Below are 114537 nucleotides of genomic sequence, written 5' to 3'. Positions count from 1 at the left end.
ACTGGCCGATCAGCAGAACGAGATCGAGATTGGGCAGGGCTTGAAACAGGGGCTGGCGCCAGGCTTCGGCACATTCCCGGCGCGGCCCGAGATCGCCGCCCTTCGCGTCCTGTCCCGGGAAGCAGGAGCCCATCGGCACGATGGCGACCTTGGAAGCATCGTAGAAGGTAGCTTCATCGAGCCCAAGCCAGGAGCGCAGCCTAGAGCCGGAACGGTCCGCGAAGGGTATTCCGCTGGCATGGGCCCGCGTACCCGGCGCCTGGCTGGCGATGCACAGGCGCGCGGTGGCACTCCCCTGGATGATCGGGCGCGGCTCATGGGGCAAGGCCATACCGTAGCGCGGCGCATCGCGGCAGATCCGGCAGGCCCGCAATTGCATCGCCAGATCGTCGAAATTCGGTTGGGGATTCATCCTCATCAGATAGGGATTCGGTGGGCCTATATCGAGACCGTTTTTGAGGCGTATCAAGGCGAGTTTCACGGGAAGCGCCTAGAAGCAGCCCATGATCGACCTCCTCACCTTCGTGCCGGCCGTGGCCGCCATCTTGGCAACACCAGGCCCTACCAATACGCTGCTTGCCAGTTCAGGCGTGCAGGCTGGCTTCCGGCGCTCGCTGCCGCTGGTGCCGGCGGAGCTGTGCGGCTACGCGCTAGCAATCGCTGGTTGGGGCCTCTTTCTCGAGCCGGTCTCGGCCGCCCTGCCCTGGCTGAAGCCAGCCCTCCGGCTCGCCTGTGCGGCCTATCTGGTGGTGATCGCCTGGGGTTTATGGTCGAGGGCGGGAAGCGCGCTGAGCGGCTCGGGCTTCGGCACGCGCCGGGTCTTCGCGGCGACTCTCCTGAACCCGAAGGCGCTTCTCTTTGCGGCCGTGATCTTTCCCGAGGCAGCCTTCCAGACCTCAACCGCCTTCTTTCAAACGATGAGCGTCTTCGCGGCGGTGATTGTGCCCATCGCGCTGGGCTGGATTGGCTTCGGGTCAGCCCTGTCGAAGCCGGGCTTCTTCATCCGCCCGCAGATCATCCAGCGCGGCGCGGCCCTGGTCCTGCTCACCTTCTCGGTCTCGCTCGGAGCTGCAGCCCTCGGCTGAGATCAGCCACCTGCCACTTTTCCCCGGCGCCAATCCTGCGGACGCTCAAAGTCTCCCTCCCAGAGCCCCACTCCGCGCTCCTGAGCGCGGGCCTCCTCGGCATCGTAGTCGCGCCCATAGGAGACCGCCCAGCCGCTTTCCACCATATGCGTGCCGATGTCCTTTCCACCAACCGTGCAGCGGGCGAGGATGCGCTGATAGCGGTCGCGTCCAGCCGCGCGGCAGCGGGCCGTCTCGCCGGACACGAGTTCGATCAGAGCTCTCCGAGCCGTCTCGCCGCAGGCATAGGAGCGACCGGAGCGCGAGCAGCGCTGCTCCATCTCGGGCGCGTCGATTCCTTTCAGGCGAATGCGCGCCTCGCCGATGCGGATCGTGTCGCCGTCGGTGACCTGGGCCCGGCCTTCGAGCGTGCGGTCATTGGGTTTCAGCACGACTACGGCCCCGCCGGCGAGCGCCAGCGCGGCAATCAAGGAGGTGATGCCGCTCGGCCCGGAGCGGCGACGGAATCGTCTCACGACAGGCGCTCGGACACTCCGGCCTGTCCGAAGGTCGCCATGTCGCGATGGACCGCGGCGGCCGCCTTCACGAGGCCGGCCGCCAGCGCCGCGCCAGATCCCTCACCGAGCCGCATGCCCAGCGCCAGAAGCGGGATCTTGCCGAGGCGGGCGAGCACGTCCTGATGCGCGCCTTCGGCACTCAGATGACCGGCGATGCAGTGATCGATGGTCGAGGGATGGATGGCGTGGAGAATGGCTGCGGCGGCGGTCGCCACATAGCCGTCGAGCACCACCGGGATGCGCTGCAAGCGCGCCGCGAGAATGGCACCCGCCATAGCGGCGATCTCGCGTCCACCGACGCGGCGCAGTGCTTCCAGCGGGTCCTTCAGATTGTCGCCGTGATGGGCGATGGCCGCCTCGACGGCCGCGACCTTGCGCTGGAGACCTTCATCATCCACGCCCGTGCCGCGCCCGACCCAGTGTTCAGCCGGTCCGCCATAGAGCGCCGTGTAGATCGTCGCCGCAATGGTGGTGTTGCCGATGCCCATCTCGCCGATGGCGAGAAGATCGGTGCCGCCGGCAATCGCCTCCATGCCGAACGCCATGGTGGCGACGCAGGATTTCTCGTCCATGGCGTCGGCCTCGGTGATGTCGCCGGTCGGCATGTCGATGGCGAGATCGAAGACCTTAAAGCCAAGGCCATAGGCAGCGCATATCTGGTTGATCGCCGCTCCGCCCGCAGCAAAGTTCTCCAGCATCTGGCGGTTCACGTCCGAGGGGAAAGCCGACACGCCCTTGGCGGTCACCCCGTGGCTGGCAGCGAACACGCAGACGAGCGGGCGGTCGACGCTGGGCGTGGGCTTGGCCTGCCAGGCGGCAAGCCATTCGGCGATCCGTTCCAGGCGCCCCAGGCTGCCGGCGGGCTTGGTGAGCTGGCGGTCGCGCATCCGCACCGCCTCGACGGCGGCCTCGTCCGGACCCGGCATGGTCGTGATCAGGCGGCGGATATCGTCGAAAGGTGAGGACACGGCATCAGACATGGAGGGCTCCAGCCCATGGGGCATTGCAGAACGCGAAGAGGCGTGACCTATAACGGCCCATGCACGCGGGGTGAAGCATGTCGGAGCAAATTGAACCGGGTGAGGCGGTGCCCATGAACGCATGGCAGGCGGCTGCAACCGACCTAGCCCATTGCGTTCGCTTCTATTCCAGGCTTCCGGTGCCAGCCCTGCCTTGGGAGCAGGACGCCCATGCGCTGCCGAGCTTTCCGCGCCTGGTGCGGATGATTCCCGTGGCGGGCCTCCTGCTCGGCCTCCTGCCGGCGGCTGTGTTCGGCTTCGCCCTCCTGCTCGATCTCGGCCCCTGGCTGGCCGCCATCCTGTCGGTGGCCGCCATGGTGGTGACCACCGGCGCGCTCCACGAGGACGGCCTTGCGGACACCGCCGACAGCTGCGGCGCCACGACCATCGAGAGGCGCCTGGAGATAATGCGCGACAGCCGGATCGGCTCCTTCGGCGCCTCAGCCCTGTTCCTCGCACTTGCATTGCGGATTGCAGCCCTAGCTGCCCTGAGCTCGCGCCTGGATGGCGGAGCCGTGATCGCGACGATCCTCATCACAGCCTCCCTCTCTCGCACAGCGGGCCTGATGCCCCTAGTGTTCCTGCCGCCGGCTCGGCGGGACGGCATGTCCCAGGCCGTCGGGCAACCGGCGCGGGAGACGTTCTGGTTCGCGGCGGGAATCGCCGTCGTCCTTGCTGTTGTGCTGGGTGTGCTTGCCGACCTGCCGTTTGCAGGAATTGTCCTGATGCTGGTGCTCTCAGGCCTCTCGGGCCTCGCCCTCACCCGCTTCGCGAAGCGTCATCTCGGCGGTCAGACGGGGGATATCGCGGGGGCCGCGCAGCAGGCGGCGGAGATCGCCGCGCTGATCGGCCTCTTGACCGTTCTTCCGGCGTAACAACATGAAAGAAAGATGACCCGAGTTTCCAGCCCCTGCATCCGCGTCTGCACCCTCGATTCCGAGACGGGCCTCTGCGAAGGCTGCGGCCGCACGCGCGAGGAGATCACCCGCTGGTATCGGATTACCGAAGAGGAGCGGCAGCTGATTATGGCAGAGCTGCCGGAGCGCATGCGCCAAGCCTTCGCTATCGAATCCCCCTTCGCGGCCGAACCGGGCAAGGCCAATTGATGCCGGGCATTCGCGGAGCGGGCCTGCTTCTTCTGATCGGCGCCCTTCTGGTGGGGCTCTTCGCCGAGCACTCCATCGGCGAGTTCTCCACCATGGAAGCCGCAGGCCTGCTGGGCTTGGGCGGCCTCTCCCTCCTCATGGCGGCCTCCATCGTGGAGGGATTTGCGCGGCACTGGACCTACGGGGTGCAATCCATTGCCGTGAGCGGCGGCGTTCTCATCGCGCTCCTCGTCACCTATGCGTCCCGCGATGAGTTGCAGACCGTGATTGACCGCGCCATCGGCGACATTGCCGTCGGACGCACCGTCACGACGCCCGAGGGCGAAGTAGTGGCGGCACGACGAATGGACGGGAGCTTCATGGTGCAGGGCGAGGTGAACGGCCGCGAGACCCGCTTCATCTTCGACACGGGAGCTAGCACCGTGGTCCTGCGGGCGGAAAACGCCGCAGCTTTGGGCTTCAACCCGGAGACGCTGAATTATTCGGTCCCCGTCTCGACCGCCAACGGCGCAGCTTTGGCCGCGCCCGTGGTCATCCAGAGTCTGACCGTCGGGTCGATCACCGAGCGCAACGTCCGCGCCCTCATCGCCCGCACGGGCGTGCTCTACGCCAACCTGCTCGGCATGAGCTTTCTCGAGCGGCTTGGGTCGTACGAGGTGCGGGGGAACAGGTTGATTTTGCGGGGCAAGGAGAGCGGTGGCTAAAAAACCTCGTCATCCCGGACGAAGCGCAGAGGAGATCCGGGATCGGGTGCAGGATAGAGCGCTCACTTCCTCCTTCAGGGAGGGGTGAAGGGGAGCCATACTTGCCTTGCGATCCCGGATCGGCTTTGCCGTCCGGGATGACACCCGGAATTACTCCGCCGCGCTGAGCCGCGCCTCAAGCGCCGCCGTCTCACGCGACACATGGGCCACCGCATCCCTCAGCGTCTGCAGGTTCGCTCCCGGTTTCACCGCTTCTGTCGCTAGATGACGACGGAAGGCCCGCGCGCCGGGGCGGCCGGTGAAGAGGCCGAGCATGTGGCGGGTGATGTTGTGCAGGCGCTCGCCCTTGGCGAGCTGCTCCGCGATATAGGGCTCGTAGGCCTCAACCGCCTCGAACCCATCAGCCACGGGGGCCGCTTCACCATAAAGCTCAAAATCCACGGCGAGCAGGATCTCGGGCTCGTGATAAGCCACGCGGCCGAGCATCACGCCGTCCACATGCTTCAGATGCTCGTGCACCTCAGCCATCGTCTTGATGCCGCCGTTGATGGCAATCGACAGATCGGGGCGAGCCTGCTTCAGGCGATAGACTCTTGCGTAGTCGAGGGGCGGAATGTCCCGGTTCTCCTTCGGCGACAGCCCCTGCAGCCACGCCTTGCGGGCATGCACCGTCAGCTCGTCGCAGCCCGCGGCCATCATGCAGTCGGTGAGGCGGTTCAAGGCCTCCTCCGTGTCCTGATCGTCGACCCCGATTCGGCACTTCACCGTTACCGGCAGGGAGACGGCGGCCTTCATGGCCGCCACGCACTCGCCCACAAGCACCGGCTCCTGCATCAGGCAGGCGCCAAAGCGGCCGTTCTGCACCCGGTCGGAGGGGCAGCCTACATTGAGGTTGATCTCGTCATAGCCGAACTCCGCACAGATCCGGGCGGCCTCAGCCAAATCCTTCGGATCCGAACCGCCAAGCTGCACCGCCACCGGATGCTCGACCTCGCTGAACCCGAGCAGCCGCTCCCGCGGCCCGTGAATGACCGCCCCCGTGGTGACCATCTCCGTATACAGCCGCGCCCGGCGCGACAGGACGCGATGGAACGCCCGGCAATGCCGGTCGGTCCAGTCCATCATGGGGGCCACGGTGAAGAATTTCTGGGTCATTCTCAGCAAAAAGCGAGGTTAGAGATTTGAGAGCGGCCCTTTCATATGGGGATGGCAGCCTCAAGGCAAATAGACGGCAGCATTGTCACAGCAATGCTCCTATCAATTCTGGCGCTTCGAAACAGAGTTGCCGGTACATTCGGATCATCGCCATAGGAATGCCCTCACGGGCAAAGGATCTGCTCTCACGCACCGTCTGCTCCCCTTGCTGAGGCTTCTCTCATCTGCATACAGTGTGAGCGGCAAAGCGGATGAGCCAACCCGCCGCCCTGAAACACCGGGGGAAATAGTGGTCGAGTACGATTTGGTGATCAAAGGTGGCCGCGTTGCGACCACCGAGGGTGTCTCGACCATGGATGTGGCCGTGCAAGACGGCGTGATCACGGCGCTCGGCCGAAACCTTCCACAAGCCCACCACACCATCGATGCAGCCGAGAAGCTCGTTCTCCCTGGCGGCGTGGATGCTCATTGCCATATCGAGCAGCTCTCGGGCGGCGGGCTGATGAACGCCGATACTTTCGAGACAGCCACTCGCTCTGCTGCTTTCGGCGGCACGACGACCGTCATCTCCTTCGCAGCCCAGCACCGGGGCGACAGCTTGCGCAATGTGGTCGAGAACTACGCGCGCCTTGCTGCTGACGGCGCAGTGACCGACTACGCTTTCCATCTCTGGATTTCCGATCCGACGCCGGAGACCCTGGAGCGCGACCTGCCGGAGTTGATCGAGAGCGGACATCGGTCGATCAAGATCTTCATGACCTATGATCGGGTCCGCCTTCTCGACGAGCAGGTTCTAGACGTGATGATGGTGGCCCGCAAGCATGGCGCCCTGGTCTGCGCCCATGCGGAAAACCACGGGATGATCAAGTGGATGGCCGACAGGCTCGTGTCACGCGGCTATGTCGAGCCCAAGTTCCACGGCATCAGTCATCCACGCGTTTGCGAGATAGAAGCGTTCGAGCGCCTCATCCGCTTTTCCCAACTCCTGGATCAGCCGATCATGCTGTTCCATGTGTCGACTGCCGAAGGTGCAGCGGCCATTCGGCGCGCGCGAGGCGAAGGCATCAAGGTGTTTGCCGAAACCTGCCCTCAATACCTCTTCCTGACGGCGCAGGATCTGGACCGTCCCGGCATCGAGGGCGCCAAGTGGATGTGCAGCCCGCCTCCCCGCACGGTAGCGGATCAGGAAGCCCTGTGGCGTGCGCTCGAACTCGGCGATCTTCAAGTCGTCTCCTCCGATCACGCGCCATACAGGTTCGATGAAAGCGGCAAGCTCTCGGCAGGCCCGAATGCGGATTTCAAGCAGATTGCAAACGGCCTCCCAGGGCTTGAGACCCGATTGCCGCTTCTGTTCGACGCCATGGTGAGCCAAGGGAGGTCAAGCCTGGAAAAGTTCGTCGAGCTGACGGCGACGGCCCCGGCGAAGATTTACGGCCTTCATCCGCGCAAGGGCGCCATCGCAGTCGGTGCCGACGCGGATATCGCGATTTGGAATCCTGATCGTGAAGTCGCGTTCACTGACGACGGGCTGCATGACAATGTCGGCTACAATCCTTTTGCCGGACGTAAGGTTCGGGGTTGGCCCGAACTCGTTTTGCGCCGGGGCGATGTAATCGTGGCCGACGGAGAGCTGCGAGCCCAGCCCGGATCGGGGCAGCTGCAACTGCGTGGCAGCTCCGCCTCAATGCGCCCGACCGGAAGGCTCAGCCCTGAATTCGATCCGGCCGTCAATTTCGGCGCACACTTGCTGTGAGTTCCCGCTCCCAGATCTCATCGGCCGAAAGGCCTCTCATCCCTCCTCATATTTGCACCGGTTCGGCACATCATGACTGACAGAGTAACGGTTGTTCGAAAAGCCGCTTGGGCGGTCGCCTGGGATGAGGGCTCTGCTCGGCATGTCTATAGGCAGGATGTCGATGTGGCCTTCTCTAAGGCCGGTATTCTGTCCATCGGTCCGTCCTATGTGGGACAGGCAGACGAGGAGATTGCCGGCGGAGGCATCATGGTGATGCCCGGCATGGTGAACATCCACTGCCATTCAGGGGATGAGCCCATTGCCAAGGGTCTCTTCGAGGATGTTGGAACCGCAGCTCTTTGGGGCAACGCCCTCTACGAATATTCGGCTCTCATTGATGCGGATGAGGATGCGAAGGCCGCGTGCCAGACAGTGATGCTGGGCGATCTGATGCGAAGCGGCGTGACAACGCACCTCGATATCGCATCGCCCCACGCCAAATGGCTCTCTCTGGCTGTAGATAGCGGGATGCGGGCCTATCTCGCTCCCGGTTTCCGCGAAGCGCAATGGCGCATGGCCGGCAGCCATCGCCTCGATTTCGAATGGAACAGGGCGCGAGGGCGGGAGCGCTACGCCGAAGCACTGGCTTTCATGGACGAGGCCCGGGCGCATCCCAGCGGCCGCATCGATGGCGTAATCGCGCCGTCGCAGATCGAGACCTGCTCGGAGGAGCTGATCGTCGATGCGGTGTCGGAAGCGCGTCGTCGCGGCATGCGGATCACCATCCATGCGGCACAAACCATGGCGGAGCATGAGGAACTGCTTCGGCGCACGGGCGAAACGGCGCCCGCCATGCTGGAGCGTCTCGGCGTCCTTGGGCCGGATCTCATCCTAGGGCATTGCATCTTTCTCGATCACCATTCCTGGACGCGGCAGCGCAATCGTGACGATCTCGCCCGGCTTGCCCGAAGCGGCACGTCGGTTGCCCATTGTCCCGTCACTTTCGCGCGCAGTGGCATGACGCTTGAAAGTCTTGGCGCCTATCAACGCGCAGGCGTCAATGTCGGGATCGGCACCGACAGCTATCCTTTCAACATGCTGGAGGAATTGCGCGAGGCTCTGATCTGTTCGCGAGTTGCCGGGCGCAGCGTCTTCGATCTGGATACGGGTGGCTTGTTTTCAGCCGCGACGATCGGCGGAGCAAAAGCTCTTGGCCGCAGCGATCTTGGGCGGCTGGCTGCGGGCGCCAAAGCGGATCTGGCCCTTGTGGATCTGAGTCATCCGGCCATGCAGCCGGTTCATGATCCACTGCGCAATCTGATCCACTGCGCGGCCGAGCGCGCCATCCGCGACGTCTATGTGGACGGCCAGGCTGTCGTGAAAAACCACCGCATCGCCAATCTGGATTACGAGGGAGCGGTTCGCGAATTGCAGGATGCCCAGAAGCGGGCCTGCCGGCGGGCTGAAGAGGCTGATCCACAGGGGCGCCCTCTGTCTATCTTGGCTCCCTATTCTCTGCCACTCGCGGCTCAAGGGTAAGACGATCATGGGATCCTCGGTCTATGTGATCAACCCAAACTCCTCGGACATTGTCACGGCAGCCATCGACAAGGCCGTCGCACCGCTGAGGAGTGCTGATGGCCCGGAAATCGTCTGCTTGTCCCTGGCCGAGGGTCCGCTAGGGATCCAGTCTCAAAGGGACGTGGACGGCGTCATCATGCCCATGCTGCGCAAGGCGTCCGAATTGGAAGAGAACGCAGGCGCCTTCGTGATCGCATGCTTCTCCGATCCGGGTCTCCATGCCCTGCGAGAACAGAGCCGGCAGCGCGTTTTCGGAATTGCCGAATGCGGTGTCCTGACGGCGCTCACTCTCGGGCAGCGTTTCGGCGTCATTGCGATCCTGCCGACCTCTGTTCCAAGGCATCTCCGCTATTTCGGCGCAATGGGTGTCATGGAGCGCTTTGCGGCCGACTTGCCGATCGGGCTAGGCGTTGCGGAACTCTCGGATGAGGCACGAACGCTCGGCCGCATGGTTGAGGTTGGCCGCACGCTGAAATCTGCCCATGGGGCCGACGTCCTCGTCATGGGATGTGCCGGCATGGCTCGTTATCGGGCTGCTCTGGAGGACGCTGTCGGGATCCCGGTCGTCGAACCGACCCAGGCAGCCGTTGCCATGGCGGTGGGCCACGTCCGCCTCCGGCAAGCCGCCTCCTGAATGCAATCGCGTCGTTCTGCACATCCCCTCGCCTTATTGAATGTACGGAGCCTGAAATGACTTCTGTTGTCGCCAAGACGACCCTTTTTCGGAACTGCGACTGGATCGTCGCCTGGGACGAGGTTGCCCGATCCCATGTCTATCTCCGCAACGCGGATTTCGTGATCCAAGGCGCGGACATCGTGCATGTTGGGGGCGGTTATTCCGGCCCTGTCGATGCTGAGGTCGACGCCGGCCGGATGATGATCATCCCGGGATTCGTGGATATCCACAGTCATCCCGGCCATGAGCCCGGCTGGAAAGGCATGCTGGAGGAATTGGGCAGCCCGCGTCTCGGGCAGAGCTCGCTCTACGAGTTCATGCCGGTCTTCCAGATCGGCCCGGAATACACGCGTCCGGCGTTGCGTGTCGCCACATCGGAACTCTTGAAGAGCGGCGTCACCACCATCTGCGATCTCGGCAGGCCGCGCGACACCTGGGCCGACGAATATGCGGAAACGGGCATCCGTGCCGTCCTCTGGGGAATGTTCCGCTCTGGCCCCTGGAAAACCACCAATGGCCACTCGGTCGAGTACAACCTCGATCCAGCGACCGGCGACCGGTTGCTGCGTGAGGCGATCGAAATTGCCGATACGGCCTCGAAGCATCCAAGCGGGCGCATCACTGGCTACATCGGCCCTGCGCAGATCGACACCTGCACCGAGGGCCAGATCCGCGATGCACTGGATGCTGCACGTGAACGGAACCAGCCGATTCAGATTCACGCAGCCCAGAGCATCGTGGAGTTCCAGGAGATCATGCGTCGCTACGGCTGCACGCTGATCGAATGGCTGGACAAGATCGGAGCTCTCGGCCCGGATACCATCATCGGCCACTGCATCTTCCTGAACGACCATCCCTGGCTGCATTGGCCTCACGCCAACGATTTCGAGCTCCTGCGCGACAGCGGGGCTCAGGTCGCACATTGCCCCGTGGTCTTCGCCCGGCGCGGCATCGCCCTGAATACCCTGAGCCGTTACGTGAAGGCGGGCATCCGCGTCGGCATCGGCACGGACAGCTTCCCTCACAACATGCTCGATGAACTTCGCATGGCCTGTTATGCGGGCCGCATCATCGCGGGAAGCTTCACGGCATCGACCACGAGGGATGCTTTCATGGCCGCGACAGCGGTTGGCGCCGACATGATCCGCCGCCCGGATCTGGGACGCCTTGCTCCCGGGTGCAAAGCGGATTTCTCGGTCGTCGACATGAGCGATCCCTACATGCAGCCCGACTACGAACCCATTCGCAGCCTCGTCTACTCGGCCAACGACAGAGCCATCAAGGACGTCTATGTCGACGGCCGGCAGGTTGTTCGCGACGGAGAGGTGCTGGACTTCGACATCAGCGAGGACATCGAGATGCTGCGCCGGGGCCAGGCCGAAGCGATTGCGGCGGCACCCCAGCGAGATTGGGCAGGCCGTACCCTGGAGGAGCTGAGCCCGCGCGTCTTCCCTATACGCGCTTGATGGAAGGTCAGGATCTGCCCGTCGTCACGCACCAGGTCCACGAAACACGAAAGGCCCCGAGATCCCTCGGGGCCTTTCGTGTTGTCACGATAATTCTTCCCGAGCCCGCACCTATCAGCGAGCCGTCTCCCCATGACGGTCGAACACGACCTTGCCCCCACGGATCGTAAGATCACAGCGGGTGTCGTGAAGGATTTCCTCGGGGGAAGCCGTCAGAAGGTCGCGGGAGAACACCGCCACATCCGCCGCGAGTCCGGGAACGAGGCGGCCCGATTCGTGCTCGGCCTTGTTCACGTAAGCGCCGAACTCCGTAAAGGCGGTGATGGCCTGCTCGATGGATACCACCTCCCTGGCATCCATGACGGTGCCATGGGAGGTCTTGCGGGTGAGCATCGAGAAGAAGTTCGGGAAGGGATTGATGTCGCAGACGGGAGCGTCGCTGCCGGCAGCAGGCTTGAAGCCGAGATCGATCCAAGTCTTGAGCGGATAGGATGGCTTTGCCCGCTCTTCTCCCACGACGGAAACGTACAGATCTCCGAAGTCATAGATGAACACGGGCTGCGGCACCGGTTGAACACCCAGGCGCTTCATGCGGGCATTCTGGTCGGCTCGTGCATAGCCCGCGTGCTCGATCCTGTGACGGCGATCAGGGTCCGGCATTGCTTCGAGAGCGCGCTCAAAGGCATTCAGGGTCTGTTCGATGGCCGCATCGCCGATGGCATGAACGGCAAGCTGATAGCCTTTCGCGTGGTAGTCATGCACAAGGTCGTTCATCTCGTTGTCGTGCAGGAGCATCAGGCCGGTGGTCTTCGGCTCTCCGACATAAGGCTCGCTCATGGCAGCTGTCCGGCCGCCTGCGCTGCCATCCGTAAAGATCTTCACTGGCCCCACACGCAGCATGGAATCGCCTACGCCCGTCACCACGCCGTCCGCATAGGCCTGCTCCACGATGCCTCCCGGCCCGCCGAGAAGGCATTGGGTCGTCCGCACGGGCAGACGCCCGAGACGCTGGGCCGTGCGATAGGCCGCGACCTCACGGTAGCCCGCCCTCATGCCGACACCGGCATCCATCACGCTGGTAATGCCGTAGGACAAGCACGCCCGGCCGGCATCGTCGATGGCCTGAACGAGTTCCTGATCCGTCGGCTCCGGCAGCACCGCCTTCAGACGGTCCCGTCCCGTCTCCGCCAGCAGGCCCGTCAAGCGCCCATCCCGCTGCTCGATGGCGCCACCCTGAGGAACAGGGGTCGACTCGTTGATTCCTGCAAGCTCGAGCGCCTTGGAGTTGCAGATCGTCACGTGACCGCAGGCTCTCACGATGGCAACGGGATGATCGGGCGCGACCGCGTCGAGTTCCTCACGAAGGGGGTGGCGCCGGACATCAAGCTCGAACTGATCGTATCCGCGTCCCTGAATCCACTGCCCCGGGGGCGTGACCGATGCACGCTGGCGAACCCTTTCGAGCAATGCCGCGAGAGTAGGCGCAGAAGCATGGCGCACATCCACGTGCCCCATGATCACGCCATAAGGGAGAAGATGCATGTGCGAGTCGCACAGCCCTGGCGTTGCAAGACGTCCGGCAAGATCGATGACACGGGTCTTCGGGCCGATGAGGGACTCCATGTCGGAATCCGATCCCGCCGCTAAGACCTGCCCGGCCCAAAGAGCGATAGCCTTGGTCACCTGTTCGGAAAACCCTCGAAAGATGCGGCCGTTCAAGAGGACAATGTCGGCTTTTGGGAGGACTGGCATGAACGACTCGCGCAGAAGTTGGAGCTGCAGCCATTGCTGCAGCTCAGGGCGGGGCACTTTGCATACCTTTTAATTGGCCTTCAAGTTCTCAGATGCTTCCCTTTGGGAAAATCTGCCCTTGAAACGCAAGTTGTTTCAGGTCTAGCTTTGCGTGGTAGCGGCCGCATAAGGCGCACGGAAAGAGGGAATACAATGACACAATCCAGATCTTTGACCAGCTGGCTTGCGATGGGCCTCATCGCAGGTGTCGCGGCTGTCTCAGCTGCGCCGGCCTCTGCTCAAGCGACACTTGATACCGTCAAGAAGCGCGGCAAGATTCTTTGCGGAGTCTCCCCAGTCTCTCCTGGCTTCTCCTATGCCGACGACAAGGGCGCTCGGCGCGGCTTCGATGTCGATGTCTGCCGTGCCATGTCGGCAGCGATCTTCGCTGATCCCGACAAGGTCGAATTTATTCCGCTTAACACCAACGTTCGCTTCCAGGCGGTTCAGTCCGGTGAGGTGGATGTCCTGTCCCGCCAGAATACCTGGAGCTTCTCGCGCGACGCATCTCTCGGCCTCGATTTCGGGCCCGTGGTGTTCTACGATGGTCAAGGCCTCATGGTTTCGACCAAGCTCAACGTGAAGAGCGCCAGCGAGCTCGCCGACGCCGCAATCTGCCTCCTGCCCGGTACGACGACGCTCCAGAATCTCGAGGATTTCTTCCGGCCCAAGAACATCAAATACGAATCCGTGGTGTTCGAGAACTCTGACGAGTGGCGCAATGCCTTCTTCAACGGGCGCTGCGATGCCATCACGTCGGACCGCTCGGACCTGGCGTCCGTACGCGCCATCGCCAATGATCCCTCGCAGTATGTAGTCTTGCCCGAGACCATCTCGAAAGAGCCGCTTGCTCCGACGGTTCGCCAGAATGATCCCAACTGGCGCGATATCCTGAGCTGGACGGTCTATACTCTCGTTGCCGCTGAAGAGAAGGGCATCACCCAGGCCAATGTTGACGAGCAGCTCAAGAGCCAGGATCCCGAAATCCAGCGCATGCTCGGCGTGAATGGTGATCTGGGCAAGATGCTCGGCCTCGACAACAAGTGGGGCTACAACGTCATCAAGTCCCTTGGAAATTATGCGGAACTCTTCGACCGCAATCTCGGTCCCGAGACGCGTCTCGGCCTGTCACGCGGCCCGAATGAGCTATGGAACAAGGGCGGTCTGCTCTACTCGCCGCCGTTCCGGTAGCCTGAGATCAGCGGGCGGCCCTCCGGCCGCCCGTTTCGCACTCGGCGTTCTCCGGAAAGGATCATCATGCGCGTGGATTCGATGAGCGGAACGAGGCTCCTCTACAATCTCCGCTTCCGGGCGATCCTCTATCAGGTCCTCGCCGTTGGGAGCATTGTCCTTCTTGGGCTTTATCTTTTCTCGAATGTCTCGCAAAAGCTTGCAGAGCAGAACATCGCCACGGGTTTTGGCTATTTGGGCCGTGAAGCGGGTTTTGTGATCAGCCAGACGCTGATTGACTATAAACCCACTGATACCTACGGCCGAGCCATCCTGGCCGGCATCGTCAATACCATATGGGTTTCTGCTTGGAGCGTTGCGCTCGCGACCATTCTGGGGCTGGTCGTCGGCATCGCGCGCCTGTCGCGCAATCCCCTGCTCGCGCTTCTTGCCTTTCTCTATGTAGAGGCGCTGCGCAATGTGCCCCTTCTGCTCTACCTCTTCCTCTGGTACGCCCTGATCGTCACCAGTCTTCCGGCTGTGCGGGAGGCATGGGAGATCCTTCCTCATGTGTTCGTTAGCAACAGCGGTCTAACCGTTCCGTCGCTTGTCTGGACCAGTGCTCATACGATCATCTTCATCGCATTGGTTGTCGGAGCAGTTCTGGCGGTTGCCATTCGCCGCCGCAGGACCGCAGAGCGCATCAGAACCGGCAAGGAGCGGACCACCTGGCCATTGATTGCTCTTGCCCTCCTGATCCCGCCGATACTCGCGATCCTGCTCCTGCAGCCTGATTTCACAGTCAGCCTTCCCGAGAAGGGACGCTTTCGCCTGACCGGCGGCTCGCAGCTCACGCCGGAATTCACCGCTCTCCTCGTCGGTCTCGCCCTCTCCGCCTCGGCCGGCATCGCCGAGATCGTGCGAAGCGGCATCCTGTCGGTGCGCAAGGGGCAATGGGAAGCGGCGCGTGCACTGGGACTGAAAGACGGACTGACCATGCGTCTCGTGGTCCTTCCCCAGGCCCTGAGGGTGATCATCCCTCCGCTCACCAGCAGTTACCTGAGTCTCTTCAAGAACTCGTCTCTCGCCATCGCGATCGGATATCCGGATCTCGTGATGGTCTCGAACACGACCATGAACCAGACCGGTCAGGCCATCGAAGGCATCGCGATCTTCATGCTGGTCTATCTTGGCCTGTCCATCGCGATTTCGCTGTTCATGAACTGGTACAACAGCCGCGTCGCGCTGAAGGAGCGCTAGGCTATGACGACTGCAACCGACATTGCCGAAGCGCAATTGAAAATGCCGGTTCTGCGTGAACCGGGTGTGGAACGCCGTCTGTTTCACCGTACGCTCAAGCCCCTCATCGGAACCCCTGTCAATGCGGTGATCACGGCAATCTGCCTGTGGATCATGTGGCTCGCTGCCAAGGGCGCTTACGGCTGGCTTGTGACCCGGGCCGTCACCGAGGGGGGAGCTCAGGCCTGCAGGCTGGGGCAAGGTGCCTGCTGGCCATACTACGAAGCCAAGCTTCGTTTCATGATCTTCGGCGTCTACCCTTACGATGAGCATTGGCGCGTCCTGCTCGCGATGAGCCTGTTCCTGGGCGCGATGGTCATCACGATGATCCCGCGCTTCTGGACAAGGAAGCTCCTCGTTCTTTGGGGTGTCACCATCGTGGCGACGGCGGTCCTGCTCTGGGGCGGCGTCTTCGGTCTCACCTATGTTCCAACGACGCAATGGAGCGGCCTCCCCCTCTCGTTCCTGCTCACCGCAGTCGGGCTTGCGCTCGGTTTTCCTTTGGGCGTGGTGCTGGCCCTGGCGCGCTCCTCGAAGCTCCCGGCTATCCGTGTGATCGCCATCGTTTTCATCGAGGTCATCCGGGGCGTTCCCCTCATCAGCATCTTGTTCATGGCTTCCGTCATGCTTCCGCTCTTCATGCCGAGCGGTATCACAGTGGACAAGCTGCTGCGGGCCCAGATCGCGATCATCATATTCGCAGCGGCCTATATCGCAGAGGCAGTTCGCGGGGGCCTGCAGGCGATTCCGCGAGGGCAGCACGAGGCTGCCAATGCCATGGGCCTGCACTACTGGCAGGCTATGCGTCTCGTGGTTCTGCCCCAAGCATTGAAGATCGCGATTCCGCCGCTGGTGAACATCTCCATCGGGTTCTTCCAGGATACAACCCTCGTCACGATCATCGGCCTGCTGGATTTTCTCTCCACCGTTCGTACGGCGATGACGGATCCGAACTGGGTAGGGATTGCCATGCTGGAAGGCTACGTCTTCGCGGCTGCCGTCTTCCTGGTGTTCTCTTACGGGATGGGCGCCTACAGCCGGTTCCTGGAACGCCGCATGCGCCTCGGATACGATTAGGGCATCTGCAGGAACGTCAGGCGACCCGCGTCGCCTGACGTTCCTTGGCAAGATCCATGGCTTGATAGGTCCAGTAGGTGAGCTGCGCCGCAGCTACTCCGAACGGACCTCCGTTCCATACAAGTCCGAAAGGTTCATAGAGCCGGTAGCGGTCGCTCTGCCCGAGGATCCCCTCTGCGATGACCCGCCCTCCGATCGCGGTCGTGTTCAAGCCGCGCCCGCCAAACCCTAACACGTACCAGACCCCGGGCTGGAATTGCCCAATGAGAGGCATCAGGTGACGGGCATAGGCCATGAGGCCCGACCAGGCCGTCTCCACACGCACGCCCTCGAGCTGTGGGTACGTGGAAACCATCGTCTTCCGCATCAGCTCCGCGAGGCGACGAGGCTCGGTCGTGCGCGTCGTGATCCGACCACCCCAGAGAAGGCGCCGCCCGTCGTCGACGAGGCGGTAGTAGTCCCCCGCACGCCGATTGTCGCTGATCGCCATCGGCGTGCGCACCGCCTCTGCGAGCTTTTCCGGCGCCGTTTCCGTCATGAGAACGTAGGTCGCAATCGGCAGGATGCTGCGGCGCAGGCGAGGGATCAGATCATCCGTATACCCTCCCCCGGCTAGGACTACGTCACGCGCTCGCACTTCACCTCGCGATGTCCTGACGGTTTTCTCCGCCCGATCAAGATCGCATCCTGTGACGCGAGATTGTTCGAAGATCCGCCCGCCCAGAGCCTCGATGGCCTTTGCCAGAGATCGGGCATAGTTGAGAGGGTGGAAGTGAAAACTCGCCGGATCGTAAAGCGCCTGGTAGTACTTCGGCGACTGGAGGACGGCGCGCACGGCATCAGTCGGCATCACTTCGAGGTGATAGCCGAACTCCTTCTGCATCATCTCGCAATGCCGCTCGAGGCTATCCGGATCATGATACCGGAGTACGCTCATCTTGCCGTAGACCCGCTTGTTGTCGCCTATGGCAAGGCTGTCGATGTTCTCTTCGACGATCCGCGCACCTTCGATCGAAAGACGATGCAAGGCCTGCGCCTTCTCAGATCCGACCATGCGGGTGATATCGGCATGACCTGTCGCATATCCTGGCCCGACGAAGCCCCCGTTTCGTCCGGACGCTCCCCAGCCGACCCTTTCAGCCTCCAAAATCACTACCGAACGCCCTGATCGTGCGAGATCGAGGGCTGCCGTAAGACCCGCAAGCCCGCCACCCACGATAACGACATCGGCCGCAACTGACTCCTCAAGGGAGGGGCGTTGCGACGCGTCCGTCAGCGTGCGGGCGTAGTAGGTATCTCCGTAGCCGGTCATGGAAAGCCCCCGATCCTCATCTCATCAAACCCTATCGGGATAACCAGCAGCCTCAAAGCCTTCTCGGACGCCCTGAGCACATGATCCAACACCATTCTGCAGGCTGCAGTGCGCGCGGTGGCTTTCGGGATCACTGGAGAACATCGGCCATCGACTGATCGAGAACCTGGAGAAGCAGGTCCGCATGCTCACGTCCGAAGATCATCGGTGGGCGCAACTTGATGACGTTGTCATAGGGACCGTCCGTCCCCATGAGAACGCCGAGTTCCTTGGCCCGGTTGGAGATCTGAGAGGCAAGATCACCCGCGTGCTCCTTGGTTGAACGGTCTTTCACCATTTCGATTCCAAGAAACAGGCCTCGACCGCGAACATCACCGATTGCAGAGTACTTGTGCCGGAGACGCTCCATCCCATCAAGAAGATAGCGCCCCTGCTCGGTAGCATTGGCGAGCAGGTTCTCCTGTTCGAGAGTCTCAAGAACCGCAAGTCCCGCTGCGCACGATACGGGATTTCCCCCAAACGTGTTGAAATATTCCATGCCGTTCGCGAAGGCTTCGGCGATCTCCCGGCGGACCGCCACGACGGCGAGCGGATGGCCGTTGCCGATGGGCTTGCCCATGGTGACGATATCAGGGACGACCCCATGCTCCTCGAAAGCCCACATGGACGTTCCGACACGCCCGAACCCGACCTGCACTTCATCCGCGATTACGACTCCTCCTGCGGCGCGAATACTCGCATAGACGCTCTTCAGATATCCAGGAGGAAGGAAGATTTGGCCAGCCACGCTCGGGATCGTTTCAGCAATGAAGGCCGCGGGAGCACGGCCCGACGAAGCGAGGCCGGCAATGAGTCTTCCCGCCTCCTCGGCATAATAGCGACCGATCTCCTCCGGCGTTCCTTGGATAGGTGCTCGATAGAGCTCAGGGATTGGGAGTTCATGAGTGAAGGCTGGTCGCCCATGCCCTCCCTTTCGCTTGTACTTGTAGGGGCTGATATCGATCAGAGCCTGCGTGTGGCCATGGTAAGCCCAGTCGAGCACCAGCATGTCGTTGCGACCGGTGAAGGCTCGCGCCATGCGTAAGGCCAGGTCGTTGGCTTCGCTGCCCGTGCAGACAACGAAGAACGTGTCCAGGTCCTTCGGAAGCGACCGGGCCAGCCGCTCCGTATAGTCAATGATCGTATCGTGAAGATAGCGTGTATTGGTGTTGAGAAGCGCAGCCTGTCGGGCAATCGCCTGCACGACGTTGGGATGACAATGGCCGATATGCGCGACATTGTTATAGCAGTCCAGATAAGCGCGTCCCGACTCGTCGATGAGCCAGACGCCCTCGCCGCGCACCATCTTGAGCGGTGTACGGTAGGACATGCTGACATTGCGGCCCAGACGTTCACGCCGCTTCTCAATCAACTCCTCCTTTGTGCGGCCGCTTCGCTCGAAGGCTTCGGGTGTCAGGCCGGCGAAATCATAAGGGCGTGGATAGAGATCCTCCCAGACCGCGACGAAGGCCTCTTCACCGACACCAGGAATGATGCCGACATCCTCGTATGGCACCGTGCTCAATTGCAGATGGACGTGTGGCGCCCAGCCGCCGTTTTCCGCATAATCCCCGAGCCGAGCCACGAAGGCGCCGGCTTCCAGGCGTTCGCCGACATGGCGATCACGGGCCGAGGCATGATCGAGGTGCCCCCAGAGCGTCCAGAAGCGTAGGCCAGGCTCCGGCTCGTGCTCGAGCAGGATAAGCCCGCCATAATCCTGCGGTTCCGGATTGATCGTGGCTGCGACCACTGTCGCGGCCAGAGGCGTGAACATCTCCGTTCCAGCCGGCGCGAAGATATCGAGCCCGAGATGCACGTTGCGGCGCGTGCCTTCCGCCAGAACCGACTCGAAGAAGGGTGCAGTATAGATGATGCGCCGCTCCCCCCAGGGACCGAGGCCGAGGGTGAACCCGTGCTTGCGCACGAGGTCGGCATAGGCTCGGTCGGCACCGGCATTGTCCTGAGCGGCGCTTGCGACCGCCAGCGGCTCATCGTGGCTGCCCAAGTTGAGAACGTGTTGCACTTGGCGCGCCGGATGCGGATTCATGAGAGGTGCAAGGCTCAGTCGATTGGCAGAGAGCCAGTCCCGGACGCGGCGGGCTCCCGGTGCGGCCTCGAGCCCGCACGCCTGACGCAGGATGCCGGTCGCGATGCGATGATCGATGTCAGAGAGTTTTTGCAGAAGATCCCAAGCGGGTTTCTCGCTCACGAAGAGGTAGGGATCCTCGGCTGCGCCCATGCGACGGGCGGCCGACATGGTCACGCTGATGGCAAGCCGCGCCATGATCAGATCCAGGATCACGGCGAATTCCCCATCCTGAAGCGGATACTCGGCATGGTAGCCGGAGACGATCCGGGCAGCCGTCTCGATGGGGCTTGCCTCGTTCAGCATGGCATAGGTACAGGCCACGGCCAATTCGGCGACCAGGGGCGAGTGCACAGCATCGCCGAAATCGATGAGACCGTTCACTCGCCCCTCAGCGACGAGAACGTTCCAGTCGTTGGCGTCGTTGTGAATGACGCCGCATCGAAGGTGCTTCAGAACCGGCGTAACGCGGGTATCGTAGATATCGAGAGCTCTTTCTACGAGGCGGCGCTGCTCCGGATCGGTAACGGCATGGAAGCGTGCCCGCGACAACGGCGTCGCACGGATCTCCCAATCGAAAGAACGGTGCGCGCCCGGATGACCGAAGCTGGCGAGCCCTCGATCGAGTCGCCCGAGCAGGCGCCCTATGCCGTATAGGATCTCCGTTGTTTTCGTTTCCTCGGCGAGCGGGTGCCCCGGCAGGTAGGTGACAAGACGCACGGCGTGACGCCCTTCCGGGCCATCGATCAGGGCATAATCCTGCCCGCCTGTCGTGCTCACAATGCGCGGCACCGCCAAATCCGGATCGCAGGTCTCGAGGTGCCGCAGGAGAGCGGCCTGAAACTCGATGGCGGAGAGAGGCTCCGCTGCGTTCATGATCTTGAACGTCAGCCCCCGCCCGTCTGCCGTCTGGACACGGAAATTCTGGTCGCGCTCGCTCGGCAGCGAGGTCAGCTCGCCCCCAATGTCGAAATGTGCCTGCAGAAGCTCGTGCGCTTCGGCGCTCGAAAAATCAGGGCGAGGGTCGTTGATGATGGTCACGGCAGCTTTCCAAGTTGGGTTTCCTGAACTCTGGCATCCGCGGAGTGGCGGCGGCATCAGTCCATTTGGCGGCCAGGCCGCCGTTTGGGCGGCTCGGGTATTTGCGCCGACCCTCAGGCAGGCTTTTCGTCCTTGAGAACGATCGCCGTCGTCACGTCGGCAACGTCAGGCATGAGGGCGATCTCGTCGCGGGCCGCATTGAGCCCCGACATGACAGCAGCCTCGATCTCGACGACCAGATCCAAGTCGCCGCTGACGGACACGCATCGGCGAACGGATGGAAGGGCCGCGATGCGGGACACGGTCTCGCGCGCCGGCGTTCGTCCAAGCCGGATCATGAGAAGGGCCCGGACCGCCTCCCCTCCCCGATGGTTCGGCTGCACATCCGCCTTATACCCGAGGATGATCCCCTCCGCCTCCATACGGGCAATCCGCTCGCGAACGGAGCTGCGGGCCAGTCCCACCTTGCCGGCTACAGTTTTTAAGGGGAGACGGGCATTCTGCTGAAGAAGACGCAGGATCTGGAGGTTCTTTTCGTCCATGTAGTGGCAAGCCTAGAACTGTTACGGGCGAAAGATGTTGGTTGGTCCAGGGGTTAAGGTTGAACAGCCCATCGGGCGTACCCTACCACAGGCGCAGAGAACTGACGAAACAGGCTTGCAGCGGCTGAGAATACCGGGTCTTTGAATCGGGGGCGGGGACTTAGACACCAGGGTCCCACCTGCACGAAAAATCTAGCATCCTGCGAGTCTAATAGAGCGCTTGTCCCACATCTGGTGCAATATCCTCTCGCCGTTTCAGCCTCGAAGGGCAGCGATGTTTCTTCTCAATCAGCACCTCGACTACCGCGAGCCCCTTGATCCGCTCGATGCCGAGACGTTGAGCGTGGAGGCTGCGAAGGAGGTCGAGCGGTACCTCACCTATCGCGACAACCATGCGCCGACGCCCCTGCACTCCCTCCCGACCCTTGCGGCTGAACTCGGCGTAGGTGCCATCCATGTCAAGGATGAGGGCTTCCGTCTGGGCCTCGGCAGCTTCAAGGCCCTGGGTGGTTCCTACGCGGTCATCCGGCTCGTGCTCGAGGAGGCCGGCCGCCAGCTTGGACGGCGAGTCGATATCGCCGAACTGCACACCCCTGAGGTTCGCTCCATAACGTCGGGCATGACTTTCGCCTGTGCCACGGATGGCAATCACGGGCGCTCGGTGGCTCAGGGTGCTCAGCTGGTCGGCGCCGAGGCCGCCATCTTCGTTCACGCCGGTGTCAGCGACGAGCGTGTGGCGGCCATCGCCCGCTTCGGTGCACAGATGATCCGGGTCGCGGGTACCTATGACGACTCGGTCGCTGAGGCTGCGCGCGTCGCAGCCGAGAAGGGATGGACGGTCGTGTCCGACACCTCCTGGCCAGGCTACGAACACATTCCCGGGCTGGTCATGCAAGGCTACACCGCGATGGTACGCGAGGCCCTGCGCCAGCTTCCCGCTCCCCCGACCCATGTGTTCGTGCAGGCAGGTGTCGGCGGCGTCGCGGCTGCCGTGGCGGGGCATCTCGCCCTTGTGCTTGAGGACCAACGGCCGACCCATGTCGTGGTCGAGCCGGCACGCGCAGCCTGTCTCTTAGAGACCGCGCGAGCGGGGTATCCGGTAAAGATCGAACACGGAGAGCCGACTGTCATGGCGATGCTCGAATGCTACGAGCCGTCACTAATCGCCTGGCGGATGCTGTCACGGGTGGCTGACGCCTTCATGACTGTCGATGAGGAGGATGCGGTCGCCGTGATGAACCGCCTCGCCCGGCCTGGAGGCAACGATCCGGCCATCGTCGCAGGCGAGAGCGGCGGTGCGGGCCTCGCCGGCCTCATTCGCGCCGCGGCGAATCTGGCGATCAGGACGGCGCTCGGTCTCAACGAAGCATCCCGCGTCTTCGTCATCAACACAGAGGGGGCCACCGATCCGGGGCGTTATGCGGAACTGGTCAGAATGCGACCTGATAGAGTTGCAATCTGCCCCGAAGGGGCGAACGCGTGACCGCACTCCAACAACGTGGAGCGCCTGCTTAACCGTCTCATGGAACTCGGGCAGATTGGCCGTGATGAGGATGGAGAGATCTGCTTTCAGGCCGTGAGATAGAGCCGCCTGTTCTTAAGCGGCTCTTGGCTGCAGAGAGCATCGATCATCCGTGGATGGTTTGGATGATTTCAGACCACCCCTGCTACCTTCGCCTCCAGCACCTGAGCCGCCGCGCGCGGATCAAGCTTCACCTGCAAACCTCGCTGGCCTCCGTTGATGAAGACGCTGGCGTGCTTGAACGCCGACTGCTCCAGCACGGTCGGAACGCGCTTCTTCTGGCCGAAGGGGGTGATGCCGCCGACATGATAGCCGGTGATGCGCTCCGCATCCGCCGGCTTCATCATCTGGGCCGCCTTGCCGCCCAAGGCCGCGGCCAGCTTCTTCAGGTTAACCTCCTGGTCGGAGGGCAGGATCACGCAAGCGGGTTTGTTGTCCACCAGCACCATCAGGGTCTTGAGCACGCTTGACGCATCGGCCCCCATGGCCTCAGCGGCCTGCAGGCCGATGCGCTCCGCATTCGGATCGTAGTCGTATGAATGCACCGTGAAGGACACGCCGGCCTGCTGCAAGGCTAGTGTCGCGCGGGTGGTCTTGGACATGGTCGTGCAGGATGAAAGCTTTTAGGCCCGATCAGTGATCGTGCTTGTGCCCGTGGTGGCCGCATCCGCAGCCGGGACCGTGCTCGTGATGGGCATGATCGTGGTGATCATGCTTTTGCTCGTGCGCATGATCGTGGCCGTGGGAATGCCCGTGGTCATGGCTGTGCGCATGAGAGTGATCGTGGCCGTGCGCATGGCCATGATGCCCGTGATCATGATCGCACACATGGGTGCTGCGCTCCGGCTTGAACGGACGCTCCACCGGGGTCACGGTGCAGCCCTGTCCGCGCGCCAGTTCCGCCAGCGCCGGGTTGTTCTCGATGTAGAGGGCGTCCCCAGTCACCTCGACGAGGCCGTGATTGCTGCCGAGGTGCCAAGCGAGGCGCATGAGGCGCAGGGGGTTCTCGGCCTTGACCTCGAGCAGGGACTCGACCGCCGCTCTCACTTGGACGAGCTGCCCGTCCTCGAGCCGCAGGGCGTCGCCGTCGTTGATGGTGGTCTCCATGTCGAGGTCGAGATGGATCTCAGTCCCGCCCTCGCCTTTCAATGCACCATGGCGGCGGTTTCTCGCCGCGTGGTCGAGGGTGATGGTGTCGACGACGCGGTCGGCCTTCACGGCGGGCTTGCGGACGATGGTGGTGACGCGGGGCATGGGTTCGTCTCGGTCTGTGATCGGGTGAGGCTCAGATAGGAAGCCTGGCCGGGCGCTGCCACCCGACCGGTCATTAATAGGCGATCTTGTCCGGCTTGTCCGCCCAGGCATCGAACACCGCCTTGGCCTCCAGGCTCGGCAGGTGATCCATGGGGATGAGGCGCTCCGAGGCGGGCTTGGGGATCTCGTCATAGATCAGGCTGTCGTCGAAGCCGATCTCGGCCGCGTCCTGCCGGGTGTTGGCATAGACGATGCGCCCCACCCTGGCCCAATAGGCTGAGGCAAGGCACATGGGGCACGGCTCGCAGCTCGTATAGAGCGTGGCGCCTTCCAGCGAATGGTCACGGACGGCTTGGCAGGCAAGCCGGATCGCCGTGACCTCGGCATGGGCCGTAGGGTCCTTGGCGGAGGTGACCTGGTTCCAGCCCTCGGCCAGAACCCTGCCGTCGCGCACGACCACGGCGCCGAAGGGGCCGCCGGCCCCTTCCTCCATGTGATCGCGGGAGAGTTCTATGGCGCGCGCCAGATGGCGCTGATCGTCGAGTCGATTGGTGCTCATGGGACTTATGTATCGTTGGAGGCCGCGGGAGGCGAGAATTTTTGGGCAACACCACCGTGCTCCCGAACCTGCAGCAGTTGCGCGGTCACGGAAGCCGCGATGATTGCCGGGTCCTTGTCCTCGATTCCGGGAAGCCCGATGGGGCAGACGAGGGAGCGAATCGTCTCCTCAAGGAATCCGATTTCCCGGAACCGCTTCTCGAACCGCGCCCGCTTCGTGGCGCTGCCGATCAGGCCCACATAGGGAAAGTCACGCTTGAGGGCCACCGCCGTGATCGCCATGTCCAGCGGGTGGTCGTGCGTCATGACCAGGATGAGCGAGTGAGGGCTGGCCTCAGCGATCTCCGCCTCCGGATCCCACATGTGGACGGCCTTCGCGTTCGGCGGGAGATGGGCCGGGAAAGCACCGTCTCGGTTGTCGAGCCAGCGCACGGTAAACGGCAGGGGCGCGAGCGACAACACCAGCGCCCGGCCCACATGTCCGGCGCCGAACAGGAGAACGGGCGTGCGCACCTCGCCATGGATCTCGCGCCAGCCGGTCCAGCGGTCGTCGCCCACGGCGGACGCGAAGTCGCGCTTCACACGACCCTCCTCCATCCGGCATTCGAGCTCGAACAGCCCGCCCTCGGCCTCAGCCGTCACGAGAGGCGCGAGATCCTCCATGTCCCGACTGTCGAAGGTCTCGATCAGGATTTTCACCCGCCCGCCGCAGCATTGGCCGAGATCGGGCCCGAGCGCCTGATCGACGATCCGGGCCGGACCACGCCCTGCCGTCAGCATCTCGCGGGCGATATCGAGCATGCGGAATTCGAGCTGCCCGCCGCCGATGGTGCCGTGGAAGGCGCCGTCGGGCCGCACCACCATGCAGACGCCGACCTCGCGGGGAGCGGAGCCTTTCACGTCATGGACGGAGATGAGGGCGGCGGCTCCGTGCCGCGCCACAAAGTCGGTGAGCTGGCGCCAGACCCTCACCCCATGGGCCTCCCCCGCAATGCCTCGCAGGCGCGCAGGATCGCCTCGGGCGTCGCAGGCGCATGGAGCGGCACCGGTTGCGACGGATCGAGCGCATGGATGGCATCGGCCAGCGCGCAGAACACGCTGTTCGCCAGCATGACCGGCGGCTCGCCCACGGCCTTGGAGCGGTAGATCGTCTCCTCCCGGTTGGTGTTGGGATAGAGCGCCACGTTGAAGGCGGCGGGCACGTCGGACACGACCGGGATCTTATAGGTCGAGGGCGCGTGCGTGAGCAGGCGGCCGTCCTTGGCGAAGACCAGCTCCTCGGTGGTGAGCCAACCCATGCCCTGCACGAAGCCGCCCTCGATCTGGCCGATATCGATGGCCGGGTTCAAGGAGCGGCCGACATCGTGCAGGATGTCGGTGCGCAAGAGGCGGTTCTCGCCCGTGAGCGTGTCGATGATGACTTCGGAGCAGGCCGCCCCATAGGCGAAGTATAAGAAGGGCCGGCCCGTTCCCTTCGCACGATCCCAGGTGATCTTCGGCGTCTTGTAATGCCCGGCCTCCGAGAGCTGCACGCGAGCCGCGATGCACTTCTTCGCCATTTCGTCGAAGGATAGGCTCTCGTTGCCGATGAAGACCCGGTCGTCGCGGAATGCGATCTGCTCCTCCGGCACGCCATAGGCTTTGGATGCATGAGCGATCATGCGCTTCTTGATCGCGCCGGCCGCGATCTTCGCCGCCATGCCGTTGAGATCGGAGCCGGATGAGGCCGCCGTCGGCGAGGTGTTCGGCACCTTCGCGGTCGTGGTCGCGGTGATGCGCACGCGCTCCATGGCGATGCCGAACTCCTCCGCCACCACCTGCGCGACCTTAATGTAGAGCCCCTGCCCCATCTCGGTGCCGCCATGGTTCAGATGCACGGAGCCGTCCTGATACACGTGCACCAGCGCGCCGGCCTGGTTCATGTGCGTGAGCGTGAAGCTGATACCGAACTTCACGGGCGTGAGCGCCAGTCCGCGCTTCATGATCGGCGAGGAGGCGTTGAACGCGGCAATCTCCTCCCGGCGCGCCCGGTAGTTCGACGTCTCCTCCAGCGTGCGCACGAGATTAACGAGGGTGTCGGTCTCCTCCACCTCCATGCCATAGGGTGTGACGTTCTCACCCGGCCGGTAGAAGTTGGCGTAGCGCACGTCGAGCGGGTCGCGCCCCGTCGCCCAGGCGATCTGGTCCATCACGTGCTCGATGGCGAGCATGCCCTGCGGACCGCCGAAGCCGCGAAACGCCGTGTTGGAGACGGTGTTGGTCTTGAGCCGCTTCGAGGCGATATGCACTGCCGGCATCCAATAAGCATTGTCCGCGTGGAACATCGCCCGGTCCACCACGCCGGCGGAGAGATCCGCCGAATAGCCGCAGCGGGCCAAGAGATCGACCGCGTAGCCTTGGATGCGTCCCTCCTCGTCCACGCCCACCTTCCAGTCGCAGCGGAAGTCGTGGCGCTTGCCGGTGAGGATGAAGTCGTCGTCGCGGTCGAGGCGCAGCTTGCATGGACGTCCGGTGACGCGCGCCGCGAGCGCTGCGGTCACGGCCCATTGCGTCGCTTGGCTTTCCTTGCCGCCGAAGCCGCCGCCCATGCGGCGCGTCTCACAGGTCACATAGGCATCGGGAATGTCGAGTACGCGGGCGACCACGTGCTGCACTTCCGTGGGATGCTGGGTCGAGGAATAGACGTGGATGTCGCCGTCCTCGCCGGGGATCGCCAGGGCAACCTGACCTTCGAGATAGAAATGCTCCTGCCCGCCGACGCGGAATTGGCCTTCCAGCTTCGTTGACGCCTGCGCGATGACGGCATCCGGATAGCCTCGGCCATAGGCGTAATCCGGCAGCACGGTCTCGCCGCGCTCCAGCGCGTCCTCGACCGTGACGCTCGGCGCCTCGGATTCGATCTCCATCACGGCCTTCTTGACGGCGCGGCGCGCGGTGTCACGCGTCGTGGCGACGACGGCAAAGAGCGCCTGCCCCAGAAAACCGATTTGAGTATCGACGAAGAGCGGATCGTCACCGAAGGCGGGCGACACGTCGTTCTTGCCGGGGATGTCCGCAGCGGTCAGCACCGCCACGACGCCCGGTACGGCGCGCACGGCGGAAACATTGAGGGAGATCAGGCGACCGCGCGCCTTCGGCGACTGGCCGATGGCCACATGCAGCGTGCCCTCGGGCTCGCGGATATCGTCGATGTACTGCGCGGCGCCCTGAACGTGCTTCGGACCGGAATCGTGCGGCAGGGGCTTGCGAATGTGGCGAAGGGCTTCAACACCCTCCTCTTGAGGGGGAGGGTCGGAGCGCGTCAGCGATCCGGGGTGGGGTGGCCGCGCGACATTCTCAGATGTGGAGTTTCCCACCCCCTCCCGCGCCTGCGGCGCGACCTCCCCCCTCAAGGGGGAGGTGGAACCGTCGGCGAGTCTTGACTGCTCGTTCATCGCCCTACTCCGCCGCCTGGAGCGCGTCGCGCTGGCCGATGATGCGCGTGGCGCGGGTCTCACCCGATGCGGTCTCGCTCAAGGCCTTGAACACGAGATTGCGCGCCACGGTCGCGCGATAGGCGGCTGAGGATCTGTGATCGTCGAGCGGCTGATAGTCGCGCGCGATCGCGGCCATCGCCTCACCCCAGCTCGACGGCTCGTCGAGGGATAGACCCACAAGCGCCTGCTCCGTCGCGAGCGCCTGCCTGGGTGTCGCAGCCATGCCGCCGAAGGCGACGCGGGCTTGAGCGATGCGCCTGCCGTCGAGGGTGAACTTGAACGCACCCATGGCGGACGAGATGTCTTCGTCGAAGCGCTTGGAGATCTTGTAGGCGCGGAAGACCTCGTTGCCTTTGAGCTTCGGCACGGTGACGCGGCGCACGAACTCGCCGGGCACCCGATCCTGCCTGCGATAGGCGATGAAGAAGTTTTCAAGCGGAATGGTGCGCGTGGCGTCGCCATGGCGCAGCTCCAGCTCGGAGCCGAGCGCGATCAGCGCGGGCGCGAGATCGCCGATGGGCGAGCCGTTGGCGATGTTGCCGCCCACGGTTCCGGACGCGCGCACCTGCCACGATCCGAACCGGCGCATCAGTTCGCCGAGATCCGGATCGATGCGCGCAAGGGACGGGTGAGCCGCAGCGTGAGTCACGGTCGCGCCGATGCCGAGAGCCTCGGAGGTCTCCTCCATAACATCGAGACCCGCCACGCGCCCTAGCCAGATCACCTTCTCGATCTCGGCCATCCCCTTGGTGATCCAGAGACCCACGTCCGTGCAGCCGGCCACCAGGGTGGCATCGGGATGCTGTGTGTAAAGCGCAGCCAGGGAGTCTTCGCTGGCAGGCGCCGCAAAGAAGCAGGTTTCGTCGCCGATGAAGACATCCTGCCCGTCGGCGAGCGCCGTCAGGCCTTGCACATTCTGCTCGGCGTTGGTGGTGAAAGCATCTTTGGACTGTTCGCCGCAGGCCTGCAGGGCCGCGTCGACGATGGGCCTGTAGCCCGTGCAGCGGCAGAGATTGCCGGCAAGCGCATCGTTGACGGCCTCGCGGCTCAAGGGCCGCTCGCCCGTGTGGTAGAGCGTGAATAGGCTCATCACGATGCCGGGGGTGCAGAAGCCGCATTGGGAGCCGTGGGCGTCCACCATGGCGGATTGCACCGGGTGGAGTTCGCCGTCTGCCGTGAGATCCTCGACCGTGACGAGTTCCGCGCCGTCGATTTGGCCGAGCAGGAGAATACAGGCATTGACCGGCTCGTAATGCACGCGCCCGCCTTTCACCTGACCCAGGGCCACAGTACAGGCGCCGCAATCGCCCTCCGCGCAGCCCTCCTTGGTGCCGACGCGACGCTCCTGAAGCCTCAAATAGTCCAGAAGCGTGGTTCGCGGGTGAAAGCCTGAAACCTCGACTGCTCGTCCCTGCCGCCAGAAGCGGATTGTCTCTCGTACCACAATGTTCCTCCGCCGGTTCGACCCGGCTTTATTATGGTGGGCCGGGTAGAATGGCGGAGCAAGACCTTTTCGCCAAGGGGCAGCCGAGGGGCTTAGCTTACCAGGTGCCGGTATTAGCCATTGAGGCCCAGGGCTCCTGCGTGGGCTTCGGCTCGCCGCGCTGGAGCAGCTCGATGGAGACGTTGTCGGGGGTCTTCACGAAGGCCATGTAGCCGTCGCGGGGCGGACGGTTGATGGTAACGCCCGCATCCATAAGGCGCTGGCAGGTCTCGTAGATGTCGTCGACCCGGTATGCGAGATGGCCGAAGTTCCGGCCGCCGGCATATTCGTTCTCGTCCCAGTTGTAGGTCAGCTCCAGGAGCGGTGCCCTGGTGTCCTTGGCCTTCTCCACATCGCCGGGCGCTGCCAGGAACACGAGAGTGAAGCGGCCCTTCTCGTTCTCGATCCGGCGGACTTCGACCAGGCCGAACTTGTTGCAGAAGAAATCGAGGGATTGTTCGAGGTTCGACACGCGAACCATCGTGTGCAGGTATTCCATGATCGTCTCCGTGAGCGGAATTCACGTGATGGCGTATTTCTCCGGGAGATCAAGGGGTACCATTTTGTTGTGCGGAAAAAGCCTTGGATTTGGCCAAGATCCCGTGACTTTTAATCCCTGCTGCGCCAAGCAGACTGGCGGTCCCTCCCCAAGGCCCTAGAACCAACGCAACTTCGTTTCATACGGGTATCCGATGCGCACCGAGACAGCCTCCGTTATTCGCCTTGAGGATTACCGGCCCAGCGATTTCCTGATCGACCATGTCGAGCTCGACGTGAAACTGCACCCGACGGAGACCAGGGTGACCGCGACGCTCGTCATGAGACCCAATCCGGCCGGGCGCTCGGATGCGCCCCTCGTTCTTGACGGGGACGAGTTGAACCTGAAATCCGTGACTCTGGACGGGCGGGTCCTATCGGACGAAGAGTTCGAAGCCTCGCCGCATTCGCTCACCATCGCGCAGGCACCCCGCCAGCTCTTCACCCTGACGATCGAAACTGAGATCAACCCAACGGCCAACACCAAGCTGATGGGCCTTTATCGTTCCAGCGGCAATTACTGCACGCAATGCGAGGCAGAAGGCTTCCGGCGCATTACCTATTTCCTCGACCGGCCCGACGTTCTTTCCGTCTACACCACCCGGATCGAGGCCAACCGTGACGAGGCACCCGTTCTCCTCGGCAACGGAAACCCTATCGAGAGCGGATCAGTCGACAGCTCAGACCGGCACTATGCTGTCTGGCACGACCCGCATCCCAAGCCGTCCTACCTGTTCGCGCTGGTCGGCGGCCGCTTGGGGCGCGTCGCAAAGAGCTTTACGACCATGAGCGGCCGCGAGGTCGAGCTTGCGATCTATGTGGAGGCCGGCAAGGAGGGTCGTGCCGATTATGCCCTCGATGCGCTCGAACGCTCCATGCGCTGGGACGAGCGGGTCTTCGACCTCGAATACGATCTCGATGTATTCAATATCGTCGCCGTGTCCGACTTCAACATGGGCGCGATGGAGAACAAGGGCCTCAACATCTTCAACGATAAATTCGTGCTGGCGAGCCCTGAGACTGCCACCGACATGGACTATGCCCATATCGAGGCGATCATCGCGCACGAGTACTTCCACAACTGGTCTGGCAACCGCGTCACCTGCCGCGACTGGTTCCAGCTCTGCCTGAAGGAGGGCCTGACGGTCTTCCGCGATCAGGAGTTTTCCTCCGACGAGCGCTCCCGCCCGGTGCATCGAATCGCCGAGGTGAAGACCCTGCGCGCCCGCCAGTTCCTGGAGGATTCAAGCCCCCTCTCCCATCCGGTGCGCCCGAACCATTATCGCGAGATCAACAACTTCTACACCGCTACCGTCTACGAGAAGGGTGCGGAGATCGTCCGCATGCTCAAGACAATCATCGGCGACGAGGATTTTCGGCGCGGCATGGATCTCTACTTCGAGCGCTGCGATGGCACCGCCGCAACCGTCGAGGATTTCCTGAACGCGTTCGCGGAGGTCACCGGCCGCGACCTGTCGCACTTCGCCCGCTGGTACGAGCAGTCCGGGACACCTCGGGTCACGGTGAAGAGCCATTACGACGAGGCGGCGCAGACCTACCGCCTGGATTTCACGCAGAGCACACCCATCACACCCGGGCAGGCAACGAAGGAGCCGATGGCCATTCCCGTCACGCTCGGTCTCGTCTCGCATGATGGATCACCCATGAGCGCAGCCTGCGACCGGGTGGATGAAGGAGGTGTGTTCCTGTTCGACAAGGCGGCGGACAGCATCACCTTCACGGGTGTGACGTCCCTGCCGGTTCCGTCCCTCTTCCGGGGCTTCTCGGCCCCGGTGAAGGTATCCCTCGATTTGCCCAACCAAGAGTTGCTTGTCCTCCTGAGGCACGACACGGATGCCTTCAACCGGTGGCAGGCGGCGCAGACCGTGGCCATGCGGCTGCTGGCCTCCCTCTCGGCCGACGGACCGATCCCCGGCGAGGAGATCGATGCATTCTCGGCCGCCCTCTGCTCCTTCATCGATAGGGATGCCGTGAACGACCCAGCCTTTGCGGCTCTCGTTATCACCCTTCCAAGCGAAGCCGACATCGCGCAGGAGATCGGCCAGGATGTGAATCCGGATGCGATTCATCGTGCCCGATCAGAGCTGCGCCGGCGCATCGGTGTGGCCTGCAACCAGCGCCTACGGCGCATCTACGAGGCCTTCACGGATTCAGGCCCGTACAGCCCGGATGCGGCCAGCGCCGGACGTCGGAGCCTGTGCAATGCCTGCCTCGATCTTCTTGCTGCAGCCGATCCCAGCACCGGTGAAGCGCTAGCCTTGGCGCAACTCGAATCTGCCACCAACATGACCGACCGCCTCGCCTCGCTCAGCGTACTGACGACCATCCCAGGCAAAGCGCGCGAGGACGCCATCGCCCGTTTTGGGGAACGCTATCGCAACGAACCGCTCGTGATCGACAAATGGTTCACGCTGCAGGCCGCAATCCCCGAAGATGAAACGCTCGAACGGGTGAAGAGCCTGATGGACCATCCGGCCTTCTCCATCGGCAACCCCAATCGGGTGCGCTCGCTGATCGGCAGCTTCGCCATGCTGAACCAGGTTCAGTTCAATCGGGCGGACGGCGCGGGATATCGGTTCCTGGCCTCGATTGTCCTGCGCGCGGACGAGCTGAATCCGCAACTTGCGGCGCGCCTCCTCACCGCTTTCAGCACTTGGCGGATGATGGAAAACGGCCGGCGAAAGCACGCGGAAGAGGCCCTGCGCTCCATTGCGCAAAAGCCCAGTCTTTCCCGCGATGTAGGGGATATCGTGAGTCGCTCCCTCGAAGAAAACCAATCGAAATAAACTATATGGATAAAGAGGTTACAGACTTGTCCAAGATTTCCCCAAGGGAAGCTGACATAGGAAATTTTTTATTAACCTTCGGGTTCTACTAACTAGACAAATCACCCGCTCAAGATTCTATTGTTAGTGATTCGGAGAGATGCGGCACGTCCTCCGAAACAGGACGCAAATGGTTCCGGAGGAAGCATCGCATGGCGGGGGCGGTGACCGCATGCGTACCCGCGCGTGCGGGTACGATTCTAGGGGTAACGCGATCAGACGCGAACCCCACCTATAGACGGCTCGAACGGTATGAGCCCCTGCTCCGCTTGGCGGTTCCGGCGGTCCTTATCCTGTTTCTCATCACGCTTGCCGGCAGCGCCTGGGTGCAGATCCGCGATGGCCGCAAGGACACGCTCTTCGACGCCATCAGCGACATCGACATCATCGCATCCCTCTCGGCGGCGAAGCTCGGCGCCGTTCCGGCTCCCCGCAGCGGTGCGCAGGCTGCAGCCCAGCTGGAGCAGCTCGCCAACGACATGCCGCCGAGCGCCTTGACGCAGAACCGCACGCTCATGCTGGTCGATCAGGCAGGCGCCATTCTGGCCGTTTATCCTTCAATGACGAACGCCCCCGGCAAGCTCACCGATATACTTGGCGAAGCGCAGCCCCTGATGCTGTTTGCCGACCGCGCCGGAGTCATGACCATCCGGCTTCCCGGCGGCGTTGAGGGCATGGCGACCGTTCGTTCGCTTGCTGCCTCATCGGGACAGATCGCGCTCGTGCAGCCCATGCCTCAGATCCTGTCGGGCTGGTGGACGCGCACCATTGGCCACGTGTCGCTGCTTGGCGCCACGATCCTGGTGTTGCTCGGCATCGGCGTGGCTTATGTCATGCAGGCGAACCGCGCACGCGCCGCCGACGAGGTTTGCGAGAAGGTGCGCGACCGGATCGATTCCGCCCTCAACCGCGGACGCTGCGGGTTGTGGGATTGGGATATCGGCCGCGGTCGCATCTATTGGTCCGATTCCATGTATGAGCTTCTCGGCTACGAGCGGCAGGACGAGTTCCTCTCGTTCGGAGAAGTGAATACCATGATCCACCCGGAGGATCAGGACCTCTTCACGCTGGCCGAGCAGCTCGCTTCCGCCAGCACTTCGCTCCTCGATTACGAATTCCGCATCCGCAGCATCACCGGCGACTGGGTGTGGCTGCGCGCCCGCGCCGAGCTGATGAACGATCCCGATGACGCGGCGAGCCACCTTGTCGGCATTGCGGTCGACGTGACCGAGCAGCGCGGCCTGGAAGAAAAGACCGCCAAGGCCGATGCCCGCCTGCACGACGCCATCGAGGCGATCTCCGAGGCCTTCGTGCTGTGGGACGCCAACAACAACCTCGTGCTGTGCAATTCCAAGTTCCAGAGGCTGCACGAGCTGCCGGCCAATGCCCAGCTCCAAGGCAAGTCTTATGCTGAGGTAATGGCGCTCGGCCGTCCTCCGGAAGTGCAGCACCAGTTCCTCCGCCGCGAGCAGCAGGATGTCGGCGCGCGCACCTTCGAGGCCCGCCTTCAGGATGGCCGCTGGCTGCAGATCAACGAGCGCCGCACCAAGGACGGCGGCTACGTGTCGGTGGGCACGGACATTACCGCCCTCAAGCGCCACGAGCACCGCCTCGTCGAATCCGAGAAGGAACTCATCGCGACGGTACTCGACCTCAAGCAGTCGCGCCAGAAGCTCGAGGCGCAGACGCATCAGCTCGCGGATCTCGCCGAACGTTACCTCGACCAGAAAGCCCAGGCCGAGAGCGCCAACCGCGCCAAGTCCGAATTCCTCGCCAACATGAGCCATGAACTGCGCACCCCACTCAACGCCATCATCGGCTTTGCGGAAGTGATGCAGAGCGGCATCTTCGGCACGCTTGGCTCCGACAAGTATGAGGAATACTGCACCGACATTCGATCGAGCGGCCAATACCTCCTGTCGGTGATCAACGACATCCTCGACATGTCGCGCATCGAGGCAGGCCGCACCAGCCTGACCAAGCAGCCGTTGGAGGTCCATGCTGCCATCCAGCGCGCCCTCAAGCTGGTGGGCGAGCAGACCAAGGCGAAGAACCTCTCCGTCACCGTCGACGTCAATCCCGAGGACATCGTGGTGCCCGCCGACGAGCGCGCCCTGCACCAGATCCTCGTCAACCTTCTTCAGAACGCCACCAAGTTCACGAGCGACGGCGGCTGCATTACGGTGCGCACGCGCCAGGCCGGCAACGCAGTCAACATCTATGTCGAGGACGATGGCATCGGCATTCCCGATCATGCCCTGCACAAGCTCGGCCAGCCCTTCGAGCAGGTCGAGACCGAGTTCTCGAAGAGCTACAAAGGCTCGGGTCTCGGCCTCGCCATCGCCCGCTCGCTCACCGAACTCCACGGCGGCAGCCTTCGCATCAGGAGCCAGGAAGGCATCGGAACCATCGTGCTCGTCCACCTGCCGCTGGTGGAGAATTCGAGCGCAGAGATCGCCCTGGCGGATGCGGCGGCGTAAGGCAGGCTTATCAGACAGCATAAACAGCAACGGCCGGCACTGTGAGGTGCCGGCCGTTGCTGCTTGTATAGTGGTCTGCTGCCCTGCGACCGGCTCTTACAGCGTGTAGAGGCTGAAGTTGGCGGCCGACAGGGCCGTGCCGGCGGTGAGCTGCGCGAACTGCACCTGGGCGGCCGCCCCCGTGCCGTCCGCATCGTAGAACAGCCCGCCCGTGGCTTGGTTGTACACGATCCGCTGCGCCGACGTGGTGGCCCAACCACCGAGGCCGAAGGCCGACGCCTTGAGCAGATGGTTGACGTAGTACGAGCCATAGGTCGTCTCGACAAACGCCACGTCCGGGAAGGCCCGGAACATGTGCGTCTCCAGGGCGATCTTGTCGCCCTCGGCCGCGCTGAAGTCGGCCAGCGTGTCCACGTTGCCAGCCCCGAGCACCGCATCGAACTGGAACACGTCCGCCGCCGACCCGCCACTCAGCGTGTCCGCACCGGCGCCGCCGGAGAGCGTGTCGTAATACAGGCCGCCGCTCAGGAAGTCGGCGCCCGCACCACCGATCAGCTCGTCGTTGCCGCTCTGGCCGTAGAGGTTGTTGTTGCCGGCGTCACCGATCAGCACGTCGCTGAACTGCGAGCCGTTCAGCGCCTCGATGCTGCCGTAGACGTCACCAGCAGCGTCACCGGTGTTGATGGCAGAGTTAGCCAGGCTGACCCGTACGTGCGCGGTGGCATTGAGGTAGGAGGCAATGTCATAGCCGTTGCCGCCGTCCATGGTGTCGGCACCGAGGCCGCCTTCCAGCACGTCGTTGCTGTCGCCGGCCAGCAGGCGGTCGTTGCCAGCCTTGCCCACCAGCTCGTCCTCGCCCCAGCCGCCGTAGAAGGTGTTGTCGACGCCATCGCCGATCAGCTTGTCAGCGTAGTTCGAGCCGTAGATGCCTTCGATCGACACGAACACGTCGCCCGCCGCCTCGCCGGTGTTATACCAGCTGGCCGACAGGTTGACCGTCACGCCGCTGGTGTAGGCCACGAAGTCGTAGCCGTTGCCGCCGTCGAGGGTGTCGGCACCGGCCCCGCCCTCCAGCACGTCGTTGCTGTCGCCGGCGAGCAGGTAGTCGTTGCCGCCCATGCCCGACAGGGTGTCTTCGCCCCAGCCGCCATAGAAGGTGTTATTGACGGCGTTGCCGATCAGCTTGTCGGCGTAGTTCGAGCCGTAGATGTTCTCGATCGAGTAGAAGCTGTCGCCCCCCGCCTCGCCGGTGCTCTGCGCGTTGCCTGACAGGTCCACCGTCACCGCGGTCGTGTACGCCACCGCGTCGATCCCGGCTCCGCCCTCCATGCGGTCCATCCCCATGCCGCCTTGCAGCACGTCGTCGCCGTCGTCGCCATACAGGGTGTCGTGGCCGTCGAGGCCATACAGGGTGTCGTTGCCCGAGCGGCCGTAGAGCTTGTTGTTGGCGCCGTCACCCGTCAGAGTGTCGTTGAACTGCGAACCGGCCAGCCCCTCGATGCTGTTGTACACATCGCCCGCCGCCTCGCCGAAGTTGCGCCAGCTCTCCGAGAGATTGGCCACCACGCCTTCAGCCGCGTACTGGTAGCTCGCCGTGTCGAAGCCCGATCCGCCAAACAGCGTATCGGCGCCACCCCGGCCATCCAGCGTGTCGTCACCGCCAATGCCGTAGAGCTCGTTGGCCAGGTGGTTGGCGACAAGCTCGTCGTTGTAGTCCGAGCCGCGAATGCCCTCGATGGAGATGTAGCGGTCGCCCATCGCGTCGCCCGTGTTGCGACCGATGTACAGCAGATCGACAACCACGCCCGAAGTGGCCGTGTGGTACTCCGCATAGTCAAAGCCCGCGCCTCCATCAAGGATATCAGCGCCGAGACCGCCGGTCAGGATGTCATGACCGAGCCCGCCCACCAGCAAATCATTGTCAGAGCCGCCCATGAGGATGTCGGCCCTGTCGCCACCAGTGAGAGTATCATCGCCCTCGAAACCCGACAGACCTCCATTTCCGACCAAGTGGTCAGCTTTGGCAGTCCCTCGCAGAATTTCCACAAAGTACGCGTTCCCACCGACGGCGAACTGTAAGACTTTGTGGACGGGCTTCTCCAGAGTTTCAGGGTCTGAGCCGAACGTAGAGTTACCCCAGTCAGTGTCCTGATCGATCTCTCTGGGATCTCTGGGAGGACCTAAGAGGAGCCCAGTGATGACTAGACCGATTGGAATGAGGGCCAAGCTGGCACCCATGCCCGGGTAGGCAATGGCGGAGGCTTCAGCCCCGACGATGCTGGCGGTATAGGGGGCCGCCAAGGCGCTCAGGCTCGGCTGAGAGGCCTCCAGAAAAAACAAAACATCCCAAGTAACATAACCCGCAATGGTGTGTATTCCTGCAAAAAGTGCCCAATCGGACCCAGAGAAATCTTTAAAATCGTCGGGATACGTCCACGAAGTGCCCGAACCGCCGGTGCCACCTGTGTTGGTGCCACCTGTGCCGGTCCCGCTTGAAGCAGGCGGCGTGGTCGTCGTCGGGCTTGTGCCTCCAGCCGTCGTGCTCGTACTTCCAGGTGTCGCACTAGTTGGTGAGCTCGTTCCACCAACCTGCGTGCTTCCCGACTGTGACGTCGGTGATGAACCTGGTCCGACGAAAGTGCCATTGCCGTACCAGCATGAAATGGTGCCACCATTCAAAAGTTCATGCATGAGACACAGTTGTTCCATCGATGCCATTATGCGGACCCTTCGCCGTTGCTCACCACGATGCGATCAAAACGATCCTTCACCCGGTACAGAAGGTGCATTTCTCGGTGGAGAGACGTGGGAGAGTCTACTCTACAATCATATAGTGAAACACACATAGTGCCTTGAAATAGCTTACGTAATGCTTCCTGAACGTTGCATGTCCTAAGGGATACACGAGCGCAGGTAGAGCGTCCTTATCGGCCCAGAACGCTCCCAAGCACCCCCTGCACCCGACTCCGCGTCTCGTCCAGATGTTCCCGCAGCACATTCGGAATCGGCAGCCCAGCCACATTCGCCAGCCGCTTCAGGATCGCCTTTGGAACCTGAGCGACATCGAACCGGCCCTCTATCGTCAGCCGTTGCCATTGAAAGATGTCGTTGAAGAGCTTGTGGGCTTCGGTGAGTGTCCTTGCGTCATCCTCACCGAGCAAACCTGACGCCTGAGCCTGCGCGAATGCTCCTTCGGTCGGCACACCAACTAGCGATGGATGCGCGCTCGCATAAGCCAGCACCAAGCCCTGCGCGATGAAGTCGAGATCGGTGAGGCCGCCGCGGGCGAGTTTCATATCCCACGGATCGTCATCGCCCTTCTCCTGCGCGATCAGTTCGCGCATGGCGCGCACGTCCTTGAACACCTGCTTGGGATCGCGCTTCGTCGTGAGAATATCCTTGATGGCGTTCGACACCTCAAAGCCGAAAGCCTCATCGCCCGCCAGCACGCGAGCACGCGTAAGCGCCATGTGCTCCCACAGATCGGCTTCCGTTTTCTGATAATTCACGAAGCCCTTGAACTGCGATGCAACAGGCCCCTTACCCCCTTGCGGGCGCAGGCGCAGGTCGACCTCGTAGAGCAGGCCTCGCCGGGTCGGCACTGTGAGTGCGGAGACCAGACGCTGCGTCAGGCGCGTGTAATAGACCACGACATCGAGGCTGCGCGGGCCGGTGCTCTCGCGAGCGTTCTCGTCGAAGTCATAGATCACCACGAGGTCGAGATCGGAGCCTGCGGTCAGCTCGCGGCTTCCAAGGCGACCGAGGCCGAGAATAGCGATACGGGCGCCAGGCACCGCGCCCTGCTCGGCCTCGAAGGCGCGGCGCACCTCGTCGAAGGTGATGCGGATCACCGCCTGTGCTGTGGCGGCATAGGCTTCTCCGGCCTGGGCTGGAGAGAACACGCCAGAGAGAAGCCGCGCGCCGGTAACAAAGCGCATCTGGCGCGCGGCATCGCGAATGCGGTCGAGAAAATCCTCGAAATCGCGCGGCGGACCGATGATCTGCCTCACTTGGCTTTCGATGGCCTCATCGTCGGCAGTGGGCGTGCCGAAGGCGGGATCGATGAGGGCATCGAGCACATGCGGCGACTGAGCGACTGTATCGGCCAAGCGCGGAGCGGTGCCGAGAAGATCGGCGAAGAGAAGCCGCAGGCGATCATGCGATTGCAGGATGGTGAGGAGTTCGACGGCGGCCGGCATGCGACCGAAAGCGCGATCGAGGGCCGCGAGTGCACCATCGGGATCGGCGGTGCCGCCGAGCGCGGAGAGCAGCGCGGGCGTGAGTTCAGTCAGCACCTCGCGGGCGCGCGCACTCTGGATCGCGGGACGCCGGCCGAAATGCCAGCCGCGCACGGTCTCGGCCACGCGTTCGGGCTCGTGGAAGCCGAGGCGCTGCAGGGTGGCTAGCGTATCCAGGTCGTTGTCCGAACCGGTGAAGACGAGGCTGCCGACATCGGAGGCGAGTTCCGGCCCCTCCTCGAACAGCAGCGCGTAATGCCCCTGCACGATTGTGGCCTGATCCGTGAGCGCCTTCGAGAAGGCTTTCAGGTTGGGATAGCCGCAGAACTTCGCGAAACGCTTCAGCTGCTCCTCATCCGAGGGCAGACGCTGCGTCTGCTCGTCAGCCACCATCTGCAGCCGGTGCTCGATGGTGCGCAGGAAGCGGTAGGCTTCCGAGAGTTCGTCGCGCGCATGGGCCGTGATCCAGCCTTCGTCGTGGAGAGCCTTCAGCATGTCGAGTGTGCGACGCCCTCTCAGGCCAGGACGCCGTCCGCCGAACACGAGTTGCTGCGTCTGCACGAAGAACTCGATCTCACGGATGCCGCCGCGTCCAAGCTTGATGTCGTGGCCCGCTACCGCGATCTGATCGTGCCCGCGCACCGCATGAATCTGCCGCTTCATGGCATGCACGTCGGCGATGGACGCGAAGTCGAAATACTTGCGCCAGATGAAGGGGCGCAGCTCCTTCAGGAAGTTCTCGCCAAGCGTGAGATCTCCTGCGATGGGCCGCGCCTTGATGAAGGCCGCCCGCTCCCAGTTCTGCCCGACGGTCTCGTAATACACATAGGCAGATGACAGCGACACGGCGGTCGGCGTCGAGCCGGGATCGGGACGCAGGCGGTAATCGACGCGATGCACGTAGCCGTCGGCCGTGCGCTCCTGCAGCAGCTTGGCGAGCTGCTGGGCGATACGGGTGTAGATCGTCGCCGCTTCGGAAGGATCGCGCAGAACCTTCGTCTCCGGATCGAAGAAGATCACGAGATCGATGTCGCTCGAGTAGTTGAGCTCCCCTGCCCCATGTTTCCCCAGTGCCAGCACGGTGAAGCCGGAGCCCTCGCCCGGCGAATCCGGGTTCACGAGATTCACGCGGCCCAGATCCGCCATCTCAGTGAGGACGAGATTGACGCCGCCGGCAACAGAAGCATCGGCAAAATCGGAGAGCGCCTGCGTCACCTGCTCCGTGCCCCAGAGCCCACCGATATCGGCCATGGCGACGAGAAGCGCATGGGCGTTGCGGTTCTGTCGGAAGCTGCGCACGGCATCGTCGCGGGTGATCGCACTGGTGCGCAACTCGCGGAACAGGTTGGACTGACTCTCGATGATGGCGCGATGCGCCTCCTCCGGCGAGCAGAGCGCGAGCCTCGCCATGCGCGCGGGATCGTTGACAATTAGCTGCCAGAGGAAAGGGGAATGATCGGCAAGGCCCAGGAGAAGATCGCGGAAGAGGCCATCATCGAGATGCTCCAGCAGGGCAGCCGACTCGGGCTCGTCGCGCACGCGGTCGATGAAATCCTTCAGCTGTGCCTTGGCCCGCTTCTGGTCGGCCACGAGCGGTGCCTTGGTCAAGCGGCTGAGGAGGGAGTCTGTCGCATCCGGCACGGCGGGTCTCTTCGGGTTCCTGAAAGATGGCCCGAGTGTTCACGCCGGGCCTTCGGAGGCAACCGAAAACTGCCGCGAGGCTCTCATCCTTCAGGCTTAAGCGGCGGTCTGGAGGGTTGGCTGCGGAAGCTCCACGGGCTTGAGCGGCAGGGCCAGCACGACCCTCAAGCCCGGCTCGTTGTCCTCCAGCCGGAGCGCCCCGCCATGAAGCCTCGCCACGGCAGCGGCGAGGCTGAGGCCCAGGCCGAAGCCAGGACGGGAGCGGGCCGTTTCCAGCCGGACGAAGCGCTCCAGCACCCTGCCCCGCTCGGCCTCTGGAATGCCAGGGCCACGGTCCGCCACCGCGATCAGCACCTCGCCATCGCGGCGATGGGCCGATACGCTGATCGTCTTGCTGGGGGCATCAGACGCGGCACCATATTTGAGGGCGTTGTCGAGGAGGTTCGACATGGCCTGCCCGAGAAGTTCGCGGCTGCCGTGAACGGGCAGATCATCCTCGACCGAGACCTCCAAGCCTACGCCTGCTTCCTCAGCCAACGCATCGTAGAGTTCGGCCACGCCGCGCACGGCCTCCGCCGCGTCGAAATCGGCCAGTCCCTCACGGGCATTGCCGGCCTCTAACCGCGCGATCATCAGCAGCGCGTTGAAGATGCGGATGAGATTGTCGCTCTCGTCGATGGTGGCCTCCAACGCCGTCTTCAGCTCGTCGGGGGACTTGGCCGTGCGCAGGGCCTCGTCGGCCTTGTTGCGCAAGCGCGTCAGCGGCGTTTTGAGATCGTGCGCGATGTTGTCGGAGACCTCCTGCATGCCGCGCATCAGCTCGCCGATGCGGTCGAGCATGGCATTGAGGTTCTGCGCGAGCCGGTCGAGTTCGTCGCCGGTTCCCGCCACCTTCAGCCGCCCGCCGAGGTCGCCCGCCATGATGTGGCGCGTGATATCCGTCATGTCGTCGACGCGCTTGAGCACCCGCCTGGTGATGAACCATCCGCCGAGGCAGCCGAGCACGCCGATGAAGAGCAGGGAATAACCGAACGCGCGTTGGATGATCTCCCGCAAGCGTCGGCGCTCCTCCACGTCGCGTCCGACGAGAAGCCGAAATCCGCCGGGCAGGAGATAGACGCGCACGATGGCAACATCGGGTCGCGTCTCCGTCTCGTCGGTGCGGTTGTAGAGCGTCTCGAACTGGCCGGTCCGGCCGAGCACATCCGGCGGCAATGCGCCGACATTGCCGGCAACCCGTTCACCGGTTTCCGTCGTCACGAGATAAAGCAGAGCGCCCGGCGCCCGCGAGCGGCGTTCGACGCTGTTCACGAGGCGGCGCAAGCCTCCAAACCTGTACTGACCGGACAGGCTTTCGATCTCGCTCTCGATGGTGGAGACGAACTGGTCGGTGAGCAGCCTCTGGGCATTCCAGGCCACGTAGCCGAGCCCGACGAAGGCGAAGATAGTGAAGATGAGAAGGTAAGCGAAGGACAGCTTGAAGGCAGTGGTGCGGACGAGCTTGCCGAGTGCGCTCATGAAGGCGCTCATGACCGCACCCTCATTCCTCGTCCCCCTCGGCGCCCACACGCACCGTGTAGCCCGCGCCGCGGATCGTGTGGATGAGCGGTTTGTCGAAGCCCTTGTCGATCTTGGCGCGCAGGCGTGAGACGTGAACGTCGATCACGTTGGTCTGGGGATCGAAGTGATAATCCCACACATGCTCCAGCAGCATGGTGCGGGTGACCACCTGATTGGCATTCTTCATAAGATATTCGAGCAGCCGGAACTCGCGCGGCTGCAGCACGATCTCCTGGCCGGAGCGCGTGACGCGATGGGACAGGCGGTCGAGTTCGAGATCGGCGATGCGGTAAACCGTCGGCTCCGCATTGGGTGCGGACGCACGCCGGCGCGCGAGAACCTCAACGCGGGCGAGAAGCTCGGAAAAAGCATAGGGCTTGGGCAGGTAATCGTCGCCGCCTGCGCGCAGCCCCTTCACCCGGTCGTCGACCTGGCCCAAAGCCGAGAGGATGAGGACCGGCGTCTCGACCTTCTGCTCGCGCAGCGACCGGATCAGGGAAAGGCCGTCGAGCTTGGGCAGCATGCGGTCGACCACGAGCACGTCGTAGTCGCCTGCTTCCGCCATGGCATAGCCGTCGAGGCCGTCCGCAGCGTGGTCCGCCACGTGGCCCGCTTCGCGAAAGGCCTTGACGAGATAGGAGGCTGCCTCCCGGTCGTCCTCGATGATCAGAATCCGCATCAACCTGCACGCCACAAGAAAAAGCCCGTCGGCGGACCGGCCCTGGAGGGGAAAGACCGGTCCGCCGCGGGCAGAAGACACCAGGTGTCGGGGGCAATCAACTCAGAAAGCCTGGTGCCTGTGCTTTATCCGAAGGATCAGACGCCCTTCGGCTGGCTCGCGACCTCAAGGGTCACGCTCCGCTCCTTGCCGTCACGCCACAGCGTGAGCGACAGGCTTTTGCCCGGGACGACATTGGCCACCTTGCGGGAAAGGTCTTTGGCCTCGTTGATCGGCTGCCCGTCGACCGCGATGATCGTATCGCCCGTCTTGATGCCGGCCTTGGCCGCGGGACCGTCCTTGATAGCCTCGGCCACGAGGGCGCCCTTGGGCTCCTTCAGGCCGATGGCCTCGGCGATCTCCTTGGTCACCGGCTGCATCTGCACGCCGATGAAGCCGCGGGTCACCGAGCCGTTCTCCTTCAGGGACGCGATAACGGTCTCGACCGTGCTCGCCGGGATGGCAAACGCAATACCCACATTGCCGCCCGACGGCGAGAAGATCGCCGTGTTCACGCCCACGACCTCGCCTGCGAGATTGAAGGTCGGGCCACCCGAGTTGCCCCGGTTCACCGAGGCGTCGATCTGGATGAAGTCGTCATAGGGACCGGCGCCGATGTCGCGGTGCTGGGCCGACACGATGCCGGCCGTCACCGTGCCGCCGAGGCCGAACGGGTTGCCGATGGCCACCACCCAATCGCCGATGCGGGCCTTCTGGCCGGCCATGCGGACATAGGGGAAGTCGCTGCCCTCGACCTTCAGCAGGGCGAGGTCGGTCTTCGGGTCGGTGCCGACCACCTTGGCGTCCAGCGTCTTGCCGTCGTCCATGGTGATCTCGACCTCGGAGCCCTTGTCGACCACGTGGTTGTTGGTCACGATGTAGCCATCGGCCGAGACGAAGAAGCCGGAACCCATGGACTGGCCGAACCGGCGGGGCTGCTCGCGGCGCTGGCCGCGCTCGCCACGCTCACCGCGTTCGCCGTCGCGGAACTGGCGGAAGAAGCGCTCCATCGGATGGCCCGGAGGCAGGTCCGGCGCCGAGAAGCGCGGGCCATCCTCATCGTCGCGGTCGGCCACGTTCTGCACCTTGACCTTCACGGAAACCACGGCGGGCTTCACGCGCTCGATTACGTCGGCGAAGGACGGGACATTCTGAACCGGCTGAGCCATGGAGCGCAGCTCGGCATGGGCGGCATTGGGGGCAACCAGACCGCTCTCGACGGCGCCGCCTGCGATCAACGCAGCCACGGCCGCTGCGCCGAGCCATTTTGCGGTGCGCTTGCGGGCAGGAGTGGAAACCTTGTCCAACATCTCTTGTATCTCCTCGAAGAACCCTTGTCGGTTCGTCATGGGAGCAAGATGGGGGTTGGCGCCTTACGGTACCCTCACCCGCAGATGAAATCTTGGTAAGGTTTCGGGACAGGCGAACAGCGCCGTCTCTCACTTGCTCCTGCGGAACGAGCGCCTGAGCTGCTTGTGGCCGGGTTTCTTCACTTTGAAAATTCCGGTCGAAGCCGATTTTAGCTTTCGCAGGCCGGCACTTTCGGTGGGGTTGGCCGAGGCGCTCCGAACCGAGCCGGTGGCGGGCGCCTGATCCCTGTCCAGTGCATTGCCGAGCGCCCTCCTGGGTGGGAGCGGCGCATCCTTACGAGCGACAAAAGCACGGTCCATGCATTGGCTCACATGCGAAACGCGCCGCTCCACGATCCGCCGGAAACTGTCGACGCCGATCTTTCCCTTAGGAGCAATTGCAAGCCTCGCCTCCTGACGACAAGCCTCACGCTTGGCGACGAGATTTTCGTCGGATCGTGCCGCGAAAGGGAGAACGAGAAGGATAACACCCAATCCAAAGGCCGCAGCTTTCACGACCGTTCCTTTCGCAGGAAATATCAGGAGATTGACGGCCCGATATCACTAGCTTGGCGGTTTGGCACAGCGACAAATTGGCATGATCACTGGAAAAAGCGACGCCGTTTCCAACTGAGGAATACGGACCTAATGCGAGCGGACTAAGCTCTCACGAACAAGGAAAGTTTCACGTCCCTACATGCTTTGAATGAGATCAGGCGTGCTTGATGGTTCAAGTGCTCTGATCATGCTTGAGCAGAGTCTCCAGCGCTTCACGCTCCCCGTCGTCCAAGGCTGCCGCGGTGGGCTGCGGGCGACGTCTCAAGGCGGCATAGGCACCCATTCCACCCAACACCAGAACAAGGGCCGGCGTCAGCCACAGCAGCAACGTATGCGTGCCGAAACTGGGTTTCAGCAGCACGAATTCGCCGTAGCGCTGGACAAGGAAGTTCTCCACCTCGTCATCCGTGTCACCAGCCACGAGGCGCTCGCGCACCAGGAGGCGCAGGTCCTTGGCGAGTTGGGCGTCGGAATCGTCGATGGACTGGTTCTGGCAGACGAGGCAGCGCAGACCCGTCGAGATCTCGCGAGCGCGCTTTTCGAGCGCCGGATCCTTCAGCACCTCGCCTGGCTGAACGGCAAAGGCCGAGGCGCTGAACAGAAGCGATGCGATGAGGGCGAGGACGAAGCGCATGGCCTACTCCGCAGGAACCGCATGAGGTGGCACCGCCTTGGCGGGAACCGGAGCGCCGATGCGCAGGCGCCGGTCGGTGAGGGATATGCCGCCGCCGATCGCCATCACCAGGGAGCCGATCCAGATCAGCAGGACCAGGGGCTTGTGGTAGAGCCTGACGCCGACGGATCCGTCGGGCTGCGTGTCGCCGATGCTGGCATAGACCTGGCCGAGGCCGACGGTCAGGATCCCGGCCTCCGTGGTCGGCATGCCGCGGGTCACGTAGAGCCGCTTCATGGTCTCCAGCGTGCCGAGTTCTCGGCCGGAGCTGAACACCGTCAGGACGGCCGCCTCCTCACGGTAATTGGCCTCAACGCGCGGGATGACCCGCTCGAGCCGCACCTCATAATCGCCACCCTTCAGGCGCTCGCCGATCTTCAGGCTGCCAATGGCCTCGACGCCCCAGGCGGTGGCGGCGATGCCGATCACGGTGAGGCCGACGCCCGCATGCGCGAGGGCCGTGCCCCAGGCCGAGCGCGGCAGGCCCCGCGCCTTGCGCCAGGCAACGGAGAGCGGCGTCCCCTTTGCCCAGGCGCGGGTCGCGATCTCGTTGATCGAGCCGAGCACCAGATAGAGCCCAAGCCCGATGCCGAGGGGCGCTGCCACCGGACCGCCATAGGTGGCGGCGAACAGCACGATGGTGGCCAGGAGCGAGATGCCGAACACGGCATAGAGTCGCTGGGCCGTGCCGAGGAAGTTGCCGCGCTTCCAGGCGAGCGTCTGCCCGAGGGGCAGGAGCAGCAGGAGCGGCACGATCAGCGGCAGGAAGGTGAAGTTGAAGAAGGGCGCGCCGACGGAGATCTTCTCAGCCGTCAGCACCTCGAGCGCCAGCGGGTAGAGCGTGCCGATGAGCACGGTGGCGCAGGCGGTGGCGAGAAAAAGGTTGTTGACCACGAGCGCGCCCTCGCGGGAGACGGGCGCGAACAGGCCGCCTTGCTTGAGCATCGGTGCGCGCCAGGCGAAGAGCGCGAGCGAGCCGCCGATGAACAGGATCAGGATGCCGAGGATGAAGGTGCCGCGCTCAGGGTCCACCGCGAAGGAATGAACGGAGGTCAGCACGCCGGAGCGCACCAGGAAGGTGCCGAGCAGCGAGAGCGAGAAGGTCAGGATGGCGAGCAGGATCGTCCAAACCTTGAGCGCATCGCGCTTTTCCATTACCACGGTGGAATGCACGAGCGCCGTGCCGGCAAGCCACGGCATCAGCGAGGCGTTCTCCACCGGATCCCAAAACCACCAGCCGCCCCAGCCGAGCTCGTAATAGGCCCAATAGGACCCCATGGCGATGCCGAGCGTCAGGAACGTCCAGGAACCAAGCGTCCACGGGCGCACGATCCTGGCCCACACCGCATCGATGCGCCCGTCGATCAGGGCCGCGCAGGCGAAGGCAAACGAGATCGAGAAGCCTACATATCCGATGTAGAGAAGCGGCGGATGGATCGCGAGGCCGGGATCCTGCAGCAGCGGGTTCAGGTCCTGCCCCTCAAGCGCTGCCGGAACTACGCGCGTGAAGGGATTGGACGTGGTGAGGATGAACAGCAGGAACGCGATGGTGACGGCCGCCTGAACGGCCAGCGTGTTCGCCTGCAGCCGCATGGGGATGCTGTTGCGGGAGATTGCCACGACAGCGCCGAACAAAGCGAGGATCAGCACCCAGAGCAGCATCGAGCCTTCATGGTTCCCCCACACGCCGGAGATCTTGTAGATCAGCGGCTTTGCCGAGTGCGAGTTCTGCACCACGTTGAGCACCGAGAAGTCGGAGTTCAGATAGGCGAAGGTCAGGGCCAGGAACGAGAAACTGATGCAGGCGAACACCGCCAGCGCGCTCGTCGGCCCCACGGCCATCAGCACGGGATCGTTGGCGCGTGCCCCCCAGAGCGGCACCAGGAACTGAATCAGCGACAGGCCCAGGGCTAGCGCGAGTGCGAAATGTCCGGCCTCGACCACCACGAGGGTTCTCCCTTGCTACTGCTTTTTGGGCGCGGCATTGGCCTCGCCCTGCCAGTGGCCCTGTTTCTTCAGCGCATCGGCCACCTCGCGCGGCATATAATTCTCGTCGTGCTTGGCGAGAACCGAGTCGGCCCGGAAAACGCTCGAGCTCTCCAGAATACCCTCGGCCACGATGCCCTGCCCTTCGCGGAACAGGTCGGGCAGCAGGCCCTTGTAGTTCACCTTGATCACGGCCTGCGCATCCATGACCTCGAAGGTGATCTGCTGGTCGGCGCCGCGCTGCACCGAGCCTTCCTTGACGAGGCCGCCGAGGCGGATGCGCGTGCCCGGCTGCACGCTCTTCGCCTGGATATCGGCCGGCGAGTTGAAGAACACGATCGTGTCATTCATGGCATAGAGCACGAGCCCGAGTGCGACCGCGAGGACGCATCCGGCAACTCCGATGAGGGTGAGGCGGCGTTGTTTTCTCGTCATGGCTGAGCGTCGGTTAGTTTCAGTTCCTGGGCCATCGTGTCGATCGTCTTCAAGGCCTCGGTATCCTGCGCCAGAACCTCACGGGCGCGCTTGGCAGCCTCGGCGGCCTTGTCGCGCTGCCCCAGCACGGCATAGGAGCGCATCAGCCGCGCCCATTCCTCGGCAGAACCGCCTTGGGCTTCGAGACGGCTCGCAAGCCCCGTCACCATGCCGGCAATGGCCTCCGGGCCGATCTGCGGGGTCCCGGCCGTGGCTGCCGCGGACTGTGGTGCGCCGAGCGCCGCCAGTTCCTGCCTCACCGCATCCGTCCACGGCGCGTCGGCTGGCGAGGAGGCGAGCAGGTTCTGGAGGATCGTCTTGGCCTTGTCGGTCTGGCCGTCCTGCACGGCCGCGCGGGCGAGATAGAACTGGGCCTTGGGCGTGCTCGAGTCGAGCTTGACCGCCTGCTCGAAGGCTGCTTGGGCTTCGGCCGAGATCAGACCGTCCTTGGCAAGCACCAGGGCCTCGCCGTAATTCGCGAAGCGGGCGGCATCGGGCGCCTGATAGCGGATGGCCGATTCATAGGCCTTCACCGCATCCTCGATGCGGCCCATGCGCAGATAGACCGGAGCGATCACCTCCCAGCCGCGCCCGTCCTGCGGGTTCTTGGCGAGATGCGCCTCGATCTCGCCCACCGCGCCGAGCAGGTTGCTGCTGCCCGCCTGCTGCGGCTGCATCCGCGCGCCGGGCGGCTCGCTCAGCAACTGGGGCGAGCCGTAGATTTCGTAGGTCGCGAGCGCCAAAAGTGGGATGATCGACAGGGCGAGCGTCGATGCGGCACGGCGGCGGCGCAGGGCCGGCTCGCCCACAGGAGCAAAAGCCTCTTCGGCCTGCAAGCCTGTAGCCCGCAGCAGCCGGCGTCCGGCCTCTGCCTTGGCGGCCTCCGCCTCGCTCGGGTGAAGCGTGCCGCGGGCCAGATCCCGCTCGATCTCGGCGATCTGCTCGCGATAGAACTGCGTGTCCGGATTGGCCTGGCGCCCGACGGCATAGTGGCGCGACAGCGGCCACAGCACAGCCATCACGGCCGCTGCCGTCATTGCCAGAAGAACGATCCAGATCACCATAAAGTCCTATTTACTCCGTGTCCTCCTCAAGCACGACGGTGGCACGGTGTCACGCGTAATCCTCCTTAAGAGGAACTCCTGTCCCCCGGGAGTTCCAGGATCGCGCGCAAGCCCCCCATGGGCGAGGCATCCAGCTTGAGCGAACCGCGATAGAGGGTCGCCAGATCGCTGACGATGGAGAGGCCGAGGCCCGAGCCGGGCTTCGTCTCGTCGAGCCGTCGGCCGCGCTTGAGCATCTCGGTCCGGGCGGCTTCCGGCAGTCCCGGCCCATCGTCATCGATGAGCAGGCGGAAGCGCGGCCGGTCGTCGTCCCTGACAATCTCGGTCGCTACCACCACCTTGTGCGCGGCCCATTTGGCCGCATTGTCGATGAGGTTGCCGGCCATCTCCTCAAAGTCCTGCTTCTCACCGCGGAACCGCAGGTCCGGCGGGATCGCTAGTTCCACCTCCAGGTCCTTGTCGCGGTAGATCTTCGCAAAAGTGCGCGCGAGCCCCGCAATCACCGGCTCGGCCTCGGTCAGCGTTCCGAGCGCGCCGGCAAGCGCTGCCGCACGGGCGCGGTCGAGATAGTAATTGACCTGATCGCGCATGAGGGCCGCCTGCTCGCGGACCCTGGCGGCCACGCCCTCGGGCGCGTTCTCGGCCTCGTTCGTGATGATGCTGAGTGGCGTCTTGAGCGCATGGGCGAGGTTGCCAACTTGCGTGCGGGCCCTCTCCAGGATCTCTCGGTTGGTGTCGAGGAGCAGGTTCAATTCGCTGGCGAGTGGGGAGATGTCGCGTGGATACTCGCCCACGATGCGCTCCGCCTCCCCCTGCCGGATGGCGCCAAGTGCACTGCGGAGATTCGACAGGGGCCGCAGGCCGAAGCGGATCTGCAGCAGCGTGGTGAAGCCGAGCGCCAGCCCGAGCAGCGCGAAGGTGACGGTCAGCGCGAAGATGAAGTCGCGCACGGCCATCTCGATCTCGTCGGCGGGCCCGGCCACGCGGATGATGTAACGTCCGTCTTCGCCGAGGTCGATGTCGCGTTCGATGACCCGCAGGTTGCGATCGTCCGGCGCCCGTCCGTAGCCGCGGCGGATCTGCCCGAACCGGTCGTCGCCTGCGGCCAGACTTGGCAATTGCCCGCCGAAGAGCGATTTCGAGGAGCGGATCTCGGCCGCCGCCGCATTGGGACGCGCCACCTGCCAGTACCAGCCCGACAGTGGCAGCTCGAACCGGGGATCGCCGATGGGACCGAGATCCCGGTTGGGATCGCCCGGCCCGACGAGGTTGGAGGCCAGCGTGTTGGCATAGACGAGGAGCCGCTGGTCGAAGGCCCGCTCCGTGTTGTCCCGGTACAGGGTCGAAAGGATCAGCCCTGCGATCAGCAGGATCACGAAGCTCCAGAAGACCGAGGAGACCGCCAGGCGGACCGCGATGGGCCGGCTGGCGAAACGTTTCACGAGCGGTGAAAGGCCGGTCACGTCTTGGTCTGGGCCTGGGTCGTTTGGGCTTGGGTCGCGTCGAGGAGATAGCCCAGTCCCCGGACGGTCTGGATGATGTCGACGCCGAGCTTCTTGCGAAGCCTGCCGATGAAGACCTCGATGGTGTTGGAATCCCGGTCGAAGTCCTGGTCGTAGAGATGCTCGGTCAGCTCGCCGCGGGAGACGATGCGCCCCATGTGGTGCATGAGGTAAGACAGCAGCCTGTACTCGTGCGAGGTCAGCTTCACCGGATTGCCGTCAACGGCCACGCGGCCCGAGCGGGTGTCGAGCTTCACCGGGCCGCAGGAAATCTCGCTCGTGGCGTGTCCTGCCGAGCGGCGCAGCAGGGCGCGCACACGCGCCAGAAGCTCCTCCATGTGGAAGGGCTTCGTTACGTAATCGTCAGCACCCGCATCGAAGCCCTGCACCTTGTCGCTCCAGCGGTCGCGGGCGGTGAGGATGATGACCGGGGTCTTGCGCCCCTCGCGGCGCCAGGCGGTCAGCACGGACACGCCGTCCACCTTCGGCAGGCCGAGATCGAGGATGATGGCGTCGTAGGGCTCGGTGTCCCCAAGGAACTGCCCCTCCTCGCCATCCATGGCGGTGTCAACCGCATAGCCTGCCTGTTCAAGGGCAGTCACGATCTGCTTATTGAGGGTTCTGTCGTCCTCGACAACAAGTAGGCGCACGGTTCGAGCTTCCCTATTTCACCGATCTCACGCGCCCGGAGGAGCCGTCGATCATCACTTGCACGATGCGACCGTCCTTTTGCAAGGCCATGATCACATAGACAAGGGCATCGCTGTTACGGCAGAGGCTCGCCCGAACTACGTCGGCGCCCGGCACCTGGCGGCGCGCCGTCATCACGGCGGAGGCCGGGGTGACGACGCCTTTTGAGGCTACGGCTTCCTGCATCTCGCGGGGTGGAAGGCAGTTCCCGAGGGCCGCCGACGCGCTTTGCGCATAGGCCGCCCCCATCGCCCCCCACAACGCTATGACCAGACAAACCAGACGCATGAGGTGACCATGCCTTTGCCGCACTGAACGAATTCTGAATGTAACTAGGGCCGGGTTGGGAAGGATAAACCGGCCCAATGGCCTTAAAATCCTTTAGTTCAGGATCTGTTTCGTGGCCACGATCCGGAACAGGGTCGAGGCGATGAAGCTGCCGGCGGCGATGATCTGGAGCAGCGCCTCCTCGACCGCGCCGGTGGCGAGCGCCGAGCCGTCGAAGCCGAGCAGCCCGAGGACGAGAGCCGCAAGCCCGATCAGGTTGGACCAGACCGTGCGGCTGGCCAGAATGGTTTTGGTATCGAACATGTCAAACACTCCTTGATTTCGGGGGTGGAGAGGAAGCCAGCCGCAGAGCCCCCTGCTCGACGGCGAGAACCCGCCGGCGCCAGCCGCGGCCGAAGACGGGCCAGGCAGCGAGGCGCCCGAGAAACCCAAGGCGGGCGCGGGTGAGGTGGCGGATTGTTTCCGCGGGATCGGCTTGCCAGGCCGCCTTGAGGGTCACAGGTCCGACGATCCCGTCCACTGTGACCCCGAGCACGTTCTGCAGCATCCGCACGGCCCGTGCCGGGCCTGAATTCACGGCGAGGTCGAAGACGGCGAGGTCCAACCCCGGCGGCATGTCGTCGGCGCGCACTGCATCCCAATAGAGCCACCGGTAAATCGCCATTGCCTCTGCGCGGGTCAGCTCCCGCACGTCCTCGACGGAGGCGGGACGTCCCCTGACCCGGGACAGGGTTTCGCGGGTGATGCCGAATTTGGTCGCACCGCCCGGATCCCTGGGATGATGAACGAAGCCGCCCTCGTGCTGCAGCACAATCTCGACGGCCTTCTCGAAGCGCGACGCAGTCATGGGCGATCTCACAGCTCGGCCTCAAGCGCGATGAAGGCGTCGGAACCGAGGTGAAGATTGCCGACGCCGCCGGCCGCCGCGGTGAACGACGTGCCGGCCCGGAACCTTAGGACAACGCACGAGGCACTCGCAGGCGTTGCGGTTGTTACCGTCAGCGAGCCCGAGAGTGCGGCCCAGACCGCGCTGCTGTTGCTGAAGAAGCCGACCTGATTTCCTGAAGGCGGTGCATTCAGCCAGGCAAACCCGCTGGTGAGCAGCGTAGGATCGGCCCGCATGGGCACCGGCAGGGTGCACACCGCATCGATGATGTTCATGCCGACGCGCTGCGCGACATAGCCGAGAATGCCGGGCGCTCCGCCTGTCGTGGCGAGGCGCTGGTAAGTGCGGCGGCAGCGATACTCCTCGATATCGAGGGGCGGTGCACTCCAGGGGGTCGCCTGAGCACCCACTTCCAGCTTCACGTGCTTGAAGGAACAGGCGCCCCCCGGTTGCAGGCGCAACGTGATGTTACCGGTCTCTCCGCCATCGAGCGTCACGCTCGTCGCCTGACGACCGGAGCCTGCCGGGATCGTGGCGGCCTTGGAGCCGATGAGAAATGGCAGCGGCCCGGAGGGATTCTCGACCGAGAGGGTCAGCGTTGCGCCCGCAAGATTAGCTGCGCCGAATTCGGCCGCCGCTTGTGCGCCATCGATCACCTGCTCGATGCTGCCCGTCAGCGTGATGGTGCCGTCAGTTGCGCGCGTGACGGTGCACCCGCCCGGCCCGCCCTTCCAGCGGTCGAAGCCGTACACGCCCTCCCCCAGAGCCCCACCGGCGAACCGGCGCTGGTTCACGCTGAAGGCTGCATTGATCAGCAGGTTGGCGCGCGGCGCATTGGTAAGCCCTGAGGGAAACGACGCGATGCCGGTTCGGCGGTCGATAACGAGCGCATCGCGCCACAGGCTTCCGTCAGGTGAGACGCGGATGCTGAAATCGTCATTGCCGATGAGGCCAGTCTCCGCGCGCGCGCTGAAGCCGCGCTGGTAGAGTTGCGAGAGAACGCTTGCCTCCGTGCCCTTGTTGAGCACGAAGCGCAGATCCCCGGTTCCTCCCTCTTCCACTGTAAGCGCCGCAAACAGTGCCGCGTTGAGTTTTGCCGAGAGCCGATTCAAGCCATCGGCGGAGGTGCCGAGGCCGAGCCGCTCCAGGTTTTGGATCTCGTCGGGAATGGAGCCGAAGGTCTTCCATTCGTCTCCGTTGAAGACGACGACCAGGTCCTCGGCCTCGACGTAGGCGCGCCATCCGGGGCGGGGCGCGAAGAAGCGCCAGATTCCGAGATCGAACAGGGCGATCTGACCCTCATGGCTGGCGAAGGCGCCGGTGGCATTCTCCCCGACGAGGAAGCGGTCTCCCTCTTCGGGCGCGGCCGGCGGCGCAGTGCGGTTTTGCTCCTTGACGGCAAGCTGCACGAGGGCGTCGAGGGAGGCAATCGCCTCGTTGTGGGTGACATGCTTTTGCGCCTGCGCGGCAGCGATGAGCGGCAGGGCGAGATGGGGCGTCGACGACATGGATATTGTGCTTTCAGAAAAACATTGCGCCGTTCAGCGCACGGGAACCGTGACGCGACGTTCGAAGCCGCGGCCGGCGACGGCGCTCATCTGCACGATAGCGAGAGCGAGGGTCGATTGAGCGGCGCCGAAATCGGCGATCTCCTGCGCTTGCGTGTAGAGGATGGAAGGCTGTGCGCTCGTGAGCCTTCGCGCCACTTGGCTGCCCTTGAGGATGTCGATCTCATAAGCCTCCATATCCTCGGAGAGCGGCACGTCCACAGCCTCCCAGCCGTCGCCGTTGCGGCGTGTGCGGCGGATCCAGCTGACGCGGATGCCGCTCTGTTCGCGCCGGGCCGTCACATGCACAGGGCTCAAGGGCTTGAGCGCCTCGCGCCCCACGGTCGCAGTAATCTCCGCAACGGAGGCATCCGCATGGTCGCGGCCTGATGGCCCAACCCTGTAGCGCCAGCTCTGGCCGAGATCCTGCAACCCGGTTGTGAGCGGCACGACCGCGTCGTCGAGCTTCACGATCAGGGCGCCCGCCGCAACAATACGGTCGGCGTCCGGCTCGCTGCCCGCAAGGCCGCGCAGGAAGCGCGACAGGCGATAGGTGCGCTCGCCGATCAGCTCGGCGCGCGCGGCAGACAGAATTTCCCAGCGTCCGTCCGCACCGCGCAGCGCGAAGAGGTTGCGCCCGGCCAGCGCGGCCTCGTCGTCGATGGAGCTCAGCGCTCCGGTGGAGATCTCGATGTCGAGCGTCGCATGCATGTCCCAGCGCCAGAGCGGTCCCGGAGCAAATGCAGTCTTCGTTCGACCGATCAAGGCGGGCAGATCGAGCACGCGATGCGGCGTGAAGCTCGCGCCGTTCCCTGAGCGCCAGACCGTCATGGCGCCGGGCCAGGGATCGGCCGCCACTGCGATATACTGCAGCGACGTCGGATCGCCGAGCGCCACCGGCAGGTCGAGCACGACCACTTGCGGCTTGCCCGGTACCGGCGGCGGGCGCTTCACCGGCCGCGGGATCGCGGAGCCCGGCCGCTCGAACACCGCCGGCTCCACAGCGCGCGTCGAGACCTTGCGCGTCGGACCGTCCGCAATCCGCGTGATGCGATGCAGCTTTGCTCCAGCGTCGGTGGGAACCGCAATCACGTCGCCGGGCTCCAGTTCGATGCGGCGCGGCGACACTTCGAACTCTGCGCCTTCGCGCCCCGCCCATAGATCCTGCAGCCAGGTATCGGCGAGGCGCTGTGCCTCGGCGCGGTGGGTGATGACGGCGCTGTCCGCCCTCGCCTCCCGGCGGCTCGAACCGGACAGCCGCCGGGAGGCGACAGCCGCGCGGCGGTAATCCGTGTCGCTCTCGGCAAACCCCACCTCCACCTGCTGCGGCAACTCGGTCTCCTGGGCGCGGGTGAGCCGGAGCGCGGGCTCCTCCGCGTTCAGCACGAGATCGTCCTTCGTCAGGTGCAGCACGGCGCGCCCGCCGCGCCCCTGCCAGGCAATCGCGCCGCCCCGCGCCACCGCATCGATGCCGAACAGGCGCAGCAGCGGCTCGAGCGCGCCGCGCAGGGACATCGGCCGGTCGATCACGTAGCCGTCCACGAAACCGTCGACGGGAATGGCACCGGGGTCATTGAGGCCGAAGTCGCGCAGAATGCGCGCGATCAGCCGGTCGAGCGTCGCGCCCTCGATGCGCCCGGTGATCCAGTGGCCCGTGTCCCAGTTGGCGCCGTCCGACCACACGATGTCGAAATCGGGAAAGGCCGGATAGGGCCGCGCATCCCAGGCCCAGACGAACACATTGTCCGGGTCCACCATGCGCCCGCTGTAGGACGACGAGGCAGGATTGTACTCGGGCGAGAAACCCCTCTGCGCGGGATCGAAGCGCGAGAAAATGGCCTCCAGGGTGCGTGCCTGCACGAGGTCGTCGCGCACGCCGCGGGAGAACGGCGGATAAGCCGATTCCGACGATTTCGGATCGGGAAAGACATTCGGTCCGTTCGGCCCCTTGTCCACGGCCGGCACACCGATCTCGGTGAGCCAGATCGGCTTCGATTGCGGCTGCCACGCGGTGGCGCCGGTCTCGACGCCGCCGACGCGCTCCACATGCCGGTTCGACCACCAGGAGACGAGATCCTTCTGACGGAAGACCCACGGCTTGTTGGTGGCGCCGTCGGTGATCGGGCGACGTGTTTGCGCCGCGCGCTCCGATGCATTGGCGTAGTACCAGTCGAAGGCCTCGCCGCTGCCGAGCCGCGTGCGCAGATAGTCCAAGTCGTAGATGCTGCGCGTGCTGGCTAGATCCGCATGAGCCGGGCCGTCGCGCCAGTCGGAGATCGGCGGGTAGTAGTCGATCCCGACCGCGTCGATGGCGCTGCTCGCGAACAACGGATCGAGGGGAAAGCGCACCTCGCTGCCCCCGCCCAGCACATGGGCGCCGTATTCGGTCCAGTCCGCCGCATAGACGATCTTGGTCGAAGCGCGAAGGATCGCGCGCACATCCTGCGCCAAGTCCCGCAGCCGCGCGACCGCCGGATACACGCCCGATGCGGAGCGCACGCGGGTAAGGCCGACGAGTTCGCTCCCCAAGATGAAGCCGTGGACGCCGCCCGCCTGCTCCGCCAGCGAAGCGTAGTGAAGCACGAAGCGGTTGAAGCCGTCACTGCGCGTGAACCATTGGTTCACCTGCGTGGCGGCAGCGCTCGTCCCATCGGGCGAACCGCTCTCCCCGGGTGCCGGATGGCAGGTGATGCGCCCGCGCCAGGGATAGGCCGGCTGCCCAGTGCCGCCGTAAGGGTCGGGCAGGCTGTTGCCGGCAGGCACGTCCATCATCACGAAGGGATAGAGCACCACCTCCAGGCCGCGATCTTTCAAATCTCGGATCAGCCGGATCACGGATTCGTCGGACGGCGTGCCGCCATAGGCCGGCGCCCCCTTCACGAGCGAGACCGCCTTCGCGCCCTCGCGCGTCAGCCCGGCCACGGACCACGCGGCGCCATCGGTGGTTTTTGTCTTCACGTCCACGCGCGGCTCGATGAGGCACGAGCCGGCGCGCAGATCGTCGCCGAACCAGCTTACCACGAGGGAGACGCGCTTCAGGTTCGGGCACAAGGCCTCCAGGGCGTCCAGCGACGCCGCAACGTCACTCGCGCGCTGCAACTGGTGGCGGTTTTCCGGCCGCGTCTTGCCGAGATCGAGCACCTGCATCACGGCCTGCGTGTCGTAGCCGAACTCGCTCGCGCCGGGGATGAGGCAGACGGCGCGGACCATACGGTTGAGCCCGTCGACGGGACGCACGACCTCGAAGGAGAATTGCGGCACGCGGTTGCCGAACTCGGCGAGCGGCAGGCGCTCGAACACCACGTAGGCCAAGCCGCGATAGGCCGGTGCATGATCCGCGCCTTCCTTGGCGACGATCAGCGGATCGGGATTTTGCGTCTCACTGCCCTTGTGCACCCGCATGGTGAGCGTGCTCAGATCGAGTTCGCGCCCATCGGCCCAGACCCGGCGAATGAACGCGATGCGCCCCTCGCACAGGCCCACGGCCAGATTGGCGAAATAGGAATAGGTGGTGGTGACGGTCTTCGGCCCGCCCATGCCCTTGCCGCCTTGAGCACCCCGGTCTGTGCTCGTGTTCACCACCTCCTCCAGGCGCGTCGCCCAGATGAGCTGGCCGCCGATGCGCGCGCGGCCATAGACCCGCGGGATCGGCGCGCCCTCCGTGGAGGTGAGCCCGTCGATGTCCTTGAGGCGCGGACCTTCCACATACTTGGTGTCGCTGCCGGAAAAGAGCGCGTTGTCGATGGCCGCACCCGCGAGAGCCCCGAGCGCACGACCCGCCATGGCGCCAATCGGCCCGCCGACCATGCCGCCTACGACCGAGCCTACGGTTTGAAGAACGATGGTGGCCATCAGGGTGCATCCGGAAAACGAAAGGCATGGGAGAGATGGCGGCGCCACCAGGGACGGAACGCGACTTCGGCCACCACCGCGCCGTCATGGGCGTGGATCATGGTGTCGGGCGAGGTCGCGATGGCACAATGCTTGGCCGGCAGGTTGTCGCGCCAGCGGAAGAGCAGCACGTCGCCGGCTGCGAAATGCGCAAGGTCGATCTCGACGAGATGCTTTCGCGCGGCGGCGACCAGCGTATCGGCTCCGGCCTCCGCCCAATCGGGCGAGTACGGCGGCGGCAGTTCCGGCTCCGCCCCCATGACCCCGCGCCACACGCCGCGCAGCAACCCGAGACAATCGCAGCCGACGCCTTTCAGCGAGGCCTGGTGACGATAAGGCGTGCCGATCCAGGAGCGGGCTTCGGTGATGATGAAGTGGGGTTTGGGCATGATGGTGCTCCCCTTCCCCTCGCGGGGAGAGATCGAGGGTGGGGCAGAAAGTCGGGCGCTGCGCCGGGCGCAAAACCGCGAGCGCTGCTACAGTATCCCCTCTCCCGTGTGGGAGAGGGGCAGGGGCGAGGGTGTGGCACTTCACCAGCAAAGCACCATTGCATCCGTAACAATATGGACGACACAGCACCTTATACTGCACCGGCCTTCCCTCACCCCAACCCTCTCCCACATGGGAGAGGGAGACGTGCTAGCTGGTTTACTCGCTCACCTGATTGCACCAGGCCACCCCTGCCCTTCCCCACAAGGGAGAGGCAAAAGCGTCCATCTTCACCGAAAGAAGCTCCCGCCATCCAATCCCGGCTCGCCCTGCTGCGGCATGCGGATGATGAAGTCGTTGCCGGGCATGTGCGGGAAGCCGCGGAAGTTCGCGACGTTGTCGAACTTCCTGCGGCACATGGCATGGGTCTTGTCGCAGCCCGCCGTCACGCGGAATGTGTCGCCAATCTTGATGGCTTGAGGCGCGCGCTGCCACAGGTCGAACTCGTCCGTGCCGTTGATGGCACGATGCACCTTGATCTCGACGGACACGCCTGCATTGTCGCCGGTGAGCCACGTGAGCTTGCCGGCATTGCACCATCCGTCCGCGAAGCCGATGCCGGACGCCGCGATGCTCAACGCACCGTCGGTGCGCGTCACCGTGCCCGTATCGGAATAGGCGGAAGCGGAAAGGTTGACGCCGCATTGCCCATCCCCGAGATCGGCCGAGCATGTGGCGCGGAAAAGCCGCCCGCGCTCTTCGTCGAAGCGGTGCATGAGGCCTCTCACCTCAGCGACGAAACTGCCGTCGGCGCGGCGGATCTCGCCGATGGAGCCGATGTCGAGCAGCACACGCTCGGCCACGTTGCTCCAGTTCACGAGCCAGGTCTCCACGCTCGCATCGTCGTAGAGGCCGGACGAGATGTCGTCCTCGGTCAACCCTGCGGAGACGAGCGCGCCGGCAACCTCGCCGCCGCCGACCGCGAAACCGAGTTCAACTGTCGCTTCCGCCGCCTCCAGCCCCGAGCGAGCGGCGTAAGTGGTGCCGCCAAAGGCAAGATCGCGGTCGTGGTCGGTGAAGCCGAAAGCGGTGCCATCGCGCCGGATGAGGCGCCAGCAATGGCACAGCGTCGTCGCTCCCTCGGTCAGATGGGCGGCGAGGTTTTCAGGGATGGTGCGCATGGAGATAAAGGCTCGGATGGTATCGATGATGATGTCTGATGTCCTACCCCCCACGTCATGGCCGGCCTTGTGCCGGCCATCCCGATACTGAAAGGCGAGGCGATTCAAACAACCGGGATCACCGGCACAAGGCCGGTGATGACGGGAGAGGCTTACCTTCCCCGCCTGCGGTTGTCAGGGATGACGCGTGAGAGCCTAAGGAACGATCTCGATCAGCGGGATCTGCGGGATGCCGCCGGCGTCGAAGGTGGAGAGGTCGATGTCGAGCTCGTCCGTATCGAAGCGCACCGGCACGTCGAAGGCGAAGCCCGCCGTGATGACGGCGCCGGCGGGCGGCGCGGCGGCAAAGGTCACGATCCCCGTGGCAGGATCGCAGTTGAAGCCTAAGCCCACCGTCTGCTCCACCCCGTTCACAGCCACCCGCACCGTGCCGCCGACCGGCTTGGCAATGGTGCGGGTGTAGGGTGCGAAGGCGGAGCCATAGGCTTTCACCAATTGAAAGCTGCGCTCCGCGCCGGTGCCGGTGCCGATAAGCTGGTCCAGCGGCGTCGGCTCCCGCGAGGGCTGGCCGGAGCGCCAGTCGGTGCGGTCGCGGAAGCGGAAGCCGTAGAGCCGGCCCCGCCGCTCCTCGAAGAAGGCGATCACCGCGTGCAGGGCATCGACGGTCCTGACGCCCAATCCCGCATCGTAGCGGCGGCGCGAGCCGGCCCAGCGGCTGTTGCGGTGCTCGCGGCCCGACGCGAGCGTGACGATATCGGTCCGCCGTACCGGCCCGCCCCGGCTGCCGAGGCCGACATCGAGCGGAAAGCGGACCTCGTGGAAGTCTGAGGCCATGGGGACATCCTAAAGGTTGAAACGAAAGAACCGGGGTGGCGTTGACGAGGCGCAAGCCATTCAACACGGAGGCGGCCCGCGATGAGCAATGCTCCCAACGACCTCGCGCAGGATTTCCCGGACAAGGTCGACCGGATCCACCAGCTGAAGACGAGCAACAACCGTTTCGCGCGGCTCTATGACGAGTACGACGAGCTGAACCGCACCATTCACCGGATCGAGACCCGGGTGGAGCCCAAGCCCGAGGATGTCGAGGAGGAGCTGAAGCGCCGCCGCCTGCAGATCAAGGACGAGATCATGGCGATGATCGAGGGCACCGGCGCCTGAGCGCCCTCACATCCCGCGCTGGCCCCGCGCAACCGCCCGGGCGAGCGCGGCGGAGACCTGCGCCTCGGAGCGGCGGAAGCTCTCCGCATCCGGGGTCGTGACGTTCACGGTCACCGAGACCGGCCGCCCTCCCCCGCCGCCCCGCACGCCGAGCCGCCCGTCCGACCCGCGCGCCAGCGGCATCACGGCCTCTGCCCCCTGCTCGCCCATGAGGCCGAGACCGCGCCCGAGCGGAAAGTAAGTCGGAGCGCCGACCACCCCGCCCTTGGCGAACGGCATCAGCATGCCGCGCGAAAGCACGCCGCCTTTGGCGAGAGCGGGACCGCCTGCACCAAACAGAGAACCGAGAAGAGACGACAGCCCGCCGCTTAGGCTTTGCCCTGCGCCTGACAGATCAGGCCCCATCGGCAGCGAATTGCCGAACAAACCTGCCATCAGTGTTTGCAGACCACGACTGAGCGCCATTTGTAGTGGAGCCATCGCCGAGCGGAGCGCGAATTCTGTGAATGACTTGCGTACGTCTTTTAGAACGTTATCAAATTTCTTGCCTTCCGAGATGTTCTTGGCGAAAGCATTGGAGAGGGATTCACCAAACCGTTCGGAGAGGCCGATGAGGGTATTGAGCTGGCGATCCGTCTGGCCTTTTTTGCCCAATGGATCGTCTATCTTCTGCAAGTCCTTGTCCGTCATATGAGCCTCAATAACCATCAAACATATTCAAATGTGCGTCTCAGCCCTAACCGTCATTGGTTTGGCTGGGCGTGCGCAGTCACGCCACGACATGGAGTTGCCGCGAACGTCCGACCCTCGTGTCAACAAGGCTATCGACGAGTGCTATTCCGATGCATTGAGGATCATCTATACGGCACCGCCTCGCACAGCCTCGGAGTACCGCGCTCAACAGTTTTTCAAGGCGAGCATGAAGGCCAAGGGTCACGAACTTTGAAAGATCGAAGCGCAATGGACACCGGATCGGTCTTATTACCCGAGCAACGCACGACAAAGCTCGGCATGCTTCGTCGGACATCTCTTTGCATGCTCCTGACGAGTGCCTTGGCCGCCTGTGTCAGCACTCCGCCCACTTCGTTCTACTTCAAGATACCCGGGCTCAGTTCGGACCAATGGAGCCGCATCCAGAAAGAATGCGCTTATGATGCGGAAAAGGCGACTGCATCGGCCAATCCAAAGACGGCGTTCGAATATACCTGGAGGCAAATCTTCATCATGTGCGCCGAGCTAAGAGGAGCGACCTTCGTCGGAAGACTGAGGATCTCGGATAACGAGTGGGAGCGTCTATCGGCGTCATGTGAGGAGGAGGCCCGCAATGCAGCCGCCGGACGCCCATCCTCTCGGGAGCGGGACGAGATGAAGGAAGATCGTAAAGTTGAATGCCTCAGGCGCAATGGCGTTGTGTTCAACCGATCCCTCTTTCCGTAAAGCCGCGCTCATCCGGAAACGCCGTCATCAATCGCCCGAGGTCTCTACGTAAAACGGGCTCCGTTCTTCGCCCGCCATGCAATCCTTCCCAGGCCGACAGCAGCTCGCGCGGCGTCGCGCGCCAGAAGTCTTGTGGGCTCCATCGCAAGATCCCTAATGCCAGCGTCAGCGCATCGTCCCAGGGGAAGGCGCATGGCTCGCGCTCGCCTCCTGGGATAACGGAGGGTTTGGCGTTGCCTCACCTCCGCCGAAGGTCATGACGAGAAGATCGGCCAGCGCCGCCGCCACGGGCTCGACACCGTCGTGCAGCGGCAAGCTCGCCACCTCCGCGTCGCTCATCGCATGACCGCCGCCGCGCAAGGCGACGGCGAGCAACGTGAGCAGGTCACGGCTCGACAGGCGCCCGGTGCCGAAGCGCTCCGTGAGCGCCATGAGGTCCTGCACGCCGAAGGCATCCTCCAGCTCCGTGAGGGCGCCGAGGGTGAGGCAGAGGGTGTAGCGCGTGTCGCCGAGCTGCAGCGCCACCTCGCCCCGTCGTCTGTTGGGCATGTGTTTCTTTCCTCTTTGTCGGGTGTCGTTCCCGGCCGGAGCGCAGCGAAGGGGAAGGGAATCCATTCACGCCGTCAGTGCCATGGACCCCCTTCCCGCACTTCGTGCGCCGGGGATGACAGTGGTCAGATGGCCACGAAGGCGAGCGCGCCGGCGGATTCGAACGCCATCTCGAACGTCACCTCGCCCGCATGGTCGCCGCGATATTCCAGGCTCGTGATCTGGAACGGGCCCTCGATGCGGCCGAAATCGGGAATGACGATCTGGTAGGCGAGAATGTCACCGTCGAAGAAGACCTGGCGCATGCGTGCATCGGAGGCTTCGTCCTTGAACACGCCGGAGCCGGAGATCGAGGCGCGGCGCACGCCGACGCCGGCCAGAAGCTCGCGCCAGCGCCCGGCGGATTCCGCGTGCGTCACGTCGACGGTCTCGGAATTGAAGGCGATCTGGCGCGTGCGCAATCCCGCCACAGTCACGAAGGCATTGCCGCCGTCGCCGATCTTGATGAGCAGATCCTTGCCCTTCTGAGCAGGCATGGGATGTCCTTATGTTGGTTGAGTAGATTTAGAAATTTGTATGGGGCGCTCTTCCCTCCCCCTGTGGGGAGGGGGTGCCGCGCAGCGGCCGGTTGGGTGTGGTCCAACCGGGTGAGGACTTCATCCAGCACTCACCACGTCATCACCGGCCTTGTGCCGGTGATCCCGATTGTTTGAGGCTCTTCGCTTTTCTGATCGAGATGGCCGGGACAAGCCCGGCCATGACATGGTTTTGCTATAGTGCAGCCGTGACAATGCGCAGTGTTCTGACTTTACCACCCGCCCCTGCTCCTCACCGCAAGGGGAAGGGAGAATCACAGCACCTCCGTCACCGCGCGCAGGTTTAAGCTGACGCGGGCGAGGCCGGAATCCTTGTCGCGGACGGAGGTGAGCTCCGTGACGCGCAGGTTGACGAGGCGGTGGCCGTCGAGGGTGAGCGATGCATCGTCGAGGATCGCGAAGAAGCGATCCGCAACCATCAACGCCGTACGCGCGCCACCCTTCTCCGACCAGATCACGACATCGACGCTTTGCGCATGGCCGCGGTCGAGATCGGTGGACCAGTCCTCGGCCTTCACGTCGCCGAAGAGCGCATAGACCGGTTCGGCCCCGCGCGGCGGCTCGTCGTAGAGGCGTAAAGATCCGCCCATAAGCGCGCGGAGTTCCGCGTCTCCTGAGGCCACGTCGACGATCGCGCGGCGCAGGGCAAGGACCGGGCTCGTCATGCCCTCACCTCCTCGACGAGGCAGACGAGATCGCGCTTCGACCCGTCCGGATCGGAGGCCGCGCGAATAGCGAAACGGCGCAGGCCAGCGGTGAGCCGCATGGCGCCCGTCACACCCTCGCGATAGCGCAGGGTGATGCGGTGCGTCAGGCTCTGTTCGGGCCGGTCGGCACGCACGCGCTCATGGCCTGAGAGCATCTCGATGGCGCCCCAGAGTTGCGGCCCTGGCGCATAGGAGCGGATGACGCCTCCGAAGCCGTCGGGCCGCTCCAGCGGTAACTCGAGCACGAACTGGCGCGACCGCGCGCCGATGGAAATCGATTTGGTTTTCATGGAAGTGTCTTTGAATGGGGCAGTGCCCGATTGAAGAACTCTCGACCTCATCCTGAGGAGGTCGAGCCAAGAAAGACGTGGATGGCCGGAACAAGCCCGGCCATGACGAGGATGGTGTCATCCCGGGGCCGCGCAGCGGAGCCCGGGATCCATAACCGCTGACGGTGTAAGAAGAGGCGTGACGCTGATCGCCCCTACTTGATGCGCCGTGGTTATGGATTCCCGCCTGCGCGGGGATGACAGTGGAGGATGATCGTCAAAGCCGCACCCGCTGAAACGGCGCCACGAGAGCCAGCGCCTCGGACGGCAGGATCTGCTCGCCCAAGACGTCGCCGCGATTCTCGAACCAGTGCGCCACGAGGATGCGGATAGCGAGCTTCAGGGTTGCAGGCACCGCCTCCGCCGCCGTGCCGAAGCCGGCGCGCAACGCGATGGAGATGCCGTTGCAGGACTTTCCCGGCTCCGGCGCATCTGCAACGACGATGCGCGGCGGGTCGCTCAAGGCATCCGCCTCGAAGGCATCGTCCGGCAACTCGGTGGCCACGCCTGCTGCATCCGTGATCCTGACCGCATCCACGGCGATGAGCGGGGCAAGCGGCAGCAGCACCACTCCGTCGCGGGGCCAACGGTCGAGCACCACGCGCCAATGCTGCTCGATGAGGATCCGCCGGGACGCCGCCTCGATCGTGAGCCTGGCCGCCTTGATGAGGCCTGAAATCAGGTCATCCTGCGCGGCGTCGTCCTCATCGACGCGCAGATAGGCCTTCATCTCGGCGAGCGCGATGGGCTCGACGGCGGGGCCGCTGACGAATATGGGAATCATCGGAACAAAGGATCCTTGTGCTGTCATGAAACGTCTGATCACGCTCTGCTTCGCGCTGTCGCTGTCCGCGACAGGCGCCCACGCCATCGTCGGCGGCCAGCCCGATGAGGGTCCGCTGTCGCGCCAGAGCGTGATGGTGTTGAGTTCGAACGGCGGCGTGTGCAGCGCCGTGGTACTGGCGCCGGATGTGGTGCTCACCGCCGCCCATTGCGTCACGGGCGCTGCCGAGCACCGGGTCCATTTCCGCGACGAGGGCGGCGAGCCCGTGCTGATCGTGCCCGCCGCGAAGACCGCTCATCCCGGCTACAACGCGAAAGCCATCGAGACGCGCAAGCGCTCCATCGATCTTGCCCTCGTGCGTCTTCCCGAGCCCCTGCCCGCGCGGTTCGAGCGGGCGACGCTCAGCGCCGCGAAGGTGCCCGAGAACACGTTCGTGACCGTCGGCGGCTATGGTCTTGCCCGCGAAGGCGACGCCAAGAGCACCGGCACCTTCCGCACCGCGTCGCTGACCGCCGTCGAGCCCTATGGACCGAGCAGGATCCTGCTCTGGGCCGAAGGATCCGGATCGGCCAGCGCTTGCCAAGGGGATTCCGGCGGGCCGATGGCGTCCGGAGCGACGGTCGCGGCGATCACAAGTTGGGCAGCGCCGGCCAAGGGCCGAAGCTGCGGAGGCCTGACGCAGGGCATCCTCGTCGGACCGCAGCGCGAATGGATCGACAGGATCCTGAAGGGCTGGAACCGAGCGGCGTTGTGGAGCGGCAACGGGTTTTAGAAATTCATAATGTAACGGAACTATCCTCGTTGCAGACGTCTTGCCTCAAAAAGGTCCCTCCTTCACGGCATCATCATTCCATGCGCGCATTGCCGATCCTCGCTCTTGCTGCCTTTACGCTCATTGCAAGCCCGGCCTGGGCCATCCTGCAGGGCTCCACCTCCAGGGATCCGAACGGCTTGCGCCGCTCCGTGGTCTCCATCGAGAATTCCCTCGGCGAGCTCTGCTCGGGCGTGATCGTCGGGCCCGATCTCGTGCTGACGGCAGCCCATTGCGTGATCGACCGCGCCGCCTATCGCGTCACCGCGCTCAACCGGGCCCTCCGGCCCCAGCGCTTCAACGTCGCCGCGCTCGCGATCCATCCGACGTTCGTGCCCGGCACCACGCCGCGCACGCAGCCCGGCATCGATCTCGCTGTCGTCAAACTCGACCGCCCCCTCGGTCCCGACTTCTTAGCTCTCGACCCGGCTCAGGCAGGACGCATCGATGTGGGCGATCAGGTGACGATTGCCGGATACGGCGTGCTCTCGGAGCGGGCCCGGGGCACGGCCCGGACGCTGCGCCAGACCAATCTCGTGTCACTCGGCCCCATCGAGGTCGCGAACCGCGTTCTCATCGTCGCCGACAGGAACCGGCTCGCCGAGACCACGGGGGCCGGCGCCTGCCGCGGCGATTCAGGGGGGCCGATCCTCGCCGCCACATCGAGCGGCTATCAGCTCTACGGCATTACGAGTTGGTCCAGCGGCGCCTTGCGCTCGCCCAGGCCGACCGCATGCGGCGGCCTCACCGCAGTGACTCCGGTGGTGGAGCACCTGCGCTGGATCTTGGGCAACATGCAGAGCCTCAACGGCGTGTGGACGGGAAATTGATGCAACGCGTGTTCCCTCCCCCTTGTGGGGAGGGATTAAGGGTGGGGGTGTGAGCGATAGCCTGTGAAGGTCTTGCGCCAACACCCCCACCTCCAACTCCTCCCCACAAGGGGGAGGAGAGCAAGCGCGACACTTCTCTACGCTGCAAACTTCAACAGCTTGATCGCCGCATAATCCTGCACGCCGCCGCCCACACGCTTGGTGGTGTAGAACAGCACATAGGGCTTGGCGGAATACGGGTCGCGCAGCACGCGCATGCCCGTGCGGTCAACGATGAGGTAGCCGCGCTTGAAGTCGCCGAACGCGATGGCGCAAGCATTCAGCGCAATATCCGGCATGTCCTCAGCCTCGACCACGGGGAAGCCCATGAGGGTTGCCGCCTGGCCGATGCTCGCGGGCGGCGCCCAGAGATACTGGCCGTTGTCGTCCTTGAAGCGGCGGATCGCGCTCTGCGTCTTTCGATTCATCACGAAAGCGGCGTTCTGGCGGTAGCCGGACTTCAGCGTGTAGATCAGGTCCACCAGCACGTCGGACGGGTTCTCGACCGGGAAGGTCGCGCCGCCGGTATTCACCGTGCCGAGGCGGCCCCATTCCCAGATTTCGTTCTCCACGGTATCGGCGGCAAGAAAGCCCTTCGGCTTGTTGACGCCATCACCGTTGACGAAAGCTGTGCTTTCCTGCTCGGCAAAGGCGGATTCGACTTCCTCGGCGATCCAGCTGTCGATATCGACCACCGCATCGTCGAGCAGGGTCTGCGTGGCCGCCGGCATGGCGTAGAGTTCCATGGCTGGGAAGCTCATCTCGGAGAGCGTGGGGCTTGCCGTCTGCGGCCGCGCTGCCGTCTCGCCCACCCAACCGGTGGCAGGGCCAGTGGTGGAGAAGGCGCGCTTGTATTGCCCGCCTGAGATCACCCGCACCGACGCAATGGCGCGGATCGGCGATACATTGGAAAGACGGCGCAGCACCTCGCGCTCGACATTGTCGGGCACGAGATAGCCGCCATCGGGGCCGGAGCCTGCCGAGAGCGCCTTCTCCTCCAGCCGCTTGAGGCCAGCGGCCTCGCCGGTGCGGACATAGGAGTGAAACGCCGCCTTGTGCTCGGCCTGGGCCGGGTCGCGCGGGGTGTCAGTGCCGCCTCCCAGAGGCGGGCGGGAGCGGTCGAGGGCGAGACGGTCGAGACGGCGCTTGGCGTCATCGAGGGCGGTGTCGATGCGGACGAGCTTTTCGTCCGTCACCACGTCGCTCGTGAGTCTGGTCTCGATCTCGGACAGGCGCGTGTCGTTAGCATCCTTGAAGGCTTCGAAGGCGCGGGCGAAATCATCGAACGCCGAGGCGACATCGTCGGACACGGCTTTGGTTTCAACAACGGGAATCATCACAATCCATCAATTTGAAAGAACAGCTTAGGAAATGAGCATCGGATGGACCCGAAAAGTGGGATCCACTTTTCGGTCCGATGCTCCAATAAAAAAGGCCTCCGAGTGGCGGGCCCGTTGTTTCCCGGTGAGGGGAATAGAGGTCCCTGACCTCATCCTGAGGAGCCGCGTGAGCGGCGTCTCGAAGGAGGCTCCAGAGAGCACTGGAGACGCCCTGATGCCCGGACAAAGTCCGGGACCTCGAGACGGTCACTGCGTGACCTCCTCAGGATGAGGGCTTAGTGTCGACGCTTCAGCGGCGGCGGGTCGTGCGGCGGACCGGGCGCGTGTTGGCCTGCACCGTATCGGACACGGCTGGACCGGCCGCAGCACCGATGGCACCACCGGCCACGGCACCGACGGGACCGGCCACCGCACCGACGCCGGCGCCGACGGCCGCACCGCCCACTCGCTCTTCCGTGGTCGTGCAGGCCGCAGCCGCAAGGCCGAGGAGCGCAACGAAAGCAAGCTTCTTCATGAGAACCTCCGAGACAAGCGAAGAACAGACACCTCTCGCGTGAGGAAAGGGCCCGCAGCCTCCGCGCTCTTGCGGGCTCTCAGGTAACGCGCTCCCACGGACAAGGTTCAGGAAAACAATCTGACGGCGGCACTGCGAATGTGGGCCGCAAGCTTCGGGGGCACTTGCTTCACGGTTTCGACCCGTGCGCCGGGCAGCATCGGAAAGGTCACGACCGAGATTTCCCACAGGTCGAGCCGCTCCAGGCGCCGCAACCCGGTCGGCCTCTCGGCCCTCGCGCGCTCGACGCGAAAGCCGATGGAGAGCCCGTCGACGGCACCGTCACGCATGAGCGCATGGATGTCCCGCGCCCGTTCGACCGCGAGGTTGAGCCGGCCGCGCACGCGCAATCCACGCAGGTCCTCCGCAATGGAGAGCCAGCGCCCGATGGGCTGCGCCGGATCGTGCTGCCACAGCAGGCGAATGTGGGGTGTGCCGCGCTTCCTGAGGCTGTCACGAAAGGCGCCCGGCATGACCACGTCCTTGCCGAGATCGGCCTCGCCGAACAGGCTGGCATAGCCTTCGAACACGCCATCAGTGTCGACGCCGCTCAGGGACTCGGGAAGGAACTTGCACTCACGGACGGTCGGTACAGCCGCCGTCATCGCGCGGCTCCGCGCGCCGATTTGGGCGGCTTCACGTCGAGCTTTTCGAGCTGGCGCACGAAGTCGCGGAAGACGAGAGTGGCGCGGATCTGGCTCTCCCGTGCGGCCTTCGGCTTGCGCGGCGCGCGGGATGAGAGGCGGGTCATGAGGGATCTCCCGAATGGCGGCGGTTGAACAGGGACAGCTCGCGCACGAACGCATCGAACCGGCGGTTGGCCGCGAACAGGTCGCGCAGGGTCATGGCAAGCAAGGCGGACGCCCCGCTGGCCCAGACGAACAGGGCCAGATGGGCAAGATCCCCGCGCCGGATGACGGCCTCGGTGATCTGATCAAATGAGTTCATGATTTGTTCTCGCAAAAAACTCCGTTGAGTGATGGTGAGAAAGGCATTGTCTTTCCGAAAGCTCTCAATGAGCGCCGTCATCCGGGACGGAGTGCAGCAGAGATCCGGGATCGTCAGCAGGATAGAGCGCTCACTCCCTCTCCCTGAGGGTTGGGGTGAGGGGTTAGTGTCCGCTCCGGATAGACCTGTAACCCCTCACCCGCGCCTGAAGGCGCGACCTCTCCCTGAGGGAGAGGTGAGCCGGCGCCACACTCGTCACGCGATCCCGAATCTCCGCTATGCTGCGTCCGGGATGACATCCACCACGTCATGGCCGGGCTTGTCCCTGCCATCCCGATCCTGAAAGGCACGGCGTTCCACATCATCGGGATCACCGGCACAAGGCCGGTGATGACGGCCAATATGAACAAGCACGACGCGGATTACTGTCTTCCCTTGCCATCTGCAACACGCCCATATCCCACCGCCTCACGCTTCTCGTCGTCGCTGAGAAACGCCGCCGCCGATACGCGCCGCCAGAGGCTTTCGCGTTCGTCGGCCAGCGCCTCGATGGCATCGAGATCGGGCTCGAGGGTAAGCGTCTCGCGATAGGCCGGAGCGAGCCAGTGGGCGAGCGCCTCGGCCGTGCGCTTCACCAGCGGGATCACCGTCTGGCGGTAGAAGGCGCGGTTGGCTTCCGCGTAGTTGGCGTGTGTGCTGTCGCCGGGCAGGCCCAGCAGCAGCGGCGGCACGCCGAAGGCAAGTGCGATCTCCCGCGCGGCGGCGGCCTTGGCTTCTACGAAGTCCATGTCCTTCGGCGAGAGCGAGAGCGGCTTCCAGTCGAGCCCGCCCTCCAAAAGCAGCGGGCGGCCCGCATTGCCGGCACCCTGATAATTGGTTTCCAGCTCACTCTTGAGCCTGTCGAACTGCGCATCGGTGAGCGTCGCGCCACCGACCACGAGCGCACCGGAGGGCCGCGCCGCATTGTCGAGGAGCGCCTTGTTCCAGGCGCCCGCTGCGTTGTGGATGTCGAGCGCCGTGGCGGCCGCCTCCATGGGCGATAAACCATAATGGTCGTCCGCCGGATGGAACAGCGTGAGATGCAGGATCGGCGCCAATGCCTCGTCGCGGATCGGAAAGCGCACAGCCTGCGTGCCGACCGTATATTCGTACGCGGCGGGCCAGCCGTCGGCATCCGGCACCACGCGCATGCGGTCGGGGCGCAACGCGTGCAGCTCATGCGGCGCGCCGTCGAGACTCACAGCCTCCAAATAGGCGTTGCCGGACACCATCAGGTGCCCGTAGAGGCTCTCGAGAAAACGCTGCCCGCCCTCCCGCGCATTGGGCCGCGACAGCAGCGACAACAGCGGATGCGACGGAAGCTCCCTCCCCTCGCTCATGAGCACCAGCGGCAGGGACGCCGCCGCCTCGCTCACCAGCCGCACGGCGCGGTGCACGATGGCGTTCTTCTGAAATCCCTCGCGGGAGAGCGCCGCATAATCGCGCGGCGTCCACACCGGGCGCCCGGCGACGTAGAGCGCAACCGCGCCGTGCGCACGCGAGGCCTTGGCCTCCGGCGGAGCCTGGAGCCAGCGGGTCAATCGGTTCAGCATGAAAGGGTCCTGCCAAGAGGGCATTAGGAGGTGAAGGGCGTAAAGTGTGGGAACTGCGAGAATGACACCCTGCCCGTCATCCCCGGACTTGTTCCGGGGATCCACGTCTTCTCGCGCTGCAGTTCTAAAGACATGGATGGCCGCAACGAGTGCGGCCATGACGAGGTGTCGTTTTCAGCAAGCACCACAATCGAACTGCCTGCCGTGGCTTCAAACTGCCGATAACTTCCGCAGCCGATGACCGCAAAGGATGCAGGTTTCGTGCATACGTCATTGGCCGGTCACATACCCCAGGGTAATCTCGAGGTGTTGCAGGGGCATCCGGCGACATTCACGCGCCAGCCGGGCTGCTTTCCCCGGACCGGCTGGCGCGACCATCAGATTCAACAGGGCTCTGCCGTCCTTCTCACCTAGGAGGACGGCACGAGGCAGATGGCGGGGCGGATCGGCACGGATGGACTGCTATCCGCCCCAGCCCTGCAGTCATGATCTTCACGACAATGTCGACGGCGTGGGCTCGATATCCTTCCGAGATAACGCTGGCGCAAAAGGCTCACCTCATCAGGAGCCTTGAGGATTGTCTGCAACGGCATAGCTTATGCGGCGTGGCTGCACATGTTGCCCCTACGGTAGCCACGGCGCCCCGGCCGGAGATGTGCGTGAACACTACCCTTCGGCTGGGGCGTTCTTTTCCAGCAGTACTCGTCCCTCCCTCGTCATCACCGGCCTTGTGCCGGTGATCCCGATGATGTGGAACGCCGCGCCTTTCAGGATCGGGATGGCCGGGACAAGCCCGGCCATGACGGAAAGGTCTCACCTGATCGCATCACCTCTCCCGTTAGGAAGAGAGGCGCCTACAACACCCGCACCCGCGGCTCTCGCCGTTCGCGCAGCATCAGCTCGGTGAGCGCCCAGACCAGCGCATCCATGCGGTCGGGCGAGCGGCCAGAGGTGAGGCCCCCGGGGCCGAAATCGCAGAGCTCGTCCTCCAGTTCCGGCAGCGCGCCCACATGGCGCACGCGGTTCTGCGCGTAGAGCACGGAGACCGGCTCGGCGCGCAGGTATTTGCCGCGCGTGGCGCGCACGCTTACCACGGGCACGGACGGGTCGACCTCGCGGATCACGTTGCCCACCATCTCGCCGCCCTGGTTCGTCTCGACCACGAGCGCATCGGCCTGCAGCCTTCGATACAACGCCACAGCCTTCGAGGCCCATTCGGGCGGCTTCAATCCTGAGGCGGTCGCATCCTCCAGCACATAGGTCATGCCGCTCTCATTCACACCGGCTGCAACGATCCCGCAGGCATCCGCCCGCTTCGATGAGGAGGCCGGCGGATCGACCGCCACGACGATGCGCATGAGCGATGGCGCCGCGTCGATGCGATTGCTCTCGATGACGTCGCGCGTCCAAAGCGCATCGAGACGATCCTCGATGATGTCGCCGTCGAGTTCCTGCCGACCAAGACGCGTGCCCGCATAGCGACGCACCACCGTGTCGAGAAAGGCCGGCGCCAAGTTCTCCGCATTCTCGGCGGTCCGCATCCGCGACACCGCCACTGACGGATCGGCGAGGAAGCGCTTCAGGATCGGAATCGGGCGCGGCGTGGTCGTCACCATCTGGCGCGGATGAGCGCCGAGGCGCAGGCCGAACTGCAGCATGTCCCAGGTCTCCTCCACGTGCCGCCACTTGGCGAGTTCGTCCGCCCAGGCGGCCTCGAATTGCGGGCCGCGCAACGAATCCGGATCTTCAGCCGAGAATACCTGTGCCACCGTGCCGTTCGCCCATTCGAGCTTGCGCAGCGATGGCGACCAGGTGGGGCGCTCATGCCGCGCATGGACGGCGAGGATGCCGGCAGGCCCCTCCACCATCACGTTGCGCGCATCGGAAAAAGTTTCCCCGACAAGCGCGATGCGCCGCGAGGCGCTGGTCCCGAAATCGGGATCGCCCAGGGCGATGCCGCGCACCCATTCGGCGCCGGTGCGGGTCTTGCCCGCGCCGCGTCCGCCAAGGATGAGCCAGATCGTCCAGGGGTCGTGCGTCCGGGCAAGGCCCGGCAGGCGCTGCTCGGGCCGGCAGCGCATCGGCCAGAAGCGGAGAATGCTGTTGAGTTCGCTCTCAGACCAGGAGTCCGTCGCGTCCGCGAGCCTCCTCCTCCGCGATAACCCGGTCAAGATGGCGAGCAAGCTCCTCGCGGAGTTCGTGCAGGCTGCGCCGGGGTCTGTTGTCATGGGGCTCGGTGTCATCGAGCGTTGAACTTTCCTGTTCCACAAGCGCCCGGGCGGCTGCGAGAGTCTTCGCATAAGACGCGAGCCTGCGGGCCGTCTTGTCGTGATCCTTGGCTTGGCCCCTGCGCTGCTCGTCCATGAGCGTGTCGATCTGCACCCGCGTGGCCTGCGCCAGCGCGCGGGCCGCATCGTTCACCGACGCGACGGCAGCCTTGGCGATACCCGCCATGCCGCTCTCGTTCTTCGCGGCCTTGCTCAGGGCATTCTCGTTCAGGGCCACATCGCGCGACGGCCAGCCCCAGCGCTGGCGCAGCCGCACGAAGGTGCCTGCGCTGACGCCGAGAAAGGTCTGGATGTCGGGCAGATGCTTGTCCGGCTCACGGGCATAAATCTCCCAGGCCTGCTGCCTCTGCTCGTCCGCGATTTCAATTCTCTGACGCATTGGGAAATAGCCAACAAAAAACCGCCCAAGCGGGGGCGCCGGGCGGTGGAGGTTTTGTCCGACGCGGTGAATGCGGGTGGGGGCTCTTCATTCACACTTCGTCAGTGTTCTTGTTTTGTACTCTAAGAGCGTTACGCTGTCAAGATGGATTCTTACCTTTCAAGCAGGGTGGCTGTTCAAAGCCTTACAAGCTCGTCCACAGATGTTCTAAAAGTATGAGGAAAATAAGGATAATGTGACGTCCCTAAGGGACTAAAGTCAGAACAAGTGCGAGATGAACAAGAAACGGTCTTCGGCTTATGGAGACGAAGGTCTCCCTGGCATGCACGAAATCCAACAGATTTGGAACATCCTGGAAGGGGAGCAGCCTTTAGGGTCGGCCCTGCGCAGGAACGACGTCCGGAGAAGGCAGTCCACGCCCTTGGCGGCTCGGCGCTACGGTTCAACATGGCGATATTCTTAGATCGAGTTTAAATCGAACCGATCTCTCCGCTTCGGATCACTCAAAAGTGCGCTTCACTCCGCCGACTAGGCCAAGGACAAGAACGACTGCCTTATATAAGACAGCAAGCAAGCGCGTGCTCTCCTACCATGCGGATGGTTCTGGCAAAGGCAAGGCTGTGGCGATTGCCACTCTCTCCAAGAACCTTGCTGTGACCTACAAGGATTTTTTCGTCATCTAAAGCTGCTACCTTCCCAAGACTTGTCAGGGAGGTGCGGAGACCCGCCCCTCAGATTAACCTGACATCCACCGCGATCATCTCGTGATCCGACACCGCCCTGCCCTGCTCGTCGACAGCCGGGATGATCTGCGGGGTGCTGGCCTCGACGCCGCGCACGACAATCCAATCAAGCTTGCCGAAGGGCGGTTCGTGCTTGTTGGTCGGGCCAGGCGTCTGCGTCGGCAAAGCCATGTTGGCGTGCCGCCATTCGAACCCAGCCTCGCGCAGGTCGGCGAAGAGCGGCTCGTAGCACTCGGGCGCTTCCAGCAGAAGATGCCGCGCGTCCTCGCCGCGCGGCAGGGCCTTGGTGTTGAAGTCGCCGCCGATGATGCAGGCCTCTCCGGGGGCAATATTATCAAGCGCGCAACAGAGCCCTGATCTGCGCCTGACGGTCGGCAGGATCGGTCTTGCTTTCCAGATGAGTGCTCACGATCCAGAGCGGCCGGGGAGCCTGCGCCACGCGGGCGGCGAGCGCCATCCGTCCGCCCATGCGTCTTTGCAAGCCGTTGATGCCGGGAAACCACAGACCGTTCTCCTCGAGAGGGATCAGATGCGGCCGCGTTAGGGCAAGGCCCGTCACGATGGCATTGCCGTGCAGACCATGGGTGTTGCTTTGGCCTGCGCATTGCTCAACCTCGTCGGCGCTGCCGAGGTCGAGTTCCACGAACTCGACCCCGTAGAGATAACCCTCCCCCGACCCGGCGATCAGGTCGCGGATAGTGTGCGCGTTGCCGGATCGCGCCGTGCCGAGATCGACCTCGCTCAACAGCGTGACCTGCGCGCCCGCCTGCTCCATGAGGTGCCGGGCCGCCCGCCTGTCTTTCAGGCGCTGCGCGTTGAACGCCGCGATCCGGAGTGAACCGGGCCACGGCTGCGGATCGGCGGCCGGACCCTGCTCGACGGCATGCAGGGCGGGAATGCGTTCGATCAGGGTCCCGTGAGCAGCCTGCCGCTGCTGCGCGGAGGCCTGTCGGGCCTCCTCCAGCACGGCGCCGTCGGGTGCTGCGAGATCGAGCACGACGCGGTCGATCAGGGAGCGCATGGTCAGGCCTTCAAAAAACCGTCATGGGCCGTCTTCATGATAGGGCAACGCCGATTTCCGAAGAATCGACGGTCAAGAAAATTTTAGCTTGGCCTTAGGAACTCTCGGATTACTCACGCGTTATGTAGCCGCAATAAGCTTAGCCGGGGAGAGGGCCCATGATGTTTTGGGCTGTCGTTGTCGCGCTCGTTTCGGGCGCGTTTGCCTATGCGGGCGATCTGTCTTCCACGCTTGTCAGCTTCGCCGAGATCATCGGCGTCGTCGCACTGTTCACCCTGATCTGCGCCGCTGAGGCCTTCAGCATTCCGAAGGCAGCATCCTTCGACAAGAACTCCGTTCAGACTGAGTCCTGATCGACCTGAACGGTTCAGACGTGCGGATTCGCACCTTGGGTCTGGAAACTTGACCCTGGGCCATAGTGGGTAGATTGCTCACGCTGCGAAACCGTGATTATGTTTCACATTATGAACATGCCCAACCCGGCCCTAGCCGGATCCATCGACATGGAGCAGCTCACAAGCGATCTTGTGGCCTCGATCTCCGCCAGCCCGCGGGGAGCGTTGAACGACGCCCTGCAGCAAGCACTCGCCCGCACGGTCGAAGCGAAGGTCAATGCCCAGCTTTCGGTGGTGCTTGAGGGCATCGGGGATGCCTTCTATTCCCTCGATGCGCATTGGCGCTTCAGCTATATCAACCGGGCTGCGGAAACCTATTTCGGCCTTCCCCGCCAGGCGATGCTCCACAAGGTCATCTGGGACATGTTTCCCGAATCCGAGGGTACCGACCTGCGCCACCGCTACGAGGAGGTGTTTCTCTCCGGCGGACCCCTGTCCTTCGAGACGGAAGCGGTCGGACGCCCCGGGCGCCACCTGGAATTCCACGTCTTCCCCTATAACGGCGGTATCGGCGTCAGCTTCCGCGACTGGACGGAGCGCCGGCGGGCCGAGGATGAGCTGCGCGCCAGCGAGGCGCGCCTGAGCGCGCTGGCCAACAACGCGCCGACCTGCATGTTCTACCAGACGAGCCATTCCCCGTCCTACCAAGCGCGCAAGGTGCTCTACGTCTCGAAGACCTGCGAGAGGCTCACCGGCGTGCCCGCGGAGGAGGCGCAGTCCAACCCCGATATGCTCTACAGCCTCGTCCTGCCGCAGCACCGGGAGCGCATGCTCGCGCGGCGGCTGGAGAGCCTTCGCGACCTCACCGAGTGCGAGGAGGAGTTCGAGATGCGGCATGCCAAGACCGGCGAGACGCGCTGGCATCGCATCATCACGACGCCGCGGCGGCTGGAGACCGGCGGCATCGTCTGGGACGGCATTCAGATCGACATCACCGATCACAAGCGGTCGGAAGAGCACCTGCGGCTCCTGCTCAACGAATTGAACCACCGGGTGAAGAACACCCTCGCCACGGTTCAGTCCCTGGCGTCCCAGAGCTTCCGGGTGCGGGGGGCCGGCGGCGCGCGGGATCTGCCCTCTCTGTATGCCGCTTTTGAGGCCCGCCTCTTCGCCCTCGCCCGGGGTCACGACATCCTCACCCGGGAGAACTGGGAAGGCGCAGGCCTCGTCGAGATCGTCGCTCAGGCTTTTGCCCCCTACCGGGACCTCTCGGAGGATTGCAGCCGGATCCGGCTCGAAGGGCCGGATCTTCGCGTGCCCCCTGCCATGGCCCTGAGCCTCTCCATGGCGATGCACGAGCTGTGCACCAATGCGGCCAAGTACGGCGCCCTGGGGGCTCCCGAGGGTCGGGTCCTGGTGTCCTGGTCAACCCTCGAGACCGCATCAGGGCAGCGCCTCGTCATGCGCTGGGAGGAGCATGGCGGACCGCCCGTCTCCCAGCCCTCGCGCAAGGGGTTCGGCTCGCGTCTGATCCAGGACGGCCTCGCGCGCGAGCTCAACGGCGAGGTTCGCTTGGTCTACCAGCCCGAAGGGGTGGTCTGCACGATCGACGTGCCTCTTTCCTGAGCAGAGCGAACACGTTTTCAAGAGGCGCATAGATCATTAGTCGATAGCGGCCCCAGGGTTCTTGCGGATGGAACCCGATTTAGTGTCAATAGGGCGCAAGTGACGAAGTCACGACCCCAGAGGGAGGAGTTAGTTTTATGAAACGTCGTCAGTTTTTGCAGGCCACGGCGGTCGGCGCCGCCTCGACCGCGGTTGCCGCTCCGGCGATCGCCCAGTCGGCACCGGAAGTGAAGTGGCGCCTGCAGTCCGGCTTCCCGAAGTCGCTCGACACCATCTACGGCGCGGCCGAGACCATTGCCAAGTATGTGTCGGAAGCCACCGACGGCAAGTTCCAGATCCAGCCTTTCGCAGCCGGTGAAATCGTCGGCACGCCTCAGATCGCCGATGCGGTCGGCGGCGGCACCATCGAGCTGGGCCACACCTGCTCCTATTACTACTTCGGCAAGGATCCGACCTTCGCCATCGGCACCGCCCTGCCCTTCGGCCTCAACGGCCGCCAGCAGAACGCCTGGCTGTATCACGGCGGCGGCAACGACCTGCTGAACGAGTTCTACGCCAAGCACAACCTGTACGGCATGCCCGCGGGCAACACCGGCGTGCAGATGGGCGGCTGGTTCCGTAAGGAGATCAAGACCGTTCAGGACCTGCAGGGCCTGAAGATGCGCATCGCCGGCCTCGCCGGTCAGGTGATGGCAAAGCTCGGCGTCGTGCCGCAGCAGATCCCCGGCGGCGACATCTATCCGTCGCTCGAGCGCGGCACCATCGACGCCGCCGAGTGGGTCGGTCCCTATGACGACGAGAAGCTCGGCTTCGCGAAAGTCGCGCCGTACTACTACTATCCTGGCTTCTGGGAAGGCGGCCCGTCGATCCACCTGTTCGTAAACCAGGCAAAGTGGCGGGAATTGCCGAAGGCGTATCAGGCCATCCTGACCACGGCTTCGAGCTACGCCAACAACGACATGCTGGCCAAGTACGACGCCCGCAACCCGGCAGCCCTGCGCCGCCTGCTCGGCGCCGGCACCCAGCTGCGTCCGTTCTCGCAGGAGATCCTCGAGGCAGCCTACAAGGCGGCCAACGAGGTCTATGACGAGGTCTCGGGCAAGAATGCCGACTTCAAGAAGATCTACGAGAGCGTCCGTGGCTTCCGCAACGAGGAATACCTCTGGTTCCAAGTGGCCGAATACGCCTTCGACACTTTCATGATTCGGGCCCGCGCCCGCGGCTGATCTTCAGCTTAAGCCAACCTTGAGAAAGGGCGATCATGCGATCGCCTTTTTTATTGCCGCAAGCGTGCTTACCTGAGGCGGCTCACCGGTCGCCTTGCTGCCGTGCTGGCGACCCTCGTACCCTGTATTCTCTGAGCAACGATGCGCTGGACCTTTCGTATCAGCTTCCTGCTTCTTCTGGCCTGGGCCATCTTCATGGTCTCGCCCTTCGTTGCGCTCTATGATCTCTCCAAGGCCGTCCAGGCCAAGGATGTCGAGCGCATCACCGAGCGGGTCAATTTCAACGCCTTGCGCGTCTCGCTGGCCCGCCAGATCCTGGGTGAATTCCTGAAGACCCAGGATCTCAGCGAACGCGACCGGCAGTTGGCCGCGCAAGCCGGAGCGACCACCCTCAACCCGGTTCTGGAGGAGCTCGTCACGCCCCAGGCGGTGATCGATATTCTCGAGGACGGGCAGTTGCAGCAGCTTCAGCGGGAGGGCACGGGCGGACAGGCGATCGGCTTCGATCCCGGCTCGTTCCAGCAAGCCTGGCGGATCTTCATCCTGTCTGAATCTCAAGGGTTTAGGGCCATCACGATCCCGCTCACCCCGGACGAGCCCCGAGACCGGCAGTTCAGGGTCACGCTCCGCCTGAGCGGCACGACTTGGCGCCTGACGGGGATCGACCTGCCTTCGTGGATTCAGCAAGAGTTGAGCAAGCGTGCCGCTGCCGCCTCGAAGTAGAGGCGCCAGACTACCCTGCCCACAGCAGGAACATTGAGGGCAAGTTCAACGTTTTTCATCAAATGTATTCTGATGAAGGATCGCGTTATGCGTAAACTTGCTATCGGGCTTTCTGCGTCCGCTCTCTTTATCCTGCCTCAACTTGCCACAGCCCAGGAGGGAGCGGCTGCGGGCGTTGCGACTGGTGCCGTCACTGGGGCGATCGTGGGCGGTCCCGTGGGCGCAGTGATCGGCGCAGGCGTCGGCGGCATCGCGGGCGGCACTGCCGAGCAGAACGCCAAGGTTCAGTCCGCGCCGGACGTGGTGGCCGTGCCGGATCCCGTGACGACCGGCTCCATCCGCCAGCGGACCTGCAGCGTGGACATCCAGGGCAATCAGTCCTGCACGGAAGTCATTCGCTAGGCACGATCAGCAGTCAAAACATGCAAAAGCCGCCGATCGGTTCAGGCGGCTTTTGCATGCACATCGGTTAGGAATTGGGATCAGGGAATAGTTCTGCTGGACAAGACAGTGTGCTTTCCAGTCAGTTAACGAAAAGCCAGCCCACCGTAGCAAGCGGGAAGACCGTTCCGAGAATAAAACAGATGACATTCGAGGTCATTTGACTTCCCTCCATGTCAAATCAACCATGAAATTCCCATAATGTTCCACAAGATTGGGAATACATATCGCTTTACACGGTCACGTTAGGGCGAGTTAGCCTCTAATTGCTTGGTGAATACGCTCAATTCGCCCGTCGGAACCAAGCTTCGCCGTTTCCATTGTCAATGCGCAAGTCGAGAGGGCGTAAACGATGGATGACCGGGACCGTTCCCGACTGGGGCTCATGAGAGATGCGGAGTTCATCCGCAAATTCCTCATCGCGCTCGGTCTCCTGGTGCTCGCGCTTCTGCTCTGGAAGCTGTCGGACGTTCTGCTGCTGGCCTTCGGCGCCGTCCTGGTCGCCCTCCTCCTGCACGCCGCCTCCGAGGCGCTGGAGCGCTACCTGAGGGTGCCGAGCCGGTGGAGCCTCACGGTCGCAACGCTTCTGATCTTCGTGGCGCTCCTCGCCATGATGGCCCTGTTCGGAACTCAGGTCCGGGCGCAGTTTTCCAACGTGGTGGAGCGACTGCCCTTTGCGGTCGACAATTTTGCCAAGAATCTCGGCCTCGGCGCCGTCAGCGACGACCTTTCCGAACTCATGAACAATGCGCCGAGCGGGAGCATGGCAGCGCGCATTGCCGGCGTCGGCGGCGCCATTCTCGACGGATTGGCGGACTTCATCCTGGTGGTGATTGCCGGCATCTATATCGCGGCGGCGCCACGCCTCTATCGGCAAGGCTTGGTCAAGCTGTTCCCGATCCGGCATCATGAACGGGTCGAGGACTCGCTGCATGCGTCCGGACAGGCCCTGCGCCTGTGGCTGACGTCGCAGCTCATCGCCATGGCATGCGTGGCGGTTTTGTCCAGCCTCGCCTATTGGCTCATCGGTCTGCCGTCGGCCCTCGCTCTCGGGCTCATCGCCGGTCTTGCGGATTTCATCCCCTTCCTCGGTCCGATTCTCGGTGCGCTTCCGGCGGTTCTGATCGCCTTCAGCGTCAGCGGAGAGGCAGCCCTCTGGACCGTTCTCGCCATGCTGGCAATCCAGCAGATCGAGGGCAACGTCATCTTCCCCCTGGTGGCTAGAAGCATGATCAGCATCCCGCCGGCCCTGGCGCTGTTCGCCATCCTTATCGGCAGCGTTCTGTTCGGCACGCTCGGACTGATCTTCGGCTTCCCCCTCGCCGTGGTGACCTACGTTCTGGTGAAGAAGCTCTATGTCCGGGAGACCCTCGGCGAGCACACGGACGTTCCTGGTGAAGACGGAGGCAGCAAGCCACAGGAAACCAGTTCGTAGGGTCGCGGTCCAAGCCTCACCGCATGAAGAATGCTACGATCTTGCAGACAGCGCATCCTGGAACCCTCGATCCGATTGCACATTAGACCGCTGTGCTTTCACTGCCGCCCGATCATGCGTTGCGCCGGCAATTTCCAAGAACGGCTGAGAGGCCGTGCCCTCGTTCGGAGGAGACCCCATGTCCGACATCGTCGTCAAAACGCCCCTGCAATACCTCGACAAGGCGACAGCCGCCCTGCGGGAACTCGGGATCGTCCCGCCCCAGGCCATGGATGCGCCGATCAACGGGCTCCTGGAGAAGATCTCGGACCTGGATCAGGACCGCATCGTGATCATCGCCCGTACCCTGGGCCAGACCAGCGTTTTCAACGAGGTGGTGCGCGAGCAGACCCAGGCCATGGAAATCGGCGAGCGCTACCGCGAGATCACGGAATCCTTCAACTCCATTCGTGACGATACCAAGAAGATGGTCGACCAGCTGGACGACCAGAAGATCGATTTTTTTGAGCGCATCAACAATGTCTGGATGAAGATCTCCCGGGGCGATGTCGCGGACCGCTTCGACAAGATCAAGGAAACCTATCTCGACGTGACCCGGTCGACCAAGGACCAGATCCAGCGTGAGCAGATCATCCTCGACGCCTATCGCGACTTCCGCGGCGCCCTCAAGCATGCCGAGGTCATGGCCCTTGAGGTGCTGCAAACCGCCGAGCAGAAGCTCGAAGCCGCCAAGGCGGATCTGCAGCGGGCGTCCGACACAGTCGTCAACTTCAAGGGCACGGAGGTGTCCGAGCGCGCCCGGCTCGAGCTCACCCGAGATGAACAGCTCCGGCGCACCCAGGACGAAGAGAAGCGTTACCAGATCGCCAAGGACCTCTCCGACAACCTGACGATCGGCTACAACACCTCCGAAGTGATCATGGCGCGCCTGATGCAGATGACGAACGCCAAGGAGCGCGTCTACGCCCAAGCGGTCTCCTTCTTCTCAACCAACGACTCGGTGTTCACCGCGCTCAAGGCTTCGTTCACCGGCATGTTCGGCCTGCACGAGTCGACCCAGACCCTGAACGAGATGAAGGAGGGCGTTTCCCGCAGCCTGGAGGTGCTGGCCGAGATTGGCGATCAAGTCGGCGAGGCCGCCGTGAAAGCCGGCTACGGTCCGACCATTCGCGCCGATGCGGTCAAGAAGCTCGTGGACTCGGTGATCACGTTCCAGGAGCGCTCCCAGGAGATCATCGGCGAGATGCGCCGGCTCTCGACGCAGAACTCGGCCGAGATCCGCGACGCGGTCGAGGACGGCAAGCGGCGCATTGCGCGCCTCGTGGCGGAAGGACAGGCGCTGCCGCCCAATGGCTGAGATGGTCGCCACACCGCCCGCGAGCCCTCCCGACCAGCCGTCCCGAAACCTCGACGAGGTGATGCTCGCGATGGACGTGGTGGACACGCTCCGCCACCAGGAGAACCTCGTCAGCCGCGAGCTGAGCGAGCATGACCGCGACGCCCAGCTGCTGCAGCGCCTGCGCGAGATCTACCGGGGACAGGGGATCGAGGTTTCCGATCGGATCCTGCAGGAGGGCGTGCAGGCCCTGAAAGAACAGCGCTTCGTCTATACGCCGCCCGGCCCCAGCTTCTCCCGCACCGTGGCGCGGACCTGGGTCAACCGCGGACGGATCGGGCGGCGCCTGCTGACCTTGCTGGCACTGCTAGGCTTCGGCTGGGGCGCCTATCACTTCGGTGTGGTCGAGCCGGCTCGGCAGCGGGTGGCGCAAGAGCAGGCCCAGGCCGAGCGGAACCGGATCGAGCTGGCCACGCGATTGCCGACCGCCCTGGAACAGGGCCACGAGGACGTACTGCGGGAGGCGCAGGTGCCGGCGGCGCGTGAAAGGGCCGATCGCCTTCTGGCCGAAGGCAAGACAGCTATTGCCCGCAACGATGCCGACGGAGCCCGGCAGGCCCTCAATGACCTGGAGGTCCTGCGCGCGGAGCTGCGGCGCGAATACGTGCTGCGTATCGTCTCCCGCCCCGGCGAGCCTAGCGGCGTCTGGCGCGTTCCCGAGCGCAACCCGGCCGGCCGCAATTATTACCTGATCGTAGAGCCGGTCGCCCCCGACGGACGGATCCTGAGCCTGCCGGTCACGAGCGAGGAGGATGGGCGGACCGTGACGGCGTCGAAGTGGGGCGTGCGCGTGAGCGAGACCACGGCCATGCAGGTGCAGCGGGACAAGAACGACGACGGCATCGTGCAGCGCAACCGCCTCGGCGAGAAGCGCCGGGGCCAGCTCGACGTGGATTATCAGATGCCGGTTCTCAATGGTGCGATCACACAATGGTAAGGCGATGATTTCGGGACGTCAGGCACTCGCACAGATCGAGCAGACCATCGAGAAGGCTCGCCAGCAGGAGGCGAAGTGCGAGCTCGCCTATACGCGCGCCACCGAGGAGGTTGGCCGCCTCAGGATCCAGCGCACGGAAGCGTTCCGCGAGCTGGCGCGGCTGAAGCTCGACACCATCAGGCAGGATCAGGTCGTCGGCCAGCTGGATGCTGCCGAACGGCAGGCGCTAAGCGTGCTCAACAGCCGCCAGGAGGCCTTGCGGCAGCTGACCGCGCGGCGTCACCAAGCCGAGGAACAGGTGAGACAGGCGGAGGCCCGGCGGCAGGCCACTGTGGATGTCCTGGAGCAGTCCTTAGACCAGGTCGAAGCCCTGCGCAGGGATGTGGAGGCCAAGGTCAGCGCCGATCCCGAATGGATCGCAGCCCGTGCCAAGGTGACCGAGATCACCGGGCAGGCCCAGCAGGCCGAAAAGAAGGCCGTGCAGGCGGAAGCCGACCGGGACGAGAAACGCCGCCCCTATGAGGCCGACCCGCTGTTCATGTACCTGTGGAAGCGAAAATTCGGCACGGCCGCGTACCGGGCCACCCCCCTCACCCGGTACATGGACCGCCTCGTGGCGCGCGTCGTCGGCTACGACAAGGCGCGGACCAACTACGCCCTGCTCAACGAGATCCCGGAAAGGCTGCGGGAGCACGCCCGCCGTATCGTCGATGATCTCAAGGCGGTCCGAAGCCGGCTGACCGCTCTCGAACGCCAGGCCCTTGTCGCTGCCGGTATCCCGCCACTGGAGGAGAAGGCCGCTCAGGACAAAGAGGCCGTGGATGACGCCGAGCGGGGGCTTGCCGAGGCCCGCTCAGCGCTCGCCGATCTGGACCGCACCCACGATGTCTCGGTGCTGGAAGGGGATGCGCCCTACCGGGAGGCCGTGGCGCTGCTCGCCGCAGCGGACGAGCGCGAGGATCTCAATCAACTGTACGAGGAAGCGCTGCGCACCCCGACGCCCCAGGATGAGGCAATTGTGCGCCGCATCCAGGCCACCGACGTGATGATCAACCGGGCGCTGCGCCAAGCCGTGGATGCCCACCGCCAGCTCAAGGAGAATGCCCAGCGGCGGGCCATGATCGAACAGGAATGGGAGGAGCTGCGCAGCCAGGGCTACGACACACCTTACGGCACCTTCGGCAACGAGGCTGCGCTCGGCAACGTGCTCGGCGGCGTGCTTACCGGGGCGATCGGCGGAGCGATCCTCGGGCAGGTGCTGCGCGGCGGCTTTCATCATGGCCCGAGCCCCTGGGATTCGGGCTTCGGGGGCGGCATCCCGTTCCCTCAGCCGGGTGGTTTCGGAACAGGCGGATCCTTCGGCGGGGGCGGCTTCAGGACCGGCGGGTCCTTCTGACACGGCTCAGGCGCGCAATTCCATCAATCCTCGGGATGCTCCATGGGCCAGTCGGTGATGCGCTCCAGGAGTTCGGCGATGCTGAAATTCTCCTCGGGGCCGGCCACCCGGTCGCGGACGGAGATGCCGGCCGCATGCACCGTCTCCGGGTCGCCGGAGACGAGCGGGTGCCACCAATATAGATCCTGTCCCTCCGCCAGCAGACGGTAGGCGCAGGTCTGGGGCAGCCAGGAGAGGCTTCGGACTGCCTGCGGCGTCAGGCGCACGCAATCGGCCACCTTGGCCTGACGGTTGGGATAATCGCGGCAGCGGCAGGTCTGATCGTCCAGAAGGGTGCAGCCCACATTGGTGTACATCACCTCGGCCGTGTCCTCGTCCTCCAGCTTGACGAGGCAGCAGCGGCCGCAGCCGTCGCACAGGCTCTCCCATTCCTCGATGTTCATGGCTTCGAGGGACTTCACGCGCCAGAAGGGTTGCTCCTCCGGCTGAGGCTGGATGACGGGTGCGGCATTTGGCATGTGGGCGCTTTGACGTCTCTTTGAGGCGGTTTGAAGGAAGGTGCTAAACCGCACGTCCGGCATATTTTTAGCCCTTAAGAGGTAAATCTCCGTGAACCTACAAACAAGGTTCTGCGTTATATATATCAGCCTCGCCACGCTTCAGCGTTGCCGCTAGGGAACCGAACGATCATAATATGAGTGAGGTCAGGCCACCTGACCCGCCCGAAGGACCACCGTGAGCCAGCAGCCTCCCCTCCCCTTCACGACACGGATCAAGCGTGCCGCGCTCGGCTTCGATGCCTGGCTCAACTCGGCGCTGTTCCAGGGCGGCCGCGGTCTCGGAAGCGCCTGGGAATGGTATTCGGAGAAGATGAAGGGCCTGAGGTTTCGTGGCGCTCCCCGTGTTCTCCTCGACCTGACGAGCGAAGCGACCACCCTCGGAGCGGCCGGCGCCGTGGTCATGCTGGCGCTCGCCCTTCCGGCCTTCCAGGAGACCGAGGACGACTGGCTCAAAACCCAGGACCTCGCCGTCACCTTCCTCGACCGCTACGGTCAGGAGGTTGGGCGGCGCGGCCTCCACCTCGACGATTCCTACAAGCTTGAGGATTTCCCGGATCACCTGATCAAGGCGGCGCTCGCCACGGAAGACCGGCGGTTCTACGAACATTGGGGCATTGACCCCTTCGGCACCCTGCGCGCCCTCATGGTCAATGCCCAGGGCGGCGGCGTGGTGCAGGGCGGCTCCTCCATCACCCAGCAGCTGGCGAAAAACCTCTTCCTGACGAACGAGCGTTCGCTCGAGCGCAAGATCAAGGAAGCCTTCCTGGCGATCTGGCTCGAATTCCACCTCACCAAGGACGAGATCCTCAAACTCTATCTCGATCGCGCCTATATGGGCGGCGGCGCTCATGGCGCCGTGGCGGCGGCGGATTATTATTTCGGCAAGCCGGCCAAAGACCTGACGCTGGCGGAATCCGCCATACTGGCTGGCCTGTTCAAGGCGCCGTCCAAATATGCTCCGCACATCAACCTGCCGGCCGCCCGCGCCCGCGCCAACGAGGTGCTGCGCAACATGGTCGAGGCCGGCTTCCTCACCGAGGGCCAGATCCAGATCGCCCGGCGCAATCCCGCCACCCCGGTCAATCGGGAGCGCGAGACAACGCCGGACTTCTATCTCGACTGGGCTTTCGAGCAGGTGAAGCTTCAGGCCTCGCAGAAGAAGTTCGGCAATGAGCGCGTGCTGATCGTGAAGACGCCTCTCGACACGAACCTTCAGCGCCATGCGGAGCAGACCATCGAGAACATGCTTCGTCAGCACGGGCGCCAGTACAAGGCCGGTCAGGGTGCCGTTGTGGTCATGGATGTCGACGGCGCCGTGCGCGCCATCGTGGGCGGGCGCGATTACGGCCAGAGCCAGTTCAACCGCGCCACCGGCGGCCTGCGCCAGCCGGGCTCGTCCTTCAAACCGTTCGTCTATGCGGCCGCCCTGACAACCAACCCGAAGCTGCGGCCGAACTCGAACGTGGTCGACCAGCCGATCTGTCTCGGCAACTGGTGCCCGCAGAACTACAATCGCTCCTTCTCCGGCTCCATGTCCCTGACATCGGCCCTGGCGCGCTCGATCAATTCGATTCCCGTCCGCATGTCGCTGGAGATCGGCAAGGGCAACGCCAAGGCCGGTCGCGCCGTGATCGTTGATACGGCCAAGCGCATGGGGCTCACGCATCCGCTCACGGATTCCAGCTCGCTCCCCATCGGCGCCGCCGAAGTGACCGTCATCGACATGGCGGCGTCCTACGCGGTCTTTGCCAATGGCGGCAAGCGCGCCGATCCTTATGCCGCCTGGGAGGTACGCAACTCCTCCGGCGAGGTCATCTTCAGTCGTGACCGGGACACCCAGCCCAAGCAGGTGCTCGACACCCGTGTGGTACAGGACATGAACTTCATGCTGAACAAGGTGGTCGAGGAAGGCACCGGCAAGCGCGCCATTCTCGAAGGCATACCGGTCGCCGGCAAGACCGGCACTACGAACGGCTACAAGGACGCCTGGTTCGTGGGCTACACGGGCAACCTCGTGGCCAGCGTCTGGTACGGCAACGACGATTCCACCTCGATGAACGACATGACCGGTGGTACGCTTCCCGCCATGACATGGCATGATGTGATGAATGTCGCTCACCAGAACCTGGAGATCCGCCCGATTCCCGGTGCAAACCCGGCCAACGCCAACCGCGTCGCCTCCGCGAACCGTCCGGCAGCGGACCAGGCGCAGTCGACCTCGCAGGCTTTCCTGGCCGGTACCCTGTCGCGCAAGTCCTATGAGGTTCTCGGCGGAATCGGCACCCTGTTCCAGTCAGTCGACCGCTCCGTCACGACAGGCAAGGCTCCGGAGGCGCCGCGCAGCTCGGCGGCTGTGAATACCCCTCGCCAAGTCGCCATGCCCTGATTATGCAGAGTGAGGCTCTCTTGACGAACGCCCCTGCGGCCGCCTCGATGCGCGCGCCATCGAGGCCATCCCTGTCCGTGTCCATCCGCCGTGTCCCCACGGCCCTTCTGGTCGTCTACACGCTTCTCCTGGCGCTGGGGCTCGGCCTAGGCTCGGCCTATTGGGCCATCAATGGCGCCCCGCCTTTCGGCAGCCTCCAGCTCGGTCCATGGCAGGCTTGGCCCAAGCTCGGCGCCCCTGAGGCCGATCCTTATATGCGCGCCATCATCGCGCGTCGGAGCGACGTGCCCCTCGCCACAGGCGAAGGGATGGGATTTACGGCCAGCACGGACAACGACGGCAGGCCCCTCGACTCGGCCTGCTCGTACAGCATCGGCCCGGTCGCACCCATCGCCCGCGTTTGGACCCTTACCCTGTATGACCAGGGTGGGCGCCTGCCAGCCACTGAACTCGGACGCAGCAGCTTCACGTCCGCCGAGGTGCTTCGCGACGCGCAGGACCGCTTCTCCATCGCCTTGTCCCGAAACGTGCAGCCGGGCAACTGGCTCCAGCTTCCTGCGGGAGGCTCCTTCACGGTTGCACTGCGCCTCTACGATCCGCCGGGCGCGGCGGGGGCCAATCTCGAGGTGAGCGACATGCCCGTCATCCAGCAGCTGGAGTGCGGCGCATGAGGGGATTTGGCCGTTTCCTCATTGCCACCCTCTGCGGCCTCGTCATCGCCGTCGGGATCCATATCGCGGCCATTCTGACCAGCCCCTATCTGGCCGATCAGGACGCCTTCTCCAAGGTTCAGGCTACTCTGACCGCCGACAAAGCCCAGATCGTCAGCGCTCCAGGCGGGGCGAACACATGGCTGCCCAACCCCGACCCCGCAGCGGCTGTCGCCACCTGCGCCTTCGACCTGCGCAACGGGCCGATGCGGGTTGCCACCCGCGCGGGCTCGCTCCCGCTGTCCTTCTCCTTCCATAAGGAGACGGGCGGCGTGTTCTTCGCCGTGACGGATCGTGCCGCCGTGCGCGGCGAGCTCGAAATCGTCGCCATGACCCCACGCCAGCTCGACGAGGCCAGGGCCGCCGAGGACGAGAATGCCCCCTCCCGTGACGTACGGATCGTTGCACCCGAGCTGCAGGGCTTCGTGATTGTGCGCGTCGTCGCGCCTGCGCCCAGTCTGCGACCCCAGGCGGAAGAAATGGCGAAGGCAGTTTCCTGCACGGCCGAGCAGGACGCTTGAGCGGCATGCCCTGGAGACCGATGAGTCCGGAGGACTTAGGCCACGTTCAAATTCTGGCGGACGCGATTCATGTGAGCCACCCGGAGGATCCTGAAGTCCTGGCCGAGCGGCAGCGCCTCTATCCGCAGGGCTGCTTCATGCTGGTCGAGGACGGACGCACCATCGGCTATGCGCTTACTCATCCGTGGCGCTTCGCGGAACCGCCGCCCCTGAATCGGCCTCTCTGCGAGATCCCATCACCGGCCGCAACCTATTACATCCATGATGTCGCCCTGCTGCCCGAGGCGCGGGGTAAGGGCTATGCGGCGCAGATCACGAGCCTACTGGTGGCCCATGCGCGTGAGGCGGGCTTCGACAATCTGTCGCTGGTCGCCGTCAACAAGTCTCAAGTGTTCTGGGAGAAGGCAGGCTTTCGCGTGATCGCCGTTCCGGGCCTGGGGGCAAAGCTCGCGAGCTATGGACCGGAGGCAGCGCTGATGGTGCGCGACGTCGCCAGCCTTTAAACGACGCCTGACGGCGCCACTTCGGCAATGAATAAACCGATCAATCAGGAACGGCGACGGTCGCGGCCGTTGGATACCAGTGGGCGCGAAGGACCAGGATTGGGAGCCGGTCGCTCGTAGCGAACACCCGTGAAGAGAAGGATCTCGCCCCTGGGTTCGTTCGCCGACAGATGCGGACGCGGCGGCCGCTCCGAAATATCCGGGAATGCGATCACCACTCCTGGCGATCTCGTCCAGACGTCTTGCATCTTGCCCTCCTCTTCTATGGTGCCACTGGCTGCCTCGACGACTGACTCACAAAAGGAGACCTATGGTTAACAGATGGTTTCCGCCGGGCTCTGCCATGCTGAAAAATGCCGAGCCTGACATGAAAACAACATTCACGGCCGCGCTTATGTTCCGCTTCTGATCGCCCATATTCCGTGCATCGGACGCCCGTTAAAGATGCGCTAAGATGCACGCCCTAGCCTCCACGCAGTTGCGTTGAAGCGAGTTCCCGTATGGCGTCCTCTTCGAACCCGGATCTCTGGTCGGGCCTGTCTGGTTTCGGATCCTCCGAGAGCGCGACGCCGGACATGCGCGCCGCTCTCCTGAAAGTGAACGCGGAGATGTTTGTCGCCGCACCCGCCCGCGACCGGGAGAGCATCGAAACCTTCGAAGCCCTCATGCTCGGCTCCCTGCCGCGCGCGGATTCCGCCACTCTCCTGTCGCTCGCCCGTACCCTGGCGCCTTGTGCCGATGCGCCCGCATCCGTTCTCGATTATCTCGTTCAGCATTCACCCGAGGCAGGAGCAGCCGTGCTCATGCACGCTACGCATCTGCCTGGTACCGTAAGCCGCCGGCAGCTCGCGACGCCTGCAGGACGTCTGCGTCTCGCAGCCCGCGCAGATCTCGACTCTGCAGCCATCCGGCGGCTGCTGCTTCTCGGCGAGGAGGCTGTCGCGGAGGCCCTTGCGGCCAATCCAGCCGTTGCGCCCGACACTGCATCGTTCAAGCTTCTCGTGCAGAGAGCACGCTGTCAGCCGGTTCTCGCCCGCATTCTTCTTGACCGCGACGATCTTCCGACGGGCCACGAAGCACCCCTTTATCTCGCGGCTGACGCCACGCGACGCGCCGCGATCCGTGACCACGTGATCGCTATGCTGGCCAAGCGACGCATCACGCTGTCGTGCGTCGTCAGTGAGGAGGATGTCGCAGAAATCCTGGCGGTCAGCCGCAGGGGCGATGTGGAGCGGCTGGAAGCCCTCCTCTCCACCATCCTCGGCTTCCCCTCATCGACGGAGTGGCGGGTGCTCGAAATCGGACGCCATCGCCTTCTCGCGCTCGCGTTGAAAGCGCTGGGCATGAGCAGGAGGGATGCAACGAGGATCTTTCTCAGTCTCCACCCTGCCCTGTCTTATCCGCTCTCGGCGATCAAGGAACTGGTGCGCGAAGTGCGGGATGTTCGCGGCCCGGTCGCCCTTGGGCTCGTCGAGGCAATCCTGGGTGTGAAAGCGCTTTCAGCAGAAAGCGCGAAGAGCTAATCCGCTTCGGCCATATCGAGGAAATGGCGGCCCTGACGGTCGTCGACCTCGACGAGCCAAAGGTCGGGATCGAAGCGCAGCTCGCGGGTCATGCGCTCCTCCACGTCGAGGGGCGTCGCACCCTGCAGGACGGGGGAAAACAGCCGCACGCCGCTGTCATCGAGGAAGAGCTGCGGCGCGGGGCCGTACAGGCTTGCGGTACCGTCGAGATGATCGACCTTGACGAAGATCGCTCCAGCCTCGGCGGACCCGCGCTTGCGCAGGGCAGCGTCGAGGCCTTCCACCGAGCAGCGGCGGAGATAGGCGGAGACCCAGAAGTCGGAGCGAAGGCGCGCCACTATTGAACCGTGATACCGGATGCGTTGGACAGCTCACGCATGGTGCGCGCGTTGAACTCGCCTGTCACGGGCAGGCGACGCTCCTGCTCGAAGCGCTCGACGGCCTGCCGCGTTCCGGAGCCCATCATGCCGTCCACCTTCACGCTGTAGCCGAGCCGCGCAAGCGCGCGCTGTCCCGCAAGGATCGTGTCTCCGGGATCCGTCCGGCCCACATTGCCGGGTGGCACCGGCACCGGCCCACCCATGCGGATCATATCGGCGATCGGGTCGCGCGCGGCGGTGCGCGCAGCCGGCGGTCCTGCAGCGGGCGCAGGTTGCTGAGCCCGCGCGGGAGGTGTGGCGGTCGGCGCAGGCTGGCCACCATTGCGGATCATCTCCGAGATCGGGCTGCGCGCCACAGGCTTCGTCGTTGCGCCAGCAGCACTTGTTTCAGGTGTGGCTGCGTGCGGAACGAAGGCATGCGGATTGGGCCCCGTCGCCGACGGCTCGGCAGGCTCAGCCCCAGGGCGCACCGGAGGCAGGAGCCGATCTGTTGCGACCTCGGGAGATGGCTCTGGCGCAAATACGATTTCGCGTGTGTTGAAGAGAGGTGCGGGATGGCGGCTGCTCTGCAGCGCCAGCGCATTCCAGGCAATCACTCCTCCGCATCCGGTCAGGAGCAGGGCGGCAAGAATCTGCCGCGGGTGCCCGAACACGAAAGCAGCAGCTAGCTCGGCAATGCCCGGCCTGCGCGGAGGCCTTGTGGCGCGCCGCTGCGGCGGCCGGGCCGGCGGCGCCTTGCGCCGCACCACGGCGGGAAGGTCCAGATCGTCATCGGGCTGATCGGCAAAAGCTTCACGCAAGGGATCGTTCCGTTCTCAAAGGATGAGGTCGTTTTGGACCACGTAAGCCAAAGGACAAGCCCGCGACTGGATCCGCCTGCTGTCCTTCTGGCGACGGAGCCTGACAGAGGGCGCTTAAACGAAACCTAATTGCCGCAGTCGTTTGACCGAGGAGATTCCGGTCGGCATCGATTTCGTCATCCGTAGGCTGCGGGGCAGCGAAGAGCACTTCAGTTTTCCATTGCACCACAACGACTTGGCAACGAGGAAAAGCAGCAAGGTTTCGTTCATCCTGTTTGCAGGTTTCCCACGACACGCCTACGCGGGACGCGCCGGGTCCGGTATGGTGCTGCATCATTGTTCGCTTCAGGCCATAGCGTCACCACCCATGTTGTCCATTCTCCGTTTCATCCTGATCGTCGGCGCGATTTTCTACTACTCGCCGGTCCGCCAGAAGGGCGAAGGCACCGCTGCCATCGAGACGTTCTTCACGCCGAAGGCCAGCGAGCCTGCCGCCCCCACTCCGCCACCCGCAACAGAAGGTGCTGGCCACCTGGAGACAGTCTGGAAGGCCCTTCCCGACAGTGCCAAGCAGGCCGTGGTCGACAAGATCATGACGACGTCGGGTTTCCCCTTGGCGGACGCTTCCAGGCCCGCCGATACCCTGAAGCCGGAGGATCGCGCGCTGGCAGCCTCGAAGCCCCGCACGTAAAATCCGGCGCACCCGTCGCCAAATGGCGGCCCGATGGCTATATGAACGGCAGACATCACAGGTTTTCCATGCTGCCGACGATCGACGAAATCGTTTCCAACTTCGAGCTGATCGATGAGTGGGAGGAGCGTTACCGCTACATCATCGAGCTCGGCCGGATGATGGAGCCGCTGCCCGACGAAGCGCATAGCGACGTCAACAAGGTCCAGGGCTGCGCCAGCCAGGTCTGGCTCCAGACCGACGTGAAATCCTCGGGCGACCAGCCGGTCTTGCATCTGCTCGGCGACAGCGATGCCCATATCGTGCGCGGCCTCGTGGCGCTCCTTATCTCCCTCTACGACGGCAAGACGGCCTCCGAGGCGCTCTCCACGGACGCGCTGGGTCTGTTCAAGGAGCTCGGCCTGTCCGAGCATCTGACGCCGCAACGATCGAACGGCGTCAGATCCATGGTCGAGCGCATCCGCCGGGATGCGCAGATGGCTTTGGCTGCCTCCTAGATCCGCCCGCCTTCGATCACCACTGCCTGCCAAGCCCTGATGCCCCGCGAGGCCCCCGGTCCGTGCGCCGCCGACTCGATGCCGTAATGCTCAGCGAGACGCCCCAGCGCGAGGCGCACCACGACCTTGGCGGAACGCGCGGGCCAATGCCGCTCCCGCTCGATCTGCTCCAGCCCTTTGAGAAAGCCGCAGAGGTCGAGCAGCAGGTCGCTGAAATCGCCCCCGATGGCATCGAAGGCATGGCGGAGCCTCTGCCGGGCCGCGACCATCCGGTCCGTGGCCTCGCCTGGAGAGGCAGGGCCGCCGGTCTTCGGCATCGCGTCCCATCGCGCCGTTACGCCCGGCAGGAGGCCTGCGAGCATGATGTCGGTCCGCAGCCGCTCTCCCGCCTGGTAGGCTGTCTCGTCGATCATCGGTTCGCCGTTGCGATCTCGGCGCCGGCGCAGCCAGTCGAGAGGGCTCTCCTCCGTGTCGGTCCGCACGCGCGTCGTACCCGTGGCGGTCTCGACAGTCGTGGCCTCCGTCTCGCGATGCTGATGCAGGAAGGCGACGTCCGCATCGGGTGCGGACATCCGGCGCAGATGGGCTTCGCCGGCCGAGCTCAGCTGCAGAGTCCGGCGGCCCGAGGCCGCCTGTCGCCAGCAGGCGAGATCCTCGCGCACGAGGGTGTCCGCCGACACCGTCGCAAAGCGCCCTGCGCCGACTGAGACGCCACCCCGGCGCCTGTGGATAAGCACACTCGACGGATCCGTCGGATCGATGAACGCCCAGGTCTCCGGCTGGCTCAATGCTCCAAGCAGGCACTTCGCCTCCCGGGTCAGGGAATCGCCTGCCGGTTGTCCAGCACCCGGAACCGCTCTGTTCCTCGCACGTCCTTTACGCCTCTTCGAACCAGCCTTCTCCGATGCTGAAAAGTCTGCTGCGGCAATACTTTGATGAACCGCATCGCCGTCCTCAATGTTCATGTTTTGTTCCCATAAATAAACTAAGGAAGGGGTGCCCCTTCCTCGTTCGATAGTGGGGGCATATTCCTAGTTGTCAACGCGATTCATAACTGTTGATAAGACTGAGGATAACTCGGACAGCGCCGGAGCCGCCCGCACAAAGGCCGCAATGATCCCCCGCTTTTTTACAGTGATGGATCACGCCAGTTTTACGCTGCGGGCGTGGGTTCCTGTAATCCGGGCCTCAGCCCCTTACGCGAGAGGAAACCTCTCGCCGGCCCAGCCCCGTCATGCATCGAGCATCAGCTTCACCGGATAGCCTGAGTTATGCCAGCCGCAGCCCGCCCCTGTTGGCGCCGTTGCAATGCGGGCCGGCGCAACAGACCACGAATAATGCAGCTCCAGGCGCGGCAGCCAGAACCAATTCCAGGCTTGGCAAAGCTCTAAAATGAAAAAAGCCGCCCAGGGGCGGCTGATCTCAACGAAAGAAAGTCGCTTAGCTGGCGCTGCGCGAGGAGCGGCGCTTCCGGCGCTGCTGGCCCAGGCCCATTTCCTTGGCAAGCTCGGAGCGGGCCTTCGCGTAGTTGGGAGCCACCATCGGGTAATCGACGGGCAGGCCCCACTTCTCGCGGTACTGCTCGGGAGTCATGTTGTACTGCGTGCGCAGATGGCGCTTCAGCGACTTGAACTTCTTTCCGTCCTCAAGGCAGATGATGTAGTCCGGGGTCACGGACTTCTTCACCGGGATCGCGGGCTTGGGCGCCTCGACCGGGACTTCCACCGTGCCGCCCCCGACACGAACAAGAGCCGTATGGACTTCACTGATCAGAGTCGGAAGGTCGGACGAAGGAACAGAATTATTGCTGACATAGGCAGATACGATATCCGCAGCCAGCTCAATGTAGTTCGAAGCAGCGATATTGTCGCTCATTTTGATTTTCTTCCTTTCCGGCTCTTTGGAACGGCTCAAAAAAGCTTTTCAACCTATCTTTGAGCATTCTCGTCTGAAGCAATGCTTGCCTCTTCCTAGAACCGCACCGTACTTGCACAGAAATCGTGCTCGCCGGTCCAAGTATGGCAAATTCAGCCTCAATGCAAGATGTTCAAAAGGAAAACTTTGGAAAACTTCGTATCATCTTTCACTGTGCAATAAACCTTCGATCAAAATTTAATGCCTGTGTCCATAGGTTAGGCTCTCGATCATATGAATTCCATGCTTTGGAGCCGAAGAAGTAACTAATAAGGCACTTGAATAGAACACTCACGCGCCTGTCTTGCCCGTTTGGGACCCCCGGTGGGAAATCAGAGTTGTCTGTGCATAATCCTGCCCGACATTTCTCACCGGAAGATTTCATGAAAACCGAACGCCTCCCCTCTCAACCTCTGCCTGCTGCGCCGTCAATTCCGGCGAGACCTCACGTCTTCGAGATGCATGGGGCTCAAGTTCGGGACGACTACGCCTGGCTCAAGGCGGAGAACTGGAAGGAGGTTCTCAAGGATCCGACCGTTCTCGATCCGGAGATCCGGGCCTGCCTGGAACAGGAGAACGCCTACGCGGCTGCAGCCTTCGCAGGAACAGAAGAGTTCCAGGCCCGCCTCGTGGCCGAGATGCGCGCCCGCATCAAGGAAGACGATTCCAGCGTTCCCGAGCCGGACGGGCCTTACGCCTATTTCACCCGATACCGGGAGGGCGGACAGCACCCCCTCGTCTGCCGCCAGCCGCGCGATGGGGGACCTGAGACCATCATGCTGGATGGAGACAGGGAGGCCGAGGGCCGCCCCTTCTTCGATCTCGGCGGAGCGGATCACTCGCCCGATCACCGGCTTCTTGCATGGGGCGCGGACATCAAGGGATCGGAATACTTCACGATCCGCGTCCGTGACCTGGAGAGCGGCACCGACCTGTCCGACGAGGTGCCTCAGACCTCCGGCGGCGCCGTGTGGCTCAACGATTCCTCAAGCTTTTACTATGTCGAGCTCGACGAGAACCACCGCCCGGTCCGGGTCAAACTCCATCGCCTCGGCACGAGCCCCGATCAGGATCAGGTCGTCTACGAGGAGAAGGATCCCGGCTTCTTCGTGAAGCTCGGCACCACCCAGTCGGATGCCTTCGTGCTCATCGAGGCAAGCGATCACGAAACCTCCGAAATCTGGCTTCTCGACCGTGCCGATCTGTCGGCTGCGCCACGGATCGTCGAGCCGCGCACGCCGCAGCTCAAATACGACGTGGAGCACCACGGGGACGATCTCATCATCCTGACCAATGCGGACGGGTCGGAGGATTTCAAGATCGTCACAGCCCCCGTCGCGACCCCGGGGCGCGATAACTGGCGTGATCTGGTGCCCTACCGCTCCGGCACGATGATCCTCTCGCACGTGGCGCTCGCCCGTTATCTCGTGCGCCTCGAACGCGAGAACGCGAACCCGCGCATCGTGCTGCGGGAGTTCGCAACAGGGCGCGAGGAGAGCGTTGCCTTCGACGAAGAGGCCTATTCGCTGGGTTTCTCGGCGGGATACGAGTTCGACACGGACGTGATCCGCTATCACTACTCGTCGATGACAACCCCGAGTGAGGTGATCGACTACAACCTGCGCACCGGGGAACGGACGATGCGCAAAAGGCAGGAGGTGCCCAGCGGGCACAACCCTGCCGATTACGTGACCCGCCGCCTGTTCGCCACCGCTCCCGACGGAGAGCAGGTGCCGATCTCCCTCGTTCACCGGCGTGAGGTCGCCCTCGACGGATCCGCACCCTGTCTGCTCTACGGCTATGGCTCCTACGGCATGTCCATGCCGGCGGCTTTCCGCACGGGGATCCTGTCTCTCGTCGACCGTGGCTTCGTCTATGCCATTGCGCATATCCGTGGCGGAACGGAAAAGGGCTGGCGCTGGTACATGGACGGCAAGCGCGAGAAGAAGACCAACAGTTTCACGGACTTCGTTGCCTGCGGCGAGACCTTGATCCAGACCGGCTACACCTCCCGCGGCCGTATCGTCGCCCATGGCGGCAGCGCCGGCGGCATGCTTATGGGCGCGGTGGCGAATCTGGCGCCGGACCTCTTCGCCGGGATCATCGCCGAGGTGCCATTCGTCGACGTGCTCAACACCATGCTCGACAGCGAGCTTCCCCTCACCCCGCCCGAATGGCCGGAATGGGGCAATCCGGCTGCGGACGAAGCCGCCTTCCGCACCATCCTGTCCTACTCGCCCTACGACAACGTGAAGCCCCAGGCCTATCCGGCCATCCTGGCGCTTGCAGGTCTCACCGACCCGCGCGTCACTTACTGGGAACCGGCGAAGTGGATGGCACGGCTCCGGGCAACCATGACGGATGGTGGCCCGATCCTGTTCAAGCTCAACATGGAGGCCGGGCACGCAGGTGCCGCCGGCCGCTTCGACCGCCTTGAGGAAGTCGCCCTCGCCTATACCTTCGCGCTAAAGTGCATCGGGGGGTTTCAGAGCTGACGCAAAGCCCTATGTCTCGTTGTAGCGTATCCTGCTGCGCAGCTTGCGGCAGCCGGGAGACATCGGGGATTTCGAGAGTATGCGCAGATGACGGAAAGGGGCCCTTCAGGGACGGCCTCCAATGTCGCCTCCTATGGAGAAGGCGACAGGCAGCGCTTTGCTGATCTGGAACGTCGCCTGCGTGAGACGGAGGATGCCCTGCGCCTGAGCACCGGCAAATTGCGAATGGCGCTCGAGATCGGCAAGATCGGGTCCTGGGAGCGCGATCTCAGGACCGGAGAGGTTACCGGGTCTGCAACCTTCAAGGCGACCCTGGGCCTGCCGCTGGATGCTCCCTTGAACTACGAGGAATTCCTGAAGCTTATCCATCCTGGCGATATGGACCGGATGAATCAGGCTATCGTCTTCGCGCTCAAGACGAAAACCGATTTCAACGTCGAGCACCGGGTGATCCGGCCCGATGGTCGCATCGGGCGCGTTCTCGTCCGCGGAGGCGCAATCTTCGAGGGCGAGGAACCCGTTCGCCTGATGGGGATCATCCAGGATGTGACAGCCCGTGAACAGGCCAAGGAGGACATGCATTCGGCCCAGCGCCGGCAGGAGTTCCTCCTGACCCTGAACGACCAGTTGCGCAGCCTCGAGGATCCCGACGCCATCATGGAGACGACAGCCAAAAGCCTTGGGCGATTCCTCAAGGTGGATTGTGCCGGGTATGGCGAGGTCGACGAGGAGCGCGGCGTCATCCTGGTGGAGCGCGAATGGTCGAAGGGGGCCATCGGAAACGAGGGACGAGCCTACCGTCTCTACGATTTCCTTCCCACAATGATGGCGGAACTCAAGCAGGGCAGGCCCATCTTCGTCGAAGACATCAGGAGCGACCCGCGCGCAGACAATCCCGAGGTCCAGGCGGCCTACAGCACCATCAATGCCCGCGCGGCTCTGGCAGTGCCCCTGCTCAAGAACCAGAAGCTGACGGCCGTTCTCTACATGCACACATCCCAGCCCCGCGCTTGGTTCGGGGACGAGTTGTCCCTTGTCGAGGACGTCGCCGAGCGGACGTGGACGGCCGTAGAGAAGGCTCGGGCCGAGAGGGATTTGCGGGAAACCGATGCCCGATTCCGACTGATCGCGGAGTCTCTGCCGGCACTGGTTTGGATTCTCAATCCGAAGACCGAGTTGCTCTACACAAACGAGCGTTGGGTCACCTATTCGGGCCTTCCCCGCGAAGAGGCGCTCGGCCACAGCTGGACGCGGGCCATTCATCCCGACGACATGGCCAGAATGAGTGAGGAGCTGGTGCCGGTCGTCACCCTGCATACACCCTATACGACAGAAGCCAGATACAGATCGCATGAGGGTCATTACCGTTGGCATCTGATCCAAGGCGCTCCCATCCACTTCTCAACCGGGGAGTTCAAGGGTTGGGTCGGCACCAGCGTCGACATCCACGATCTCAAGGTAACAGAGGATGCTCTGCGCAAAAGCGAGGAGCAGCTTCGCATCGCTCTTCAGGCGGCCAAGATGGGAGACTGGACCTGGGATTCGGTCACGAACATGGTGAGCCATTCCGATCGCGCGGCCGAGATTGTCGGAGCACCCCTCGGATCGAGCGTTAGGCCGGAAGAGATCCGTGACAGAATCCATCCGGCCGATCTGCCTCACATGATCAAGACCAAGGAAAAAGCCGTCGCGACTGGACAGCCCTATAGCGTCCAGTACCGCATGAGGCGCTTCAACGACGGCGCCGAGATCTGGATCGCCACCCAGGCACAGACAACCCAGAACGAGGATGGAACCCTTGTCACCAGCGGCATCATCCAGGACATCACCGAAAGCAAGCAAGCTGAGGAACGTCAGCAGTTGCTGATCCGGGAGCTGCACCACCGGGTCAAGAACACGCTGGCCACCGTCCAGGCCATCGTCGGCTCCACCGCCCGCACGGCCTCCAGCATCGACGAGTTCTACCAGGGCTTCGTCGGCCGCATCGTGTCGCTGTCCCGCACCCACAACCTGCTCACCGAGGACCTGTGGCAGAAGGCAGCCCTGGAGGACCTGATCCAGACCGAGCTCGGCCCCTATGAGGACGGCGCGCGCAACCGCATCACCGTCGAAGGCCCGCATGTGGAGTTGCCCTCAGAAGCGGCTGTTCCCATCGGCATGGCCATTCACGAGCTCACCACCAATGCGGCCAAGCACGGAGCACTGTCGACTTTCGGCGGCCAGGTGGAGGTGCGCTGGCGGGTGGAGCCGGGAGAGGAACGGCCGGTGCTGCACTTTACCTGGACCGAGCATGGCGGACCGCGGGTGAGCACGCCCACCCGCCAGGGCTTCGGCTCGCGCCTGCTGCAGCGGGTGCTGGCCACCCAGCTGCAGGCCGACGTCTCGATGAACTTCCCCGAGGAAGGGCTGCGCTTCGCCATGACAATGGCCATCCCAGGCCAACCAACCATCTTCAACCCCGATCGTTCAGAAAGTTAACCGTCTGTTCGATATTTTACTGTTCCCTGGGTTATTGCCCCCTTCTCAGCATGACTTTACGGCATGAGGTGACGTAGCCTCCAGAAATGCTTAGAAAGCAGCAGACGCAGCTCAAGAGCATTTTTCATGATCAACAGGGTCGACGTTCCTCCGTATCCAAGAACCAAGGCGCCGCAAGGCGAGCGGCACCCGGAGACACAGGAAAAGAGCCGAGACATCAGCGGAACGCAATCGATCGGAAACAGCGCCATGCTGCGTCTGGCGCTTGAGATCGGCCGGCTGGGATCATGGGAGCGGGATCTCGTGACGAACGAGATTACTGCCAATCCGATCTGCAGGGCACACCTCGGACTGCCTGCCGATGAGCCTTTGACCTTCGAAAAGCTGAAGAGGCTGCAGCATCCAGGCGATGTCGAGCGCATCAATCAAGCCGTCACCTATGCGCTGGCAACGCGCTCTGACTTCAACATAGAACATCGCATCGTCCGCCCCGACGGCTATATCGGCCGCCTCCACGTGAGAGGCACGCCTATCTTTGAAGATGGTAAGCCTGTCCGTCTCGTGGGCGTTACGCAGGACGTTACGGAGCGGGAGCGAGCCAGGGAAGAGATCAGGGATGCCCAGCGCCGGCAGGACTACCTCCTGAAGCTCAACGAGCAGCTGCGGGACGCCAAGGATCCTTTTACCATCATGGAGGCGACAGCCCAAAGCATCGGCCAGCTCCTGAAGGTGGATTGCGTCGGCTACGGCGAAGTCGACGATAATCGCGACATTGTGCTTGTCGAGAGAGAGTGGACCAAAGGCGCCATCAGCAACGAAGGCCGTGCCTACCGTCTGCGGGAATTCCTGCATGGCATGATCGACGACTCGAAAGAGGGCAAGGTCCTTGCCATCGAAGACACCGCAACCGATCCACGGACGAGCGATGCCGCGCTCCAAAGCTTCTACAGCACCATCAATGCCAGGGCCGTTCTCACTGTCCCACTGCTCAAGGGCGGCCAGATAACAGCTATTCTCTATGTCACCTCGTCCATGCCCCGATCCTGGTCGAAGGAAGATTTGTCCCTGGTTGAGGATATCGCCGAGCGGACCTGGATTGCGGTAGAGAAAGTGCGGGCTGAACACGATCTCCGCGAGACGGAAGATCGGATTAAGATGTTCACGGAAGCGCTCCCGGGTTTCGCCTTTATCACAACGCCGGAACTGGAGCTGTTGTGGGTCAACGAGCGCAGGTGGACCGAATTTTCCGGCCTGACTTTAGAGGAAGCTCTCGGCCATGGCTGGCTGACTGCCGTTCACCCAGACGATGTAGCGAGATTGGCGGAGGACGCCCGTAGCGAGACTCGCGATCTGCAAGCCGTAGAACTGCGTTACCGGGCTGTCGATGGCACCTATCATTGGCATCTGGCACGCGTTGTCCCCTTCTATGATCGGAACGGCGAATTCAAAGGCCGGATCGGAACGAGCCTCGACATCCATAGCCTGAAGGAGACGGAAGCGGCCTTGCGCGAAAGCGAGGAGCGTCTGGCGCTGGCGCAGCGCGCTGCGCGGATCGGCGTCTTCGATTGGGACGTATCCAGCGGGGCTATAACCTGGACTCCCGAGCAGGAGCAGATGTTCGGAATCGAACTCGGCAGCTTTGAAGGAAACTACGAGGGCTGGAGTTCCCGCGTTCACCCGGCGGATGTTGCTGCATTTGAGAAGAGTTTCCACGAGGCCGTTTCCCGGGGCGATCAGGAACTGGCCTTCGCGTACCGGATTGTGCTGCCGGATGGCTCGTTCCGCCACATCGAGGGCCGAATGGTGATCTTCTATGCGCCGGATAGCACTCCGAAGCGCATTATCGGCGTCAATATCGATGTCACCAAGCACAAACAGGCGGAGCATCGCCAGCAGTTGCTGATCCGGGAGCTGCACCACCGGGTCAAGAACACGCTGGCCACCGTCCAGGCCATCGTCGGCTCCACCGCCCGCACGGCCTCCAGCATCGACGAGTTCTACCAGGGCTTCGTCGGCCGCATCGTGTCGCTGTCCCGCACCCACAACCTGCTCACCGAGGACCTGTGGCAGAAGGCAGCCCTGGAGGACCTGATCCAGACCGAGCTCGGCCCCTATGAGGACGGCGCGCGCAACCGCATCACCGTCGAAGGCCCGCATGTGGAGTTGCCCTCAGAAGCGGCTGTTCCCATCGGCATGGCCATTCACGAGCTCACCACCAATGCGGCCAAGCACGGAGCACTGTCGACTTTCGGCGGCCAGGTGGAGGTGCGCTGGCGGGTGGAGCCGGGAGAGGAACGGCCGGTGCTGCACTTTACCTGGACCGAGCATGGCGGACCGCGGGTGAGCACGCCCACCCGCCAGGGCTTCGGCTCGCGCCTGCTGCAGCGGGTGCTGGCCACCCAGCTGCAGGCCGACGTCTCGATGAACTTCCCCGAGGAAGGGCTGCGCTTCGCCATGACAATGGCCATCCCAGGCGCACCCCCGATCTTCAACCCGGACCAATGATGTCATGCTGATGAACGCAAGCCGCTCACACTTGCTGGTGGTCGATGTTCAGGCCCGCCTGATGCCCGCGATCCACGAGGGCGAGGCTCTTGTCCGCAACTTGGCAACCCTGCTGGAAGTGGCCAAGCGGCTTAGAGTTCCCGTGACGGTGACGGAGCAGTATCCCAAAGGCCTGGGCGCCACCCTTCCAGCAGTGGCAGAGGCGCTCCCCACTGATGCGGCCACCCTGTCGAAGACTACCTTCTCGGCCGCGCGCGAGCCGTCGATTGCGGAGCGGATCGCAACCTTGCGGGGCAGCGGCCGCGATCAGCTCATGGTCTGTGGGGCCGAGGCGCATATCTGCGTGCTGCAGACTGCCCTGGAGTTCAAGACGTCAGGCCTGGAGGTATTCGTAATTGCAGATGCGGTATCGAGCCGCTCGCCTCACAGCGTCAACGCCGCCTGCGCGCGGCTGCTGCATGCAGGCTGCCATTGGGTGACCATGGAGATGGTCGCTTTCGAATGGATGGAGCGGGCCGCGACGGAAGATTTCCGCGCCTTGTCTCCACTCTTCAAAGGCTAGCCGACGAGTTGCCTTCGCCGCCGGCCGCGATGAATTCCTTCAGCTCGTCCAGAGACTGGAACCGGAATGTGCCGCTCGGGGTCTGAGCCTCAATCGAGCCGTCCGAGAACATGACGTACTTGTTGTCCCCGGAATTGTAGGTGCCGATGATCGTGGCCGGGCTCTCCTCGTCGGACAGCGCCTCGTCCTCGGAAGGTGCTTCCTGACCGACCTCGGCGACGGCAGGCTTGCTGTCATGTTGCGGCTCTACATCGGCTTCATCATCTGAAACGGGCTCCAGAGGCTCATCGCTCCGGTCGCGATCCTTGACCTCAGGCTCACGGTCGTCCTGATCGAGCACATCGAGGTCGAGTCCGGGTTCTGCAACGAGGTGATCCTGCTCGTCATTGCGCCGCCGGTCGGCCAGGAGGAAGTCCGGCACCTTGAGGTCCTGCTCCTGCTCATCCTGGGCAGGCGGGGCAGCCGGGGTTGTCCTCGGCGGGAATGGAATGACGGGCGCCGCATCCCTGTCCTCGGGCCATCCGGCAACCGCTACCGCAGCCTCATCCTGCTCGCGTCTCTCGTGCTCATCGAACAGCGGCAGGGTCGGCTGGTTATCGTCCGTGCGCTCCTCGTAGGCACCGGCCGCGTCTGCGGCCGCGACACCGCCCGCGAGCCCGCCACCAAGCCCTGCACCGGCAATCGCTCCGGGAGCGCGATAGCCCATGCCGAACTCATCGAGTCCGGACCCGGCCTGCAGCCCGGAAAGCCGCCTTTCGATCTTCCCCAGCTTGGAGACCGCCGCCGCGATGCCGAGCAGAAGCGCGCCGCTTGCGGCCGTGACGCTGCCCGCGATCACCATCGTCCAGCCGCGCTCGACCAGAACGATATCCCATCCAAAGAAAGCAGCCAGCAATCCACCAACAATCATCGCAAGAGCGAGGGCCAGAAGAGCGATGATCATGCTGTCTCCATCATACGCAAACCAAGGATTATCGCGGAAAAGCTATGCTTCTATAGGCAAAAGACAACCGGCTGTGAAGCTTGAGCAGAAAAAAGTCCGGAGCTTGGCCGTTGCTCTTGAGCCCCTGGCGCTTTAACTAACGCTCAAGCGCATCCGGCGATGCGCGGTCGCAAGTGACCGACATCGGATCGACCCCAAAGTCGCCACTACTTTCAGGTCCGATGCCCCGGGTCGCTCAATCCAAAGGAGACGCCGATGTCGTTCACCCTGCCCGAACTGCCTTATGCCTATGATGCCCTGCAGCCCTACATGTCGCGGGAAACCCTGGAGTTTCACCACGACAAGCACCATGCAGCTTACGTCAACACCGGCAACAACCTGCTGAAAGGCACGGAATTCGAAGGCAAGAGCGTCGAGGAGGTCGTGAAGGGCTCCTACGGCAAGAACCAGGCCCTCTTCAACAATGCCGGACAGCATTACAATCACATCCATTTCTGGATGTGGATGAAGCCGAATGGCGGCGGCGCCCTGCCGGGCAAGCTCGAGAAGAAGATCGTCGAGGATCTCGGCTCCGTCGACAAGATGAAGGAAGACTTCATCCAAGCCGGCGTCAGCCAGTTCGGCTCGGGCTGGGCTTGGCTCGCGCTCAAGGACGGCAAGATCACCGTCATGAAGACCCCGAACGGCGAGAACCCGCTGGTCCACGGCGCACAGCCGATCCTCGGTTGCGACGTGTGGGAGCATTCCTACTACATCGACTACCGCAACCGCCGCCCCGACTACGTCAAGGCCTTCCTCGACAATCTCGTGAACTGGGAGCATGTCGAGGAGATGTTCGAGACCGCATCGAAGTAAGCGCAATAACGCTGCGTCAGACGGGCCTCTTCGGAGGCCCGTTTTGTTTTACTGACTGCTTTCGGGAATGGCGCCGACACAGGGCGGATGATGACCAAGTGTCTTTCAGACGATGGTGCCCACAAGCCGCAATCCCCGCTCCTCCAGCAATTCGCGAAAAGCGTCCGACTTCAGATAATTCAGCTCCTCCACGCGGCTCTCTACAGCTGGATCGAGCCCACGCAACTCATCGTCCACATAGCCCGGATGGCACATGACGAGAGGGCGAAGCCCGAGCTTCGAGAACGCCTCCTTGAAGACACGTTCAGCCGGCACGGAAAGGTCGAGCGGGGCGAAGCCTGAGAATCCCTCATTGGTATCAAAGCCCGCCGCATGGGCAGCTCGGGCGAAGCCTTGGGACAGAGATTTCACGATCAACGCCTTGCTGCGCCCGATGGGCCGGCGCAGGATCGCGGCAATCCGATCCGAAGGATCGCGCAGCCAGATACGCCCGGCATAACCCCTCTCCGTCAGAACCTTGATCAGGGCCAGCCTGATCCCCGGCAGCACATGAACGTGCTGATGGCCATCCACGAAGGCTGGCGGCTCCCCGTGAGCCTCGATGAAGGCATCAAGCTGGCGTTCTATCTCCTGCGCAATCTCGTCTGCCAGGAGCTTACGGCTCAAGGCTTTCGGCAGGAGGTCCTTCAGTGTGGGAAATACCCCCGACGGGGCAAACTGCGGCATCAAGCCTAAAGGCGACCCCGTGGTGAGGTTGAGGTGAAGGCCTACGGCAATCCGGCCCTGCAGGGGCCTCAGATCCCCGGCGGCCCGCCGCCAGCCGGGCATGTTGGTCATGGCTCCCGTGGCCGAGAGGCGGCCCATCTCCGCCAGTTCGACGATGCCCCGGCTCACCCCATCGGCGAGGCCGAAATCGTCGGCGCAGAGGATGACGTTGCGTGAGAGGCCCATGAATGTCCTAGAAATCGGTTCTGCCGCACCCTAATGCTCTTGAGCAAAGCCGCAAACTCGGCTCTTGATGCGGCCCGACAATCAAGGGTTCATCCAGTGGCGTCGCCCAAGCTCAGCGTCATCATCCCGGTTCACAACGAGAGCGCGAACATCGCGCCTCTCTGCGAGCGCCTGCTGCCGGTCCTCGACCGGATCACCTCAGCCTGGGAGCTGATCTTCGTGGACGATGGCAGCCGGGACAACACCCTGGACATCATCAAGGACGTCAGCCGGCAGGAGCCCCGGATCGGAGCTGTCTCCTTCAGCCGCAATTTCGGCAAGGAGATCGCCATTGCGGCGGGGCTCGACCATACCCGGGGCGATGCGGTGGTGATCATGGATGCCGACCTCCAGCATCCGCCGGAAATGATCGAGACCTTCGTGGAACGCTGGCGCGAGGGCTATCTCATGGTCTACGGCCAGCGCACCGACCGCACGGACGAGACCCGGGTCAAGCGCGGTTTCGCTCAGGTCTTCTACAAGCTTTTCGCCCGTTTCGGAGAGATCCCCCTGCCCGAGGGCGCGGGCGACTTCCGGCTCATCGACCGCAAAGGCGTCGACGTTCTCAGAACTCTCGGCGAGCGGGCACGCTTCTCTAAGGGCCTCTATGCCTGGATCGGCTTCAAGGCCACGGGCGTGCCGTTCGTGGTGGAGGAGCGCCGCTTCGGCACCACCCAATGGAGCTTCAGAAAGCTCTTCCGCTTCGCCTTCGACGGCATCGCGGCCTTCTCCACAGTGCCACTGAGGATCTGGACCTATATCGGCTTCCTGATCTCGTTCATGGCCATTGCCACGGCCGTGTTCTTCACGATCCGGACGCTGCTGTTCGGAACCGACCTCCCCGGCTTTCCGAGCCTGATCGTCTCCGTCATGTTCTTCTCCGGCATACAGCTCATGTCGCTCGGCATCGTCGGCGAATATGTCGGCCGCATCTTCGCCGAGGTGAAGCGGCGACCGCTCTACGTGGTGGCCGAGCGGATCGGCGGTGCGACGGAGGTCTCGAACGACCTCGTTCCCGACACTTACCGACTGCGCCGGGCCTGACCGATGTTCAAGAAGATCCTCTCCGTCGGCAGCTGGACGCTGGTCTCGCGCCTCACCGGCTTCATCCGCGACGTGGTGCTGGCGGCCATCATGGGCGTGGGCCCCATCGCCGACGCCTTTGTGGTGGCCTCCCGCATCCCCAACCATTTTCGGGCGATCTTCAGCGAAGGAGCCTTCAACAGCGCGTTCCTGCCCACCTATGCGGGTGTGCTGGAACGGGATGGCGCCGCCCCAGCCCGCTCGTTTGCCAGCCGCATCGGCACCCTGATGCTGATCGTGCAGGTGCTGCTGCTGGTGGTAGCCCTCGTGGGCATGCCGGTGGTGGTGAGCCTGCTCGCTCCGGGCTTCTCGGACGAGCCGCAGAAGTTCGACCTGGCGGTGACGCTCACCCGCATCACCTTCCCGTACCTTCTCTTCGTCACCCTGGTGACGATCCTCTCAGGCATCCTCAACGCCCATGAGCGCTTCGCGGCAGCTGCCGCCGCGCCCGTGCTGCTCAACGTCTCCATCGTGGCAGCGCTGGCGGTCGCGTTCCTGTTCCCGAACGCCGGCTATGCGGCTGCCTGGGGCGTCACGGTGGCGGGCGTGCTCGAATTGCTGCTGGTCTGGTTTTCCGCGAAGCGCCTGGGCGTCGCGCCGACGATTGCAGCGCCGCGCTTCGATCCGGCCATGAAGCATTTCTTCAAGGTGCTCGGGCCAGCCATCATCGGCTCGGCAGGCGTGCAGCTCGCCCTCTTTGCCGACACGATCATCGCCTCGCTGCTGCCCACCGGCGCGGTCGCCTCGCTCTATTATGCCGAGCGCATCTATCAGCTGCCGCTGGGCGTGATCGGGATTGCTGCCGGCACCGTGCTGCTGCCCGAGATGAGCCGCCGCATCGCCGCCGGCGACGTGACCGGGGCTCATGGCGCTCAGAACCGGGCCGTGGGTTTGACCCTGGCGCTCGCCGCCCCGTTCGTGGTGGCCTTCGTGACGCTTCCCGATCTCATCATGTCGGCCCTGTTCCAGCGCGGCGCCTTCGATGCGGCCGCGGCCGCACGCTCCGGTGCGGTTCTTGCCGCCTATGCTGTCGGCCTGCCGGCCGCCGTGCTCATCCGCTCGGCGGTGGCGAGCTTCTATTCCCGCTCGGATACGGTGACGCCGCTGATTGCCTCGCTCACGGCTGTAGCGGTCAACGTGGCGCTGAAGATCGTGCTGACCGGGCGCTACGGCGTGGTCGGCCTGGCGCTTGCCACTGCCATCGGCATCTGGGTCAATCTCGGGCTTCTTATCCTGCTTGCTCTGCGCCGGGACTGGATGGCTCTTAGCGGAATGCTCGGACGCACCGCAGCCGCCGTTGCCGTGGCGAGCCTGCTGCTCGGGGCCTTCGCCTGGTTCGCACCCCTGCCTCTGTCCGAATGGACCGCCCGGCTCCCCGCCTGGAACAACGAGATCCTGCTCGCGATTCTTGGGGCAGCCGGCGCCCTCCTCTATGGCGGCGTGCTGCTGGCGGGGCTCAAGATGCTCGGGGTCAGGCTGTCCAGACGCTGACGTCGCTCAAGGTGAACAGCTCCCGTTCCGTAGCGATACCTCGCAGGCGGTGTCTGCCGAGGGAGCGAACCGGCACCGGGCTCACGGAGGCAACCCGGTCGGACAGGATGACCGAGCAGTCGAGGACGTTGCAAAGCGCCTCCATGCGGCTCGCCTCGTTCACGGCAGGTCCGATCACCGTGAAGTCGAGGCGACCGGCAGCGCCGATATTGCCGTAGAACACATCCCCGCAATGGAGCGCGATATCGAGACTCAGCGGGGTGTCATATTCGCGGTTGACGGCCTCGTTACGCTCAAGCGCCACTTGCGCGGCCCGGATCGCCGCCGCACAGGCGCTCTCGTGCGACCGCTCCTCGGTGATCGGAAAAGCGGCCAGAAGGCCGTCGCCTAAGAACTTGAGCACTTCCCCGCCCTGCTCCGCCACCGGATCGGCCATGGCCTCCAGGTGCCGGTCGAGGCGGGCGATCAGGTCGAGACCTGCCGTGTCCGCAAGTGTCGTGAAGCCTCTGAGATCCGCAAAGAGCAGGGCCGCCTCGATGGTCGTGCCGGAGCCGCGCCGGATCGCTCCACTCAGCACGCGCCGACCGGCCGAGAACCCCACATAAGTGTCGAGCATCGCAACCGTGAGGTCGAACAGGGTCATGCGGTAGGCGGCAAGGCCCAGGAGCGGCAGGAGCGCGTCGATCCGGGCGATCTCCTCCGGCCGGAGGCCCTCGGGGCGGCTGGTCGAGAAGGCGGCCCCGATCCCCCGCAGGTCAGGCGCGCTGGTGTTGCCGAAGCTGATGAGACGCGCCAGGTAATCCTTGCCCCCTAAGGCTCTCACATCCTCGAAGACGCCGAACAGACCTGCGTCCGCGCCGTTGATGAGCCAATGGCAGCTCTCCTGCTCAGTGCGCATCATGTAGGCGAAGGGACTCACTTCGAAGGCATCCGCATTGCGCTCGTGGGAGACCCCTTCCACGACCGTGCCGGCGGATCGGGTCCACAGATGCGTATAGACGCGAATCGTCGGATTGACGGTCGGCAGGGCGATGTAGGCCCGGACCAGGGGGATGCCCTCGCCGACCAGCCGCTCGGCAACCCCTGAGAGCAGCGTGGTCATGTCCGACCCGTGCAGGCCCTGTTCGATGATCCAGTCTTCGAGATTCGCCATGGGCTCACTCTAGCATTTCAGGCAGGCTTGTCCTCAAGCCATCGCCATCTAGCGGCGGGTGTGGCGCGTCGTGCCTCCCGTGCCGGCGATCTCCGTCAGGAGCTTGCGGCGGGCGGCGAGGGCAAAGGGCTGCGTTTCGTCGGCGATCTCCACGAAGGAGCCAGGACCTCCGATGACATTCTGCGCGTAATAATCCTCCAGCGACATGCCGCCGGGCCCGCCCGGACGGCCGCTGCCGGGCCGGCGGATGGCGAGCGCATTGATGGTGAAGCCCTTGGCCAGCGCCTCCGCCCTTACCTGCTCCAGGGACCGGCCGTTCATGTTCGGACCGTCGCCCGAGACATCGATCACCTTGCACGTGCCCTCGTGGGCGTTGCCCTCCACGAGGCGCATGGAGAAGTCGATGGCATTGGAGATGGAATTGTAGCCAGTCGCGCCACGCGGGGCGCTCAGGAGCTTGTCGGAGAACACTCTCGCGCTCGCCTCGTCGCGGATCACGTGCCAGTCGACGATCAGCACCTGGGAGCTCGGCCCGCCCCATTCCATGTAGGCGACCGCAATGGCCCCGATAGGGCCGTCCTTGATGCCGTTGAGCACATCGGGGCTGGTCAGCGCATCGGCCCAGCCCTTCCGTTGGAGGCGCAGCTCGTCATTGTCGATGGAGCCCGAGCCATCGGCCGCGAAGACCAGCTCCAGATCGACCGATTCCGCCTCAGCCGGAGTCGTCAGGAGGCTCAGGGCCACAAGGCTTTTCAGGATAAACCGCATCGGGGGCTCCGGCGTTGGGCACAATGCTGGAGCCATGTAGGGCACGAGGCGACCAAGCCGCCTCGCGCATCGTTCACAACTTCGTTGAAGGCCTTCAAGCCGCCTTGAGGACACCCTTGTCATGGGCGAAGGCCCAGTAGAGTTCCCGCGCCTTGCGGTAGAACGGGCCGGGCTGGAGATCGCGGTTGTCGATGCGCAGCACCGGCATCACCTTGGAATAGTTGCCCGAGATGAAGATCTCGTCGGCGCCGGCGAAATCTTCGTAGCGCAGGGTGCTCTCGACCACCTGCACGCCGTCGTCGCGCAGGAGCTGGATCACCCGCTGGCGGGTGATGCCATTGAGGAATGTGCCGTTCGGATAAGGCGTATGGACCACGCCGTCTTTCGCCATGAACACGTTGGAGGTGGCGGTCTCGGCCACGTTGCCGAGGGCATCGCACACCAGCGCGTTGTCGAAGCCCTTCTCCTTCGCCTCGCGGATCACGCGGGCATTGTTCGGGTAGAGAGCCCCGGCTTTCGCATCGGTCGGCATGGATTCGAGGGTCGGACGGCGGAAGCTCGACTTCGTGAGCGAGGTTCCACCCGGCACCGGCATCGGCGCCTCGAAGAGGGAGAGGCAGAACTGGGTCGATTCCGGGTCCGGCGCGATGGTGGACAGGCCCTCGGCCTCGCCCCAGTACATGGGCTTCACATAAAGCGCCGTGCCGGGCGCGAACTTCTGCACGCCCTCGCGGACCAGATCGAAGATGGCCTGAGGCTCCATAGTCGGCTTGAGGCCGATGGTGAGGGCCGAACGGTTCACGCGCTCGCAGTGCAGGTCGAGATCGGGCGCAACGCCCTCGAACACACGGGCACCGTCGAAGACGGAGGAGCCGAGCCAGGACACGTGCGAGCGCGGCCCGATCATGGGCGGATTGCCCTCGTGCCAAGCGCCGTTGAACCAGTTCCAGGTTTGCGAATACCAAGCCACGTGTATCATCCTTTGGGTCAGAAATTCTGCCCTATCGAAACGCCTGCGCCGGCAACCGTCAATCGCTGTGCTTAAGACTGGGACATAAAGTCTTGTGATGGGTTTCATGCGAAGGGCTGATCATTGGCCGGCTTGCCACGGCCCGCGCCCAGTGAAAGTCTGCCCTTCATGACCAGCCACAGCCTTATCCCCGCCCCTACCAAGGCCGTCATCTTCGACGCCTATGGAACATTGTTCGACGTGCATTCCGCCGTCAGCCGCCACATGGCCCAGGTCGGGCCCGACGCAGCGCGCTTCTCGGAAGTGTGGCGCACGAAGCAGCTCGAGTATTCCTGGGTGCTGTCGCTGGCGGGCCGATATGAGCCCTTCTGGACTCTGACCGAGCAGGCGCTCGATTATGCGTTCGCGCGATTTCCGGATGTGGACCGCTTCCTGAGGCCGCTACTTCTGGATGCCTATCGCACCCTCGATGCCTATCCGGAGGTTCGGCGGACGCTCCAGGGCTTGCAGTCGCGCGGCCTTCGCACGGGCATCCTGTCGAACGGCGATCCCGGCATGCTGAATGCGGCCGTATCGTCAGCAAGTCTTTCGAATGATCTCGACGTAGTTTTGTCCGTCGACGCCGTGCAGATCTTCAAGACGAGCCCACGCAGCTACGACCTCGTGCTGCAGGCCCTGTCCGTCGCTGCAAGCGAAGTCGTGTTCATGTCATCCAACCGCTGGGACATCGCAGGTGCAGCCGCCTTCGGGTTCACGCCAATCTGGGTGAACCGACTGGGTCTGCCGGATGAGTACGCGGAGCTTCCTCCGAGCTCAGTCATCGCATCGCTCGACGAGTTGGTGATGACTTAAGGCAAGCGCGACGCTCCCACACCTCTCCCTGAGGGAGAGGTCGGACCGTCAGGTCCGGGTGAGGGGTTACAGGTCTTTCCGGGTAGCGCTCCCCCCTCACCCTCGCTGCGCTCGACCTCTCCCCGCCGGGGAGAGGTGGAAGACGAGCCTGCTCGTCTCCCTTACAGATGAATACGTCGCTCAAGTTCGGCGAGAATGGTTTCCATCACACCATCAAGGTTGTCATAAATTTCAGCATTGGCGAAGCGTATGACGTGATACCCGCAGATCTCTAGGACGCGTGTCCGCTCCTCATCCTGCCGGATTTCGTCACCCGTCGAATGGGTTGCTCCATCAACTTCAAGGATCAGCTTGGCATCCAGGCAGACGAAATCGACAACATACCTGTCGATCGGATGCTGGCGCCGAAATTTCCAATCCGACAGCTTTCGATTTCTCAGCGCCTGCCAAAGCAAGGCTTCTGCACTCGTCTGCCGGTGGCGGAGATGCTGCGCCCTCTGAATGAACCGCTGCATCTCCGCCTCTCAGACACTGACTTTACTTCGCCATCGCCGCCAAAATACGCGCCCAGGAGCGGGTGCCCTTGTGGAAGCTCTGGAGGTCGTACTTCTCGTTCGGCGAGTGAATGCGGTCGTCATCGAGGCCGAAGCCGACGAAGAGCGTATCCATGCCCAGGGTGCGCTTGAAGTCGCCGCCGACCGGGATCGAGCCCCCCATGCCGATGACGATGGGGTCCTTCTGCCATTCATCGTGCAGCGCCGACTTCGCTGCCGTGATGGCCGGGAAGTCGTGCGGCAGCGCCAGCGCCCGCGAGCCCTTGTGATGGATGAACTCCACCGAGCAATCAGCGGGAATGCGCTCGCGCACGAAAGCCTCGAAGTTCTGGGAGATCTTAACTGGGTCCTGATCGCCCACGAGGCGGAAGGAGACCTTGCAGCGCGCTTCCGACGCGATCATCGTCTTGGTGCCTTCGCCCGTATAGCCGCCGATGATGCCGTTCACGTCGCAGGTGG

The 114537-nt window shown here is 63.9% G+C and carries 108 protein-coding genes (2 of these 108 cut by a window edge); 42 read left to right on the top strand and 66 right to left on the bottom strand.

What is annotated here, in order from left to right:
• Positions 1-412, bottom strand: the 5' portion of a protein-coding gene (locus tag VB618_RS01890) for a uracil-DNA glycosylase family protein (RefSeq protein ID WP_329794796.1). 212 nt of this gene lie to the left of the window's left edge; only the first 412 of its 624 coding nucleotides appear in the window; the start codon lies at positions 410-412; its stop codon lies off the left edge, out of view.
• A 91-nt stretch (positions 413-503) separates the two neighbouring features.
• Here VB618_RS01890 and VB618_RS01885 point away from each other — a divergent pair, with 91 nt between their 5' ends.
• The gene (locus VB618_RS01885) at positions 504-1085 is read left to right on the top strand and encodes a LysE family translocator (RefSeq protein WP_329794795.1); all 582 of its coding nucleotides are present in this window, start codon (positions 504-506) and stop codon (positions 1083-1085) included.
• A gap of 2 nt (positions 1086-1087) precedes the next feature.
• Here the strand turns inward: VB618_RS01885 and VB618_RS01880 are convergent, their stop codons facing one another.
• Together VB618_RS01880 and cobT are read right to left on the bottom strand one after the other, a co-directional pair.
• Entirely contained in the window at positions 1088-1600 is a 513-nt protein-coding gene (locus VB618_RS01880; RefSeq protein WP_329794794.1) for a thermonuclease family protein, read from the bottom strand.
• Positions 1597-2622 (bottom strand): nicotinate-nucleotide--dimethylbenzimidazole phosphoribosyltransferase, encoded by a 1026-nt coding sequence (cobT, locus tag VB618_RS01875; protein WP_329794793.1) that lies wholly within the window; start codon positions 2620-2622, stop codon positions 1597-1599. The genes VB618_RS01880 and cobT overlap by 4 nt, the downstream gene beginning before the upstream one ends.
• Positions 2623-2699: 77 nt before the next feature.
• On the opposite strand from cobT, the gene cobS reads away from it, so the two are divergent.
• From cobS to VB618_RS01860, 3 genes are read left to right on the top strand one after another with little or no spacing between them, the layout of a single operon-like run.
• Positions 2700-3536: an adenosylcobinamide-GDP ribazoletransferase gene (gene cobS / locus VB618_RS01870; RefSeq protein ID WP_329794792.1), complete on the top strand. Its 837-nt coding sequence runs from the start codon at positions 2700-2702 to the stop codon at positions 3534-3536.
• A gap of 15 nt (positions 3537-3551) precedes the next feature.
• Entirely contained in the window at positions 3552-3767 is a 216-nt protein-coding gene (locus VB618_RS01865) for a DUF1289 domain-containing protein (protein ID WP_329794791.1), read from the top strand.
• The gene (locus VB618_RS01860; RefSeq protein ID WP_329794790.1) at positions 3767-4471 is read left to right on the top strand and encodes a retropepsin-like aspartic protease family protein; all 705 of its coding nucleotides are present in this window, start codon (positions 3767-3769) and stop codon (positions 4469-4471) included. The genes VB618_RS01865 and VB618_RS01860 overlap by 1 nt, the downstream gene beginning before the upstream one ends.
• A gap of 150 nt (positions 4472-4621) precedes the next feature.
• Here VB618_RS01860 and dusA read toward each other — a convergent pair whose 3' ends face one another.
• Positions 4622-5626 (bottom strand): tRNA dihydrouridine(20/20a) synthase DusA, encoded by a 1005-nt coding sequence (gene dusA, locus VB618_RS01855; RefSeq protein WP_329794789.1) that lies wholly within the window; start codon positions 5624-5626, stop codon positions 4622-4624.
• A gap of 289 nt (positions 5627-5915) precedes the next feature.
• Between dusA and hydA the strand changes: the two genes are divergently transcribed.
• From hydA to VB618_RS01835, 4 genes are all read left to right on the top strand, one after another.
• Entirely contained in the window at positions 5916-7379 is a 1464-nt protein-coding gene (hydA, locus tag VB618_RS01850; protein ID WP_329794788.1) for a dihydropyrimidinase, read from the top strand.
• 165 nt (positions 7380-7544) lie between these two features.
• Positions 7545-8900 carry an amidohydrolase family protein gene (locus VB618_RS01845; protein WP_329794787.1) on the top strand — a complete coding sequence of 452 codons (1356 nt, stop codon included), beginning with the start codon at positions 7545-7547 and terminating at the stop codon, positions 8898-8900.
• Positions 8901-8907: 7 nt separating this feature from the next.
• Positions 8908-9576 carry an aspartate/glutamate racemase family protein gene (locus tag VB618_RS01840; protein WP_329794786.1) on the top strand — a complete coding sequence of 223 codons (669 nt, stop codon included), beginning with the start codon at positions 8908-8910 and terminating at the stop codon, positions 9574-9576.
• A 56-nt stretch (positions 9577-9632) separates the two neighbouring features.
• Entirely contained in the window at positions 9633-11084 is a 1452-nt protein-coding gene (locus VB618_RS01835; protein ID WP_329794785.1) for an amidohydrolase family protein, read from the top strand.
• Between the two features lie 114 nt (positions 11085-11198).
• Here VB618_RS01835 and VB618_RS01830 read toward each other — a convergent pair whose 3' ends face one another.
• Positions 11199-12836, bottom strand: a complete 1638-nt coding sequence (locus VB618_RS01830) for an amidohydrolase (protein ID WP_329794784.1) — start codon at positions 12834-12836, stop codon at positions 11199-11201.
• A gap of 192 nt (positions 12837-13028) precedes the next feature.
• Here VB618_RS01830 and VB618_RS01825 point away from each other — a divergent pair, with 192 nt between their 5' ends.
• The 3 genes from VB618_RS01825 to VB618_RS01815 all read left to right on the top strand — a co-directional run bounded on the left by VB618_RS01825 (position 13029) and on the right by VB618_RS01815 (position 16421).
• Positions 13029-14066 carry an amino acid ABC transporter substrate-binding protein gene (locus VB618_RS01825; protein ID WP_329794783.1) on the top strand — a complete coding sequence of 346 codons (1038 nt, stop codon included), beginning with the start codon at positions 13029-13031 and terminating at the stop codon, positions 14064-14066.
• A 66-nt stretch (positions 14067-14132) separates the two neighbouring features.
• Positions 14133-15305 (top strand): amino acid ABC transporter permease, encoded by a 1173-nt coding sequence (locus tag VB618_RS01820; RefSeq protein ID WP_329794782.1) that lies wholly within the window; start codon positions 14133-14135, stop codon positions 15303-15305.
• A 3-nt stretch (positions 15306-15308) separates the two neighbouring features.
• The gene (locus VB618_RS01815) at positions 15309-16421 is read left to right on the top strand and encodes an amino acid ABC transporter permease (protein WP_329794781.1); all 1113 of its coding nucleotides are present in this window, start codon (positions 15309-15311) and stop codon (positions 16419-16421) included.
• A gap of 16 nt (positions 16422-16437) precedes the next feature.
• Here the strand turns inward: VB618_RS01815 and VB618_RS01810 are convergent, their stop codons facing one another.
• The 3 genes from VB618_RS01810 to VB618_RS01800 all read right to left on the bottom strand — a co-directional run bounded on the left by VB618_RS01810 (position 16438) and on the right by VB618_RS01800 (position 21441).
• Entirely contained in the window at positions 16438-17733 is a 1296-nt protein-coding gene (locus tag VB618_RS01810; protein ID WP_329794780.1) for an NAD(P)/FAD-dependent oxidoreductase, read from the bottom strand.
• Between the two features lie 130 nt (positions 17734-17863).
• Positions 17864-20899, bottom strand: a complete 3036-nt coding sequence (locus VB618_RS01805) for an aminotransferase class III-fold pyridoxal phosphate-dependent enzyme (RefSeq protein WP_329794779.1) — start codon at positions 20897-20899, stop codon at positions 17864-17866.
• Positions 20900-21012: 113 nt separating this feature from the next.
• Complete coding sequence (locus tag VB618_RS01800; protein ID WP_329794778.1) at positions 21013-21441, bottom strand: Lrp/AsnC family transcriptional regulator; 429 nt, start codon at positions 21439-21441, stop codon at positions 21013-21015.
• 274 nt (positions 21442-21715) lie between these two features.
• Between VB618_RS01800 and VB618_RS01795 the strand changes: the two genes are divergently transcribed.
• A complete protein-coding gene (locus VB618_RS01795; RefSeq protein ID WP_329794777.1) occupies positions 21716-22924 on the top strand; it encodes a diaminopropionate ammonia-lyase in 1209 nt (402 codons plus the stop codon).
• Positions 22925-23094: 170 nt separating this feature from the next.
• Here the strand turns inward: VB618_RS01795 and ybaK are convergent, their stop codons facing one another.
• The 7 genes from ybaK to VB618_RS01760 form a co-directional block, all read right to left on the bottom strand.
• Positions 23095-23565 (bottom strand): Cys-tRNA(Pro) deacylase, encoded by a 471-nt coding sequence (gene ybaK / locus VB618_RS01790; protein WP_329794776.1) that lies wholly within the window; start codon positions 23563-23565, stop codon positions 23095-23097.
• 31 nt (positions 23566-23596) lie between these two features.
• Complete coding sequence (locus VB618_RS01785; protein WP_329794775.1) at positions 23597-24217, bottom strand: urease accessory protein UreE; 621 nt, start codon at positions 24215-24217, stop codon at positions 23597-23599.
• Positions 24218-24290: 73 nt separating this feature from the next.
• Positions 24291-24776: a nucleoside deaminase gene (locus VB618_RS01780; protein ID WP_329794774.1), complete on the bottom strand. Its 486-nt coding sequence runs from the start codon at positions 24774-24776 to the stop codon at positions 24291-24293.
• Between the two features lie 5 nt (positions 24777-24781).
• Positions 24782-25747: a xanthine dehydrogenase accessory protein XdhC gene (gene xdhC / locus VB618_RS01775; protein ID WP_329794773.1), complete on the bottom strand. Its 966-nt coding sequence runs from the start codon at positions 25745-25747 to the stop codon at positions 24782-24784.
• Entirely contained in the window at positions 25744-28209 is a 2466-nt protein-coding gene (xdhB, locus tag VB618_RS01770) for a xanthine dehydrogenase molybdopterin binding subunit (protein WP_329794772.1), read from the bottom strand. Before xdhB ends, xdhC begins: the two co-directional genes overlap by 4 nt.
• A 4-nt stretch (positions 28210-28213) precedes the next feature.
• Positions 28214-29695: a xanthine dehydrogenase small subunit gene (gene xdhA / locus VB618_RS01765; RefSeq protein ID WP_329794771.1), complete on the bottom strand. Its 1482-nt coding sequence runs from the start codon at positions 29693-29695 to the stop codon at positions 28214-28216.
• A 97-nt stretch (positions 29696-29792) separates the two neighbouring features.
• Complete coding sequence (locus VB618_RS01760) at positions 29793-30233, bottom strand: VOC family protein (protein ID WP_329794770.1); 441 nt, start codon at positions 30231-30233, stop codon at positions 29793-29795.
• A 193-nt stretch (positions 30234-30426) separates the two neighbouring features.
• Here VB618_RS01760 and pepN point away from each other — a divergent pair, with 193 nt between their 5' ends.
• Both pepN and VB618_RS01750 read left to right on the top strand, forming a co-directional pair.
• Positions 30427-33078 carry an aminopeptidase N gene (gene pepN, locus VB618_RS01755; protein ID WP_329794769.1) on the top strand — a complete coding sequence of 884 codons (2652 nt, stop codon included), beginning with the start codon at positions 30427-30429 and terminating at the stop codon, positions 33076-33078.
• Between the two features lie 308 nt (positions 33079-33386).
• Entirely contained in the window at positions 33387-35597 is a 2211-nt protein-coding gene (locus VB618_RS01750; protein WP_329794768.1) for a sensor histidine kinase, read from the top strand.
• Between the two features lie 96 nt (positions 35598-35693).
• Here the strand turns inward: VB618_RS01750 and VB618_RS01745 are convergent, their stop codons facing one another.
• From VB618_RS01745 to VB618_RS01650, 20 genes are all read right to left on the bottom strand, one after another.
• A complete protein-coding gene (locus tag VB618_RS01745) occupies positions 35694-37607 on the bottom strand; it encodes a calcium-binding protein (protein ID WP_329794767.1) in 1914 nt (637 codons plus the stop codon).
• Positions 37608-38521: 914 nt separating this feature from the next.
• Entirely contained in the window at positions 38522-41476 is a 2955-nt protein-coding gene (locus VB618_RS01740) for a bifunctional [glutamine synthetase] adenylyltransferase/[glutamine synthetase]-adenylyl-L-tyrosine phosphorylase (protein ID WP_329794766.1), read from the bottom strand.
• Positions 41477-41572: 96 nt separating this feature from the next.
• A complete protein-coding gene (locus VB618_RS01735) occupies positions 41573-43006 on the bottom strand; it encodes a HAMP domain-containing sensor histidine kinase (protein WP_329794765.1) in 1434 nt (477 codons plus the stop codon).
• Positions 43007-43016: 10 nt separating this feature from the next.
• A complete protein-coding gene (locus VB618_RS01730; protein WP_329794764.1) occupies positions 43017-43715 on the bottom strand; it encodes a response regulator transcription factor in 699 nt (232 codons plus the stop codon).
• Positions 43716-43852: 137 nt separating this feature from the next.
• Positions 43853-45064, bottom strand: coding sequence for a S1C family serine protease (locus VB618_RS01725; protein ID WP_329794763.1), 1212 nt, complete (start codon positions 45062-45064; stop codon positions 43853-43855).
• 129 nt (positions 45065-45193) lie between these two features.
• Positions 45194-45619 carry a hypothetical protein gene (locus VB618_RS01720; RefSeq protein WP_329794762.1) on the bottom strand — a complete coding sequence of 142 codons (426 nt, stop codon included), beginning with the start codon at positions 45617-45619 and terminating at the stop codon, positions 45194-45196.
• Between the two features lie 214 nt (positions 45620-45833).
• Complete coding sequence (locus VB618_RS01715) at positions 45834-46295, bottom strand: cytochrome c-type biogenesis protein (RefSeq protein ID WP_329794761.1); 462 nt, start codon at positions 46293-46295, stop codon at positions 45834-45836.
• A 3-nt stretch (positions 46296-46298) separates the two neighbouring features.
• On the bottom strand, positions 46299-48281 hold the full coding sequence (locus VB618_RS01710; RefSeq protein ID WP_329794760.1) for a heme lyase CcmF/NrfE family subunit: 1983 nt from the start codon (positions 48279-48281) through the stop codon (positions 46299-46301).
• Between the two features lie 15 nt (positions 48282-48296).
• Entirely contained in the window at positions 48297-48755 is a 459-nt protein-coding gene (ccmE, locus tag VB618_RS01705; protein WP_329794759.1) for a cytochrome c maturation protein CcmE, read from the bottom strand.
• Entirely contained in the window at positions 48752-49858 is a 1107-nt protein-coding gene (gene ccmI, locus VB618_RS01700) for a c-type cytochrome biogenesis protein CcmI (protein WP_329794758.1), read from the bottom strand. The genes ccmE and ccmI overlap by 4 nt, the downstream gene beginning before the upstream one ends.
• A 65-nt stretch (positions 49859-49923) precedes the next feature.
• Positions 49924-51321, bottom strand: coding sequence for a sensor histidine kinase (locus tag VB618_RS01695; protein WP_329794757.1), 1398 nt, complete (start codon positions 51319-51321; stop codon positions 49924-49926).
• Positions 51318-52010, bottom strand: a complete 693-nt coding sequence (locus VB618_RS01690) for a response regulator transcription factor (RefSeq protein ID WP_329794756.1) — start codon at positions 52008-52010, stop codon at positions 51318-51320. The genes VB618_RS01695 and VB618_RS01690 overlap by 4 nt, the downstream gene beginning before the upstream one ends.
• Before the next feature lie 13 nt (positions 52011-52023).
• Positions 52024-52338 carry a PepSY domain-containing protein gene (locus tag VB618_RS01685; RefSeq protein ID WP_329794755.1) on the bottom strand — a complete coding sequence of 105 codons (315 nt, stop codon included), beginning with the start codon at positions 52336-52338 and terminating at the stop codon, positions 52024-52026.
• 93 nt (positions 52339-52431) lie between these two features.
• The gene (locus tag VB618_RS01680) at positions 52432-52641 is read right to left on the bottom strand and encodes a hypothetical protein (protein ID WP_329794754.1); all 210 of its coding nucleotides are present in this window, start codon (positions 52639-52641) and stop codon (positions 52432-52434) included.
• A 1-nt stretch (position 52642) separates the two neighbouring features.
• Positions 52643-53185 (bottom strand): glycoside hydrolase family 108 protein, encoded by a 543-nt coding sequence (locus VB618_RS01675; RefSeq protein ID WP_329794753.1) that lies wholly within the window; start codon positions 53183-53185, stop codon positions 52643-52645.
• 8 nt (positions 53186-53193) lie between these two features.
• Complete coding sequence (locus VB618_RS01670; protein WP_329794752.1) at positions 53194-54732, bottom strand: DUF2793 domain-containing protein; 1539 nt, start codon at positions 54730-54732, stop codon at positions 53194-53196.
• Positions 54733-54765: 33 nt separating this feature from the next.
• Complete coding sequence (locus VB618_RS01665) at positions 54766-58623, bottom strand: baseplate multidomain protein megatron (RefSeq protein WP_329794751.1); 3858 nt, start codon at positions 58621-58623, stop codon at positions 54766-54768.
• A complete protein-coding gene (locus VB618_RS01660) occupies positions 58623-59051 on the bottom strand; it encodes an NlpC/P60 family protein (protein WP_329794750.1) in 429 nt (142 codons plus the stop codon). Before VB618_RS01660 ends, VB618_RS01665 begins: the two co-directional genes overlap by 1 nt.
• A 330-nt stretch (positions 59052-59381) precedes the next feature.
• On the bottom strand, positions 59382-60272 hold the full coding sequence (locus VB618_RS01655) for a DUF2163 domain-containing protein (protein WP_329794749.1): 891 nt from the start codon (positions 60270-60272) through the stop codon (positions 59382-59384).
• A 195-nt stretch (positions 60273-60467) separates the two neighbouring features.
• On the bottom strand, positions 60468-61106 hold the full coding sequence (locus tag VB618_RS01650) for a DUF2460 domain-containing protein (RefSeq protein ID WP_329794748.1): 639 nt from the start codon (positions 61104-61106) through the stop codon (positions 60468-60470).
• Between the two features lie 81 nt (positions 61107-61187).
• On the opposite strand from VB618_RS01650, the gene VB618_RS01645 reads away from it, so the two are divergent.
• On the top strand, positions 61188-61433 hold the full coding sequence (locus tag VB618_RS01645) for a YdcH family protein (protein ID WP_329794747.1): 246 nt from the start codon (positions 61188-61190) through the stop codon (positions 61431-61433).
• A 6-nt stretch (positions 61434-61439) separates the two neighbouring features.
• Here VB618_RS01645 and VB618_RS01640 read toward each other — a convergent pair whose 3' ends face one another.
• Positions 61440-62123: a phage tail tape measure protein gene (locus VB618_RS01640; protein ID WP_329794746.1), complete on the bottom strand. Its 684-nt coding sequence runs from the start codon at positions 62121-62123 to the stop codon at positions 61440-61442.
• A gap of 270 nt (positions 62124-62393) precedes the next feature.
• On the opposite strand from VB618_RS01640, the gene VB618_RS01635 reads away from it, so the two are divergent.
• Positions 62394-62870: a hypothetical protein gene (locus VB618_RS01635; protein ID WP_329795128.1), complete on the top strand. Its 477-nt coding sequence runs from the start codon at positions 62394-62396 to the stop codon at positions 62868-62870.
• Here VB618_RS01635 and VB618_RS01630 read toward each other — a convergent pair.
• From VB618_RS01630 to VB618_RS01605, 6 genes are all read right to left on the bottom strand, one after another.
• The gene (locus VB618_RS01630; RefSeq protein ID WP_329794745.1) at positions 62848-63018 is read right to left on the bottom strand and encodes a phage tail assembly chaperone; all 171 of its coding nucleotides are present in this window, start codon (positions 63016-63018) and stop codon (positions 62848-62850) included. The two genes, VB618_RS01635 and VB618_RS01630, sit on opposite strands and share 23 nt — an antisense overlap.
• Before the next feature lie 17 nt (positions 63019-63035).
• The gene (locus tag VB618_RS01625; protein ID WP_329794744.1) at positions 63036-63419 is read right to left on the bottom strand and encodes a gene transfer agent family protein; all 384 of its coding nucleotides are present in this window, start codon (positions 63417-63419) and stop codon (positions 63036-63038) included.
• A 125-nt stretch (positions 63420-63544) separates the two neighbouring features.
• Positions 63545-63955 (bottom strand): phage major tail protein, TP901-1 family, encoded by a 411-nt coding sequence (locus VB618_RS01620; RefSeq protein WP_329794743.1) that lies wholly within the window; start codon positions 63953-63955, stop codon positions 63545-63547.
• Positions 63956-64269: 314 nt separating this feature from the next.
• Positions 64270-64680: a DUF3168 domain-containing protein gene (locus VB618_RS01615; RefSeq protein ID WP_329794742.1), complete on the bottom strand. Its 411-nt coding sequence runs from the start codon at positions 64678-64680 to the stop codon at positions 64270-64272.
• Complete coding sequence (locus VB618_RS01610; RefSeq protein WP_329794741.1) at positions 64677-65012, bottom strand: phage head closure protein; 336 nt, start codon at positions 65010-65012, stop codon at positions 64677-64679. The genes VB618_RS01615 and VB618_RS01610 overlap by 4 nt, the downstream gene beginning before the upstream one ends.
• 256 nt (positions 65013-65268) lie before the next feature.
• Positions 65269-65835 (bottom strand): head-tail connector protein, encoded by a 567-nt coding sequence (locus tag VB618_RS01605; protein WP_329794740.1) that lies wholly within the window; start codon positions 65833-65835, stop codon positions 65269-65271.
• A 25-nt stretch (positions 65836-65860) separates the two neighbouring features.
• Between VB618_RS01605 and VB618_RS01600 the strand changes: the two genes are divergently transcribed.
• Together VB618_RS01600 and VB618_RS01595 are read left to right on the top strand one after the other, a co-directional pair.
• Positions 65861-66607, top strand: a complete 747-nt coding sequence (locus VB618_RS01600; RefSeq protein WP_329794739.1) for a S1 family peptidase — start codon at positions 65861-65863, stop codon at positions 66605-66607.
• Positions 66608-66687: 80 nt separating this feature from the next.
• Positions 66688-67476, top strand: coding sequence for a S1 family peptidase (locus VB618_RS01595; RefSeq protein WP_329794738.1), 789 nt, complete (start codon positions 66688-66690; stop codon positions 67474-67476).
• A 137-nt stretch (positions 67477-67613) separates the two neighbouring features.
• On the opposite strand, the gene VB618_RS01590 is transcribed toward VB618_RS01595, so the two are convergent.
• From VB618_RS01590 to VB618_RS01535, 11 genes are all read right to left on the bottom strand, one after another.
• Positions 67614-68852: a phage major capsid protein gene (locus VB618_RS01590; RefSeq protein ID WP_329794737.1), complete on the bottom strand. Its 1239-nt coding sequence runs from the start codon at positions 68850-68852 to the stop codon at positions 67614-67616.
• Positions 68853-69144: 292 nt separating this feature from the next.
• Positions 69145-69369, bottom strand: coding sequence for a hypothetical protein (locus VB618_RS01585; RefSeq protein WP_329794736.1), 225 nt, complete (start codon positions 69367-69369; stop codon positions 69145-69147).
• A gap of 107 nt (positions 69370-69476) precedes the next feature.
• The gene (locus VB618_RS01580) at positions 69477-70013 is read right to left on the bottom strand and encodes an HK97 family phage prohead protease (protein ID WP_329794735.1); all 537 of its coding nucleotides are present in this window, start codon (positions 70011-70013) and stop codon (positions 69477-69479) included.
• Positions 70010-70159 carry a hypothetical protein gene (locus tag VB618_RS01575; protein WP_329794734.1) on the bottom strand — a complete coding sequence of 50 codons (150 nt, stop codon included), beginning with the start codon at positions 70157-70159 and terminating at the stop codon, positions 70010-70012. The genes VB618_RS01580 and VB618_RS01575 overlap by 4 nt, the downstream gene beginning before the upstream one ends.
• A complete protein-coding gene (locus VB618_RS01570; protein ID WP_181053492.1) occupies positions 70156-70356 on the bottom strand; it encodes a hypothetical protein in 201 nt (66 codons plus the stop codon). Before VB618_RS01570 ends, VB618_RS01575 begins: the two co-directional genes overlap by 4 nt.
• 422 nt (positions 70357-70778) lie before the next feature.
• Positions 70779-71948, bottom strand: coding sequence for a phage portal protein (locus VB618_RS01565; RefSeq protein ID WP_329795108.1), 1170 nt, complete (start codon positions 71946-71948; stop codon positions 70779-70781).
• A 666-nt stretch (positions 71949-72614) separates the two neighbouring features.
• Positions 72615-72749, bottom strand: coding sequence for a hypothetical protein (locus tag VB618_RS01560; protein ID WP_329794733.1), 135 nt, complete (start codon positions 72747-72749; stop codon positions 72615-72617).
• A 53-nt stretch (positions 72750-72802) separates the two neighbouring features.
• A complete protein-coding gene (locus VB618_RS01555; protein WP_329795107.1) occupies positions 72803-74029 on the bottom strand; it encodes a DNA-packaging protein in 1227 nt (408 codons plus the stop codon).
• 34 nt (positions 74030-74063) lie between these two features.
• The gene (locus tag VB618_RS01550; protein ID WP_329794732.1) at positions 74064-74615 is read right to left on the bottom strand and encodes a hypothetical protein; all 552 of its coding nucleotides are present in this window, start codon (positions 74613-74615) and stop codon (positions 74064-74066) included.
• A gap of 731 nt (positions 74616-75346) precedes the next feature.
• Entirely contained in the window at positions 75347-75637 is a 291-nt protein-coding gene (locus VB618_RS19760; RefSeq protein ID WP_442931627.1) for a hypothetical protein, read from the bottom strand.
• A gap of 55 nt (positions 75638-75692) precedes the next feature.
• Positions 75693-76379: an endonuclease/exonuclease/phosphatase family protein gene (locus tag VB618_RS01535; RefSeq protein WP_329794729.1), complete on the bottom strand. Its 687-nt coding sequence runs from the start codon at positions 76377-76379 to the stop codon at positions 75693-75695.
• A gap of 158 nt (positions 76380-76537) precedes the next feature.
• Here VB618_RS01535 and VB618_RS01530 point away from each other — a divergent pair, with 158 nt between their 5' ends.
• From VB618_RS01530 to VB618_RS01490, 9 genes are all read left to right on the top strand, one after another.
• Positions 76538-76732 (top strand): hypothetical protein, encoded by a 195-nt coding sequence (locus VB618_RS01530; RefSeq protein WP_329794728.1) that lies wholly within the window; start codon positions 76538-76540, stop codon positions 76730-76732.
• 150 nt (positions 76733-76882) lie between these two features.
• Positions 76883-78340 (top strand): sensor histidine kinase, encoded by a 1458-nt coding sequence (locus VB618_RS01525; RefSeq protein ID WP_329794727.1) that lies wholly within the window; start codon positions 76883-76885, stop codon positions 78338-78340.
• Positions 78341-78477: 137 nt separating this feature from the next.
• Positions 78478-79566, top strand: coding sequence for a TRAP transporter substrate-binding protein (locus VB618_RS01520; protein WP_329794726.1), 1089 nt, complete (start codon positions 78478-78480; stop codon positions 79564-79566).
• 141 nt (positions 79567-79707) lie between these two features.
• Complete coding sequence (locus tag VB618_RS01515; RefSeq protein WP_329794725.1) at positions 79708-80289, top strand: DUF2939 domain-containing protein; 582 nt, start codon at positions 79708-79710, stop codon at positions 80287-80289.
• An 87-nt stretch (positions 80290-80376) separates the two neighbouring features.
• The gene (locus tag VB618_RS01510; protein ID WP_329794724.1) at positions 80377-80691 is read left to right on the top strand and encodes a glycine zipper domain-containing protein; all 315 of its coding nucleotides are present in this window, start codon (positions 80377-80379) and stop codon (positions 80689-80691) included.
• Positions 80692-81082: 391 nt separating this feature from the next.
• Complete coding sequence (locus tag VB618_RS01505; protein ID WP_329794723.1) at positions 81083-82165, top strand: AI-2E family transporter; 1083 nt, start codon at positions 81083-81085, stop codon at positions 82163-82165.
• A gap of 178 nt (positions 82166-82343) precedes the next feature.
• Positions 82344-83522 (top strand): cell surface protein, encoded by a 1179-nt coding sequence (locus tag VB618_RS01500; protein ID WP_329794722.1) that lies wholly within the window; start codon positions 82344-82346, stop codon positions 83520-83522.
• Positions 83515-84498: a DUF6384 family protein gene (locus VB618_RS01495; RefSeq protein WP_329794721.1), complete on the top strand. Its 984-nt coding sequence runs from the start codon at positions 83515-83517 to the stop codon at positions 84496-84498. Before VB618_RS01500 ends, VB618_RS01495 begins: the two co-directional genes overlap by 8 nt.
• A gap of 4 nt (positions 84499-84502) precedes the next feature.
• Positions 84503-85894 carry a hypothetical protein gene (locus tag VB618_RS01490; RefSeq protein ID WP_329794720.1) on the top strand — a complete coding sequence of 464 codons (1392 nt, stop codon included), beginning with the start codon at positions 84503-84505 and terminating at the stop codon, positions 85892-85894.
• A gap of 23 nt (positions 85895-85917) precedes the next feature.
• On the opposite strand, the gene VB618_RS01485 is transcribed toward VB618_RS01490, so the two are convergent.
• Entirely contained in the window at positions 85918-86412 is a 495-nt protein-coding gene (locus VB618_RS01485; protein ID WP_329794719.1) for a YcgN family cysteine cluster protein, read from the bottom strand.
• 217 nt (positions 86413-86629) lie between these two features.
• Here VB618_RS01485 and VB618_RS01480 point away from each other — a divergent pair, with 217 nt between their 5' ends.
• The 4 genes from VB618_RS01480 to VB618_RS01465 are packed head-to-tail and all read left to right on the top strand — an operon-like array spanning position 86630 to position 90574.
• Positions 86630-88840, top strand: coding sequence for a transglycosylase domain-containing protein (locus tag VB618_RS01480; RefSeq protein WP_329794718.1), 2211 nt, complete (start codon positions 86630-86632; stop codon positions 88838-88840).
• Positions 88841-88860: 20 nt separating this feature from the next.
• On the top strand, positions 88861-89511 hold the full coding sequence (locus tag VB618_RS01475) for a DUF1214 domain-containing protein (protein ID WP_329794717.1): 651 nt from the start codon (positions 88861-88863) through the stop codon (positions 89509-89511).
• Entirely contained in the window at positions 89508-90071 is a 564-nt protein-coding gene (locus tag VB618_RS01470) for a DUF1254 domain-containing protein (RefSeq protein ID WP_329794716.1), read from the top strand. Before VB618_RS01475 ends, VB618_RS01470 begins: the two co-directional genes overlap by 4 nt.
• A 20-nt stretch (positions 90072-90091) precedes the next feature.
• The gene (locus VB618_RS01465) at positions 90092-90574 is read left to right on the top strand and encodes a GNAT family N-acetyltransferase (RefSeq protein ID WP_329794715.1); all 483 of its coding nucleotides are present in this window, start codon (positions 90092-90094) and stop codon (positions 90572-90574) included.
• 44 nt (positions 90575-90618) lie between these two features.
• Here VB618_RS01465 and VB618_RS01460 read toward each other — a convergent pair whose 3' ends face one another.
• On the bottom strand, positions 90619-90822 hold the full coding sequence (locus VB618_RS01460; protein ID WP_329794714.1) for a hypothetical protein: 204 nt from the start codon (positions 90820-90822) through the stop codon (positions 90619-90621).
• A 252-nt stretch (positions 90823-91074) separates the two neighbouring features.
• Between VB618_RS01460 and VB618_RS01455 the strand changes: the two genes are divergently transcribed.
• On the top strand, positions 91075-92097 hold the full coding sequence (locus VB618_RS01455; protein ID WP_329794712.1) for a hypothetical protein: 1023 nt from the start codon (positions 91075-91077) through the stop codon (positions 92095-92097).
• Here VB618_RS01455 and VB618_RS01450 read toward each other — a convergent pair.
• A complete protein-coding gene (locus VB618_RS01450; RefSeq protein ID WP_329794710.1) occupies positions 92094-92435 on the bottom strand; it encodes a DUF1491 family protein in 342 nt (113 codons plus the stop codon). The genes VB618_RS01455 and VB618_RS01450 overlap by 4 nt on opposite strands.
• Positions 92435-93277, bottom strand: coding sequence for a peptidoglycan-binding domain-containing protein (locus VB618_RS01445; RefSeq protein WP_329794709.1), 843 nt, complete (start codon positions 93275-93277; stop codon positions 92435-92437). Before VB618_RS01445 ends, VB618_RS01450 begins: the two co-directional genes overlap by 1 nt.
• A 367-nt stretch (positions 93278-93644) precedes the next feature.
• Between VB618_RS01445 and VB618_RS01440 the strand changes: the two genes are divergently transcribed.
• Both VB618_RS01440 and VB618_RS01435 read left to right on the top strand, forming a co-directional pair.
• Positions 93645-93968, top strand: coding sequence for a hypothetical protein (locus VB618_RS01440; RefSeq protein WP_329794708.1), 324 nt, complete (start codon positions 93645-93647; stop codon positions 93966-93968).
• Positions 93969-94036: 68 nt separating this feature from the next.
• Complete coding sequence (locus VB618_RS01435; RefSeq protein ID WP_329794707.1) at positions 94037-94465, top strand: SufE family protein; 429 nt, start codon at positions 94037-94039, stop codon at positions 94463-94465.
• On the opposite strand, the gene VB618_RS01430 is transcribed toward VB618_RS01435, so the two are convergent.
• Both VB618_RS01430 and VB618_RS01420 read right to left on the bottom strand, forming a co-directional pair.
• On the bottom strand, positions 94462-95430 hold the full coding sequence (locus tag VB618_RS01430) for a DUF6456 domain-containing protein (protein WP_329794706.1): 969 nt from the start codon (positions 95428-95430) through the stop codon (positions 94462-94464). The genes VB618_RS01435 and VB618_RS01430 overlap by 4 nt on opposite strands.
• Positions 95431-95905: 475 nt before the next feature.
• Positions 95906-96340 (bottom strand): MucR family transcriptional regulator, encoded by a 435-nt coding sequence (locus tag VB618_RS01420; RefSeq protein ID WP_329794705.1) that lies wholly within the window; start codon positions 96338-96340, stop codon positions 95906-95908.
• Positions 96341-96762: 422 nt separating this feature from the next.
• Between VB618_RS01420 and VB618_RS01415 the strand changes: the two genes are divergently transcribed.
• From VB618_RS01415 to VB618_RS01400, 4 genes are all read left to right on the top strand, one after another.
• Entirely contained in the window at positions 96763-98874 is a 2112-nt protein-coding gene (locus VB618_RS01415; protein ID WP_329794704.1) for a S9 family peptidase, read from the top strand.
• Positions 98875-98961: 87 nt separating this feature from the next.
• On the top strand, positions 98962-101352 hold the full coding sequence (locus tag VB618_RS01410; protein ID WP_329794703.1) for a PAS domain-containing protein: 2391 nt from the start codon (positions 98962-98964) through the stop codon (positions 101350-101352).
• A gap of 126 nt (positions 101353-101478) precedes the next feature.
• Entirely contained in the window at positions 101479-103857 is a 2379-nt protein-coding gene (locus VB618_RS01405; RefSeq protein ID WP_329794702.1) for a PAS domain-containing protein, read from the top strand.
• A 10-nt stretch (positions 103858-103867) separates the two neighbouring features.
• Positions 103868-104419, top strand: a complete 552-nt coding sequence (locus tag VB618_RS01400) for an isochorismatase family protein (protein ID WP_329794701.1) — start codon at positions 103868-103870, stop codon at positions 104417-104419.
• Here the strand turns inward: VB618_RS01400 and VB618_RS01395 are convergent.
• On the bottom strand, positions 104409-105362 hold the full coding sequence (locus tag VB618_RS01395; RefSeq protein WP_329794700.1) for a hypothetical protein: 954 nt from the start codon (positions 105360-105362) through the stop codon (positions 104409-104411). The genes VB618_RS01400 and VB618_RS01395 overlap by 11 nt on opposite strands.
• Before the next feature lie 255 nt (positions 105363-105617).
• On the opposite strand from VB618_RS01395, the gene VB618_RS01390 reads away from it, so the two are divergent.
• Positions 105618-106217 (top strand): superoxide dismutase, encoded by a 600-nt coding sequence (locus tag VB618_RS01390; RefSeq protein WP_329794698.1) that lies wholly within the window; start codon positions 105618-105620, stop codon positions 106215-106217.
• Positions 106218-106322: 105 nt separating this feature from the next.
• Here the strand turns inward: VB618_RS01390 and VB618_RS01385 are convergent, their stop codons facing one another.
• Entirely contained in the window at positions 106323-107168 is an 846-nt protein-coding gene (locus VB618_RS01385) for a ChbG/HpnK family deacetylase (protein ID WP_329794697.1), read from the bottom strand.
• A 96-nt stretch (positions 107169-107264) separates the two neighbouring features.
• Between VB618_RS01385 and VB618_RS01380 the strand changes: the two genes are divergently transcribed.
• Complete coding sequence (locus VB618_RS01380; protein ID WP_329794696.1) at positions 107265-108251, top strand: glycosyltransferase family 2 protein; 987 nt, start codon at positions 107265-107267, stop codon at positions 108249-108251.
• A 3-nt stretch (positions 108252-108254) separates the two neighbouring features.
• The gene (murJ, locus tag VB618_RS01375) at positions 108255-109781 is read left to right on the top strand and encodes a murein biosynthesis integral membrane protein MurJ (protein ID WP_329794695.1); all 1527 of its coding nucleotides are present in this window, start codon (positions 108255-108257) and stop codon (positions 109779-109781) included.
• On the opposite strand, the gene VB618_RS01370 is transcribed toward murJ, so the two are convergent.
• The 3 genes from VB618_RS01370 to VB618_RS01360 form a co-directional block, all read right to left on the bottom strand.
• A complete protein-coding gene (locus VB618_RS01370) occupies positions 109762-110934 on the bottom strand; it encodes an adenylate/guanylate cyclase domain-containing protein (RefSeq protein ID WP_329794694.1) in 1173 nt (390 codons plus the stop codon). The genes murJ and VB618_RS01370 overlap by 20 nt on opposite strands.
• 48 nt (positions 110935-110982) lie before the next feature.
• Positions 110983-111702, bottom strand: a complete 720-nt coding sequence (locus tag VB618_RS01365) for a DUF1194 domain-containing protein (RefSeq protein ID WP_329794693.1) — start codon at positions 111700-111702, stop codon at positions 110983-110985.
• Positions 111703-111796: 94 nt separating this feature from the next.
• Positions 111797-112681 (bottom strand): branched-chain amino acid aminotransferase, encoded by an 885-nt coding sequence (locus tag VB618_RS01360; protein WP_329794692.1) that lies wholly within the window; start codon positions 112679-112681, stop codon positions 111797-111799.
• Between the two features lie 159 nt (positions 112682-112840).
• Between VB618_RS01360 and VB618_RS01355 the strand changes: the two genes are divergently transcribed.
• On the top strand, positions 112841-113524 hold the full coding sequence (locus tag VB618_RS01355; RefSeq protein ID WP_329794691.1) for a haloacid dehalogenase type II: 684 nt from the start codon (positions 112841-112843) through the stop codon (positions 113522-113524).
• A gap of 161 nt (positions 113525-113685) precedes the next feature.
• On the opposite strand, the gene VB618_RS01350 is transcribed toward VB618_RS01355, so the two are convergent.
• A complete protein-coding gene (locus VB618_RS01350) occupies positions 113686-114039 on the bottom strand; it encodes an endonuclease domain-containing protein (RefSeq protein ID WP_329794690.1) in 354 nt (117 codons plus the stop codon).
• A 22-nt stretch (positions 114040-114061) separates the two neighbouring features.
• Positions 114062-114537: the final stretch of a M20/M25/M40 family metallo-hydrolase gene (locus VB618_RS01345; protein ID WP_329794689.1), read on the bottom strand. Its footprint extends 907 nt past the window's final position; 476 of the gene's 1383 nt are visible here — the last part of the coding sequence; the start codon falls outside the window, past its right edge — the gene reads right to left on this strand; its stop codon occupies positions 114062-114064.

Origin of the sequence: Microvirga sp. CF3062, from assembly GCF_036314045.1 — a bacterium.
Classification (GTDB): Bacteria; Pseudomonadota; Alphaproteobacteria; order Rhizobiales; family Beijerinckiaceae; genus Microvirga.
Note: the sequence above shows the minus strand (reverse complement) of the source record. Positions and strands in the feature narration are given on the sequence as shown.

What these genes read in the sequence shown, in the direction of transcription:
- VB618_RS01885 (WP_329794795.1), top strand. Translation starts at nt 504, where the DNA reads ATGATCGACCTCCTCACCTTCGTGCCGGCCGTGGCCGCCATCTTGGCA.
- cobT (WP_329794793.1), bottom strand. Translation starts at nt 2,622, where the DNA reads ATGTCTGATGCCGTGTCCTCACCTTTCGACGATATCCGCCGCCTGATC.
- cobS (WP_329794792.1), top strand. Translation starts at nt 2,700, where the DNA reads ATGTCGGAGCAAATTGAACCGGGTGAGGCGGTGCCCATGAACGCATGG.
- VB618_RS01865 (WP_329794791.1), top strand. Translation starts at nt 3,552, where the DNA reads ATGACCCGAGTTTCCAGCCCCTGCATCCGCGTCTGCACCCTCGATTCC.
- VB618_RS01860 (WP_329794790.1), top strand. Translation starts at nt 3,767, where the DNA reads ATGCCGGGCATTCGCGGAGCGGGCCTGCTTCTTCTGATCGGCGCCCTT.
- dusA (WP_329794789.1), bottom strand. Translation starts at nt 5,626, where the DNA reads ATGACCCAGAAATTCTTCACCGTGGCCCCCATGATGGACTGGACCGAC.
- VB618_RS01840 (WP_329794786.1), top strand. Translation starts at nt 8,908, where the DNA reads ATGGGATCCTCGGTCTATGTGATCAACCCAAACTCCTCGGACATTGTC.
- VB618_RS01835 (WP_329794785.1), top strand. Translation starts at nt 9,633, where the DNA reads ATGACTTCTGTTGTCGCCAAGACGACCCTTTTTCGGAACTGCGACTGG.
- VB618_RS01830 (WP_329794784.1), bottom strand. Translation starts at nt 12,836, where the DNA reads ATGCCAGTCCTCCCAAAAGCCGACATTGTCCTCTTGAACGGCCGCATC.
- VB618_RS01825 (WP_329794783.1), top strand. Translation starts at nt 13,029, where the DNA reads ATGACACAATCCAGATCTTTGACCAGCTGGCTTGCGATGGGCCTCATC.
- VB618_RS01820 (WP_329794782.1), top strand. Translation starts at nt 14,133, where the DNA reads ATGCGCGTGGATTCGATGAGCGGAACGAGGCTCCTCTACAATCTCCGC.
- VB618_RS01815 (WP_329794781.1), top strand. Translation starts at nt 15,309, where the DNA reads ATGACGACTGCAACCGACATTGCCGAAGCGCAATTGAAAATGCCGGTT.
- VB618_RS01810 (WP_329794780.1), bottom strand. Translation starts at nt 17,733, where the DNA reads ATGACCGGCTACGGAGATACCTACTACGCCCGCACGCTGACGGACGCG.
- VB618_RS01800 (WP_329794778.1), bottom strand. Translation starts at nt 21,441, where the DNA reads ATGGACGAAAAGAACCTCCAGATCCTGCGTCTTCTTCAGCAGAATGCC.
- VB618_RS01795 (WP_329794777.1), top strand. Translation starts at nt 21,716, where the DNA reads ATGTTTCTTCTCAATCAGCACCTCGACTACCGCGAGCCCCTTGATCCG.
- ybaK (WP_329794776.1), bottom strand. Translation starts at nt 23,565, where the DNA reads ATGTCCAAGACCACCCGCGCGACACTAGCCTTGCAGCAGGCCGGCGTG.
- VB618_RS01785 (WP_329794775.1), bottom strand. Translation starts at nt 24,217, where the DNA reads ATGCCCCGCGTCACCACCATCGTCCGCAAGCCCGCCGTGAAGGCCGAC.
- VB618_RS01780 (WP_329794774.1), bottom strand. Translation starts at nt 24,776, where the DNA reads ATGAGCACCAATCGACTCGACGATCAGCGCCATCTGGCGCGCGCCATA.
- xdhB (WP_329794772.1), bottom strand. Translation starts at nt 28,209, where the DNA reads ATGAACGAGCAGTCAAGACTCGCCGACGGTTCCACCTCCCCCTTGAGG.
- VB618_RS01760 (WP_329794770.1), bottom strand. Translation starts at nt 30,233, where the DNA reads ATGGAATACCTGCACACGATGGTTCGCGTGTCGAACCTCGAACAATCC.
- pepN (WP_329794769.1), top strand. Translation starts at nt 30,427, where the DNA reads ATGCGCACCGAGACAGCCTCCGTTATTCGCCTTGAGGATTACCGGCCC.
- VB618_RS01735 (WP_329794765.1), bottom strand. Translation starts at nt 43,006, where the DNA reads ATGAGCGCCTTCATGAGCGCACTCGGCAAGCTCGTCCGCACCACTGCC.
- VB618_RS01730 (WP_329794764.1), bottom strand. Translation starts at nt 43,715, where the DNA reads ATGCGGATTCTGATCATCGAGGACGACCGGGAGGCAGCCTCCTATCTC.
- VB618_RS01725 (WP_329794763.1), bottom strand. Translation starts at nt 45,064, where the DNA reads ATGTTGGACAAGGTTTCCACTCCTGCCCGCAAGCGCACCGCAAAATGG.
- VB618_RS01715 (WP_329794761.1), bottom strand. Translation starts at nt 46,295, where the DNA reads ATGCGCTTCGTCCTCGCCCTCATCGCATCGCTTCTGTTCAGCGCCTCG.
- ccmE (WP_329794759.1), bottom strand. Translation starts at nt 48,755, where the DNA reads ATGACGAGAAAACAACGCCGCCTCACCCTCATCGGAGTTGCCGGATGC.
- ccmI (WP_329794758.1), bottom strand. Translation starts at nt 49,858, where the DNA reads ATGGTGATCTGGATCGTTCTTCTGGCAATGACGGCAGCGGCCGTGATG.
- VB618_RS01685 (WP_329794755.1), bottom strand. Translation starts at nt 52,338, where the DNA reads ATGCGTCTGGTTTGTCTGGTCATAGCGTTGTGGGGGGCGATGGGGGCG.
- VB618_RS01680 (WP_329794754.1), bottom strand. Translation starts at nt 52,641, where the DNA reads ATGTTCGATACCAAAACCATTCTGGCCAGCCGCACGGTCTGGTCCAAC.
- VB618_RS01675 (WP_329794753.1), bottom strand. Translation starts at nt 53,185, where the DNA reads ATGACTGCGTCGCGCTTCGAGAAGGCCGTCGAGATTGTGCTGCAGCAC.
- VB618_RS01670 (WP_329794752.1), bottom strand. Translation starts at nt 54,732, where the DNA reads ATGTCGTCGACGCCCCATCTCGCCCTGCCGCTCATCGCTGCCGCGCAG.
- VB618_RS01665 (WP_329794751.1), bottom strand. Translation starts at nt 58,623, where the DNA reads ATGGCCACCATCGTTCTTCAAACCGTAGGCTCGGTCGTAGGCGGCATG.
- VB618_RS01660 (WP_329794750.1), bottom strand. Translation starts at nt 59,051, where the DNA reads ATGCCCAAACCCCACTTCATCATCACCGAAGCCCGCTCCTGGATCGGC.
- VB618_RS01655 (WP_329794749.1), bottom strand. Translation starts at nt 60,272, where the DNA reads ATGCGCACCATCCCTGAAAACCTCGCCGCCCATCTGACCGAGGGAGCG.
- VB618_RS01650 (WP_329794748.1), bottom strand. Translation starts at nt 61,106, where the DNA reads ATGGCCTCAGACTTCCACGAGGTCCGCTTTCCGCTCGATGTCGGCCTC.
- VB618_RS01645 (WP_329794747.1), top strand. Translation starts at nt 61,188, where the DNA reads ATGAGCAATGCTCCCAACGACCTCGCGCAGGATTTCCCGGACAAGGTC.
- VB618_RS01640 (WP_329794746.1), bottom strand. Translation starts at nt 62,123, where the DNA reads ATGACGGACAAGGACTTGCAGAAGATAGACGATCCATTGGGCAAAAAA.
- VB618_RS01635 (WP_329795128.1), top strand. Translation starts at nt 62,394, where the DNA reads ATGGACACCGGATCGGTCTTATTACCCGAGCAACGCACGACAAAGCTC.
- VB618_RS01625 (WP_329794744.1), bottom strand. Translation starts at nt 63,419, where the DNA reads ATGCCCAACAGACGACGGGGCGAGGTGGCGCTGCAGCTCGGCGACACG.
- VB618_RS01620 (WP_329794743.1), bottom strand. Translation starts at nt 63,955, where the DNA reads ATGCCTGCTCAGAAGGGCAAGGATCTGCTCATCAAGATCGGCGACGGC.
- VB618_RS01615 (WP_329794742.1), bottom strand. Translation starts at nt 64,680, where the DNA reads ATGACGAGCCCGGTCCTTGCCCTGCGCCGCGCGATCGTCGACGTGGCC.
- VB618_RS01610 (WP_329794741.1), bottom strand. Translation starts at nt 65,012, where the DNA reads ATGAAAACCAAATCGATTTCCATCGGCGCGCGGTCGCGCCAGTTCGTG.
- VB618_RS01605 (WP_329794740.1), bottom strand. Translation starts at nt 65,835, where the DNA reads ATGATTCCCATATTCGTCAGCGGCCCCGCCGTCGAGCCCATCGCGCTC.
- VB618_RS01600 (WP_329794739.1), top strand. Translation starts at nt 65,861, where the DNA reads ATGAAACGTCTGATCACGCTCTGCTTCGCGCTGTCGCTGTCCGCGACA.
- VB618_RS01595 (WP_329794738.1), top strand. Translation starts at nt 66,688, where the DNA reads ATGCGCGCATTGCCGATCCTCGCTCTTGCTGCCTTTACGCTCATTGCA.
- VB618_RS01590 (WP_329794737.1), bottom strand. Translation starts at nt 68,852, where the DNA reads ATGATTCCCGTTGTTGAAACCAAAGCCGTGTCCGACGATGTCGCCTCG.
- VB618_RS01585 (WP_329794736.1), bottom strand. Translation starts at nt 69,369, where the DNA reads ATGAAGAAGCTTGCTTTCGTTGCGCTCCTCGGCCTTGCGGCTGCGGCC.
- VB618_RS01580 (WP_329794735.1), bottom strand. Translation starts at nt 70,013, where the DNA reads ATGACGGCGGCTGTACCGACCGTCCGTGAGTGCAAGTTCCTTCCCGAG.
- VB618_RS01575 (WP_329794734.1), bottom strand. Translation starts at nt 70,159, where the DNA reads ATGACCCGCCTCTCATCCCGCGCGCCGCGCAAGCCGAAGGCCGCACGG.
- VB618_RS01570 (WP_181053492.1), bottom strand. Translation starts at nt 70,356, where the DNA reads ATGAACTCATTTGATCAGATCACCGAGGCCGTCATCCGGCGCGGGGAT.
- VB618_RS01565 (WP_329795108.1), bottom strand. Translation starts at nt 71,948, where the DNA reads ATGCTGAACCGATTGACCCGCTGGCTCCAGGCTCCGCCGGAGGCCAAG.
- VB618_RS01560 (WP_329794733.1), bottom strand. Translation starts at nt 72,749, where the DNA reads ATGGCCGGGCTTGTCCCGGCCATCCCGATCCTGAAAGGCGCGGCGTTC.
- VB618_RS01555 (WP_329795107.1), bottom strand. Translation starts at nt 74,029, where the DNA reads ATGCGCTGCCGGCCCGAGCAGCGCCTGCCGGGCCTTGCCCGGACGCAC.
- VB618_RS01550 (WP_329794732.1), bottom strand. Translation starts at nt 74,615, where the DNA reads ATGCGTCAGAGAATTGAAATCGCGGACGAGCAGAGGCAGCAGGCCTGG.
- VB618_RS01535 (WP_329794729.1), bottom strand. Translation starts at nt 76,379, where the DNA reads ATGCGCTCCCTGATCGACCGCGTCGTGCTCGATCTCGCAGCACCCGAC.
- VB618_RS01530 (WP_329794728.1), top strand. Translation starts at nt 76,538, where the DNA reads ATGATGTTTTGGGCTGTCGTTGTCGCGCTCGTTTCGGGCGCGTTTGCC.
- VB618_RS01525 (WP_329794727.1), top strand. Translation starts at nt 76,883, where the DNA reads ATGGAGCAGCTCACAAGCGATCTTGTGGCCTCGATCTCCGCCAGCCCG.
- VB618_RS01520 (WP_329794726.1), top strand. Translation starts at nt 78,478, where the DNA reads ATGAAACGTCGTCAGTTTTTGCAGGCCACGGCGGTCGGCGCCGCCTCG.
- VB618_RS01515 (WP_329794725.1), top strand. Translation starts at nt 79,708, where the DNA reads ATGCGCTGGACCTTTCGTATCAGCTTCCTGCTTCTTCTGGCCTGGGCC.
- VB618_RS01510 (WP_329794724.1), top strand. Translation starts at nt 80,377, where the DNA reads ATGCGTAAACTTGCTATCGGGCTTTCTGCGTCCGCTCTCTTTATCCTG.
- VB618_RS01505 (WP_329794723.1), top strand. Translation starts at nt 81,083, where the DNA reads ATGGATGACCGGGACCGTTCCCGACTGGGGCTCATGAGAGATGCGGAG.
- VB618_RS01500 (WP_329794722.1), top strand. Translation starts at nt 82,344, where the DNA reads ATGTCCGACATCGTCGTCAAAACGCCCCTGCAATACCTCGACAAGGCG.
- VB618_RS01495 (WP_329794721.1), top strand. Translation starts at nt 83,515, where the DNA reads ATGGCTGAGATGGTCGCCACACCGCCCGCGAGCCCTCCCGACCAGCCG.
- VB618_RS01490 (WP_329794720.1), top strand. Translation starts at nt 84,503, where the DNA reads ATGATTTCGGGACGTCAGGCACTCGCACAGATCGAGCAGACCATCGAG.
- VB618_RS01485 (WP_329794719.1), bottom strand. Translation starts at nt 86,412, where the DNA reads ATGCCAAATGCCGCACCCGTCATCCAGCCTCAGCCGGAGGAGCAACCC.
- VB618_RS01470 (WP_329794716.1), top strand. Translation starts at nt 89,508, where the DNA reads ATGAGGGGATTTGGCCGTTTCCTCATTGCCACCCTCTGCGGCCTCGTC.
- VB618_RS01465 (WP_329794715.1), top strand. Translation starts at nt 90,092, where the DNA reads ATGAGTCCGGAGGACTTAGGCCACGTTCAAATTCTGGCGGACGCGATT.
- VB618_RS01460 (WP_329794714.1), bottom strand. Translation starts at nt 90,822, where the DNA reads ATGCAAGACGTCTGGACGAGATCGCCAGGAGTGGTGATCGCATTCCCG.
- VB618_RS01455 (WP_329794712.1), top strand. Translation starts at nt 91,075, where the DNA reads ATGGCGTCCTCTTCGAACCCGGATCTCTGGTCGGGCCTGTCTGGTTTC.
- VB618_RS01440 (WP_329794708.1), top strand. Translation starts at nt 93,645, where the DNA reads ATGTTGTCCATTCTCCGTTTCATCCTGATCGTCGGCGCGATTTTCTAC.
- VB618_RS01435 (WP_329794707.1), top strand. Translation starts at nt 94,037, where the DNA reads ATGCTGCCGACGATCGACGAAATCGTTTCCAACTTCGAGCTGATCGAT.
- VB618_RS01430 (WP_329794706.1), bottom strand. Translation starts at nt 95,430, where the DNA reads ATGAACATTGAGGACGGCGATGCGGTTCATCAAAGTATTGCCGCAGCA.
- VB618_RS01420 (WP_329794705.1), bottom strand. Translation starts at nt 96,340, where the DNA reads ATGAGCGACAATATCGCTGCTTCGAACTACATTGAGCTGGCTGCGGAT.
- VB618_RS01415 (WP_329794704.1), top strand. Translation starts at nt 96,763, where the DNA reads ATGAAAACCGAACGCCTCCCCTCTCAACCTCTGCCTGCTGCGCCGTCA.
- VB618_RS01410 (WP_329794703.1), top strand. Translation starts at nt 98,962, where the DNA reads ATGACGGAAAGGGGCCCTTCAGGGACGGCCTCCAATGTCGCCTCCTAT.
- VB618_RS01405 (WP_329794702.1), top strand. Translation starts at nt 101,479, where the DNA reads ATGATCAACAGGGTCGACGTTCCTCCGTATCCAAGAACCAAGGCGCCG.
- VB618_RS01400 (WP_329794701.1), top strand. Translation starts at nt 103,868, where the DNA reads ATGAACGCAAGCCGCTCACACTTGCTGGTGGTCGATGTTCAGGCCCGC.
- VB618_RS01395 (WP_329794700.1), bottom strand. Translation starts at nt 105,362, where the DNA reads ATGATCATCGCTCTTCTGGCCCTCGCTCTTGCGATGATTGTTGGTGGA.
- VB618_RS01390 (WP_329794698.1), top strand. Translation starts at nt 105,618, where the DNA reads ATGTCGTTCACCCTGCCCGAACTGCCTTATGCCTATGATGCCCTGCAG.
- VB618_RS01385 (WP_329794697.1), bottom strand. Translation starts at nt 107,168, where the DNA reads ATGGGCCTCTCACGCAACGTCATCCTCTGCGCCGACGATTTCGGCCTC.
- murJ (WP_329794695.1), top strand. Translation starts at nt 108,255, where the DNA reads ATGTTCAAGAAGATCCTCTCCGTCGGCAGCTGGACGCTGGTCTCGCGC.
- VB618_RS01370 (WP_329794694.1), bottom strand. Translation starts at nt 110,934, where the DNA reads ATGGCGAATCTCGAAGACTGGATCATCGAACAGGGCCTGCACGGGTCG.
- VB618_RS01365 (WP_329794693.1), bottom strand. Translation starts at nt 111,702, where the DNA reads ATGCGGTTTATCCTGAAAAGCCTTGTGGCCCTGAGCCTCCTGACGACT.
- VB618_RS01360 (WP_329794692.1), bottom strand. Translation starts at nt 112,681, where the DNA reads ATGATACACGTGGCTTGGTATTCGCAAACCTGGAACTGGTTCAACGGC.
- VB618_RS01355 (WP_329794691.1), top strand. Translation starts at nt 112,841, where the DNA reads ATGACCAGCCACAGCCTTATCCCCGCCCCTACCAAGGCCGTCATCTTC.
- VB618_RS01350 (WP_329794690.1), bottom strand. Translation starts at nt 114,039, where the DNA reads ATGCAGCGGTTCATTCAGAGGGCGCAGCATCTCCGCCACCGGCAGACG.